This window comes from Algoriphagus marinus (assembly GCF_001936475.1).
GTDB classification, from domain to species: domain Bacteria; phylum Bacteroidota; class Bacteroidia; order Cytophagales; family Cyclobacteriaceae; genus Algoriphagus; species Algoriphagus marinus.
The window spans coordinates 346,028-461,370 of the sequence record NZ_MSPQ01000001.1; the positions used below are offsets into that span (position 1 = coordinate 346,028).

A 115,343-nucleotide genomic window follows, 5' to 3' on the forward strand; every position below is an offset into this window, starting at 1 on the left:
GAAGATCTGACCTACTCCGTAGACACCCTAATCCTAGATGTGGGCGATGAAATCTTTAATCCTGGCTCGTATTACGGTAGAGATTTAAGTGAAGACCTTGCTAGGTTATATTTTTTTTATGACCCTGAAAAAGAAATCCATGAATATGACTTGGCTAATTTAAAACTCGTCAAAATCCATCCATTTGAAAGTGACGGTCCTAATGCAATTCCATCTTATATCAATTACTTTCAAGCACTGCCAAAACAAGAGTTTTTTATGGCAGATTTCGCCAAGGCTGGGATTTACTCTCTGGAAGGAAAGCAAATTCGAAATCTTAGAATTCAACTGGAAAACATAACCGGATTTGATCCCGAAGCCACTTTTTCCCTCTCAAACAACATCCATCTCAGTCCCGACAAAAAGAAAATCATCAGTCTTCCCAAAAACTTCGAAGGTCCTGTGGAAGGTTTGGCTGTGATCGATAGCGAAACGATGAACGGAACACTCAAGGAAATTTCCGAGCTCGAGCTAACCGATAAATACAACGTCACATTCAAGCAGGGTAATGGAATGACTCGATCAGGTGACTTCCAAACCTTGCAACTTGTCAACAACCTGTTTTTCATCCACAGTGGAGCTACCTCCGATATCTATACCTACGATTGGCAGACAGATTCCCTTCGACATCATAGCTTTCCTCATCAATTGGTAGCCAAGTCTAAGACCGGGGATTTCCCTACAGAAGTGGACTCTCATGAGCGTAGAATAGAGGTAATGAATGAAATGAGAAAGCAAATCACCTTTGAAGACTTCTACTGGGATGAAACCAGAAATCTATATTTCCGGCTGGGGAGTATGGGTACTGAAAAGGATACCAAAGTATTTCTATTTGCTTATGATGAACAGCTCAATTTGGTAGGAGAGACGAGATTAAAGGGAATGGAAAGCATGATTTATAGAACCTTTCTTCGAAATGGGAAACTCTACAGTTATTATGTGGTAGAGGAGAATCCAGCCTTAGTTCAATTCACTTTTGATTTCTAATCAATTATGAAAAAACCACTCTATTTGGCCGTTTTAGTAGGATTTTTCGCTTGTAGCGAAAAGGATGTGGCTTCGGATTCTGATAGGAGCGTAGACTTCAGCTATAGCCTCGACACCGTGATAGTAGATGCTGGAGATGAGTTTATATATCTTAATTGGGATTTGACAGCTTCAGCAACCTCTCCAGACGGTAGCTATCTTTATAATTGGGATCAGGGAAAAAATTCTGTCCAATTTATCAATCTCGAAAATCTGATGTTGGAAAAAATACTGCCTTTAGAAGTGGAGGGCCCCAATGGAATAGGAACTGATCGAGTTTATCATATTTATACATCTGAAGACAATAAACTCGTCCTAACTGATACCTACACCGTTGCGGTGATAGATTTTGATGGTAAAAAGTCTTTAGGTTTTCAGTATGTTAATTCTGGTTTCAAAGGAGATAAGTTGCCAGAAACAATGCGAATTACTTATCAGGAATTTATTTCCAACGACGGAAAATTCCTAATTGCCACATACGGGGATCTACAAATGAATGAGCCTCCATCGGGTATTGCATTATTTGATTTAGAAAAGAAAGAATTGAGTTTAAAATCCATTCCCACTTTTTACGAACAAGAACCTTATTTATTCAAGTATTATTTTGATGGAAATTTGGCAGGAATGAATGAGGCTGATATTCATCTAATGATGAAAAATGATTCAGTGATCTTTTCAAGCAGTGTTTTCAACAAAGTGTATTTCTATCAATTTGCAACAGATTCCACTACGTCTCTAGATTTCCAAAGTAAATACACCAGTACTAGAGCTCCTGGTAATTATCCTAAACAAACTAATACCTATCCAGAATTTATGGATATTGCGAAAGTATTCGAACAAGAAGTCAGCTACGGCCGCCTATTTTTTGATGATCAAAATAAAGTCTATTGGCGATTTGCGAAGGAAATGGATAGCATGAAAGGCGATACCATCCAGTATAAAACTGTGCTAACGGCTTTCGATCCTCAGTTTAATCAGCTCCACGAAGAGTTGCTTCCTTCCGATTTTGATCTACCAGATACCTATTTCGCCCGAGAAGGAATGATTTATACCTTTTTGAATATCAACGACGAACTCGCCTTTGTGCGGATTAAACCAACTTTTACTTATGAATAAGCTATTTAAAAACTCGCTGATTGTCTTCAGCCTTTTTTCGATTCATTCATGTGGCGAGAATTCTTCCAATACGGAATCATCTGCAAATCTGGAATTGACCTACGAAATCGACACCGTCATGGTGGACCCTGGAGAAGGCTTTATTTATTTGAAGCGCGCCCTGTCTGCATCTACACTTTCGCAGGATCAAAAAACCCTCTTCAATTTTAATTTTGACGCAGTGGAACTAGAGGTCATCGATCTGGAAAAACTTCAGCTAGTCGACCGAATCCCAATGGATGCCGAAGGGCCACTAGGCGTGGGAATGCCTTCCAGTCTCGTGATTACAGAGGACGGAAATTTCCACTTTCCAAACTTTTATGATCTGCGCACATTCACGCCCCAGCTAGATAGCATGACGATGTTTCACCTTACTAGACAGAAGTTTGAGCAGCTGGATCCCGAAGAATCCCTCAAGCCGGAGTACCTCGTCTCTAAAGATGGGAAAATGCTCTTTGTGACCTATGGGCCGGAAGATTGGGAGCAGTCCAATCGTGGTTTGGCAGTGCTTTCCCTTCAGGAAAAATCGTTAAAAAAAATACCATTGGAAATCTTCTCTCGTCTGGAAGTTTTTCTGACCTCTTTGTACCAAGATGGCAACTTACAAATGCGAACGATAGAGCCAGTCTATTTTCATCAGCGAGATGAGAGACTTCTTATCTCTTCATCCAGTTTTAATGATGCTTACATCTTAGATCTCAAATCCGATTCTGTCTCGCATGTAGTTTATCAATCTGCTTTTACCCAAAACAGTAAGAAAGTTCCTGAAAAAACCACTTTCGAATCCCCAGAGGAAATGAGAGCGAACTTCCGAGCTATGAATGAAAGCGTAAATTTCAGTCCCTTTTATTTTGATGAGAAAAGCAGGCGATTTTTTCGCTTTTCAAGAGACTTGGATCGGATGATCGGGGACTCCGCCACCTTTAAAAAAGTGGTCACGATCTTTGATGAGGACCTAAATCAGCTCCATGAAGCTCCTTTCCCATTGGACATCTTTGGCTTTAAATTCTTTAAAGATGGCAAGCTTTGGTCTTTCGTGAATTTGGACGATGAGCTGGGCTTCGAAATATTTACCTTAGAGTTGAACTAGCCCTATCATGAAAAAACTACTCTATTTAACCGTTTTAGCAGGATTTTTTGCTTGTAGCGAAAAGGATGCTGCCTCAGATTCCGACAGGAGTATAGCTTTTAGCTATAGCCTCGACACTGTCATGGTAGATTCCGGAGATGAGTTTATCTACTTGAATTGGAACTTGTACACTTCAGATCTTTCGGCGGACCAGAAATACCTGTACAATTTCAAAACCGGTGGAAATCCAACGGGGCTTGAAGTTATTGACCTGGAAAAGCTAAAATTGGAAAGGGTGATACCGATGAGTTTGGATGGCCCGAATAGCATTAGATCTCCTTATATATCCAATGTCTATCTGCTTCCGGATGGGACATTTTACCTTTCTGACAACTACGAAGTGTATTATTTTGATCAGGAAGGAAATAAGCTTTCTTCTTTCAACTATGTAAAACAGGAATTTGAGGGAGAGCGATTGCCTGAAACACAACGAATAAAATTCAATGAGGTCTTATCCAAAGACGGAAAAACACTTGTAGCGCTCTATGGAGGACAAAAAATGGGAGATGCTATTGACGGACTGGCAACATTTGATCTGGATAATAAGCGTGTAAGCTATACCCCTCTGGATTTATTTCAAGAAGTGGAAAAGTATCAATCCATTCTGTATTATGAAGGAGTGCAGCCGATGTCTATGGCTCTGGCCAATATTTTTCTTGAGTTGAAAAATGATACCTTGCTCTATTCCAATTCCGCTCAAAACAAAGTTTTCTTCTATCACCTCAAAACAGATTCACTTACATCAAAAGAATTTTCAAGCAAATACACCACTAACGAAGCCCCTGGAAACTATCAAAAACGTACAGATTCAGAGGAGGAGTTTAGAGAAATCATGCAGGCGAAAGATCAAGAAGTCAGCTACGGCCGCCTATTTTTTGATGATCAAAATAAAGTCTATTGGCGATTTGCGAAGGAAATGGATCAAATGAAAGGCGATACCATTCAGTATAAAACTGTGCTAACGGCTTTCGATCCTCAGTTTAATCAGCTCCACGAGGAATTGCTTCCTTCCGATTTCGATCTACCAGATACCTATTTCGCCCGAGAAGGGATGATTTATACCTTTTTGAATTTGAATGACGAACTCGCTTTTGTGAGGATTAAACCAACTATTACTTATGAATAAGCTATTTAAAAACTCGCTGATCATCTTCAGCCTTTTTTCAATTCTTTCTTGCGGAGAGAAATCTTCCGATACGGAATCATCGGCAAATCTGGAAATCACCTATGAAATCGACACCGTGATGGTGGATGCCGGCGATCATTTCTTTTTTGTACAATTTGGACTAAGTATGTCGGATGTGGATAAGGCTAGGAAGCTATTTTACAACTTCAATAGTCAGGAGATGACCATGGAAATCATCGACTTGGAAAATCTGAACCTGAAAGAGCTGATACAATATGAAAAAGAAGGCCCTAACGGTATTGGAGGAGGTTTTATCATGAGAATTAAGGTACTCCCTGACGAAAGTGTTCTTTTTTATGATTTTGCAGGGATCCATCATGTCGCTTCTAATGGAGATAAAATTGCTACTTATAAAATCGAAGAAATGGATTGGGAAGGAGATGAGCTTTCCGAAAAACAGCTTATCAACATCTCAAGTCTTGATACTAAGGATGGGAATTATTTTTATGGACAATACGGCACTCAGGGTATCGAAAGCAAAATAGCAGGTCTGGTTCAAATCGATCTTTCAAAAAACACTTTGAAGCTTTTCCCTTCCGATTTTCTGGATTTTAGCAATGCATACGACATTAGTTTTGATATGGGAGGAGGGAGATCAGCTAAAATCCCCGAACAGAATCTGGTAAGACTCGTCAACGATGAAGTAGTAATCATCACTTCAGCAAAAAATTCACTCTGGCGATGGGATTTGGAAGGCGATAGCTTGATTAATCATTCGTATCAAAGCCAGTTAACCTCAAACAGTAAGAAAGGGAATTTCCCGATGACAGCTGGCTCGAATGATGAATTTAGAGCTGCGATAAAAGAAAAAAGTAAGGAGGTAAATTTTGGGACACTGACTGAAGACTCTGAGCAGAATGTGCTCTGGCGATACCATAAAGAAATGGATCGCTTGACTGCTGGCGATACGATTATTTTCAAAAGTGTCCTGACAGCCTTCGATACTGATTTTAGGCAACTGGCAGAAAGTAAAATGCCTGAAAAATTCAAATTGTCTGATCCTATATTTTACCTGGATGGTATGCTCTGGCAGTTTTTGAATATTGATGATGAGGTGGCATTTGTGCGGGTGAAACCGACTTTGAAATGAGAAGATTACCTTTTTTCTGTTTTCTCCTCTTTCTACTGGGATGTAATGATCCCAGTAGCACTTTAGAAAATATAGCAAAAGTTCCTTCCAATGCATTTGAACTGACCTACTCGATCGATACGGTAATGATCGATGCAGGTGAGGATTTTGTTTATTTAAATAGTCAACTGCAGATTTCAGACATTTCTTTAGACAAAAAATTCCTATATAATTTCAATCCGGTGAATTATGAAATTGAGGTAATCGACCTAGACCAAAAGATGTTGGTCAAGAAAATTGCCTTAGAAAAAGAGGGACCGAATTCAATACCTAATAGCTACTTCTACCGGTTGCAACTTGCGGATGAGGCCCAAGAGTTCCTTTTCCATACCACAAGCCATATCTATAGGACAGACTTGGAAGGAAATCTAATTTCGAGCTACCGCTTTATGAATGACTCAAAAAGCGACTTCCGATATCCTGAGGAAAACATTATTAACCTTCAAGGATACGATTCAGAGGATGGTAATTACTTTTATTCTTACTACTCCGATACGCTACCGGATCGGACCAGAAAAGGAATTGTCCGTTTCACTTTTGATCAAAAGAGTCTGGACTTTAGTCCTCAGGATTTCCTGCAATGGGCTAATGATTTTGATATTTTTTATTCAGAATCTGAATCAAGGAATAAAGGAGAGTATCCGGAAATGAGTGGTATATCGCTGTTTGGAGATAGCGTTGTTTTCAGTATTTCTTCTGTGAATAAGGTTTGGGTGTATAATTTTGAAACTGACCTTACCCAAGAATATTCTTTCGAAAGCCAATTGACCGAAAATAAAAAAGAGGGAAATTACCCCAAAAGGGTCAAGACGTTAGAAGAATTCAGAGAAGCTGCAAAACTTAAAGGAAAAGAGGTTCATTTTTTTTCTGTGAAATATGATTCGGAAAACAACAGGTATCTAAGGATCACGAAACAATTTGTCGGAACCTATTCAGATGAAAACCCAAATTTCATTTCAGTCTTAACAGTCTTTGATAAAAACTTAAATCCTCTTCTTGAGCAAAAGCTTAATGAACCAGGGTTTTTCCCATACGGGATTTCTTTTATCAAAGATGGAACCTATTACAGTTATTTGAATATTGACGACGAAATGGCATTTGTGAGATTAAAACCGACTTTGAAATGAGAAAAAGCCTTTTTTATCTGTCTTCTTTTTGGATTCTTTTTGCTTGCTCCCAAAAGGAAGCGAATGAAAATTTCACTGGAGATTTTTCATTTTCATATACGCTGGATACTGTAAATATTAATTCCCTTGGAACGTTCTTTTTTCTAAATAACGGTCTTTCAGGGTCTACACTTTCTGAAGACAGTCGCTACTTATACACCTATAATCGTCCTAAACTCCGATTGGATATCATTGATTTAGAAGAATTGATCCTCAAGGATACCCTGTCTTTTGATGTCGAAGGACCCAAAGGAGTAGGATCGCTAAGCGTGTCTCAGATCAATCTGACAGATTCCGGTAAGTTGTACTTTGCGACATTCGAAGGGATTAGAGAATTTGATGCTGAGGGAAACTTATTGAAAATACATAACTGGGATGTCAATGAAGCCATTTCCAGCCAACTAGGACAAGATCACATGATTAGTTTCCTAGGAGAATTTTCAAAAGATGGGAGTAATTTTTATGGAACCTATTCAACATTAGGTCGCGCGGCAAATACAATGGCGGATGGTTTGGCCATCATAAACATGGAGACCAACAAAATTAAAACGGTACAAATCCCAGCTCTGAAAGCCTTGAAAGAATATGAAATAAGTTTTGAAGTTGATGGATTATCCAGTACAGCGGGGGATCAATATTTTTTGTCTCTCTCAAACCAAAAATTGATCATTAGCCAAAGCTCTATAAATGGTGTATCCATTTATGATCTGAAGCAGGATTCACTGCTGGTATATTCTTATGAAACTGAACTTTTACCAGCCCGCAAGCCTGGAAATTTTCCAAGAAGGGCGAATAGTATGGAGGCCTTCGAGGAGGCCATGAACGAAAAGTCAAAAGAACCCTATTTTGGCAGTTTTTTATATAGTGAGAAAGATCAACTCTACTATCGAGTGAGTTTTACCAAAGCGATTAATGGATCAGGAGAACTAGTCTGGAATGGGATTCTTTCGGTTTTTGATGAGAATTTTAAACTTCTCCACGAAGAAGAAGGCCTAGGCAGATATTCGGGAAAAACCTTTATCAGGGACGGAAAGATTTATCGATTCATCAATTTAGAGGATGAAATGGCTTTTGAAATATTGACGCCGGTGATTTCGAGGTAATCCTTTTAATAAAAAACTAATGAACCAACTTAATAATCAGATCAAATTTCCAGCAAATAGGTTTTCGATGCCGATATGCCTAATTATTTTTCTGACCATTTTTTCAAGCTGCGCTGAAAAGAATTCTCAACAATCCAGTGATGAACTTTTGATTTCATACGCCATAGACACAGTTAGTGTGGACTCGAAAGGATATTTTTTCTATTTGTCTGAGGCCTTAGGGCGTTCTTTTTTATCAAAAGACGGTAAAACACTCTACAACCTGAATCAAAAAAAACCGATGTTGGAAGTAGTTGACCTTACAACGTTAGTCCTAAAAGATACCATTCCATTGGAACGTGAGGGCCCTTCAGGAATTGGGACTTATCCATTTTATGATGGTTTTCAGGTAATGGATAGTGGAGATATTTTCTTTTTCGCATGGGAAGAACTGGTGAAGCTCAATGCAGATAGAGATAAGGTTAAAAAATACCGATTTGATCAACTTAAACTAACTGAGGATACACTTCTACCCGATGAGGTGATTCGCTATGAGGGGCTTATTTCAGAGGACGGGCAATATCTATTTACCTTTTTTGGTAATAAATCTGACATCCATTCTCGCTTGGGATTGGTCAGGGTAGGTTTAGAGGACCTTACGATTAAGAAACTAGATCTACCCATTTTCGATGAGTTGCTTCCTTTTGAAATCAAATCCGAATCTTCAAATGGTTATCCCTTTACCTATGTAGAGCCTATTCACCTCACTCAGGCAGAAAATCAGCTTTTGGTTTCGTCTAGCCCTTTCAATGAGGCATACCGAATTGATCATGACTTTAATAGGTTTGAGCGGCTTACTTTTTCTTCAATGATCACTCCTGATCAAGTAGAAATCACTTATCCAACCCAGCACAGTTCAGAAGCCAAGCAAACCAATGCCATTTGGGATCGCTGGAAGCAAGTTTCTTTCTATGGATTAAATTGGGATACTCAAAGCCAGAAATTTTGGAGGATTACCGATCAAACATTCATGGAAAACGAAACCAATCCGAATAAGACTACGCTTACCTTTTTTGATTGGGAATTAAATCAATTGGGAGAAGTCAGTTTGCCAGAAGATTGGAAAATTAGGGGAGCTCCTTTTATGGCTCAAGGAATGTATTGGCAGTTTATCAATATCGACGACGAAATGGCATTTGTGAGATTAAAACCGACGATTACGGAAAAATAATTTCAACCTGATTCAGGCAGAAAAACATCCCATTTGGGCCTTGTCATCATGTGGAATCCTTTGAGCTTTCTCAATTGAGCTTTCTGATTTTTTTGGGAACCGAAATAGACCTTCAAGGTTAAAGAAAAACCTCAAAGGACTACCCAATTTTCAGCTTTCTAACTTTTGCTTTCAAATTTCCTATCCCAGTCTCGGCAAGCTCAGCTTATACTTCATCGAGATCAGACGAATACTGATCACCAGTGACATGGAGATTAGCAGGTTGTAATCCCTTGGAAGACCATAGTGATTCAGAACCAAGTAGAGAATCGCTCCAGCAAGGCAGGCTGAAGCATAGACTTCCTTCCGGAAAAGAATTGGGATTTCATTGGTCAAGGTATCTCTGATCACTCCGCCCATGACGGCCGAAAACATCCCCATAATCGCTGCAATCTCAGGTCGCACGCCTAGACTTAGCGCCTTCTCCACACCCAAAACGGTAAAAAACCCTATCCCAAGGGTGTCAAATAAAAAGAAGGTTTTCCGAAGGCGGCTCAAAAATTTAGGGAAAATAAATGCTGCTAAAACTCCGGCAAGAATTGCATATAAAAACCAAATATCTCCGATCCAAACCAGCGGATAGCTATCCAACAAAATATCCCGAAGTGTACCTCCACCGATGGCGGTAATAAAACCCGTGAATCCGGCTCCAAACAAATCATGCTCCCGCTCCCGAATGGCCAAAGCACCCGAGATCGCAAAGACGAAGGTTCCGGTCAATTCAAGTGCGTATTGTAATTCCATGTGATCCTTTTTGGTAGGTTTATCAAATTTCTAAACAGGACTCAAATAAATTTTTTCTTTCCCTAATGCTGCTGTCGTCCGTGGACCGTCCACAGTTGACAGTTAGTTAACTTTTTTCTCCAACACAAAAACCCCCATTTCCCGCTGCCCCAAAACCAAAACCGTCTTGGGTACTTCCAAAAATTGAAATCCCATATCCAGGATCTTATCCAAGTGCTTTTGCTGCAACACAAAACGCTCCGAACCATCCGGCAATAAATATTTCCCATCTCCCAATTCAGTACTCTTCTCCAATATTCCTCCGAAAGCTGTTGTCATTCGAAACCAGAGAATCCCTCCCGGCTTTAAGACTCGACACATTTCATTCATCATTTGCCAGAAATTTTCCTCATCCCTTGCAAAATGCAAAACCGCCGAGCAGATCACCGCATCAAAAGCGCCGGCATGAAAAGGCATTTCCTCCATCCTTCCAACTTGAAAGCGATGGGCATCATAGTTTGGTTGTAAGCTTTTTGCTACAAAGCGCAGGTATTGGACTGCTAATTCCTCCTGATCGAAACCAAATATCTGAAAGCCTGCATTGAGAAAGTAAACGGCATTTCTACCTTCTCCACAACCGGCATCCAGAATCTTCATCTCGGTGGAAAAGCGCGCTTTTAAAATCTGGTCGAGCAGATAGATATCAATGTTTCCAAGCAATCGATTCAGTTCACTGGGCTGCATCTTCAAGTTTATTTAAGGCTTCAGTCATTTTGATCCTGCCGATTTCTACCAATTCTGCGGCTCTATAAAACTCCATCGTACTTGCCTGTTTTTTGCTGATTTCAATTAAAATATCCGCTGGATGCTTTTCTAAAGTCAGGTAAGAAACCCGATCATGAAGCAATTCCATGGAACGGTTGAGCAAATCAAGCGAACCCAAGCTTTTATTTTTGGGAGACTTTTCCTCCGTTTCGAAGTAGCCGGACATTTTTTTCTGATAGTCTTTCATCCAGCTTGGTATTTTCATCAGACTTTTCCCATCGTGATCTTTTTTGGGAGGATTCAGATAGCTGCTGCCCAGAGCATTGAGATTAACTGCGATCACCAGATTCTCTTCCGCATTTTTTAAAAGATCCATAGGAAGTGGATTCAGGACCCCTCCATCGATGTATTCTTTGGAATCGATCACGGCAGGCTGCACCAAAGTTGGAATACTGGATGATGCACGAATAGCCGCGAACAAGCTTCCTGATTCAAAAACCCGCTCTGTCCCCTCCGCATAATCCACCGCATTACAGTAGAATGGAAAATCCAACTCCTCGATCAGGCATTCACCGACGATCTTTTTTAACTCCGAAAACACTTTATCTCCTTTGATGAATCCTCGGCTGGAAAAGGAAAAATCCATCAAACCAAAGACATCCACCCGACCTAAATCACAGATCCAATCCTTGAAATCAGCTAAGTTTCCTTTTGCATAAATTCCCCCGACAAGCGCACCCACCGAACTCCCGGCAATTTCTTTGATCTCATACCCTCGCTCCTCCAATACTTCGATCACGCCGATATGCGCCATCCCTCTGGCGCCACCACTGCCTAATACCAGTGAAACAGATTTATTTGAATTCATTTTTTGATGATTTTAATCCTAAATTTGGTTGAACAAAAACCCCCACTAATTTAGCAATATGAGCGAATTTAAACCTTTTCACCTAGCTTTCCCTATTCGGGACATCGAAGAAACTAGAGCTTTCTACGGAGATCTGTTAGGTTGCGACATTGGCCGAAGTACTGATAAATGGATCGATTTCAATTTCTTCGGCCATCAACTTTCTGCACACATTAAGCCTGAAGAATTAGCTTTGGCAAAGACCAATGCAGTGGACGGAAAGAATGTACCGGTTCGTCACTTTGGGGCGATTTTGCCTTGGGAAGAATGGCATGAGTTAGCGGATAAATTGAAAGCGCATGGAATCGAATTCGTCATCGAGCCATACATTCGATTCAAAGGTGAAGTAGGTGAGCAAGCAACCATGTTCTTCTTGGATCCTTGCGGAAACGCTTTGGAGTTCAAATCATTTCAGGATCAGTCGCAGATTTTTGCCAAGTAAATCCCAGCATCTTGAATATCTTCAATCTGGAACAGAAAATTGATCGAATCATCGATCATCAGGGAAAGCAGTATCGCTATTTCAGCGGTACGGCTTACTTGGGGATGGGGATGGTGCCGGAGTTTCAGGAAAAGGTGATGGAGGGTTTCAAGAAATATGGCTTGAATCATGGACAAAGCCGCGGCAATAATGTCCGACTGAAAGTCTATGAGGAGTTTGAGGCATTTTTTGCAAGAAATGCCGAATCCGAATCCGCAATTGTGATGAGTTCGGGCTATCTCGCGGGTACAGCTGCGTTGCGATTACTCCAAAAAGAGGCTTATACGATTTGGATAGCTCCGGACACACATCCGGCTATCTTACCTCAGGAATTAGCCCCTGATCCTAAGCAAAGCTTCGAATCTTGGAAAGAAGAATGTTTGGAAAAAAGCGGAAAACTTAGCCCTCAAAAAATCCTGATTTTAGGGAATGCAGTTGATCCGCTCTACGCAAAAATTCACGAATACGATTGGTTAAAAAGCATCGGAGAAAAACATGAGCTTTCGATCTTGATTGATGATAGTCATGCTTTTGGTGTGATTGGAAAGGGAATAGTTGGCACGTATTCCAACTTAAAAAATCTTCCTGCAAAAGTGCTCGTTTCTGGATCGATTGGAAAAGGACTGGGGCTACCCGCTGGGATTATTCTCTGTGATCAAGCTATCAAAACCCAGATTTTTCAGCTTCCCATTTACGGTGGAGCATCGCCTTGTCCTCCGGGTTATTTACAGGCTTTTCTCGAAAGTCAGGACTTGTACCTTCAGCAGAAAGAGAAGTTATCCGCCAATCTGAGCTATTTCCAAAAGAAAATTTCTCATCTCACGGAGCTCAAAGGTTCTTCGGACTATCCCGTATTCAATTATTCAGAAGATATCTGGGTGGAAAAATTGGAGCAAAGTGGGATCATCACTTCCTCTTTTCCGTATCCCACAGCAACTGATCCTCGGGTAAACCGAATTGTCATTTCGGGTTTTCATTGGAAAGAGGACTTGGACCTTTTAGCTGAAAAATTAATTGAATTGTCTTCCAAAAAAATCTAACTCATGCGTAGCCTTCTTTCGATTCTAATTTTATTAGTCTTTTTCTCGGCCTGTCAGCCAAAGGGGAAAGTGCCTTTTCAAGACGGTTTGGAAGATTTCCCGATTCTAAAAGAAGTATTGGACAACAAAGAGAAGTACCAGGTTCAGATTCTCTACACCCAAATCGAGCGAAACGAACATGGAAATCCGTTGATGACTGATTTTGCTTTCAATCTGGACGATTCAAAGTATTTCTATCCTGCCAGTACGGTGAAACTACCCGTTGCAATTTTAGCTTTGGAATGGCTGGAGGAACAAAATATTCCGGGTTTGGATGAAAACTCCATCATGCTGATCGATTCGATTCATCCCTCCCAAGTTCCAGCTTATGTGGATAATTCAGCCATTGATTCGCTTCCTAGTATCGCACAATACATCAAAAAGATTCTTCTTGTCTCCGATAATGATGCCTACAATAGGCTTTATGAATTGCTAGGTCAGGACTACATCAATCAGAAACTGGCGGACAAAGGAATGAATCATACCATTATCAATCATCGACTGAGCTTTGCAGCAAGTCCTGAAGAAAACCGGATGTTTAATCCGATCCGATTTGTGGATAAGTCCGGAAAACTGATTCATGAAATTCCTTCTCGGCAAACTGAAATAATTTATTCCAATACTGAAAGACCGATCATTGGGCGTGCTTATTACAGTGGGGATTCGCTTATCGAGCAGGGAATGGAGTTTACCTTCAAAAACAAGTTTGCCATTTCCGATCTGCATGGGGTGGTTCAGCGGATCATCTTTCCAATGGCTTTTCCGGATGCAGAGCGATTTAATCTTTCGGAAGATCATCGAAAGTTGATCCTAAAGTATATGAGTATGCTCCCCGGAGAAAGTGATTATCCGAGTTATCCACAATCAGAATACTGGGATTCGTATTCGAAATTTTACAAAGACGGGATGAATAAAGCATCAATCCCAAGCAATTTTCGGCTTTTCAACAAAACCGGTCAAGCCTATGGTCATCTACTTGATGCCAGTTATTATGTGGACTTTGAAAAAGGAAATGAGTTTTTTGTAACTGCAGTGATCTATGTTAATGCCGACGAAACTCTCAATGATGATGCCTATGAATACGATGAAATAGGATTCCCATTCTTCGCGGAATTGGGAGAGTACTTATATGGTCTGGAACTCGCTCGGGAAAAAATGATCCCGGCAGATTTGAAACAATTTGAATTTAGTTATTAGATTTAAATATGAAGCTTTTTAAAATCTATCTGAAAAAAGACTGGTGGTGGCCATTGATCTACGCAGTTCCTGTTGTTTTTATAAATGAAGGATATGTATATCCCCAATTACGATTTGAATTTGATTTCTTGTCCGAGCCATGGACCTATTATAGTTTTATTTTTCACTACACCTTCTGGAGTATCGGATGGTTCTTTCTTTTTTGGAAACCGAATTACCTGCATCAAAAAAAGAAGGAAGAAGAGAATCTTCAGGGAAATTGAGTGTCTTCATTCAATTTTGCTTGTAATAAACATTTCTAAAAAATTCGTTTCCATCCTCCCGCAAAAGCTCCTTTTTCCAAAATAAATTTCTGCGCGGGAGTCCGATACCTAGATTCATTTAATCCATGGGTTTCACCCATGGTTATTAAGAGTTTGATCCTTTCAGGATCGGTAAGGAAAAACTCGATTACCCTTTGTGTCCTTCGTGTAAACCTTGGCGTCCTTGGTGGTTAAAAAAACCTAAGCATCCTCTGCGTAAACCATTGCTAACTTTGTCGTTAAAAAAAGAAAGCTTTGCTGTTAAAAAATTTGTTTTCATCCTCCCGCAAAAGCTCCATTTTCCAAAACAAAATTCTGCGCGGGAGTCCGATACCTAGATTCATTTAATCCATGGGTTTTAACCATGGTTATTAGGAGTTTGATCCCTTCAGGATCGATAAGGAAAAACTCGAATGACCTTTGTGTCCTTCGTGTAAACCTTGGCGTCCTTGGTGGTTAAAAAATCCGTTTCCACCCTCCCGTAAAACCTTCCTTTTTCCAAAATAAATTTCTGCGCGGGAGACTAATATCGAGATTCATTTTATCCATGGGTTTCACCCATGGTTATTAAGAGTTTGATCCTTTCAGGATCTCTAATACAAATTCAATAGGTCCTTTTGCCCATTGTGGTAAAAAAAACCCTTTGTGTCCTCTGCGTAAACCTTTGCGTCCTCGGCGGTTAAAAAAAGACTCAAACCCACTTCTCCATCTCCACCATAGCATGTGGATAAGTCTTTCCTAATTCGATATTTAACTCTTTGAGTTTGGGTGTGGATAACTCATGTGGTTGATGAATATCAAAGCCTTTGATAGCGCTCAATTCTGGGAGCCACATACGGACATAGTCTCCGTTTTTATCATAGTTTTTACCCTGACGGAGGATATTAAAATAGCGGTTTTCCCGAGGATCATTTCCCACTCCAGCTACATACATCCAATTTCCCCAATTGGAGCAGACATCGTAGTCAATAAGCTTACTCTCAAAATAACTCGCTCCCCAAGTCCAATCGATTCCCAGATCATTGACCAAAAAACTAGCAACATTTTGACGGCCTCTGTTTGACATGAAACCGGTGCGGTTTAATTCCCGCATATTGGCATCAATAAATGGGACTCCTGTCTTCCCCTCACACCAGCGCTGAAAATCTGCGCTATCCCTACGCCAGGAGTCCATTTGATTTTTGATACCGGAGAGTTGAAAGATCTGATCCCCATGCTTCTTAGAGATCAGTCGAAAATAATCTCTCCAGATTAGTTCGAAAATAAGCCAATAGGTGCTGTCATTCTTTTTACGCTCTTTTTCATATCGCTTTACTTCGTAATAAATTGTCCTGGGAGAAATGCATCCCAAAGCCAACCAAGCTGAAAAACGTGAACTGAATTCTGTTCCGATCAGACCATTTCGGGTCTGCTTGTAATCTTTTAATAAATCTTTTTCCCAAAAATAGGATTGGATTCGCCGCATTCCAGGCCGTTCTCCACCATCAAAACCTAACACCAAACTTGACGCTGGCATCGACTCCTCCAATCCGTATTGATTCAATTTTGGAATTTCGCCAGAACTAAATATGACCTCAGTTCCGGGATAATTTATGGAAATCGGACTAGGGTATTCGGCCCTTACTTCCGACATTTTTTCTGCTGACTTTCTGAATTGTGTGAAAACTTCAGGCAATTGATTGACAGGAAACGGGAGATCATCCAAGTGGTAAAGTGTGCTTTGCCAGAAACTTTCAGTAGCAATTCCTTTTGCGTATGCGTTAGTTTCTAGAGAGTTATCCACATTCCTCTCTTCCGAGGTGACTTCCTCTGAAAAATAAATCGCCTGTGCCTCATATTTTTCTGCCAGTTTGATTAATTCCTCTTCTGGTTTACCTTTTAGGACTATCAAATCTGCTCCTAGTTCACGGAGTGTATCACGTAAGTCAGCCACTGCTTCAATCAAAAACTTCGCCCTGTAATATCCTGTTTTCAGGATACCGAGTTCAGTTTTTTCAAACATTCTAGGATCAAAGCAATAGACGGGCAAAATCTCTTTTCCACTTTGAACAGCTTTGGTAAGCGTAACATTATCTTTTACCCTTAAGTCATTCCGAAACCAAACGATTACCCTATTAAATTTCATACTTCTGCAACAGGCTGTTTAATACAAGTGTTTTGAACCCTTCAAAAAATTAACTTCTTACTAAAATGGCTAATTTGAGTCCTGAAAACTGATAATCACGAAATCGAGCATGTCGCAAGCGATGCACATTGGGGAGATTGTTATCGATGCGAGATTCCTCTCAGTAGCTACCGGCATGAACTCTTAAAAACAAATTATAATTAGATGAAAAAGATATTCTTCATTCTCCTTTTCTTGGCTTTCACCCCTGATTTTGCCTTTTCACAAAATCTAGCTGAAAGACTAGGTTACCCGAAAGACGCTAAGCTTCTAATTATTCACGGAGATGATGTGGGGGTTTCCCATTCACAAACCAGAGCGACTTTTGAGGCTATTAAAAAAGGTCTAGTGACCTCCACAAGCATGATGGTGCCCACCGGATGGTCTTCGGAAGTGGGGGAAATGGCGAAGGAAATACCTGACGCAGATATTGGCATTCATATTACGCTGACAAACGAATGGCTGAATTTCAACTGGGGGCCTGAGGCTGGCAAGACCGCTGTACCTGGCTTGGCAGATGAAAAAGGACATATGTATCCAGATTGTGGGCAAGTCGCAGCAAATGCAAGTCCCGAAGAAGTGGAAAAAGAGATTCGTGCCCAGATCAAAGCTGCCAATCAAATGGGAATCACTCCAACGCATTTGGATTCTCATATGGGCTGTATTTTCTATGGAAAACCTGAATATTTGGTGAGTTATTTGAAAATCGCTCAAGAACTCAAAATTCCCGCTATGATCAATACCCTAATTGTGGAAGGGTTGATTAAGCCAAATTCAAAATTATTTATCGGAATTGACTTGGAAAAAATACCCGTAATTGACCAAATCATCATGGCAAATCCGGAAGATTATCTAGCAGGAATGGATGCCTTTTATACCAAGTCTCTCAATGAACTTCCGCCGGGAGTTCACGTCATGTTGATTCATCTTGCATTTGATGATGAAGAAATGAATGCTGTCACCAAAGATCACGATACGTATCATGCCCCTTGGAGGCAGGCTGATTATGATTATTTTACAAGCGAGGAAGCCAAAGCTTTGATCCAAAAAAACAATATCAAATTGATCACTTGGCGAGAAATCGGCCAAGCCCTAAACAAGTAAAATCAAAAATGTCTAAGTATCCCCTTTTTCTGCTTTTTACCTCAATTATCGCCTTTTCATGCAGTAGTCCGAAAACTCCTCAAGACCAGCTTCAGGAAAGTCTCGAAAATCTACCTAGTCTAACAGGTAAATCAACTTATCTAGGCAGCCCTTTTACCGCTGCGGGGGATCGGCTTTACCTGATTGGAAATCAGGACGGGGGTTTTCCGGATATGGGCTGGCATGTGGAGGGAGAAATGGGGGGAATTTGGATGCATCCCATCAAGTTGATGGATGGATTCACTGCTTCAGTCAGTTCTGGAGCATCTAGCATTTGCTTGGACAAAGGAAAGTCTTTCACCAATTACTCAATAGCAAATTCTATAGAATTTGATGCAAGCGATTTGGGTTTGGAAGTCAACCGTCTTCACTTTGTGCCAGATGGAAAACCCGGAATGGTCGTCTTATTCCAAATAAACAATGTGGATAAGTCAGAGAAATCTATCCGATTCCAGTTTAATGCCTATGTGGATTTGATACCAGTCTGGCTGGGAGAGCGTACTGGGATGATGGATAGCACTGACGTGATTTCCTATGATGAGCAGACTAAGATTTTTACCGGAAAAGATCAAGGGAATGATTGGTACACTGTCTGGGGAAGTAGCTCCGAATTCCCCTTGAGTCCTATGGAAATTAGCTGCGAGATGAGTCCCAAAGGAAAGGGAACTGCTGCTGGCGCTGCCATAGATTTGATCATCCCGGCAGGAGAATCTATCAGTATCCCCATTTTTATTGCGGGTTCGGATCAAAATAATCTGGCGGCGCTTGAAATTTTTGCGGCCCTTAAATCCAATTATGTGGACGATTGGTTTGCCAAAAAGTCTCGATTTGAGATTCTAAAGCAAACCGCAGAAATCCAGATTCCAGATGCGGAGCTTCAGCAGGCCTTTGAGTGGATCAAATACAATACGGACTGGTTGGTTCGTGACGTACCTGGAATTGGCCGAGGTTTCGGTGCGGGATTGCAGGATTATCCTTGGTGGTTTGGGGTGGACAGCGAATACACCATTCAAGGCCTGATCACTACTGGGCGGAAGGACTTGGTTTATTCTACCATTGAGCTGATTCATTCCCTATCTGAAAAAGAAAATGGAAACGGCCGAATCGTCCATGAAGTCAGTACCAACGGCGCAGTCTTCAATCCTGGAAATATCAATGAAACACCGCAATGGGCATCAATGCTTTGGGAAGTTTATCGCTGGACTGGTGATCGGGAGTTTTTGGAACGTTATTTTCCCAGTGTGGAAAAAGGCCTGGATTGGCTGCTTCAGGAAAACGATAAAGATGGAAATCTACTCGCTGATGGCTATGGCATGATGGAGATTCATGGACTGGAATCAGAGATGATCGATGTCGCTGCTTATAGTCAAAAAGCCTTTGCAGATGCTGCTAAAATGGCTGAAATTCTTGGGAAAACAGCCCTTTCAGAAAGTTATCAACAAACTGCCGATGCACTGGCTGAAAAAATCAATCGAGATTTTTGGGTTCCGGAATTCGGGTCTTATGCAGATTTTATCGGAACAGCCGAAGAAGCTTTGCACCTTATTGACGGAGCGATTGTTCGTGCAGATACCTTGAATAAGCCTTGGGCAGTGGAAGAATTAAAAGCCACAAAAGCAAAGTTATCCACATTGCCCAAAGATCAGAAACAGGGATTTGTGCTATATCATAATTGGGTAGTGAATACGCCAATGGAAACCGGAATAGCAGATCCTGAAAAGGCAAAAATAGCTCTAGCCACAGGCAGAAAATATACCAATCCATTCGGAGTCTTTGTTACCGGAATCGATCGGGATGAGCAAGCCGAATCCGAAGATGGCACCTTCTCAGGAAGCAAAATCTTCTCCTATACGGGGGCTGTAATGACTTTGCCAACTGGTGTACAAGCCATCGGTGAAAATAAGTACGGCAATCCTGACAGAGCTTTGGATTACCTCAAGCGGATGACTCGAAGTTTTGGCTTTGCCCTTCCAGGCTCTATTTACGAAGTTTCCCCGGATTATGGGATGTTTACCCAAGCTTGGAATATGTACAGTTTCGCTGTTCCGATTATTACTCAGTTTTTTGGAATTCAGCCAGACGCCGGCAATCGTGTGATTTACATTCGCCCACAAATGCCAAGCGATTGGGAGAATGCCAGCATCCAAAAAGTTATCATAGGAGATAATATCATCTCCATGCGCTACGAAAAGTCTGGGGATCAGCTGTCCATCGAAGTAGAACAAAGCGAGAAGAAATGGGGAGTTTCTATCGAAATTCCAGAATCTTATTCCAAGGTGAAAGTCTTGGGTAAAGAAGTAAGCTCAGATACGAAAGATGGTTTTCGGAGGATCTTGATGACTGGAGCGAAAGCAAAGGTTGAGGCTTCTAAAAATTAAACCCTCATTCCAGTTTTCCCGTGAAAAAGGAAAAATCGTTATGTTATGCAAAAATTAGTCTTATTGTTTTTTGCCTTTTTTTTCAGTTTTGAAGCAAATTTTGCTCAAGAAACCAAAGTAATAATCAAACAGGAAGGAACTCTTCCCAAAAATGAATTTATTCAGACCAATTTTGCGGGACAAGGATACCAGAGTTCCGAAAGTATGGAAGGAGTACTTTCAGCAGAATTATCCAGCCCCAAGCAAATCTCCTTTTTGCATTTAAAAAACAATGGGAAAATTCTTGGTGAACGCACATTTTGGGTTGGTGAGGGTGACTATTCAATAACTGGTAATGTGACTGACCTTTCCTCTTGGAGCATTGACCCGGTTCATTCTTACGCCAAAATTTCAGAACAAATTAAATTATCGGAAGGCTCGGTTCAAAAGGAATTAATCCTGGAAAATCTGGACAAGGAAGTCGGAGTCAATTGGCTCGTTTTGAAATCAGATTTGTTTTCTCAAGAAGAGCTTGCTACCGCTATTGCTTCCATTCCATCAGAACTGCAAGAACTAAATTATTTAAAAAGATTTCAAGCTGATCTGTTGCTAACAGAATCTTGGGAACCCGTAGAAGGAGAATTAAGCCGTGATTTTAAACTTGAAAGTAGGGAAGGAAGTGAGATCTCTTTTTCGGATTACGATGGAAAATATCGGCTTTTGGAGTTTTCTTTTACCGGTTGCAAACCATGCATTGAAGCGCTTCCAGAAATAAAAGAAATCCATGAACGATTCGGAGATGAGCTTACGGTAATCAGTGTCTGGGATGATCGCTCAAAAGACACTTGGCTGAATACGGCAAAGAATCATAAAGAAATTATTACGTGGACAGATTTGTGGGATGAGGCAGGTTATGTGACGAAACTTTATCAAGTAAATGTCTGGCCAACATATATTTTAATTTCACCTGATGGTACCATAGAACAAATCTGGAATAGTTATTTCAAAGGGAAAATCCTCCGAAAAATGGAGAATCTCTTTGGCTCCCCAAATCCTTAAATATTCAACCAATAATTCAACTTCAGCACCAGACTACGCTGTTTTGGCATAAAATCTCCCGGGAAGTAGTTGTCGGTGTACACCAAGAAAAAGTCTGAAACCGGTGCAAATCTCCACTGCAGACGGGTGTTGATATTCAAGTTATCAATCTGATTATTGTACTGGATAAAGGTGGTCCAGAAAAGACTCTTGGTGAATGTCAAATCAATTCGAGGGCCGATCAAAAATAAATCTGCATCATTCTGCGGCTCTGGCAACTCGATTTTATTGTAGCTGAAATTCATCGAAATATTTGCCGTATAGCCCATTCGAAGGCCCATTTCTCCTCTGAATGTTGCAATCGATCCGGTAAAATAATCCCCAAACTCTGACCGAAGGTTTACATTAAATGCTTTGCGAGGATTGCTTTGAAACTGAAACTCTATTGTATTATTGTAGTAACCAGTGCCAGCAGGGAGAGGCTCTCCACCTGTTCGAGTAGGATCAAAATCATTAAACAGGTAGATATATCTATTCTTCTGGGTCAAAGTAAATTGAGCCAAAGACTGGAATCTCACTTCATAGCCAACATTAAAATCCCGATCAGTGGTCCCTAGGGTTTCATTCCATCGGAGTTCGTATTCGATTTTTGGACCATGACGATTAATGATGCGAGATTGCGGGAAGAAGCTGTAAGAAACATCTGGATTGAAGCGCTTGTAATCCACCCTCGGCACAAAGCCTACCACAGGGTTGTAGCTTTCCCCGATATCCAAATAGCTGATGCTCCATCGCCAATGAAGGTCATTATAGAGTACGTAGGCATTGAATGTACCTGGTTTTTTGCCAAGATCCTTTTCAAAGGTCCGATGATAAAAAGCCTTTCCCGTCCATTTATTGTCTGCTGAAGCCAAGTTGTATTCCAATCCCAACAAGCGATTGTAAGCTGTCGGGTCAAATAAACTTTGGTACTCATCCAAAGCTAAGGATTCACGATCGACGAAGATCATCCCGATGTTTGATCGATTGAAAACCTTCTTTTGTAAGGCCAAAACGCTGAAGTTTTTTCCTGAAATCCCAGCTTCATCGTCGGTTGCAGTTTGCATATTCATCATACCAACACGCCAATCGTCGGTGACTTTTCCTGAAAGCCTAGCACCATAAATTATCCTGTTTTGGATATTCTGACCTGTGTTTTCATCACGATCTACACCTATTCTTCTCGAAAAAAACGGTCTGGCCAATGGGTGTCCAAAGCTTGCAAACAGATCTCCATTTTCTAGGAAGAACTGCCGGCGCTCAGGAAAGAAAATCTCGAAACGATCCAGGTTGGTCACCTGTTCATCGACCTCCACCTGAGAAAAATCCGGATTGATCGTCAAGTCCAAATTCAACGCTGGCCCGATTCCAATTTTTGCATCACCACCTACAGCTGGAGTGGGTTTTTCAGAAGTACCTTCGATGAAGTTTTTTGATGTTCTACCTGCGATATATGGGATCAGGGAAATATTCGCTGAGTTCTTTTTTAAAGGTTCTTCGAAAATAAGCGTTCGTGAAAACGCTAGAGAGATAATTGAAAAGTTCCTTGGAATCGGTGCCCAAGTACTTCGCTCTGGCAAATGACTATCTATTCTATAAAAATTCACATTCCAGTTTTGTGCGCCATCCTGAAATCGAATGGTAGAAAGCGGAATGATAGCTTCTACCACCCAGCGATCTTCGAGGATAGTCGCTTCAGCAAACCACTTATTGTCCCAAGCCAAGCTTAAATCTTCCGACCGAGATCCTCCATTGGAAAGTAGCCCTTCCCGCTGTACGCCATAGGGGTTTACGCCAAATTGAAAAGCATTTGTCTTGTCATTGAAGGTATCAAATACAAAAGTTACCCCATCATTGGCCTCTCCTCGATAATCTCTACGCAAAGAGGTGGAAATGTATTTCCTATCCTCATTATTCTCCATGATCGCCGCGAGGTAGATATTGTTATCATCAAATGCGATTTTTACTCTGGTATTTACTTGGGCCCTTGAAGTATCAGAGGGAAAATATTGCATAAAATCCCCATTCCAACCTTCGGCGTCCATCCAAATCGCTTCGTCAAGTACCCCATCCAATTGGATAGGCTCTTTTAGCTTAAATGCGAATGCATTGCCCTGATTGGGTAATGCCTCTTTTTGGGCAAAAGCCGACTGGAAAAAAAATGACAGAAATAATGTATAAAATAGGGTTTTCATAGGTTGGGGCTTACGCACAAAGTTATTCCCATAACCTACCTATCCATTCGCTTTTATATTAATGGTAAAATCTGCTGATAATCTTCACAATAAAACGATTCATCAACAGCCAAACGCAGTTAATATCAGGTTTCTACCACTTGCCCGACGCCGAAATTCACAAAGGTAAATTCCCTGCCAAATTCCGAGATTGAGTTTTCCACCTGTAATGGGAATTTGGAGACTACTATCAAAAAAACTGGCTTTAAGGTGCGCAGGCATATCATCCGAACCCTCATAGGTGTGAATAAATCGTGGATATGTTTCTGGAATTAATTCATTTACAAAGGTTTGAAAATCCTTCCGAACGGTCGGGTCAGCATTTTCATTAATAGTCAAGGCAGCTGAAGTATGCTGAATAAAAACCTGCAGAAATCCAGTTTGAATGGATCTAATTTCTGGAATGCCAGCCTCCACTTGTTCGGTAATCAAATGATAACCGGCAGAGAAAGGGGTAAGCTTGAGATTTCTTTGAAAAAAATGGGTCATCCTTTTAAGTTAAAAAATAAACATGCTCAATTCAAATTGTTGGGATTGTAAATCGCCTTGAAAAAGTGAGTGGGACCATCACAGGCCTGCCAAGTGCCGGATAATTCGTTGTTCCCCAAATTATTCAGATATTCTTCTCCACGAAAACAGCTATGAATTAGGTCGCTATCCTGGTCCTCAAAAGTCAATACAATTCCATCAAAATCCTCTATCTCAGGATCTTTAAAAGTCCCCTTAGCAGTTTGGTCTCCCACTCGCTTAAGGAATGTACCATCGTCATTGAACTGGTAATAATAAAGCGAATCTGAAACTGGGATAAAGTCCATATTAGGAGCCCAAGAAGGTTGAATACCTACCAAAAAATATTGTAATGAACTTTGTGTAATTGGATCTTCACTTTCTTTGCAAGAAAAAATCCCAAAACCTAGGACAAAAGCAAGTATCAATTTCATTTTCATAGTTTGCTGTATTTCGTTGAACTTTTTGAACGCCCAAACTTAGGCGGCAGTTGTGGATTATCTGGAAAAAGTAGCGAAAACCAAAAATAGTTTCAGCCCCTTCCTTTACTCTTTTTAGCAAATGGGTTAAATGCTAAGGCTAAATCCACCCAAAATTCCAAATCTTCCTCTAGATCAAAGCCTTCCGGATAAACAAATACAAAGTCTTTCATTGGTCGACCGGTAAACTCCATTGGACGGCAACCTTTTCGATCAGCATGTAGACTTTGCGCCTCCTCACCGATCCGGGCCATGATTCGATCTTCATTGGTTTTTTTATCTCGGACGATTCCTATACACATCTTGTCCTCTACCATAAAAACCAAACCACCCATCATCCCTTTTTGGTAGAAATCGGCCTTTCCATCAATTAGAATCCGTTCGACTCGTTCAGCGAGGTAAGCATCGTAGGCCATAGCAAATTTGTTTTTTTGGCTGGTATATTCCCTTAAAATCTTCGCTTTTTATTCATTTTTAAATTATTGGAACTAACACTTTTATATCTAAATATCCAAGCCATCCATTGGACTTTCATGTACCAAAAATGCTTGGATATATCGTAGGTCTGTGTCCTGCGCTAATAAATATGTGACCTCTTGGTCGACTAAGGGTGGATGTTTAATAAACCTGCCCTCCTAAAAAATCCTTTGGTACATCTCCTCCAGCTTACTTACTGCAATTACCTGAATTTTATATTTCTTTAAGTCTAGACCTTTGATCGCATATTTGGAGACGATGATTTTCTTAAAGCCCAGCTTTTCGGCTTCCGCAATTCGGTTCTCGATTCGGGAGACAGCACGGATTTCTCCTCCCAGTCCAATCTCTCCTGCAAAACAAAGTTCCTCAGATACCGGCGTATCTTCGTAGCTGGAGATCAAGGAAGCACAAACTGCCAAGTCCAGGCCCGGATCATCTACCCGGATTCCTCCTGCCACATTTAGAAATACATCCTGCTGTCCCAATCGCATGCCTCCGCGCTTTTCCAGGACCGCCAAGAGCATATTTAAGCGTTTAGCATCGTGTCCTGTGCTACTTCGCTGTGGGGTTCCGTAAGTCGCCGGGCTTACCAAGGACTGTATTTCGATTAGGAGCGGGCGATTTCCCTCCATCATCGCTCCGATCGCCACGCCATTGAGCACTTCTTCCCGCTGAGTCAAAAGAATCTCTGATGGATTGGCGACCGTGCGCAATCCCTCGGCTCGCATCTCATAGATCCCAAGTTCATGCGTGGAACCAAAGCGGTTTTTGGATGTCCGCAGGATCCGATATGTCAAGTGCCGATCTCCCTCAAACTGCAAAACGGTGTCCACCATATGCTCCAATACTTTGGGGCCGGCGATCGATCCATCCTTCGTGATATGACCGATCAGGAATACAGGCGTTCCGGTTTCTTTGGCAAATTTCATCAGTTCTGCCGTACATTCTCTGACTTGAGAGACTGAACCGGCTGCTGATTCCACGTACTGACTATTCAAAGTTTGGATCGAATCGATGATCAAAAAATCAGGCTTTAATACTTCGATCTGCTGGAAAATCTGTTGGGTATTCGTCTCGGAGAGTACGTAACAATCCGGGTTTTTTGCCTCCATGCGATCTGCCCGCATTTTGATTTGGGCTTCACTTTCTTCTCCGGAAACATAAAGTACCGTTTTACCTTGCAGCATCAAGGCGATCTGAAGCATCAGGGTGGACTTGCCAATTCCCGGTTCGCCCCCGATCAGGACCAGTGAACCCGGTACTATTCCTCCGCCCAAAACCCGATCAAGTTCTCCGTCCCGAGTGACCCATCGCGCTTGTTCCTCGTACTTGACTTCCTGGATTTTTCGAGGTGTATTCGCCTTTTTCATCCCTGAAGCAGGAGACTTCCAGTTGCCTTTCCCACTTTCTTCCTTTTGGATTACTTCTTCCACATAGGTATTCCATTCCCCGCAGGCAGGACATTTTCCGATCCATTTGGCACTTTGGGAGCCGCAGTTTTGACAGAAAAAAGAGGTTTTGGTTTTAGACATGCTAAGATTTATGAATAACGATTTTTGATTTACGAGATCTTGAGGACTTCAAAGGTTGATTTAAAAAAGTAAACCCCATTTAGACATTTGGAATTACGAGTTGTGAAATACGAAGCGTGGAATGGAAAATCTCAATTTTCAATTTCTTCATTTTAAATTATCAATGCGCCTCCAGCCAATCCATACCCGTTCCCACTTCCACTTCCACAGGAACCTTCATTTTGATCGCATTGGACATCAGTCCAGGAATATTGGCTTTGAGTAGCTCGATTTCATCTTTGTGCGCATCAAAGACCAATTCATCATGTACCTGAAGGATCATTTTGGATTTTAGGTTTTCTTTTTTCATCCAGTTGTGAACATGGATCATTGCTACTTTGATCAAATCGGCTGCCGAACCTTGGATCGGCGCATTGATCGCATTACGCTCTGCAAAGCCACGCATGTTCATATTTCGACTGTTGATGTCTCGGAGATAGCGACGTCTGCCGAGGATGGTTTCTACATATTCGTCTTTTTGGGCCTTGGCGATGACGCCATCCATGTATTCTTTGACTGCTGGAAATTCCTTGAAATAGGCATCGATAATTTCTTTGGCTTCACTTCTAGGGATGCTTAATCGCTGCGAAAGGCCAAAAGCAGAAATTCCATAAATAATTCCAAAATTGGCTGTTTTGGCTTTTCGGCGCATGTCTGTGGTGACTTCCTCAAGCGGAACTTGGAAGATTTTTGCAGCGGTGGTGGCGTGAATGTCCCTACCGTTTATGAAGGCTTCCAGCATGGATTCATCACCAGAAAACTCCGCCATGATCCGAAGTTCGATCTGTGAATAATCGGCTGCTAACAGGATATGATTTTCATCTCGAGGGACAAAAGCTTTCCGGATTTCCCGTCCCCGTGCTGTACGAATCGGGATATTTTGAAGATTCGGATTTACCGAAGAGAGTCTACCCGTAGCCGCGACGAATTGATTATAAGTGGTGTGAATTCTTCCTGTTTTTGGGTTTATCAGTAGCGGAAGCGAATCCACGTAGGTCGATTTCAACTTGATCATCTGCCGATAATCCAAAATCGCCTGTGCGATTTCATGTTCATTGGCCAATCTGCTTAAGATTTCCTCCCCTGTGGCGTATTGCCCGGTTTTGGTTTTTTTAGCTTTGGGATCTAATTTCAATTTTTCAAAAAGCACATCTCCCAATTGCTTTGGCGAGGCGAGGTTGAAGCGAACTCCAGCAATCTCATACACCCGCTTTTCAATCTCCTGACTTTCTTTTTCCAATAGAACAGAAAGCTCGGCGAGACTCGCTGTATCGATTTTTACACCTTCAAACTCCATATCCGCCAGCACATTGATCAGCGGATTTTCCACCTCATTGAAGAGTTTTTCAAGTTGATTTTCTTTCAAAATAGGATCAAAAGTAGATTTCAAGCGAAGCGTAATATCTGCATCCTCAGCAGCGTATCCAGTCACCTCATCCTCATCCACATCGCGCATATTTCCCTGATTCTTGCCTTTTTTTCCAATCAACTCTGTGATGGATACCGGCTTATAGTTCAGGTATTGCTCTGCAAGCCAATCCATGGAATGCTTTCCTTCGGGTTCAATCAGGTAGTGAGCAAGCATGGTATCGTAAAGAGCACCTTTGACTTCAATGCCATAGTTTTTCAATACCAGGATATCATATTTGATATTTTGGCCGATCTTCAGGATAGCTTCATTTTCAAAAAGTGGGCGAAGCAGTTCTAAAATCGCCTGCGTCTCTTCCTGATTTTCCGAACATGGAATGTAATAAGCCTCGCCGGTGACATAGGCAAAGGAAATTCCGACCAATTCGGCTTCCATCGCATTGACTGAAGTGGTTTCCGTATCAAAGCAAAGTTCAGTCTGCATCTGAAGGTATTCCAGCAATTCCTTGATGGCATCTTCTCCTTTGATTTTATGGTAATTGTGAAGGTTAGAGTGAATGGTGTCAGCTGGTGCTTTCTCAGAGATTTCTACACTTTCCTCTTCAAAATCATTAGAACTGAAAGGAGTTGAAGTAGCAGCAGGAGCGGCGCCAAAAAGTCCTAGCTGTTCATTTTTTTGTACGGAAGCCTTTTCTCCGGATTTTTTGAAAACCCGAGCGGCTAGGGTACGGAATTCGAGTTCAGTAAATATTGTGCGAAGCTTTTCCTCGTCTATTCCATCGTATTTCAATTCATCATGCACAAAATCAATAGGAACATCGATTTTGATGGTGGCAAGTTCCTTCGAAAGAATTCCCTGCTGCGCAAAGTTTTCAACATTCTCTTTTTGCTTGCCCTTAAGGTCGGCTGTGTTCTTGATGAGTTCCTCCACCGTTCCATACTCCTTGAGGAGTTTCACTGCTGTTTTTTGACCGATTCCTGGGATTCCCGGGATGTTGTCCACTGCATCTCCCATTAGACCGAGAATATCCCGAACTTGATCAACGCTCTCTATATCCCATTTTTCACAGATTTCTTTAGGGCCCATGACGTCGACGCCATTTCCCATAAAAGCCGGCTTGTAAAGGAAAATATGATCGTCAACCAATTGGCCATAGTCCTTATCTGGAGTCATCATATAGACCGTGAAGTCTTCTTTCTCCGCTTTTTTGGCTAAAGTTCCGATAACGTCATCTGCCTCAAAACCATCTAATTCTAAGATGGGAATGTTAAATGCTTTGACTATTTCTTTGACCCAAGGAATAGCAATGGAGATATCTTCCGGTTGTTCCTGACGATTGGCTTTGTAAGCTTCAAATCGCACATGGCGAAAAGTTGGCGCTTTGGTATCAAAAGCGACCCCAATATGGGTAGGTTTTTCCTTATCCAGGACCTCAAGTAGGGTATTGGTAAATCCCATCATGACGCCGGTATTCAGACCTTTGGAATTGATTCGGGGGTTTTTGCTAAATGCAAAATGTGCGCGATAGATCAATGCCATCGCATCTAATAAAAATAGCTTATGGGGCTGATTTTGGGACATTTTAAAGGGATTTTAGAAAACTTTTACTGCTTATAAAGGCTGTCCAAGGTACAAAAAATCCCGTGTAACAGGATAGAAAAATTCCCTATGCAGTGATGAATTGACAGCTTTTGGCTATCTTATTGAAATCAAATTATTCATCACTTAAGGTAATGCACTATGAAAAAAACACTCTTAGTATTCTTTCTGCTAATTACTGGTCCAATGGCCATGGCAGGTTCAGGGGATAAGTCTGATAGTAACAAAGATAAAATTGAGCTTACTGAGGCTCAACAAGCCCGACTGGATGAAATGAAAGCTCGAGTCGACGAAATCAAGGAAATGGATTTTGGAGCTATGTCAAGAGAGGAGCGTAAAGAAATTCGTGAAGAATTAAAATCTATGAAGGCTGAGGCGAGAGAAACTGGAAATGGAGTTTACCTTTCTGTTGGAGCAATCATCATTATTATATTGCTCTTGATATTGCTTCTTTAATTTGATCAGTTACGCTAAAAATCAAAGAGCCTGCTTCAAAATTTTGAAGCAGGCTCTTTTGTTATTGAGGTTAGGATTATTTTTCAGATTGGATAAGATACTTTTTAACTGCTTTAGCTCTCAGAAGAATTAGAATCATTGGAACCAACCAAATCAACTCGTTGAATATCAAATGAAACCCGGATCGTTTGTTCCATCCTATATTTGGTAAAAAGCCAAAAGAAAACCATAAAGCGAGCATGATTTTTCCAATGATTCCAGCTCCAATCAAGTAGATCCAGCTAACCGGATAGAAAGCACTCACGAAAATCACCAAGCCTACAAGCAATCCAAAAGTGCCATAATAGGATGCACTCAGACCTTCAAAACTACCCTGACCCATCGAAAGCCAGTTGACTAAAGTTGGTCCAAACCACTTGAAAAAGGCCGACCAAGCGATGGTGTACATTCCGGCCAACAGGAGAAGGCCTCTGAAATGCATGGGGAAAATTGGGAATGGAGCTTTTTGATCCATGAATGGTTTGATTATTTAAGGCTTATTGAACACCTTGTGAGTCTACTTGTTTGGACTAGATACAAAACTATTCAATGAAACCTAATTACTCTCCTCGTTCCGCAGTTTTTCTCTTACTGGGAGCAATTTCATTTCTGGCGCTAGGCTTTACGCTTGGCAAAAAAGCTGGAGAAATCACACCAATTTCGATTGAAGGAGCTTCCGAGCTTTTCGGTCTTTCGTTTTCTCCTGCTGAAAAAGACAGTATGATCGGGAATCTGAAAAACCAACTTGGGAATTTCGAAACCCTTCGAAAAACGAAATTGGATAATTCCATTCCGCCCTCATTGGTTTTCAATCCACTTCCTATTGGCTTTGAACCTGAGCAAACTCAAGATCCACTGGACTGGGGCTTGCCAACTTCAGTTTCTCTGCCAGAGAAAGAGTCTGATATTGCTTATATGCCTGTTCACGAATTGGCAGTATTGATCAAAAATAAGCAAATCAGCTCGGAGCGTTTGACAAAAATCTATTTGGATCGGATAAAGACTTATTCGGATACGCTTAAATGCCTGATTACACTGATGGAGGACTCAGCCCTAGCCAAGGCAAAAGCTATGGATCAAGAGTTGGCCTCCGGAAAATACCGAGGTCCTTTGCATGGTATTCCTTTCGGAATCAAAGATTTATTAGCTGTAAAAGGCACAAAAACCACTTGGGGAGCGATGCCTTATAAAGATCAAGTTATCGATGAGACTGCTACAGTTGTTGATAAATTGAATGATGCGGGTGGGGTGTTGGTAGGAAAATTCACCTTAGGTGCTTTGGCAATGGGTGATATCTGGTATGGAGGTGTAACCAAAAACCCTTGGAATTTGAAGCAAGGTTCCAGTGGATCTTCTGCTGGTTCGGCATCCGCTGTAAGTGCAGGTTTGGTTCCTTTTGCGATTGGTACAGAGACTTTAGGCTCTATTGTTTCTCCTTCGACACGAAATGGTGTAACAGGACTAAGGCCTACCTACGGAAGAGTGAGCAAGCATGGAGCGATGGCGCTGAGTTGGTCCATGGACAAAATCGGTCCGATCTCCAGATCCGCTTTGGATAATGGAATCGTGCTATCCATCATCAATGGGAAAGACGCAAAAGACGCTAGCTCCATTGCCGCTGCATTTAATTATTCCTCCAAAAAAGATGTCAAGAGTCTTAAAGTCGGCTATTTTAAATCCTTTTTTGAGGGAGATCGTCCGGGTCAGGAAAATGATCGGAAAGTCATCGAGTTGCTTCAAAGTAAAGGGATAGAGCTGCATCCATTAGAGCTAAAGACCTCAGTCGAAGCTGGCCCAATGGTGATGATGCTGATGGTCGAAGGAGCGGCAGCGTTTGATGAATTGACCAGATTGAATCTTGATGATCAGCTAGTAGCTCAGGGAAGAAATGCTTGGCCGAATGGATTTCGCGCAGCTCGATTTATTCCTGCGGTAGAATATGTGCAACTCGCCAGACAACGAAGTGTACTGATAGAAGAAATGAATGAACTCATGAAAGATTACGACGTCATTGTGACACCGAGTTTTGCTGGGCGTCAACTTCAGATTACCAATCTTACAGGTTCCCCGGCTCTTTGTATGCCGAATGGTTTTAATGATCAAGGCAGTCCTACATCGATTACCTTGCTGGCAAATCTTTTTGAGGAAGATAAATTAGTCCTACTTGGTGATTTCATTCAGAAAAATTCGGATTGGCAAGCTCAAAGACCTCCGTTATTCAATAAATAGGTATTGAAAAAAAGGCCTCAGATTTTAAACCTGAGGCCTTTTTTATGTTTAGGGCTGAATAGCTCCCATAATCTTGATATTGCTCGGGTCGAGAAACCAGATTTTTTGAGTTGTCTCTATCGAATAGTGATCAACCTTTTGGGTTGCATTATTCATGTATAAATCTGCGAAAGTCGTTGACTTGTAGAATAGATTTTCCTCAGACATCTTCAGGGTAATGGATATTACTTTGTCATCGATATAAGTCACCTTCATTTCTTTCAGTTTCCCTTTTGATTCAGGGAAAAGAGAATGGGTCAATACATTATTTTTCACCTGTGTATCATATGCAAGGAAAAGGGATTGCTTATTGATATCAGCCTGAATAAAGGTATCAAACTCCTCCATCCAATCGGCTGTAGAAAGTGTTGTTTCCTTTCGGACCTCTTTTCCTTGTACTCTACTGATCAAGATTACATTTGAAGAATCAAGATTTTTTGCCTGAATCTCCATGAATCCTTTCAGATCGAAATAGGGTAGTTTTTCTGGAGTTTTGTTAGATCCTTCACCACAAGACGCTAATGCAAAAAGGAGTAGGAAAAAAAAGCCAGAGGTAAAGTTATTCAAGTACTTCATTCTGCTAATAAAATATCACCAGTCATCTCCGAAGGAATTTCAATTCCCATCATTGTTAAAATTGTCGGTGCCAAATCCCCTAGCTTCCCGTCTTTCACATGCATCACGTCCGTTTTATCGACCAAGATAAAAGGCACGAGATTGGTCGTATGAGCTGTATTTGGAGTGCCATCCTCATTGATCATCATATCACTGTTACCATGATCTGCAATTACAATGATGGTATAATCATTTTCCAAAGCGGTGGTAACGACGCTTTCAACGCATTTGTCTACAGCTTCGCAGGCTTTTACGGCAGCATCGAAAGAGCCGGTATGTCCTACCATATCTGCATTGGCAAAATTGAGACAGATGAAATCGGCACTTTTCTTTTTGAGTTCAGGAGTTATTTTGGCCACGATTTCCAAGGCACTCATTTCCGGCTTCAGGTCATAGGTTGCCACTTTTGGAGATGGGCAGAGTAATCTTCTTTCTCCCTTGAATTCTTCCTCTCTTCCTCCGGAGAAAAAGAAAGTGACGTGTGGATATTTTTCCGTTTCTGCAATCCGAATCTGCTTTTTCCCAGCTTTTTCAAGGACTTCTCCTAGTGTATTTTTGAGATTATCTTTTTCAAAAAGTACCTGAACACCGTGGAAAGTGCTATCATAATTGGTGAAGGTGATGTAGTCGAGATTCAATTTTTTCATGTTGAAATCCTCGAAATCGCGCTGGGTAAGTGCTTGAGTTATTTCTCTGCCTCGGTCAGTCCTGAAGTTGAAACAAACCACCAAATCTCCGTCTTCAATGGTTGCCAAGGGTTGATTATTGGATCCTACATGAATGATTGGACGGATAAACTCGTCCGTCACATTGTTTTCATAGGATTTTTTAATGGCTGCCAGAATATCTTTAGAGCGCTCTCCCACACCATGTACCATTGCATCATATGCGAGCTTCACCCGCTCCCATCGATTGTCTCTATCCATGGCATAATATCTTCCAACTACGGAAGCAATTTTACCAGTTGAGTGCTCTAGGTGAGCTTGAAGGTCTTTAATGTATTCTAATCCACCTTTGGGATCAGTATCTCTTCCGTCGGTGAACGCATGGATAAAAACATTTGTCATCCCGTGTTCTTTAGCTGCATCGCAAAGTCCTTTGAGATGATTGATATGGGAGTGGACACCTCCGTCTGAAAGCAAACCGATGAAGTGAGTTTTCCGCTTTGCAGCTTTGGTTTTGGCAAAAGCAGCTGTTAAAACTGGATGAGTATTTAGCTCACCATTTGCGACTGCCAGGTTGATTTTCACAAGATCTTGATAGACCACTCTTCCTGCACCGATATTCATGTGCCCAACTTCAGAGTTCCCCATTTGACCTTCCGGGAGACCCACAGCAAGTCCCGAGGCTTCAAGTTTGGCGTGCGGATATTTAGTATAAAGACTGTCTACAAAAGGTGTTTTAGCTTTGTCAATTGCCGATACAGCAGGATTGGTTGCAATTCCCCAACCATCTAAAATCATTAAAAGTACTTTCTTCTCCATATCGCAAATATATTATATTTCAAGGCAAAGTCTTGGTTAATCCTAAACATCATCTGTTCAAAATGATAGAATTTGAACGGCTTTTTTTTGTAAATGGGCTACTCTTTTTTGGCTTAGTATTTGCCTAATCAGAGAAATGACCTTGACTCTAAGTTTGTTTTTATCTGTTTTCTTGTACCTACAGCCCATTTTTGGGGATGAGGTGAAAATGGATTCCATTGATCCGGTAATCTCTGCGATTGATGGCGGGTCTAGTGGCGATCTTGCAAAATTTTTTGATACCAGCATCTCTCTCAATGTAAATGGACAACAAGGCGAATACTCTAAAAACCAAGCGGAAATAGTGATCAAAGATTTTTTTAAGAAGAATCCTTCCTTGGGTTTTAAAGTGGTTTTTCGAAGTGAAACCAACCCAAGTTTGATTTCTTATATTGGTGATTATCAAAGTACAGAGAGCTCCTATAAGGTGTTTATCCGAGTTAGTCAGCAAGGCGAAAACTTAAAAATCTACAGCTTAGACTTTGTGAAAGCATAGTCAATTTTTTAATTGAAAAAGGGGATTTCAGTTCGAAGGATTGCTTATTTTTGGCCATGAGACCCGAATATTTGACCGAAGAAGCCATCCAGAAATTTATCCAGTCAGCTTTTGCAGAAGATATTGGCCCTGGTGATTATTCTTCGCTATCAGCTATTCCTGAGGGGACTCAGGGTAGAGCAAAACTGATCATAAAGGATGAGGGTACCTTGGCTGGATTAGAAATGGCAGAAAAGATTTTTAATGCCTTTGATCCCCAATTGGAGGTGGAGCTCTTGTTAAAAGATGGGGACTCGGTGAAGTTTGGGGATATTGGACTTATCGTATCAGGCCCAGCAGCGTCTATTCTTTCCTCGGAGCGATTGGTTTTGAATTGTATGCAGCGAATGAGCGGAATAGCTACCGTTACACATAGATTGACTCAGAAGATCATTCACACCAAAGCCAGATTAATGGATACTCGGAAGACTACTCCGAACTTCAGATTAATGGAAAAGTGGGCTGTGCACATTGGTGGAGGAGTCAATCATCGATTTGCATTGTACGATATGGTCATGCTCAAGGACAATCATGTTGACTTTGCCGGTGGTATTCGGAATGCGATTGAGCAAACCAAAAAGTACCTTGAAAAAAATAATTTAAATCTCAAAATTGAGATCGAAACTCGTAACCTCGAAGAAGTACGTGAGGTGATTGAAGTTGGAGGAGTGGATTACATCATGCTTGATAATATGGATTATGCAATGATGAAGACTGCCGTAGCCATCATTGATGGACGTTTTTCAACAGAAGCCAGCGGGGGGATTACTGAGGATACTTTGTTGGAAGTTGCGAATTGTGGGGTAGATTTTATCTCAATGGGTGCTTTGACTCACTCTGTGAAAAGTATGGACATTAGCCTCAAAGCATTTTAAAGCCACTTTTTCCAGCGGAAATAGAACAACATTCCGATTGTCGCCGTCGCCATTCCGGCTAAAACATAAAAATACCCATAGCGCCAGTGTAGCTCGGGCATGTGTTCAAAGTTCATCCCGTAGACTCCGGCGACGAAGCTCAACGGAATGAAAATCGTGGAGATGATGGTAAGGACCTTCATCACATTATTCATCTTGTTGGACAGGCTGTTCATATACAGATCCAATACCCCGGACGACATGTCTCGGAATACCTCCAGAGTTTCTATTACCTGAATCGTGTTTTCATAAAGATCCCGCATAAAAGGCTTGGTCTCCGGACTTATTTTTTGTTCAGCATATTTATCAAACCCCCCGATTACTTCCCGAAGTGGATAAATAGTTCTTCTGAGCTCTGCCATTTCTCTTCGTTGTCGGTACAATTGATTGAGCGTGTCCGTATCTGGATTGTTCATAGCTCTAGCCTCCAAGAGATCTATTTTCTCGCCTACATTTTCCAAAACCAAAAAGTAATTATCAATCACCGCATCCAGCAAGGCGTAGAGCAAATAGTCTCCGGATCTCTTTCTGATGTTTCCTTTAAACTCAATAATTCGCTCTCGGACATAGTTGAACACATCTCCTTTCTTTTCTTGAAAAGTGACTAAAACATCATCCATTAATAAAAAACTAATTTGCTCTTCTTCCACTTCAGATTCGGGAGTAAGGCACTTGATCATTTTGATTACTGCAAAAATATATTCGTCGAAGACCTCCATTTTTGGACGCTGCTGCACATTGAGAATATCTTCCAAAGTCAAGCGGTGGATGGAAAAAATAGCCCCAACTTTTTCGATTAATTCCACGTCATGCAATCCATCAATATCAATCCACAAAACTTTACGCTTGGATTTCAATACTTCAGGTAATTGATCCATGGTGACTACTTCTTCGCTTACTCCGTCGATATCATAGGTGATCATGGTGATATCTACCGTTTCAATTTTCTTTTCACCGGTGAATACCAATGCCGCTGGAGGCAAACCCAATTTGAATTTTTTCTTGTCTTTCTTTTTAGATTTATTGACTTGGGGCTTCATAGAATTGGAGTTTGAATTAAGGTAAGTGCTTCGGCTTAAAAATCAAAGGTCATTTATGCCTTTCCAAAAACTCCAAATTCCGTTTTAGACCAGTGTACTTGGTTCGCTTTACCGCTGAGTTTTTGAAAACTTTGGAGAAAGTCTCTTCCGTCATTTCCACCCAATCTCGATTGGAAAAATCTTTTAGATCGGGATGAAGTTCAAATCTGGGCTCCTGATGAGGCTTTGAAAAGCGATTCCAAGGGCAAACATCCTGGCAGATATCGCATCCGAAAGCCCAGTTTTCCAGTTGCCCTTTGAATGCACTTGGAATATTTTCCTTGAGTTCTATGGTGAGATAAGAAATGCACTGAGATCCATTAACCACGCCAGGCTCCACGATCGCATCTGTGGGACAAGCGTCGATACACTTGGTGCAGGTACCGCAGTAGTCTTTCGTAATCGGATTGTCTGGGGCGACTTCCAAATCGATGATCAACTCGGCGAGGAAGAAGAAACTCCCCATTTGTCGATTGAGAAGTAGACTGTTTTTGCCAATCCAGCCTAGGCCGGCCTTCTGGGCCCACTGTCGCTCCATAACAGGCGCAGAATCTACAAATGCACGCCCATTGATTTCCCCGATTTCTTCTCTGAGAATTTCTAAAAATTCATTCAACTTTTCCCGAATCACCAGATGATAATCTTCCCCGTAGGCATATTTAGCCAGTTTGATGTCAGATTCTCCTTCAGGTAATTTTTCTGCGGGGTAGTAATTGTAGATCAATGAGACGACAGTTTTGGCTCCATCCACCAGTTTGGTCGGATCGAGTCGCTTGTCGAAGTGATTGGCTAGATAAGCCATTTGGCCTTGGTAGTTCTGATTGAGCCATTGCTCCAGGCGAGGAGCTTCGGCCTCCAAAAACTCCGCTTTGGCAATGCCACAAAAGTCAAAGCCCAATTGTTTTGCTATTGATTTGATGATTCGGGCGTATTTTTCAGAGTTTGTCATTGGATAAATATAAAGAAAGCCTATAAATCCTTAGCTCGACAGTTGAGGATTCATTCTTTGAAACAGTGCAGATCAACTGAGAATTTTTTATTCTTATAATTGGAAAATAATTGGAATTGCAGTTGATGCTAATCCAGGGACTAGAAATTATGGAAAAATAGTTACTTTCTTAACAGATTATTAAATGGATATTAAATATAAAATAAATGAGGTTCTGAAAATTTGGAACCCAATAGGTATAAAAGGAAAGGATCTTGATAATGAATATCTGAGGTATGTGGATGAAATTATTGAGTGTGTAAATACCAAAAAAAATCTTTTAGGTTTGATTGAGGACATAGAAGGTAATCGAATAGGATTTTTTTACACTTCTAAGAAAGATAGGGAACTAGTAGTTGATCAGATATTAAAAATTTTTAATGAGGACTAATGTTGAAAAAGTAAGCTTATTTCTATTCTTTATATTTTCTCTTTTTAGTTGTGAGATGTTCTCCCCTCCAAAAATTGATTTAAAGATTCCTGAGAAAATTCCTAGTCAATTTAATCTGGACTTTGCTGAATTAGCTGATATTCAATGCTGGGATTCGATCGTGGTGGTGAAACCCTATTCCGAACCAAACTTTGATTTTCTCAAGGGAAATCAGGGTATGATGAGTTTAAGTGGAACCGATATCCATATTTTGACTTTATATACCCTTCAACAAAAAGTGGTAGGCTACTCTCTGGTTCCAAGGGTTTTGGATTTGTATCAATTATGGGAAAATTCAGAATCTTCCGATAAAGAGGTGTTCATTTTTTCAAGAGAGGAGGCAAAATTTTCATTCGAAAAAAGTGGAGAGGATTATTTGTTGAATCTAGATGATACTTGGAAAGCTCCTGAGGTCATAGAGCTATCAATGCATGAGACAGCCAATTACCTTTTAGCAAATATTAAAGAGATCAATTATTCCTATCAGGAAGTTTTTAACAGGAGTTTCTTCGTAAATGTCTATACCGTTAATGACTCAAAGGCAACTCTACAGGGCTACTTTGAAGAGTACGATGGCATACTTTCCAGTATTCTTATTTCAATAATTCCAGATGGTGATTATTACAGTCAAAGCAAACTGTTTAAAATAGAAGGTCTAGAAAACCCAAAAATTATCAGTTTAATTGAAAAAGAGTTTCCAGAATTTATTTTGGCGGTGGAGTCAGGTCCGTTAGAAAATAGAAAAACCTTTGAATACAAGTTCAAAGGTTTTATAGATTGAAAGTCAGATGGATTCGTTCAAAACAAAACGATTTATTTGATTTAGATTACTATTCATTTTGTTCCATCTACTTCAAATCCGGCCTATCCTGATACCACTGTTCTTCGAAAGTCTCTTTGATATCCACATCTGCCACTAAAACAGAATATACCATCCAGATCACCAGAAAGGGTCCAGCCAGAAAAATCAGCCAGATCAGAAATTGGCTAACTTCAAACTGAATCAGTGTCACAAAGAGTATCAAAATGCCGGTGACAATTCCGACAGCGAGTTCATAATTCTTCATCTTTTTTGGGAAATTGTTTCCTAGATTAAACTCGCTAGCGCCTTATCTTGTTATAGCCTCAATGAAAGGATTCCGATTCTCCCAATTTGTACCCAATCAAGATCCCGAAAAGAACACCTTCGAGAACTTGCTCAATATATTTCTTCAACTTGTCACTATGACCGGAGGAGATGTCGCTGAGGCACTTAGCTGGCTCACCAATCTGGATAAGCGCTATAATATGACCAATCCAAATTATGGGATTGGAGACTTTATCGAGGACCTCAAGTCAAAGGGTTACATGACTGAGGAAAACCAAAAAGGCGAATTCAAAATCACCGGAAAAGCGGAGCAGACCATCCGAAAGTCTGCTTTGGAAGAAATTTTCGGGAAATTAAAACGCAGTAAGTCCGGTCAACATAAAACGACACATTCGGGCGAAGGAGAAGAGCGGGGAACTGACAGAAGGCAATTTCAATTTGGAGACAACCTTGATCAGATTGCCTTGACGGATTCCCTTCGAAATGCTCAGATCAACCACGGACTTTCAGGGGATTATTTATTGACCGAAAGTGATTTGGAGATCAACGAGAAGGAATTTAAATCCCAGACCTCAACGGTGCTGATGATCGATATTTCTCACTCCATGATTTTGTATGGAGAAGATCGGATCACCCCTGCGAAGAAAGTGGCGATGGCTTTGGCTGAACTCATCAAAACTCGCTATCCAAAGGACACGCTTGACATCATCGTCTTCGGAAATGATGCATGGCAGATTGAAATCAAGGATTTGCCTTACCTACAAGTGGGTCCTTACCATACGAATACGGTAGCAGGTTTGGAACTTGCAATGGATCTCCTACGAAGAAGAAAAAATCCTAATAAGCAGATATTCATGATCACCGATGGCAAACCGACCTGCCTCAAAGTAGGAATCAAATACTATAAAAATGCTTTTGGAATAGACAGCAAAATCTTGAGTGAAACACTCAAACTTGCTGCGCAATGCCGAAAGTTGAAAATACCAGTGACCACCTTTATGATTGCCTCCGATCCTTATTTAAAGGAATTTGTAAAAGAATTCACCAAAGTGAATAATGGAAATGCTTACTACAGCAGCCTGAAAGGACTTGGAGATTTAATTTTTGAAGATTACAGACGAAACCGAACGAAACGCTTTTAAGCAAATGGAATACAACAAACTGAAGAGCTCAGACCTACACAAAATAAAAACCCTTGGCCACCTAAAGGCCGCTGGCTACCAATCCAAATCCATCAAAGAAGAACTTCGGGAAAATTTGATCCAAAAGATCAAAGCGAAAGAAAATGTCTTTGAAGGAATCTGGGGATATGAGGATACGGTGATTCCTGATATTGAGCGAGCAATTCTTTCCCGACACAATATCAATCTCCTTGGACTTCGGGGTCAGGCTAAAACCCGAATTGCCCGAATGATGACTCACTTGTTAGATGAGTATGTGCCTGTGGTTTTTGGAGCTGAATTGAATGATGATCCTATGCAGCCTTTGACTAGCTATGCAAAAGAACTCATCGAAGATAAAGGTGATGATACTCCGATTTCCTGGTGGCATCGATCGGAGCGCTATACTGAGAAGCTGGCTACGCCAGACGTTTCAGTGGCTGATTTGATCGGTGATGTAGATCCAATCAAAGCAGCTACGATGAAACTCAGCTACAATGACGAGCGGGTGATTCATTACGGTTTGGTACCAAGATCGCATCGATCGATTTTTGTGATCAACGAATTGCCGGATCTGCAGGCTCGGATTCAGGTAGCACTTTTCAATATTTTGCAGGAAGGTGATATTCAGATTCGAGGTTTCAAATTGCGGTTGCCACTGGATATTCAGTTTGTCTTCACAGCCAATCCGGAAGATTATACGAATCGTGGAAGTATCGTGACTCCACTTAAGGATCGTATCGAAAGCCAGATCATTACCCACTATCCGAAAACTTTGGAAATCGGTAAAAAAATCACGGTTCAGGAAGCAAACCTGACTGGCAAGCCGGTAGATCAGATTCATATTCCGGAATTGATGAAGGATTTGATTGAGCAGATTGCAATCGAAGCCAGAAGTTCAGAGTATGTGGATGAGAAAAGTGGGGTTTCCGCACGATTGACGATTTCAGCCTATGAGAATTTGGTTTCTGCAGCCGAGCGAAGGCTCTACATGAATGGCGAATCAAATACGGTAGTGCGGATAGCGGATTTGATAGGAGTGATTCCAGCGATTACCGGAAAAGTCGAATTGGTCTATGAAGGCGAGCAGGAAGGCGCGGGTTTGGTTGCTTATAATTTGATCGGGAAGGCGATTCGAACTCAGTTTGTGAATTATTTCCCAAGTCCGGAACAGAAGAAGAAGGAAAAGCAAGGAAATCCTTATGTGCTTCCTTTGGCTTGGTTTGGAGAAGGAAACGTACTGGATATTTTAGCTTCGCAATCTGATAAAACCTACAAGCAAGCGCTGCATGCAGTTCCGGGATTGGAAGAAGTGGTTACACAATTAGCTAAAAATGTTCCTGAGAAGGAGAAAGAATTCTTTATGGAATTTGCGCTCCATGGCTTAGCAGAGTATTCTCAGTTAAGTAAAAATTTACTAGACACTGGACTTCAATTCAAAGATTTGTTTAGCTCCATGTTTGACATGGGGTCTGGGGATGAAGATGACTTTGAGGATGAGGATGATTTATAATTAAGAAGAGCCGAAAGGCTCTTTTTTTGTTAATAAGGTTAATCTTTTTCACTAAAAATCACTTCAAAAGAATCAATCCAATTCCAATCAAAGCTGGAAATCCCTGTACCCAAAAGATTTTTTTACTAGCTGTCAAAGCTCCAAAAATTCCCGCAACCAATACGCAACCAAGAAAAAAGAGGGCAACCTTATCAGCCCAGATAGGATCTGGAATATACAGAGACCAGGCTAAGCCTGCTACCAAAAACCCATTGTAAAGGCCTTGGTTCGCTGCCAATGCTTTGGTCTTTGGAAATAAATCGGCAGGAAACTGCCTGAAAATCTTCCGGCCCGTAGTTTCCCAGGCAAACATTTCGAAGTATAGAAAATAGAGGTGCAAAATTGCGACAAGTCCGATAATGATTTTTATAGCGATTTCCATGAGTTGCAAATTTTATGAATTTACATTTTTTAAGAGATTTCCCGGCTAAGGTGGAGGCATAACTTATATTTGTTCCATGTCTGATATTCTTTTACCAAAGGCTTTTGAAAGCCAAATGATTGATTTGTTAGGATCTGAGGAATTTTCAGCGTTCAAAAAAGCTATTGATGAACCTTCCCAAACTTCGCTTCGGCTGAATTCAGCAAAGCAGGTGGAGCTTGATTGGGAGAAATCCAGCATTCCTTGGTCAGATCAAGGCTATTTTTTGAAAGAGCGGCCTTCATTTACTTTAGATCCGGCTTTTCACGCCGGGGCATATTATGTACAGGAAGCATCCTCCATGTTCATCGATCATATTTTAAAAAGCCTTGAAATTCCCAGAGGGATTTATTTGGATTTGGCCGCCGCTCCAGGAGGAAAAAGCACCTTACTTTCTTCTTATCTGGGTGAAAATGGACTTTTGGTAGCTAACGAGGTAATCCAATCTCGAGCACAGATCTTAAAGGAAAATATTGTGAAGTGGGGATTGGGAAATGCGATCGTCACCAATAATGATCCGGAGCACTTTTCTCCTTTGGAAGGATTTTTTGATCTTGTCTTAGTAGATGCACCTTGTTCCGGTGAGGGAATGTTCCGAAAGGATCCGCAAGCTCGCACCGAATGGTCTCCGGATCATGTGACACTTTGTGAGCTTCGCCAAAAAAGAATTATGGATCAAGCTGGCGCATTGGTAAAGGCTGGAGGATATTTGATTTACAGTACCTGTACTTTTAATGAGCAAGAGAATGAGGATATGATTCGGTTTTTGACCGAAGAGTTTTCCTATGAACCTGTTCGAATACCGCTGGATTCCGATTGGAAAATCCGGGAAACTATAGTGGATGCAGAAGGAAAAAGGTATTTCGGCTATCGGTTTTTTCCTCACTTGGTGAATGGGGAAGGATTTTTTATTACGATACTTCAGCGGTCAGAGGATGCTTTTATCCAAGAACCAAAGCGTGTCAAGGATTTCAAACATCACTATCTGAAGGAAATCTGGGACCGTGATTCCGCTGAAATGGATCGTGAATTAGGTTTTGAAGAATCGGGAAAATATTACACGTTGAATGATTCGTACTTCCGGATATCAAAAGATTGGAACTTACACTTTCAAAAGCTTTCCCAACATGTAAGTTTGAAGTATTTCGGGGTCGAATTGGGCAAAAAGCAAAAACAGGATTGGATTCCAAGCCATGAATGGGCGCTTTCACTTCTACCGAAAAATGGCTTTCCTAGACGGGAATTATCCAAGACCGAAGCCTTGGATTTTCTCAGAAAAAACGAATTGGAATTAACTGATTTACCAATAGGATGGGTTTTGATGACCTACCAGCAACTGCCACTTGGTTGGGTTAAAAATCTTGGAAATCGAATCAATAATTATTACCCAAAAGACTGGCGGATTCGGATGTGATTACTTTTCTTCTTCTGTCCAAGTGACCACTTCATCTTCCAAATAATGCGGATAGATCTTTCGGTGTTGCTTCTTCACCTCTGAAATTAAGGCTTGCCGAAAACCTTCAACATTCAGTCCACTTGCAGCGGCCATAAATACTGGCTTGATTCCTGTTTTCTTTTCATAGGCATCTGAAAGTGAATCAAAATCAAGGTAGTTGGCTTCTTCAAGCTCCAGCTCGGTCATCTGCATACTTTCTTCTTCGCTTGGCATAGTTTCCACCAGATCGATTTTGTTAAAAACCAATAAAACCGGCTTATCTCCAGCCTTGATTTCATTCAAAGTCTGAGTGACCACAGCGATATGATCTTCAAAATGGGGATGAGAAATATCCACTACGTGGACCAATAAGTCCGCTTCGCGAATCTCATCCAAAGTAGATTTAAATGATTCGATGAGGTGAGTAGGCAGTTTTCGTATAAATCCAACCGTATCAGATAACAGAAAAGGGACATTTTCAAGCACTACTTTTCTAACGGTTGAGTCAACTGTAGCAAACAGTTTATTCTCCGCCAAAATATCTGTTTTGGTAATTAAGTTCATCAAGGTACTTTTACCCACATTCGTGTATCCTACTACTGCAACCCGAACGATTCCTTTTCTTCCTTTGCGCTGAGTTTCACCCTGTTTTTCGATTTCTCGAAGCTTTTCTTTAAGTAAGGTAATCCTGTTTCGGATATCTCGCTTATCCGTTTCAATTTCTTTTTCACCGGATCCACCTCGTGTAGTCGTACCACCTCGCTGACGCTCCAAGTGAGTCCACATTCTTGTCAATCGAGGCAGTAAGTACTGAAATCTAGCTAATTCAACTTGCGTTTTTGCTTGAGCAGTCTGGGCTCTATTTAGAAAAATGTCTAAAATCAAAAGCGAGCGATCATAGATCTTCACTTTGAGTTCATTTTCCAGATTTCGCATTTGAGAGGGAGAAAGGTCATCATCAAAAATCACCATGTCCACTTCGAAATGGGTGATATAGGAAAGAATCTCCTCAAGCTTACCGGACCCAACAAAAGTCTTGATATCTGGCTTTTCCATTCGTTGGGTAAAGCGATATACCGTTTTAGCACCGAGTGTTTCAGTTAAAAAGGCCAACTCATCTAAGTGTTCCTCAGTCTCTTGCTCGGTTTGATATTGGCGAATGATACTGACAAGGACTGCAGTATTTTCTTTTGGGGCAGTTTCGTGAAGTTTTTGAATTTTCCGGGAATATTTACTCATATATATCGTGATCTGCTATTAGAACTCAATTTGAACATGTAAAAGTTCTACTGAGAATCATTTCAAGTTCAAGTTTCTATTATTTTAAGAAAGTAGTTTCGACTCTGGTAACAAAGTTCGCCATATTTCATCACAATAGATTAGGATAGTCTATTGAGAGGTAGTTATTTTGATGATTAATTTCATAGCAAGTAGAAAAAAAAAGTGGCTGAAATAGTAAAAACATCACTTCCAGGTGTATTGGAGATATTCCCTAAAAAATTTCTTGACAACAGAGGATATTTTTTTGAATCTTATCGAGCTGATTGGTTTAATGATATTCATCTCGATCATGGATGGGTTCAAGATAATCAAAGCTTTTCCACAGCAGGAACATTGAGAGGTCTTCACTTCCAACGAGGGGAATTTAGTCAAGCTAAACTAGTGCGAGTGATTCAAGGTTCTGTCCTTGATGTAGCTGTAGACTTGAGAATTGATTCGCCGACATTCGGGCAATCGTATTTAACAGTTTTGGATGCTGAGAAAAGTAATCTTCTTTATATTCCAAGTGGATTTGCCCATGGCTTTTCTGTATTGGAGGATGCTGTCTTTGCATATAAATGCTCTAATTACTACAACAAAGCCAGTGAAGGAGGAATACTTTGGAATGATTCCGATTTGGCTATTGATTGGAAGATCAAAGAACCGATCATATCCGAAAAAGATGCATTATGGCCTTCATTGAGTGAATTTATAATAAATGAAGGAGGATTATAATGGGATTATTAGATTTTTTGAAGAGAAAGCCAGAGGAGTTGGAAGAGCTGGATTTGAGCTGGCTGCAAGTAGATATGCATTCGCATTTGATCCCTGGGATTGACGATGGTTCAAAAACTATGGAGGAATCTCTCCAGTTGATCAAAAGACTTTCTGATTTTGGCCTTCGAAAAATTATCACCACTCCCCACATTATGTCGGAGTATTACAAAAATACGCCCGAAATTATAAATATGGGGCTTGAAGACCTTCGCAAATCAGTCAAAGCAGAAGGGATTTCCATAGAAATTGAAGCTGCTGCTGAATACTACATGGATGAGATCTTTCTTGAGAAAGTTAAAAGTGGTCAACCGTTATTGTCTTTTGGCGATCGTTATATTTTGGTAGAAACAGGCTTTATCAATAAGCCTCAGATGCTCCTAGAGATAATTTTTCAATTAGAAATGGCAGGATATAAGCCTATTCTAGCTCATCCTGAGCGTTATCAATATTTAATCCATGACAAGTCGCTTTTAGAAGATTTGGTTGATCGCAATATTCTTTTTCAAGTCAATCTACTTTCGCTGACTGGATTTTATTCCAAACAAGTAAAAGATTTTGGAGAAATGCTTATAGAGCGGGGATTAGTAAAGTTTTTTGGAACAGATTGTCACAATGAGCGATATCTGGATATGCTTGAAATGCTCCCCAAATCAAAAATCTATTCTAAGATCAAACAATCTGAGTGGATGAACTCTTTACTTTGATCAGTGAAATTTTATGAAAATTCTGATTACTGGCATTACTGGATTATTTGGAAGTTATCTCGCAAAGGAATTTTCTGAATTGGGAGAAATTAGTGGATTAGTCCGACCTTCCTCTTCCAAGCGACTTACTGAAAGTCTGGAATCAAATATTCACTGGTTGGAAGGAGATTTGGCAGATATAGATTCTTTAGAGGCCGCACTACAAGGAATTGACTTGGTAATTCATGCTGCAGGAATGGTTTCTTTTGACTCAAAAGATGAGGCTAGTCTCTACCAGACCAACGTGAAAGGTACCGCAAACTTAGTAAATGCCATGCTCCTTGTGGGAGTTAAAAAATTGGTACATATAAGTTCTGTAGCAGCTATAGGTCGAAGTCAAGAGCAACTCATTATTGATGAAAACTTTAAATGGACAGAATCTCCATTAAATACAGTATATGCCAATTCGAAATACTACGGAGAACTGGAAGCATGGCGAGGAGAGCAAGAAGGGCTAACCCTTCTAGTAGTCAATCCTTCGATACTATTAGGAAAAATAGCTGACGATAGGAGTAGCACAGATATATACCACTATGTACTTGAAGAAAATAGGTATTACCCCTCTGGAAATATAAACTACATAGATGTAAGAGACGCGGCCAAGATTACAAAGCTACTGGTGGAAAAAAATAAATGGGGAGAGCGATTTATCCTCAATAAAGAGGGAATTCCTTACCAAAAATTCTTTCAAATTATGGGAGAACAATTTGGGAAGAAAGCTCCAAATAAAGCTGTAAATCCACTTTTATTGAATCTTGTGGTATTTTTTAATGGAATATTTCGAAAACTTGGATTGAGCAAAAGTCCGTTGAACAAAAAAACTGCTCTGATTTCAAAGCAAAAAACAGTTTTTGAAAACAAGAAAACGCAGGATCTATTAAATTTTGAATATTTCTCCTTAGAAGATACTTTTCGCTGGGCCAGGTAAACTTATTTTCAATTTCTACCGTTTTCATCAACCTGATTTTTCTTCTTTTGATACCTTTTATGGAAGGGGAAGAAAAATTAACAATACCTGATTTTGACAGAACAAATTATTTGGTAAATTAAGTAAACCATAACGCATTCGAATGACCGGAGATCACGATCACGATTGGGAAAACGATAAAAAACTGGTAGAGCGATTTGAAAATTCTCTAAAATCCAATCTTGACTTATATTTTGAAGAAGAGGAACTGGAAGACATTATCCGGTTTTATTTTGATCAACAAAAATTTCTGAAGGCTTTGAGAGCTTCAGAATACTGTCTCGAAAAATTCCCCTATTCTGTAGAAATCAAGCTTTTGAAAGCACAATGTCTCATCTTCAATGATGAGCTTGAGGAAGGGATGAGTATTCTGGAGAACATCAATAATATCTCTCCTAATAATGAGGAAATCATTCTGGCTCTCGCTAATGCACACATTCTAGCCGGCTCACATCAGGAGGGGATCGATTTGCTGGAGAATTTTCTTCCTTTGGCAGAGGACAAAGCGGAGGTATATTATTCGCTTGGAAATCTCTATCGAATTCAAAGTGATAATGTAAAAGCAAGCTATTATTTCAAAGAGGCAGTGAAACTTCGGATTAATCATGAAGATGCGCTTTTTCAGCTGGCAATGATTACCGAAGAGGAAGGGTCCTTTGACGAGATTTTAGACTTTTATCAGGAGTTTATTGATCAGGATCCTTACAGCGCTGGTGCTTGGTACAACTTAGGTGTTGTTTACAATAGGCTTGGAAGATTTCAGGAAGCGATAAAAGCTTATGAATATGCTATTTTGATTGATGATGCTTTTGCATCTGCATATTTCAATCTTGGAAATGCTCTGATGAATACCGAGCAGTTCGAACTTGCTTTGGAAGCCTATCAAAACACCATAAACTGTGAAGGAGTAAATGCAGAAAACTGCTGCTACATGGGAGCTGCTTATGAGAAATTGGGTAGACTGGATGAAGCATTTAAATATTTCAAAAAGTCGGCAAAGCTGGACGAGGAGTATGATGATGCTTGGTTTGGGCTGGGAATGTGTATGCTGAAAAAGGAAAAATTTTTTGAAGCCATCCACTATTTCAAGAAAGCACTCAAGCTTACCAAAGAAAATGCAAACTATTGGGTTGGTCTGGCAGATGCAGAATTTAATCTTGGAAATATGCAAGCAAGTTCGGAAGCCTATGAAGAGGCAATCAACTTAGAACCAGGAATAATGGAGACTTATGTCAATCTTTCCTTGATCTATTATGAGCAAAATCGATTTGAAGAGGCCATTGATGTGACTTTGGAAGGAATAGAAGAGCTACCGGAATCTGCAGAATTGTATTTTAGGATGGTTGTTTACCAAATCAAAATGGGCAATTATAAAGAGGCGTTTTCATTTTTAGAAAATGGTTTAACTTTGGACTTCGAAAAACATATCATCTTGTATCAGTTGATGCCTGAATTGAAAAAGCAAAAAGCGATTTACAAGATTATTTCTCAGTATCGGGAGGAAAATCCCGAGTCCTAAACAAAACCTAGCTAATGAACTATATTTTGAATAACATCCCCGTTCGGACTCAAAAACCTCGAACCACAGGATTTACTATGGCCATGGATAAAGGCCTTTCAGTCCGAGAAACTGAAGATTTTGTAGATAGCTGCTCTGATTTTGTAGATATTGTGAAGCTTGGTTGGGCTACATCCTATGTCACAAAAAACCTTGATAAGAAACTTGCAGTCTATAAAGAAGCAGGAATACCGGTTTACCTTGGGGGTACTCTTTTTGAAGCATTTATTGTCAGAGGACAATTTGATGACTACCGTAAGGTGTTAGATAAATATGATTTAGGTTTTGCTGAGGTATCAGATGGGTCTATTTCTTTGAATCACGACAAAAAGTGTGAATACATTTCCGAATTGGCAAAGCAGGTAACTGTCCTATCCGAAGTAGGATCAAAAGATGCCGCTAAGATCATTCCGCCATACAAGTGGATAGAGCAAATGCAGACTGAATTGGATGCTGGAGCCTGGAAAGTGATCGGAGAAGCCAGAGAAGGTGGTAACGTGGGCTTGTTTAGAGATTCTGGAGAAGTAAGACAAGGATTGGTAGAAGAGATTTTAACCAAAATCCCAGAAGAACGAATCATCTGGGAAGCACCTATCAAATCCCAACAGGTCTGGTTTATCAAATTGATAGGAGCGAACGTTAATCTTGGAAATATCAGCCCCTCCGAAATTATTCCACTCGAAACAATACGACTTGGATTAAGAGGAGACACTTTCGACCATTTTCTGGGAGAAATCAAATTATAAAATACCCACTCCAAATGGGCTGATTGGTACGTACCGATCAGCCTTTATTTTTGACAATGGATTTAATTAAAAAGTACCTCCTTACATTCTTCAAAGGTATGGCAATGGGAGCAGCCGATATAGTACCTGGCGTTTCAGGTGGATCGATAGCCCTGATTACAGGTATATACCAGCGATTGCTAGACAGTATCAACTCCTTTCATACTGCTAATTTCAGACTGTTGCTCAAGTTTGAGGTCAAAAAATTCTATAAGGCAGTCAATGGTACTTTCCTGTTGAGTTTATTGCTTGGTATCCTGACTAGTATCTTTTCACTTTCAAAGCTGATTACATTTCTCATGAATGATCACCCGATTCCTTTGTGGTCATTTTTTTGCGGATTAATTCTTATCAGTGCTTTTGTGATCCTTCGTGAGATCAAACGCTGGCATTTAGGAGTGATTGTGGCTTTACTAATCGGTACGGTCGGGGCTTATTTTATCACTGAACTTCCTCCTACCAGTAGTCCAGATGCTCTTTGGTTTACATTTGTATCCGGAGCAATTGCGATCTGTGCAATGATTTTACCCGGTATAAGCGGAAGCTTTATTTTACTTATTCTGGGTAAGTACGAGCAGATTTTGGAGGCGGTTTCAAATAAGGATATCCTCACTTTAGGGGTTTTTGCTTTAGGGTGTGTGATTGGAATTCTATCTTTCAGTAGGGTGATTTCTTGGCTGCTAAAGCGTTATTATGCCACCACAATAGGTTTGCTTTCAGGGTTTATGCTAGGTTCGATGAATAAGCTTTGGCCTTGGAAAATTGTCACAGCCTATCGAACCTCCTCAAGCGGGGAACAAAAACCTTTTTTAACAGAAAACCTTTTGCCTACTCAATATTTGGATCAGACTGGATTGGAGCCTTTGATTGGGATAGCAATTGCAGCCTTTTTGTTTGGAATTTTTCTGGTTATTGGAATTGATCGTTTGGCTGCGTATTTGAAAAAATAATGAGAAAATTTGGCTTGATCGGTTTTCCCCTAGGACATTCATTTTCGAAGAAATACTTTCAGGAAAAATTTGAAAAGGAAGGTATAACGAATTGTAGCTTCGAACTTTTTGAGATACCTGATATAAATCACCTACAGGAAATAATTACAAATAATCCAGAATTAGAGGGGCTTTGCGTCACGATTCCCTACAAAGAGCAGGTGAAAGCTTTCATGGATAAACTGGATCCGGCATGTGCAGAAATCGGTGCAGTTAATTGTATCCAGATTCAATCTGGGAAGCTTCATGGAAATAATACCGATTACATAGGATTTAAAAATTCACTTGAAAAATGGCTCGGATCAGAGCGCCCAAATGCGCTTGTGTTGGGAACCGGTGGGGCATCTAAAGCGATAAAGCAAGCATTGAAGGTTCTTGGAATTAAGTTTTTGAGCGTCTCCAGAAGTTCAAAACCAGGAATGGTGACTTATCAGGATTTGAAAGAGAATCCAAGTTTTCTAAATGAATTTCGCCTTATAGTCAATACTACCCCTGTGGGGACTTTTCCCAAAATTGAAGAAATCCCCGACATTCCAGTTGATCAGTTGACAGCGAACCATAGGGTCTATGATTTAGTCTACAATCCAGCCGAAACTCAATTGATGAAAGTTTGCCTTGAGAAGGGCGGTAAGGCTAAAAATGGCTACGAAATGCTTGTATTACAGGCTGAGGCTGCTTGGGAAATTTGGAATACTTCTCCCAAAAAGTAGGACTTAAAGTTATCCCTTTTAAAAACAAGGCGATGATACCATTTTATGGGATTATTTTCCTAGGAATATCTTTTGGCAAGCGAGTTAATAACTCATAATTGACCTGTTGGGTTGATTCCGAAAAGGAAGCTACTGTAATTTCCTTGCCTCGCTGTTTGCCAATCAGGATTACCTCATCGCCGATTTTCACATTTTTCACTTTGCTGATATTCACAGCTATCGCATTCATTGTCACCGTTCCGACCACCTGGCAAAACTGCCCCTGAATCAATACTTGGCCTTGATTACTTAAAAGACGGCTGAATCCATGCCCATAGCCAACGGGAACAATTGCCATCTTCATATTTTCAAGGGCCATAAAGCTATTTCCATAACCCACAAATTCGCCCATTTTAACTTCCTTGAGGCTCATCACGGTACTCTTCCAGGTTATCAATCTCCGAAGTGGATTTTTATTGTTTTTTGGGAGATCATGAAGTTTTGCAAAATAAGTCTCTTTGGTGGGCCAAAAACCATATCCGGCAATGCCTATTCGAACCATATCCATGATTGTTTCTGGAAAAATCAAGGTTGCTGCAGAGCAGGCAGTGTGAAATTTCTTGAAAGTTAAGCCTTGTTCTAAAAAGTAATCTTTAAACTCATGGTAAGAAGCAATCTGGTTTTTAACTCGAACAAAATTACTGACACTTTCTGCTCCGGCATAATGGGTACAAAGGCCTTCCAGTGAAATGGCTTCACTATTTTCCAAAAGTATAGTTGCCAGATTTTCTCGATCCTTCCATTCAAAGCCTGTCCTGTGAAAGCCAGTTTCTACCTCAATATGGACTTTGGCTCGGATTTGAGTGGTTTTTGAAATTGAAATTGCAGCCTTTAAACGATCAAAATCGAAAACGTAAAAGCTAATTCCTTTTTGGATTAGCTCTTCTAATTCTTCCAAATACAACATCCCTAAAATCATGATATCCGATTTTTTTTTAGAATGCTGAAATACTTCCAAAGCTTCGTCAGAGCTGAAAGTACTGAAATGTCTGATTCCTGCTTTTTCAGCAATTTCAACCATCTGAGCAATCCCATGACCATAGGCATTCCCTTTTACCACTGCGGAAATAACCGGATCTGGTCCTATTTCCGATCGGATATACTTAATGTTTTGTCGGTATGCTTTAGCACTGATTTCAAGGGAGGAGGTGGCAATCATTGTGATTTTTAATTTCAGCCGAGAAATTAAGGACCTCTTTTACAGCATCCCAATTATCTGTTACTTTTATTTAAATTGATTGCTATGAAAACAAAGTTTATTCCTGAAGATTCCAGAACTCGTTGTCCTTGGTGTCTCGGTTTTGCTGAATATGTCGCCTACCATGATACGGAATGGGGTGTGCCCGTATATGATGATCGAACACATTTCGAGTTTTTGGTACTGGAAAGTGCACAAGCTGGACTGAGTTGGTCTACCATTTTGAAAAAGCGGGAAGGTTATCGTAATGCGTTTGCAGACTTCGATTATGAGATCGTGGCAGAATTTCCGGAAAGCTATGTCCAGGAATTGCTACAGGATAAAAATATCATTAGGAATGTTTTGAAAATCAGAGGGGCTATCAATAATGCCAAACGTTTTATGGAAGTCCAGCAGGAGTTTGGGTCTTTTTCGAATTATATCTGGGACTTTGTAGGTGGAAAAACTAAACAGAATTCTTTGAAATCTATGGAAAATGCACCTGCGACTAGCGAAGAATCTGATCGATTAGCCAAAGACATGAAGAAGCGAGGATTCAAGTTTTTAGGAAGTACCACCCTCTATGCCCATATGCAGGCTACAGGCTTGGTCAATGACCATTTAGAAGATTGCTTCCGATATAAGGATCTGAGATTTTAAGCGAAAGCGAAGAAGATCAACCAAACCAAGAATAGAATTGGTAATAATACTGGAAGTGAGAATCGGATGATGTAGCCAAAGAAAGAAGGCATCTTGATCCCGCTTTGTTCCGCAATGGATTTTACCATGAAGTTCGGTCCATTCCCAATGTAAGTCATCGCTCCAAAGAACACGGAGGCAATTGCAATAGCCATCAATTGGAATGCAGAATCCTCATAACCATTTGCAGCGAATGTTCTCACTTCTTCGATATTATTGATAGAAGCTCCTTCTGATGCCATAGCGGCAGCTAAGAAATTCAGGTAAGTTGGAGCGTTATCCAAAAACCCGGATAGTACCCCCGTACCCCAATAAAGTGTATTGTGTGTAATCAAAGCCGCTCCCTCTGGTGACTTGGCAAAAATCCCCACGAGCTCTAGTGCAGGCATCATAGTTCCAAAGATTCCTATGAAGATAAATGCTACTTCCCGAATTGGCTCAAAGTTGAACTCATTGCCCTTGATGGCTCTTTGATCAGCAAATTTGTATGAAAACACAGCTACAGAAAGCATGATTAGTTCTCGGATAAATGAGAATTTCTGACCTTCATAATGGATCGCGGGCACACCCTCAATCACATTTGGATCTAGAAATACAGAACAAATGATGATAAATAACCATCCGAAATTCCGGACTCCGATCAATGAAAATTTGTTTGAATAGGTGATGTCTTCAATTTCCGCATCATCAGAAGTCTTGCCAAACTTTTTGTCAATGAAGTAAAACACCCCAGCTAGAAGAAGTAATGCAAAAATCCATGCAGGCCAGTTATGCTCTAATGTCCAGAAAAATGGAATTCCCTTTAAGAATCCAAGAAATAGTGGTGGATCTCCGATTGGAGTTAATGAACCTCCAATATTGCTGACCATAAAGATGAAGAAAATGATATGGTAGGCTTGGATGTTTCCTTTATTCAATCGGATAAAAGGCCGAATCAAAAGCATGGAAGCACCCGTAGTTCCTATCAAATTTGAGATCAAAGCTCCAATCAATAGCAAGGAAACATTGGCCATTGGTGTTGCCTTTTTATCAATCTCAATTAATATTCCTCCCGATGCGATGTAAAGTGAAGCCAATAGGGCTATAAACTGAACATATTCTGCCATCGCATGTACAGGGCTATGCACATTCCCTAAAATAAATAGATAGTAAAAGACGACCAGTATCGCCAACCCTATGGCAATTTTCGGGTAGTTTTTGTGCCAGAAATGCTCATAAAACAAAGGACCCGTCGCAATCATCAACAGGAGCATTACAAAAGGAATCACTAGCCAAACCGGAGCCGCATGCGCATCTCCGTGCTCACTGGCATTTGCTTCATGATCCTCTGCAGCATCTCCATGTATCTCATCATTTGCTTCTTGAACAACTTCTGTTTCTGGATTCTGCGCTGAAACAGTGGATACATGAAAGCTTCCAAAAAATAGTAATCCGAAGAAAATGGAAAAACTAAGGATAAAATTTTTCATTTATTTAATAGGTTCGGCTGGGTAAACTGTCAAGTTCAATATACTAGTTGGCTTGGGTGAATTTCACTAATGAACTTCTGCTAAACTACTGATTTTGGATGAAACTCCACAATCCTCAAAGAGTAGTCCGATGGAATTAATCAAAAATTAACTCCATCGGATGGATCTTATACACTGAAATTACACGAGTTGTGCCAAAGCTATTTTAAAGGAGCTTTCTGCCAGTTTGGTTTTTTCAGGATTTTCGGCATGTGTCTTTTCCAAGGCCTTTCGAATGGTTCTGCTTACATCATCGAAAATAGCCTGATCAGTCACTTCCGCTTTATCACTCATGAGGTAGGCAAATACTCGAGCCATCCCGCAATTTGCGATAAAATCAGGAATCAAGGCTATTCGATCATCTGTCCAGGCTCCGATTGGACCAAAGAAAATCTCCGAATCCGCAAAAGGCACATTAGCGCCACAAGAGATCACCTCTAATCCAGCTTCAACCATCCGCTCAGCTTGGGATTTAGTGATCAGTCTGGAAGCTGCTGCAGGGATAAAGATTTCGCTTTTCAGATCCCAGATTTTTTCATTCAGTTCATCAAAAGGAATGAGATCGTCTGCGACCAATTTATTTCCGGATCGGTTTAGGAATAATTCCCTTACCTCGTCCAGACTATAACCATTTTCATTGATCAATCCTCCCTCACGGTCGATAATACCAACAATTTTGACCCCTTCCACTGCCAAAAAGCAAGCTGCAGCTGCACCTACATTTCCCCAGCCTTGAATGACTGCTCTTTTTCCTTTTAGCTCACCTCCCCATAATTGATAATAGTGTCTCACTGCTTCCGAGACTCCATATCCTGTAATCATGTCAGCGACGGTATATTTCTTTACTCCGTTTGGGGTGAAATTTGGATCCTCTAGCACCTTGGATACTCCTTGACGAAGCTGTCCTATTTTTCTGATTTTTTGTGGTTCAGTAGCATGAAAATGACCGTTGACGATCCCTTCCTGTGGGTGCCAAAGACCAAATGATTCTGTCACAGGGATTACCTCATGGATTTCATCCACATTCATGTCTCCTCCAGTACCATAGTAATTTTTCAATAATGGCATCACAGCCTTGTACCAACGCTCTAGGACACCAGCCTTTCTTGGGTCATTGGGATCAAAATTTATCCCGGACTTTGCGCCCCCTATAGCCGGTCCTGAGACGGTGAATTTCACCTCCATGGTTTTTGCCAAGGATTCTACCTCACGCTTATCCAGTCCTTTTCGCATCCGCGTACCACCTCCGGCTGCGCCACCTCTGAGTGAATTGATCACCACCCAGCCTTCTGCTTCTGATTCGCTATCGCTCCATTCAAAGACAATTTCCGGCTGTTTATTTTCAAACTTCTTTAATAATTCCTGCATGAATATTTGGGTTTTTATTGCTGCGCAAAAATATAAAAATTAATACTGCTACCTAGCTACAGAAGGAGTATCGGTTATCCAAAGATCATACCCCCGGAGGAATCCCGATCGGCTCCGGTGACACTGCTTAAGCAATTAATTTCTCCCCTAAGTCTTAAAACACCAAGGAAACCAAATATTAATGCTTCTTTAAATTCGATTAGTTGGGGCGCTGTTTTTAGGATAGTTATAGCAGCATTAAGATGATTTTCAAGGGATTGGATAAAGAATTCATTGTATGCGCCACCTCCTGTCAAGAGTACTTTTGGATTAGCATTGCTGGAAAAATCTTTAATCACAGTACTGATTTGAAATGCATAATGGTCAATCAAAGTGGCAAGAATATCCTTTTCAGAAGCTTGAGAAGCCGAAATCAGGGGGAGGAAATCTTTTTCAAGATCTTCTCTTCCCAGAGATTTTGCGCTGTTTTTTTTATAGAAGGAAATTGAATTTAGACCTTTCAAGAGGTTTTGGTCTACTTTCCCCTCACTGGCCCATTTCCCTTGGTCATCGTAATCAGCTCCCAAAATTTTTGCTTGGGGATTGAGAAGAAGATTAAACGGACAAGTATCGAATGCGATTCGCTTTCCTTCCCAGTTCATACTGATGTTTGCGATTCCTCCGAGATTGATACAAAAATCCATTTCCGGAAAAAGCAACTCATCTCCTATCGGCACCAGTGGCGCTCCCTGTCCTCCCAGTTGTACATCCAGCATTCTAAAATCATTGATGACTTTGATTCCGGTTTGTTGATACAATGCCCAACCGTTTCCTATTTGTAAACTCAGTCCTTTTTCAGGCTGATGATATACTGTATGACCATGGCTGCAAATTGCATCCGGCTTACAACGGTATTTTTTGCAAAACTGATTTACTTGTTCGCCCATCCAATTCCCAAATCTGACATCAAGGATAGACAGCTCCAGTCCAGAAAGTGTATGACTTCTCATCAAGTCCAATTCAAGAGTTTTGGGAAAAGGAGAAGTTTCTGCCTCTAAAATTTGAAATGACCAAGATGAATCCTTATTGAATTCGCACAGAGCCAAGTCCAATCCATCTCCCGATGTGCCTGACATTAGACCTATAACTGTGTAGCTGGAGTGGTTCATGGGTTAAATTTTGTTAAGTAGCTGCTAGCTCAAAGATAAATTAACATTGATAAAATGACCTGCTTTTTATAATGGCTATTTTGCACACCTAATATTCATCCCTTGGCAAATCTGATCATTGATATAGGTAATACTCGAATCAAAGCTGCGCTTTTTAATCAGGAAGCGCTGCTTTGGGAGGCCGCATATGAAGACTTGGCTCAGGCAAAAGAAGGTTTTGATTCTCTGCAGTTTGAAGATTGTCTGATTAGTTCGGTGCGCTGGACTTATGAGGAGCTTCGGAAGGAATTTCAATTTGATTTTCTTTTTTTAACTCATGAGACTGCTTTTCCAATCCAAAATCAATATGCCTCTCCCCACACCCTTGGGCTGGACAGGATTGCTGCAGCTGTTGGAGCATGGTCCAAATCCGGAGGTAAGCCTGTTTTAGCAATTGATCTGGGAAGTTGTATCACTTATGAGTTGGTCACTGAAAGAGGGCAATACCTCGGAGGAGCGATCAGTCCAGGCCTGAGGATGCGGGCCAAAGCGATGAATCAATTTACAGCTAGGCTTCCTTTGGTCGAATTGAATCAAATACCGACTGAATTATATGGTAGCACAACAGTTCAATGCATGCAGATCGGAATCTGGTCTGGTGTCCGATATGAAATAGTCGGTCAAATCAATGGGTATCAGCAAGAATTTCCACAATTAAAGGTCTTTGTTTGTGGAGGAGACGCACAATCTTTTGATTCATTAGTAAAAGACCACATATTTGTAGTCCCAAATTTGGTCCTTTTTGGATTGAATGCTATTCTAAACCACAATGTTGAGTAAAATCAAATTGCAATTGCTGGGTGTACTCTGCACCCTTTTCTTATTTAGTGAAGTCTCTGCTCAGACCAGTTCCTCGACCTACAGTGCATTGGGTTTGGGAGAGTTTAATTATTCCGGAAGTGCCACCAATCAAGCAATGGGTGGACTTGGAATAAGCTATGGTACAGGCTGGAGCGTGAATTTTGTAAACCCCGCCTTATCCACTCGAAATACTATTTTCAATTTTGAGGCGGCCCTGAATTACAAAAAATTAAATGTGAATAATGGAAGCGAAACCTCCGATGTGGATGGTGGAGGACTTTCATACGTTGCCTTTTCACTTCCTGTAAAGTCTGGAAAAACAACACTTGGTCTTGGCTTAAATCAAATCAGCTCTGTAAATTATCGCTTGCTGATCAATAGCCAAGTCAATAATGCAACGATTAATGCTAATAATTTTATCAGAGGTGATGGTGGAATCTCTGAGGCCTATCTGAGTGCGGGATTTGTTGTTGCAAAAAATTTGAGTCTAGGCATACAGGGATCCTATTTATTTGGATCTTCTATCCGAACTAACCAATTGAGGTTGACCGACACTTTAGGAGTGGATGTGGGCATTCCATCTGAATATTATGAAAGATTAACAGTTTCAGATGTGGGGTATAAATTGGGTGCACATTACATGGTTCCACTTGGTGAAAAGAAGAATTTACACTTAGGAGCGATCTATGAAAACTTAGGGGCTGTCAATGGTAAGGCATTTGCCAAATTAGCCGCGATTGGTCAAGCCAATGACCTTGATACTGATGGTGATTTGATCGCCAATGATGAGCCTGGAAGTGTCTATATTCCAAATCGTTATGGGTTTGGTTTTTCCTTCGAAAAAGTGAATAAATATGCGATTGGACTAGAAGGTCAATACCAGGATTTCAAACAATATCGATCATTTTTGGATGACCCGACCCAGTTGAAAGAAGCTATCAAAATAGGTTTAGGATTTCAAATTGTTCCGGATTACTTGGCTATTGATAACTCGCTGAAGCGAAGTACTTATCGATTTGGATTGGAGTTTCAACAGACTCCCTACTATTTGAACAATACCAATATCAATGATCTTGGCATCAACTTTGGAGCTTCCCTACCACTGAACCAACTTTCTTTATTAAACCTTGCAATGAAGGTAGGACAACGTGGAACAACTAATAATGGACTCATCAGAGAAAACTATATCAACTTCACGTTAGGCTTCTCATTGAATGATAATAGCTGGTTCTATAAACGCGTATTTGAATAAAATTATAAACAATCAAGATCAAACTAAGTAATTACTTTTGTCAAAAAAATTAATATCCTTAAAATTGATCCCCGAATTAAACCGAATAATAAGATGAAACTGAAAGCTACACTACTGGCTCTATCTGCTGTCCTCCTGGCAGGTATGGTTCAAGCACAAGACGGATGGAATTGGCCTGCCGATCCAGCTCAAGAGGCGAAAGCAAGAGAATTGAACGCCGCCTATACGGATTACATGAAGTCAGAACAATTTGTGGATGCTACTCATCCATTGAATTGGTTGCTGGTGAATGTTCCTGAGTTGAATGAATCAATCTACATCAATGGCGTAAATATCTACAAAGGCGCTGCAGATGAAGTAACTGATGCTGCCAAAAAAGGAGTTTATCAGGATTCTGTGATTGCGATCTATGAAAAAAGAGGTGAGCTTTTCAATAACGAATCCAATTGGATTGAAAACAAAGCTTATTACGGATACCAGTTTTATAAAAGTGATAAGGACAAATTGAAAGGTGCTATTGCAGATTTTGAAAAAGCAATGGAGCTAAACGGGACAATTAATTATCAATTGACCGCAGCATACTTTGATTTGGTTTATCGTAATTATGCTTACAACAAGGCTTACACTGGTGAAGAGATCCTTGCGATTCATGATAAAATCCAAGCTATGCTAGATACTGAGGCTGCTAAAGGTACAGATGTAACCAATCAAAAAGGTACTTTGGAGCAACTGTTGGTGGCGATGGAATTAATTGATTGCGATTTCATCGAAAATACTATGGGATCAAAATTGAAGGCTGATCCTACCAATGAAGTATTGGCTGATCAAATTTTCAAGTATTCTGTACAGTATAAATGCTTCTCCTCTGCTGCTTTCCTCCAAGCATTGGAGATTAAACACGCTAAGGAGCCTAGCTTCTCTACCTCTCAGGTAATTGCTATGCGATACATGCAGGAGGATCAGTCAGACAAAGCTGAGGGAATGTGGAATCAGGCTTATACATTAGCCGAAAATGCTACTCAGAAATCAGATGCTAAAATGGAGCTTGCGAAAATCTATGCGAAGCAGGGCAAAAAGTCTGCGGCTAGAGCTGCTGCAAAAGAAGCTGCTGAATTGGACAACTCTAAAACCTCTGATGCTTATTCTTTGATTGGTGGCATGTACATGAACTCATTCAATGATTGTAAAGGAGGCGAAAGTAGAATTAAGGATAGATCAATCTATATCGCTGCTTACAATGCTTACCAACGTGCTGGCGATTCTCAAGGTATGGCGAGTGCTCGAAATCAATTTCCTTCAAGAGAAGAGGTCTTCACTGAAGGAATGCAAGTTGGAGCAACTCTTAACACAGGATGCTGGATTGGTGAGACAGTGACTTTGGCGACAAGAGATTAAATCCTAATAATTTATAAGAAAAGGCAGTCTATATGGCTGCCTTTTTTAGTTTCTATGCAGCGAGTTTTGACCTATCTTTGTGTTATGAAAACATTTTCCAATTTTCTTTTGGGCTTGATTTTTTTAGTATCGATGAATTCCTGTCGTGAGAGTGTTGATGTTGCTGCTATTCAAGTTTATGATGGACCTACTAATACTGCAATAAACATTCATTTGATAGAAAGCGACTCTGCTATTATGAGATTGGATATCAAAGCTCCAAAGCAGTTAGAGTTTGCAAATGGGAACATGGAGTTTCCGGATGGAATAGCGATTCAGTTTTTTGAAAAGGATGGAAGCTTAGGGACTACTTTGCGGGCTGACAAGGGTTACTTTCTCAAATCTGAAAATTTATATAAAGGGGTCGGAGATGTGCAAGTCAAAAATCTGATCAAAGACCAATCGCTTCAAACCGAAGAAATCTTTTGGAATCCGAACGAAAAGCGGATCTACACAGATAAATTTGTTACGGTACAGGAAAAGCAAACTCTTTTTAACGGTACGGGTTTGGAAGCAGATCAATCTTTTTCCACTTACAAACTGATGAATGTTCGAGACAGCAGAACATTACTTCCCGGTGAAGGGATGTAAAAAGGAATCAAATTTCTTTCCTTTAATTTGCACTGCCAAACGACTTCCAAAATTTCATTGCATTGAAACTTACTGACGCAATTATACTTTCACTTTCATTAGCCCTGATTATCATTGGGGTTCATCAGTCGCTAACTGTAGGAATTGAAGCCTCCTACGCAATTTTTATGTTTGCGGTAGCTTTGTTATTTTGGTTTCAATACCGTAAAATGAAAGTCCCACAAGAACCTCCTTCGGATAAGAAGAAAGCCAAATCCTCCAAAAAACGCTAATAATGGAAGTATCTTATTTTATATATGTGATCATCACATTGATTTTTTCAGCGTTCTTTTCAGGAATGGAAATCGCATTTATTTCTTCCAATAAGTTGCAAATCGAACTTCAAAATAAGCAAGGCGATCTAACAGGCAGGCTATTAAGTGTTTTTGTTCAAAGACCTGGTCAGTTTATTGGGACAACGCTGATGGGCAATACCATCTCTTTGGTGCTTTATGGAATTTTTATGGCTTACCTGATGGAGGAGCCATTAAAGACGATATTGCCTAGTGCGTTGAATAATGAAGGTTTTATTCTCTTTTCTCAGACAATTGTCTCCACATTGATTGTTTTGATTACTGCTGAATTTCTTCCGAAAAGCCTTTTCATGCTGAATCCAAACAGTATGTTGAATTTTTTCGCATTACCATTTTGGTTGATTTATGTCTTGATTTACCCGGTTGTATGGACTACGGTATGGTTGTCGAGATTTTTTATCACCAAGATCCTTCGATTGGAGTACAGTGAAGATAAGCCTGTATTTACAGTAACTGATTTGAATAGCTTTATTCAAAATCACATTACTAAGGCCAAAGAAGAAGGGCACGTCGAAATTGACACTAAAATTTTTGACAACGCGGTAGAATTCAAAACAGTCCGCTTGAGGGAATGTATGGTTCCAAGAACCGATGTAGTGTCCGTTGAAGTGGAAGATTCTATGGAGGAATTGAAAGCGGTTTTCGAAGAAAGCGGGCATTCAAAAGTAATTGTGTATCGAGAGACGATCGATGATGTGATTGGATATTGCCATCAGTTAGAGCTTTTCAAAAAGCCCAAAACCATAGCGGAAATCCTTACTCCGATTATCATTGCACCTGAATCTGCCTTGGCCAATGAGTTGTTGATTCAGTTTATCCAAGAGCGAAAAAGTCTGGCTTTGGTCGTAGATGAGTTTGGAGGGACGAGTGGAATCGTCTCGATGGAAGATATTATTGAGGAAATTTTTGGCGAAATAGAAGATGAATATGACAGCGATGATCTGATGGAGCAGAAAATATCCGATCAGGAATTTGTGCTCAGCGCCAGACATGAAATTGATTATTTGAATGATAAATATGAGTGGGATTTGCCAATAGGTGACTTTGAGACGCTCTCAGGCTTGATTCTCTCGCTTACAGAGAACCTTCCCAAGAAAGGAGAATCAGTCACAATTGGACCATATACCTTCACGATTATGACCAAGCAAGACCATCGAATTGAAACAGTTAGGCTCAAAATTAACTCCTCCGGGATTTTTTAGATAAAGCTTTGATTCAGAATATATTTTGAATTTCGTTACTAATGCTATTATTTTGCGACTCCTAAAAAAGCGTAGTAACAATAATGGCGTTAATTAAACAAATAAGACAGCGGACAGGTCTCGCAATCGGTGTAATCGCCGGCGGGTTGATTTTATTCCTTCTAGGAGGAGATTTACTAAGTCCAAATTCCTCACTTCTCAACTCCAGTCAAAATATCGTGGGTGAAATCGCAGGTGAGGATATCACCTATGAGGAATACATCCAAAAGGTAGAAGAAGTTAAAATAGCCTACCAGCAGCGAACTGGAAGAGCGCCTTCTGAAGTGGAGATGTACACTATCCGTGAGCAGGCTTGGCAGACAATGATTGTTGAGCGTGTGTTTGATGAAGAATATGAGAAGCTCGGACTAACTATTTCTGATGCCGAGTTGGTGGATATGGTGCAAGGCAAAAATATTGTTGCTGAATTGCGCCAGCAGTTAGTAAATCCTCAAACTGGTGAATTTGATAAAAGTCAGTTGGTTTCTTTCCTTCAATCATTAGAGACAGCAGATCCTGCGCAGCAGGCATTTTGGGCTCAGCAAGAGCGTCTATTTGCAAATTCCAGATTGAGAATCAAATATGACAATCTGTTGGCAACATCGGAGTTTGCTACTCAGGCAGAAGCTAAAATGGAATACAAATCTGCAAATACCATTGCAGATGCTTCGATTCTATATATCCCTTTTTATGCTATAGCAGATGATGAGGTGAAGGTTGAGGAAAGCGAAATGAAAGCTTACTTAGCTAAAAACAAGGATAAGTTTAAGACCGGTAATACTGCAAATATCGAATACGTAAGCTTCAGCATTCTTCCAAGTGGTCAGGATTCTTCTGAAGTGATCAGCGAGATTACTGCTCTTACCGAAGAGCTAAAGACTGTAGCTAACGATTCAACCTTCGCAAGTAGAAATTCAGATAATCCTACGGCTTTCTATACGTTCAAGCCAGGTGAAGAATTGCCAGCAAATTTGACTTCAAATGCTGGAAGTGATTTAGAAGTTGGAGCTGTTTACGGTCCTTTTGTAACTCCAAATGGAAGTTATGTTTCTTACAAAATTTCTGATCGATATGATGGAACTCCTAGAATGAGAGCTTCCCATATCCTTTTCAGTACAGAAGGCATGGACGAAGCAACAAAAGAAGCTGTAAAAGCACAAGCCGAGGAAGTTTTGGCCGAAGTGAAGACTAGTGGAAATTTTGCAGTTGCTGCAAGTCAATATGGTCAGGATGGAACGGCTCAGAATGGTGGAGACCTTGGGTGGTTCGCAAAAGAAGACTTTGTGGAGCCATTTGCAAATGCAGTCTATGCTGCCAAAGCAACAGGAATACTTCCAAACTTGGTTGAAACTGAGTATGGTTATCATATCATTGAGGTGACCGAAATGTCAAAGTCTACTTACACTAAAGTAGCCACACTTGAGCTTGAACTAGTGGCAAGCGACGCTACTCGGAATGAAGCGTTCAGAAATGCGGATTCTTTTGCTGCAAGCTCTGGAAACAGAAACCAGTTTACTGAAAATGCTATAGAAGATAATTACAGAATCTTGCAGGCAAATAATGTTGACGCAAACGCCAGAAATTTAAATAATCTTCCTAACGCTCGGGAAATCATCCGATGGGCATTCTCTGAAGCTTCAGAAGATGAGGTCTCTTCAGTTTTTGAACTGGATAACTCTTATCTAGTTGCGACTTTGGTAAGCAAGAAGGAAGAGGGAGACGCTACTCTGGCTGATGTGAAAGAGCAGGTAGAAACTCAAGTAAGAAATGAGAAGAAAGCAGAGTTGATCCAGTCCAAGTTGAAAGGTATGACTACGATGGAAGCGATGAAGGGAGTATTTCCAGAGGCAGCTTCTCTTAATGAGATTCCTGACTTGAAATTGAGTTCATCAGTTATTCCAGGAGTAGGATTTGCGCCAAAAGCGATCGGAGCTATTTTTGGGATCAAGCAGGGTGAGCTAACCCAGCCTATCAAAGAAGATATCGGAGTTATTGTATCAAGGCTTAACACCTTGACTCCTGCTGCCGAAATAGGTGACTACAGTGGATTCCAGGGTCAGTTGACTCAGAGTGCTTCACAGCGAACTTCCTACCAAGTCATGATGGCTTTACAGGATTTAGCGGATGTGAAGGACTACCGTTACAAATTCTTCTAAATAAGAAATTCACAATTTGAACCCATGCCTACCAGCATGGGTTCTTTGTTTATGTTCAATTAGAGATTTGTTGATATGCAAAAAGAATTTAATAAAGACTCTTTCAGAGAAAAACTCCAAGCCAGCGGACCATTTCCGATGCTTTATATGTTTAAATTTATTGTTCCAAATGGAAAAGAGAACCAAATTGCGGCGCTCTTCCCAAAGAATGAAATAGAGCTTAAGGCAAGTTCAGGCGGAAAATACATCAGTACCACCATCCAATCAATGATGGATACACCTGATCAAATAATTGAGATTTACGAAAAAGCTGCTGTGATCGAGGGAGTAATTTCACTTTAACCCAAAAATTATGTGGAAAGAAGAAGACAATAAACTTAAGAATACATTTAAATTCGGAGATTTTCAGGAGGCTTTCGCCTTTATGACCCGAGTTGCATTTTTGGCTGAAGCCCATCAGCACCATCCCAATTGGAGCAATGTCTATAATACGGTTGAAATCGAACTAACCACTCATGATTCTGGGAATACTGTGACAGAAAAGGATCATAAGTTGGCAAAAGCTATAGATGGAATCGGCTAATGACTGAGCATCCTATAAATCTTTTTTTGGTACCTACTCCGATTGGTAATTTGAAAGATATCACGCTTCGAGCAATAGAAGTATTGAAAAGTGCAGATGTCATTCTCGCAGAAGATACACGTACTAGCGGGAGCTTACTCAAGCATTTGGAGATTTCTAGGCCGCTACAGAGTTACCATATTTTTAATGAGCATAAGACGGTACAGCGCTTGGTGGATCGAATGAAGGCAGGGGAGGTTTTTGCCTTGATCAGTGATGCCGGAACACCTGCGATTTCTGATCCTGGCTTTCTACTCGTTCGCGAGGTGCTAGCTGCAGGATTGGATGTACAGTGCCTTCCTGGCCCTACAGCCCTGATTCCTGCTTTGATCAATAGTGGACTTCCAAATGATCGATTTGTGTTCGAAGGTTTTTTGCCTCATAAGAAGGGTCGAAAAACACGGATAGATAATCTCGTTGAGGAAGTTCGGACCATGGTGTTTTACGAATCTCCACATCGACTTATGAAAACGTTAGAGCAGCTTTCCGTGGCATTTGGTCCAGAAAGACAAGCTTGTGTTTCTCGTGAATTGACCAAACTTCATGAAGAAAATGCAAGAGGAACTCTAGCAGAATTGATCGAATATTACCAAACCAATCCACTTAAAGGAGAAATAGTACTTACTGTAGCTGGTAAAAACCCCAAAGCCTAAAACACATATGATTAGTTCTTCAAAATTATCCCAACTACTCGAAGAGGTACAAGGTGTCGCCAAAGAGGCGGGAGCTTTTATCCGCAAGGAGCGCCAACATTTCTCTCTCGAAAAAGTGGAACATAAGGGCTTGAATGATCTTGTTTCGTATGTTGATAAAGAGGCTGAAAAGCTCATCGTCTCCAGATTAAGTAAAATCCTTCCTGAGGCTGGTTTTATTACTGAAGAGGGTACTGCTGCCGAGACTGTGGCAGAATTAACCTGGGTTATAGATCCTTTGGATGGTACTACCAATTTCATCCACGGGCTTCCGGTATTTGCAGTTAGTATTGCCTTGATGGAGAAAGACGAAGTAGTGCTTGGAGTGGTTTACGAGGTCAATCGTCATGAATGTTTTTATGCTAAGAAAGGTGGAGGTGCATTTTGTAATGATACCAAGATTCAAGTCAGCTCCGCCAAAACCTTATCAGATTCACTCATAGCAACTGGATTTCCATACTATAATTTTGAGTTGATCGATAAATACATGTATGCCTTAAAGGAGCTAATGCAATGCACACATGGACTTCGTAGACTAGGAAGTGCGGCAGTTGATCTTTGCTATGTAGCTGCAGGTAGATCGGAAGGTTATTTTGAATACAATCTCAACTCCTACGATGTAGCGGCCGGAGCTTTGATCGTAGAGGAAGCAGGAGGGACAGTTACTGATTTCAAAAAAGGGCGGGATTTTATTTTTGGGCGACAGATCGTTTCCACTAATGGGTTGATTCATGCCGAATTTTTGGAGAAAGTTGAATCTATTTTGAACTAAGCCTACTTCAAAAAGAAGTACCAGATAATTACCGTTACGATTGAAATTGGAATTCCCAAGCCAGAAAGCAATGCAGCAAGTTTTGGACGGAGTCCGTATTGAATGGCGACGAGAGAACCGGTGATCATCGGAGCCATTCCGCTTTCCAAGACAGTCGTTTTAAAAGTAATTTCATCCATGGAATTGAAATTTCTATAAATCAGCCAAACCAAGGCAGGGGCAAGGACCAAGCGGTAGCCTATCCCAAGCCAAAAATGACTTGAACGTAATGATTCAAAATCTACTGAGAATCGCATTCCAATCGCAAAAATCGAAACCGGAACCATTGTTTTAGCAATCATCGATGCCAGTGGTAGAATAAATTCAGGGGTTTTCCATCCAAGTAAGCTCATCGCCAAAGTCAATAGCAAAAATAGGAATGGCGGAAAGCTCAGGATTTTCAAAGGGATCTTTCGTAGGTCACTTTCCTGATGAGAATATAGAGATGCCACCAGAATTGCTACAGAGGATACTAACAAAAATGAACCCCCCTGATCGATTAAGAGAGCGATTGGTAAGCCTTCATTTCCAAGCAAACCCTCAATTACCGGAAAACCTAGAAAAGAAGTATTTGCAAGACCTGATACTACTACCAGACAGCCTGTAGTGGCGGCATCCCATTTCAATAATTTTCCTAATGTGCCAAAAATCAGCCAAGAGAGGAAGAAAGTAAACCAAGCGGCGGAAATAGGAAGAAGTAAATCCCAACCTGGATTGATATTTGGGATATAAAGCAATGCCAAAGCAGGCAAGACAAGATTGAAAAGGTAAAAATTTACCCATTTGCTTACTTTCTCGAGGGGGAAGCTATCTTGCTTTTGAAGAAATAAGCCAATAAAAAGAAAAATTACGGCTATGATGGCGCTAGTCATAGAGTTTGATATAAACCGAAACTTTTATTAACATAAAATTAATTTATTAAAATTGTAGGTTCCTGATAACCAGTCTACTTTTGTGAGGTTAATTAATTCTTATGACGAAACTTATACCAATTTTTATAAATGGGAAAAAATGGGTTCAACTTTCCCAGCTTTCCCAAGACCAAGCAAATGTGATCAAATCATGGCTTCCTGTAAATAGTTTGAGAAAAATCCTTTTCCACGGAATGGAGATAAGCGATTGTTTGGATTTTGATACCTACGAATACTGGTTTAATTCCAATGAGGTGTCTAAGCAAAAGCAAGCGTATTTGGATTTTTAATCCAAGCCAAAACTTTTCCGTTTTTCCTCAAAATATTTTTCCAGCTCTGGATAGAAACTACTTTCGGCTATGGGGATCCCGTCTAAAATTAATTCCATCCCGCCCTCCAGTTGATCAGTATTTACTTGAATTCCTTCCAATAAAAAGATCAAGTCCTCCAAAGTGAGCTCCTCTTCCACAGAAGACGGATAGATCAGGTATTCATTTCCATAGAAATCCACCGCCTCGAACTGAATTTTCCGATCTAGCCAATGCGCATAGATACTCAATTGCTCTCCCCACTTACTTTCCGGATAGCTTAGCTTGACCAACAAAACCGAAGTATTGTCTGCTTTGAAGTAGCTTTCAGGGCGGAATTTGAAATCAATCATCTTTCAAAAATAGGAATTCCTTTTCATTCCTATTTGGTATCTGTTTTAAGGATTGGATAATCGGGAGTTTCGGGCTATTTTTGGGCCTATTTGATTTCGACTACTTTATCGAAAAACCTTTCCGAAATTGCTTTCAAACGCCTGATTATGAAAAGAGATTCACTTGTTTTTGATCTTATTGCCAAAGAAGAAGACAGACAAAAAAGAGGAATTGAGCTAATTGCCTCAGAAAATTTTACCAGTAAACAAGTAATGGAGGCCGCAGGGAGCGTCCTGACAAATAAATATGCAGAGGGTCTACCCGGCAAGCGATATTATGGAGGCTGCGAAATAGTAGATGAAATTGAGCAACTGGCGATAGATCGTGCCAAGAAACTTTTCGGTGCGACTTGGGCCAATGTTCAGCCTCATTCTGGAGCGCAGGCTAATGCCGCCGTTTTTCTTGCATGCCTTAAGCCTGGGGATTCAATTTTAGGTTTTGATTTGTCGCATGGTGGTCACTTGACCCATGGTTCGCCAGTGAATTTCTCAGGAAAGCTTTATGATCCGCATTTCTACGGAGTTGAGGAAGAGACTGGAGTGATCGATTATGATAAAGTTGAAGCAAAAGCACTTGAAGTCAATCCGAAACTTTTGATTTGTGGGGCATCAGCCTACAGCAGGGATTGGGATTACGAGCGATTGAGAGACATTGCTGATCAAGTAGGAGCAATTTTATTGGCCGATATCTCGCATCCATCAGGATTGATCGCTAAGGGGCTTTTAAATGATCCTCTGGAGTATTGCCATATTGTTACGACAACTACTCACAAAACCCTAAGGGGGCCAAGAGGCGGTCTAATAATGATGCGTGAGGACTTTGATAATCCATTTGGAATCACCAACCCGAAAGGCGAACTGAGAAAAATGTCTGCACTACTTGACGGAGGTGTTTTCCCTGGAACTCAAGGCGGACCTTTGGAGCATATTATTGCTGCTAAAGCGATTGCATTTGAAGAATGTCTTTCTGATGAATACATGCATTATATCCTTCAAGTGAAAAAGAATGCATCCATTATGGCAGATGAGTTCGTAAGTAGGGGATATAAACTCATCTCTGGAGGAACAGACAATCATTTGATGCTAATCGATCTTCGAAATAAAGACCTTACTGGAAAAATTGCAGAGGAAACGCTCGGGAAAGTGGACATTACGATCAATAAAAACATGGTTCCATTTGATACCAAGTCTCCTTTTGTAACTTCTGGAATGAGAATAGGTACCCCAGCGGTAACCACCCGTGGACTCAAAGAAGATGACATGAAAAAAATCGTAGATATGATTGATCGAGCACTGATTAATCATGATAACGATGCCGAACTGGCAAAAATCAAAAGTGAGGTAAACTCCTGGATGATTCAATTTCCACTTTATTAAGTAGCATAATTCCAACGTGGCGCTAGACCAATATCAAGAAGAAGAGGAAGAAGGAGGAATGTCCTTCCTGGACCATTTAGAAGCTTTGCGATGGCATTTGCTTCGCTCCGTTTCTGCCATACTTATTTTCACCGTAATCGCATTCCTTGCTAAGAGCATCGTATTTGGGATCATTATCTTGGGACCATCTAAGATTGATTTCTTTACCTACAGATGGCTTTGTCAGCTTAGCGATTACGTGGGTGTTCCGGCACTTTGCATCGATGAGTTGCCGTTTACGATTCAAAGTAGGCAAATGACTGGTCAGTTTTCGATGCACATGACCTCCAGTTTAATGGTTGGTTTCATAGTGGCTTTCCCATATGTTTTCTGGGAAGTTTGGAAATTTATCAGTCCTGGATTATACGATAAAGAACGGAATGCAGCTCGTGGAGCAGTTTTCTTTGTGAGTTTGCTTTTTTTCTTAGGAGCGGCATTTGGGTATTTTATCCTTGCCCCGCTATCAATCAACTTCTTGGCAAACTATCAGTTGGATCCTTCGATCCTGAATGAATTTGATATCACATCCTATGTCAGTACGCTGACTATGCTGGTAATGGCATCTGCGATAATGTTTCAGTTACCAGTAGTAGTTTATTTCTTGGCGATGTCAGGGTTAGTGACTTCCGGGATGTTGAGGTCCTATAGAAGACATGCTATAGTTGTCATTTTGATACTTGCTGCAGTTATTACTCCCCCGGATGTAATTAGTCAGATTTTGATTGCAATGCCAATTTTGGTGCTTTATGAAGCAGGAATCCAAATCGCGAAGCGCTTAGAAAAGAAACGAGCAATCAAGGAAGCAGAAGATGATGTTGACGATGCCTTATAACTTTAAACAGATTTGAAATTATGTCATTGAAAATAGCGATTGGAGGCGACCATGCTGGGTTTGAATACAAAAGCAGAATTGTAAAAAAACTTGAATCTCAAGGATATGTTGTTAAGGATTTTGGCCCTTTTTCAGAAGCCTCAGTAGATTATCCAGACTACGTTCACCCACTGAGTAATGCCATCGAAAAAGGTGAATTTGATCTGGGCATAGTGATCTGTGGAAGTGGAAATGGTGTCGCAATTACTGCCAATAAGCATCAGGGAATCCGTGCAGCGCTATGCTGGAATGAGGAATTGGCCGCTTTGGCAAGGCAACACAACAATGCAAATGTATTGGCACTTCCAGCTCGCTTTATTTCCTATGAATTGGCAGAAAAGCTTGCTGAGATTTTTCTTACTACCGACTTTGAAGGTGGAAGACATCAGAATCGAGTAAATAAAATCGCTTGTTCTTAATGAACCTTTAAAACTAAAGCCCAAAGAATTTAACCTCTTTGGGCTAATTTTTTTAACCTATTCATCCGATTAAAACAGTAAAGGCACCTGAGTAAATTTCCGCTCCACAGCCTGCTGTATCTCCCACTCTCAAAGCTGGTTTCCCTCCAATAAATACAGAATTGCTCCCGATGTTAAAATTACTTTCTTTGGGATGAGTTGATGTATCTGTTTGCTCGCATAGATGAAGATCCCCAACACTTGCTGCGGGCATACTCTCAATCAATACAGTCGGATTTGCAGGTCCGGCTATGATACCACCATGGGAAGTTTTATCTGATAATCGTGCGGCTGGAGGCATTTTTAATTGATTTGTACGATTGAACCTTTGACAACTGTCGAACCACTTGAGCTAAGTTCCGCTCCGGCGCTGGCTTTTAGCTCAAGATTTGCAGTGCTAGCTGCTTCGATGTTTGTACCAGTTAGCTTTAAGTCTCCAGCGGCCTTTAGATGGAGATCTTTAATGCTTTCCAAAGAAATTCCATCTTGATCTAAGGCTATTTTATTTCCCAGAGAATCCTCGATCTGAATTTGATCTTCATCCGAGAGTTTTATTTTAGAACCTCCTTGAGTTTCGATAAGAATGGATTTTTCATCGTCATCAAAAATAAGCTTAAGCTTATTTTTCGTCAGAATTCCTTTTAGATTATTATCGTCCGACTCTGGGAAGGGAGCTGGATTTTCACCACTGTGAAGAGCTCCAAGAATTATTGGATTTTTATAACCTCCATCTAGGAAAGAGACAACTACTTCATCACCAATTTCCGGAAGGAAATGCAAACCTCTAAGGTTCCCAGCATCTGGAAGGCACACTCTAGCCCATACTCCTTCAGCTTCAGAATCCATAAGTGGTAATTTGATTTTTATTCTGTTTTGTTGCAATGGATCACCTTCTAATGCCCCTACAATTCCAATTTGAAGGCCAGAAAATATTCTCTGATTTGACTCCTCGACCGATTGATTTGGAATGCCAATCTCTAATTTTGTGATCCAATGCCCATTGGAAATGAGATGAGAAACTCCTGAAACCAGAGCATTTCCACTCAGACGGTTACCGAAGTTCATCAGCTCAACAAGATCTCCGACATTAATATCGGCTGAACCGGCAATTTTTATATTTCCCTTTGCAACAGATAATATAGACTCAGCAAGCTTATTCTGCAACGCAGTGGACATTTCCTGGATTGAGTCATATTGATTTTCCAAGAGTTCAAAATTTGGAAGCGCTATACTTTCTGCAAGTTCTTTCAGCAAAATATCACTCAATTGAAAATCCACTTCTTCGATACTTTGATTTTGGTAATTCCAAACCTTCCCAATTACACTTTTGTGAATTGAGCTGGCATCTATTTGCAGGCTGTAAGCCTCCGCTTTGTTTTTAGTCAATTTATGGGCTGGATTTCCTACAAGTGTCAATCGCTTTAGAGTGAGTTTTCCTGATTTCAAAATCACATAGCAGCCATTTTTTTTTGCAATTTTTAGGATGAAATTCCAATCTGAGCAATTAGGCTGAATTAGACTATGTGGAGTTGATGTTAAGTTTTCAATCTCAACTGTCAATTCGGGATAGTGACTAATCACTGCAGAGACTATCTCAGAGTCACTCATATTATTAAAAATGGAGGCCTTTTCGGTACTATTCAATACGAAAGCAGGATCTTGAAGCTCTAGGATCAGTACATTTCCGCTTTCAGTTTGTTTGACTGTTTGTGATAGTATGATCCCGGAAAATATTTCTTTTTCTTCTCTCGTATATCCTGCGCTTATTTTTAGCTCAACTCCAGGCAAAAAATCCAAAGAATCGCACCACTGGAAATCAGGATCTGCCAATTCTATGGAGGCAGTAGAAATTTGATTTAAGGTCTGATTAATTGTCAACTTTATGAGCTGTACTTTTTTGGAAATCAAGGATCCATTTGCCAAGACAGAAATAGAAAGAATTCGATCTGACGGTTTGACTGAAGGTCTTTGAGCTAAAATTGATCTTTTCTTGGTCATAGTAAATCTGTAAAAAGTGTATAGAAAAACAATATGCTAATCGAGTGATTGGTCAAATCACTAAATAAAGTATTGCATATATTCCTGATAACCAAGACTTGCAGGGAAAATCAAAAAAAGGGAAGCTTATTTTTTCAATTCAAAAACCCCGGGCTTTGTTGCTTGATAATCCTTTTGGAGGGAGGGAAACTGCTCTAAGAGTGCTTTAAAATCACCGTTTGGATCTAAAACCTGCGAAGCCTTTTGGATTTGAAGCAATTGATAGATTCTTGCTTTTTCGGGTAGTCCACGTTCTTTTTCAAGATAGATCTTGCTCAATTCATAGTTTAAAAAAGGTCCACCAAGGGAAGATTTTTGGAAAGGAGTCAAATCATTTCCCATGATCATCAATGAAGGGCTGTAGCTTTCCTGAGTTTCCTGGATCAGATAGTTCTGGCTACTGAAGTTTTGCCAATACCACCAGCAAGCGATAGGTAGGCCTATGGTCAAAAGGTAAAATGAAAGATTAGAGATAAGTCCCCTTCTAAAATTGATAAAGAATTGAGTAATTAAATAAGTGAGTGCTGGGATGAAAATCACTAATTGATAAGCAGCTTGTCTTTTGATTAATAAGAATTCAAAAGCCGAAAATATCAACCAAAGAATGATAAGTTGCCTTTGTTTTTGTTGGTTTATCGTAGATCCACGTAATACCGATGCTATAAAATAACCGATTAGGGCCAATATAATTGGGAAAGCACCTAACATTAGCCAATCAAAAATGCTCTGAAAATTAGTCTTTTCAGTAAGGAATGAAAGAGGCCAAATTTCTAATGCCTCCTTGAGACCTTCTCTCCAAAAATAAAATACGCCAATCAGTATGATAGGAAGGAAATATCCGATCAATGAAAGCATCAGCTGACGAAAGGAAAAGCCGCTGATAGCAATTCCGGTAAAAATCAGATAGGGTAAAAATAGTAAATAATTTGGCTGGAAGCCGGTTGCAATCCCTGCATATAACCCAATCAATAAGGTTGATTCAGTGGTTTCTTTTTGTAAGACAGTCTGTGAAAACAACTGCCCCAAGGCCAAAATCAAAAAACAACTTCCCAAAAGTGCGGGACTCAATGTGACCATGTCAAAGCAGAAATGGAACAAAGCTGCCATGATGATGGCTGGTAAATAGGTGTTTTCCTCAAATGCCCTAAACTTGATAAGAATAGAATTCCAATACAAAATCTGAAATATGATTAGCGCCCGGCCAATTAAATCATATGCGAGTTGGCTTCTGCCAAACAAAAAATCCACAACCCTAAAAAATGCCGCAGACAAAGGCCCCGTATTATCGATGATATCCCTGTAAAGTAAAAACCCCTCTCCTACTCGTTCGCCCAGCAATATCCAGGAGAGCTGCGTCGTCGTAAAAGAAAATGGATTTATCAGAAGGTAAGCCAAAGTCAAAACCAGAAGGTAAATTCCGATTCCGATTAGCCTAAAGGGATCATTGACTCTAAAGAAACTTAACAAGGTGATTTGAGAAAAGAGATGTGTAGGTTTTACCCGAAATTAATTCATGCCCAACTATTTCGCTAAATTTGTACCATAAATACTTGAGATGGAAAGTAAAAGACAACAAAAACATGCAAAATTACTCCAAAAGGAGCTTGGAGATATTTTTCAAAAGGATGCAAAGCACCTGATCGGAAGGTCAATGGTTACGATTACTCGAGTGATGGTAAGTCCAGATTTGGGTTTTGCTAAGGTTTACCTAAGCATATTGATCACTGATCCAAAGGCGACCTATGAGCTCATCAATGAACATAAAAAGGAAATTCGTCATACGCTAGCTAAGCGAATTGGGAAATCTGTACGAATAATTCCTGAGATTGCCTTCTTTTTGGATGACTCTGCCTCCTATGCACAGCATATGGATAAAGTTATTTCTGATCTAAATATTCCTCCAGCTCCGGAGGAAGAAGAGGAAGACGAAGATTAAATTCCTATTCCATTGAATCTTAGCTTTTTCATAGCCTCAAGGTACTTTCGCAGCAAAAAGAAGCGAAACTTCATAACCATTCTCTCTACCATTTCCATTATTGGAGTGGCAGTAGGGACCATGGCTTTGGTTATTGTCATGTCTGTTTTTAATGGTTTGGAGGATTTGATTCGAGGTCTTTTTGCAAGTTTTGATGCGGAGCTTAAAATAGAAGCTGCTCAAGGAAAAAGTTTTCTGACCAGTGAAGAATGGCTGGAGAGTATCCGAGATCTGGAAGGAGTCGCAATTTTGACTGAAGTCATCGAAGACAATGCCTTGCTTGATTACAATGGAAATCAGATGATTGGGAGAGTTAAGGGAGTTTCTGATAACTTTTTGGAGCAGGGAAGATTTTCCCGAGGGTATTTCTGGGGGGATACTACGCTGGGAACCGCGATTCGTCCAGCGGCTATTTTAGGAAGGGGTGTAGGATTCTTCTTGTCAGTAAATCTGGATAATATTAATGTCCCCCTTAAGGTATTCTATCCAAAAGCCCCAAGGAGTGCTGCTACAATAGATCCCAATCAATTGTATTCCTCCGCAGTTCTTGAGCCTGTTGCATATTTCAGCGTTGAGAGGCAGTTTGATGATCAATATGTTATTGCTCCTCTTTCATTTACAAAGGATTTGTTGAATTATGGGGATAAGCGTACTTCACTTGAGATAAAAGTTGCCGAAGGGTATTCCATAGGAGAGGTTCAAGAAAGACTAAAAACTCACCTGGGGGAAGATTTTTTGGTGAAAAATACGGACGAGCAGCACGCAGGACTTCTGCGGACAGTTCAACTGGAAAAATTCTTTGTTTTCTTAACCCTCACTTTCATCCTTGCGATCGCCTCTTTCAATATTTTCTTTTCATTGAGCATGCTAGCGATTGAGAAGAAAAAAGACATCGCAGTACTCAAGGCAATGGGAGCGCCAGTAAAACTGATCCGAAGAATTTTCCTTAAACAAGGAGCTCTGATTGCATTCTCCGGAGCGATAATAGGTTTGCTTTTAGGATATGCAATTTGCTGGGTTCAGCAGACATTTGGATTGGTTTCACTTGGAATTTCCTCTGCAGTAGTTGATGCTTATCCTGTGGAGATTATATTTTCTGATTTCATTTGGATTAGTGTGGCGGTCATTTCCATTACACTTGCAGCCTCCTGGAGACCAGCTTATATTGCTTCTCAGGTGGATACTACCCACGAGCTTTAATCCTCACAGACTTTTTTCCAGACATCAAGTGCCTCTTTCATTCCCAATTCACCAGCCTTTAGAAGTTCGGGGCAAGCCTCTTCGATTCGTCTCATCCGTTGAAAAGTAATTCCCCGGTGATAATAGCCTGTTGGATTCTCAGGATCATTTGTCACAGTGAGCGTGAAATCAGCCAATGCTTCCTCGAGTTTTCCACTCAGGTATCTCGCCTGACCCCTAGCTAAATAATAACCTGAATTTAGATTTTCGAAGGAGATGGCTTTTGAATAATCTCGTTCTGCTTGCTTCCAATTTTTTTTCGCTGCGTAAATTTTACCTCGATAGTAATATGATTCAGTGTCCATTGAATCTAGTTGAATGGCTTTCCCAAAATCTTCAATTGCTCCGGTAGAATCCCCATGATTCATTCTGTAAAATCCACGTTGTTTAAAAGTTTGGGAATTGGCAGTCGAATCTGAAATGACCTCATCCAGCTGAGAAATTAGCTCTTCATCACCTCCATTTTTTACCTGCACCAATCCCTGTTTAGCCGGGAGATGATTTGGATTTAAGGTAAGTGCTTCTTCATAATAGGTAATGGCAAGCATATTATCTCCTATTCTAGCGAAAGAGCGACCTTTTTCAGCATAATAATCTGGATTTGAATGATCGTATTCGATTGCAAGATCAAAGTACGAGAGGGCTAGATCATATTCACCCAATTCAAAACTACAGAGCCCCATGTGGTAATAGGCTTCCGCTGGATTTTCGGATTGTGCTGTCATTACCTGAGAAAATCCTTGGTCAGCGGCCCCTTTTCGGTAAATGATTCGGGTGGTCTCACCAGGAGGGAATGCTAAAAACGACTCAAAATCTTCAATTCCAGATTGGTACTGTTTAAGCAAATACCTGACTCTCCCTCGGGCAAAATAAGCTTCTGCATTTTCAGGATCTAGAGAAAGCAAACTGGAAAAATTTATCAAAGCTTCCTCATAATTTTGGATTTGCTCATAAGCTTGGCCCCTAAGCCAATATCCATCTACATCACTTGGGTTTGTTGCTATCCAGGAATCAAATAGTACAATCGCCTTTTCCCATTCCTGCCGATTAAATGCATCATATGCCTCATCAAAGAGTTTTCCCCTTGTTTCAACCCCATCTTGGGCAAGTGTGCTAAATGAAATTCCCAGTAATAAACTTATCGTAATCAATCTTATCATAAATCAGGATTCTGCTTTTCCCAATTTAAAGGTAGAAAGTCCTCGATTAATTACTGAATAAAGTGTTCCTAAAATGCCAAGACTTCCTGTGGCATATGCATAGGCTTCGTTGAAAAAGTTTTTGTCAAAAATACCTATCAATGCAAAACAGATCAAGACAAAGCTGATAGCAGACACTTGAATCGTGGTTGCATTTCCATTTACTTTTTCAAAATTTTGGAAGCTTTTGATTTCTTCATCTGTAGAATTGTCCAGAATATATTTTCTAAAAACTGCACTAAATAGCTCCCAATCTGACCAGTCACCTCTGACATTTGAAAAGTTTTCGACTGGAACAATGATTCCCTTTTGGGCAAGTTCGATGAGGACGTCTTTCCTTGCGATATTAAAAAAGCCTTCCTGTGCAAAGGAATAACAAGCTATTTTTTCATCGAAATTCAGCTCCGTCCAAAGATTATAGAGGTACGCTTTTCTGGATCGCTGCTTGATCATCAGATCATTGTAATCTTTGGGATAAATAATGTCTTGTTCTGCAAATGCTTTTTTGGAACTGGTTTTCAGTGGAAGAAGGACGAAGTGATAATCTGAAAAGAACTCTGAAAAGCGCATTTTATCCTTGATATCGGAAATGGTATTAGCTGTATCTTTCCATGATTTTCCGGAACTGACAATGATGGTTTCTATTGATTCATGCTGCTTTTGTAAAGAATAAATAATTTTAATAATCTCTAATGGGTTATTCAGACAGTGGAAATTTTTAATATGAATAATGGAAACATCAGGATCTATTTCCACATTTGACAGATCCTCCGCTCCTTGGAGCATATCAAATTCCATTAGTAATTCTGGATAGACATTTTCCTCTTTAAATTTTTCATCAAGGACTTCATCGAAATTTTCCGAGTTAGTGGAGCAAAGAAAAAGGAGTTTTTTATCCAGGTCTATGTTATTTTGAGTATTCCAGTCACCCTTAAGTTCAAAAAATATTTTCGTCTGTACCCAGTGAATTAACATGGCCAGGATTACAAGAAATATAAAAATCCCAATCACATAACCACCGGAAACATCCTCACTTTGGCCTGCCAAATGACTTCGAAGCATCTTTTGATTTGGAGTGATGAAATCAATTAGTCGTTGGTCAAATGGGTCACTGAGTACAAACATCATTGACCTTCGGGCACTTTCGTATTTGAAAAACGATTCTTTGCTTATTTCCTTTCCTTGGGCCACCTGAGCGGCTGGTATTTCTTCTTTATCCCAAATTCTCTTTTCAAAATCATATGTTTTGGAGTGAATCATAAAACCAGGTAAAAACCCAATCACTAGGAACCATGCCAAAAGGTAGAAAGTCAAGACTCTTTGAGATTTGATTTTTTTGAAGATCAAATTCTGCTTGTGCTGCCAAAAAAACCAAAGTAAACAAACAGATAATGCGATTATTGTTGCCCCTAAAAAGTACCAAAATATAGACCAATTGAAGATACTATTCATCAGAAGGAAAAGCAGAATTGTAAATCCAAGGGTGCTATAGAAAGAAAGAGAAAGCGTTTTGGGACTTTTCCATTTTGAACTATCTATTTGTGTTGTAAGATTGATCAGGGAAATCAGAGTAGATCCAAAAATTACAATACACAAAAACTCGATGTGATTGATGCTCGCATATTTATAAAGCAACATAAGACCCGAAAAAACCAATAGGTATACGATACTTAGAAATTGTAGACGATTGAGATTGTCAGAAACCGGTTTGATACCTTCATAGATGAAGGATTTGAACCCAAGCTCATCTGTAGAATCTCTTGTAATTAACTGAAGTCCAAGAGAAAAAATCAAAAACAAAAAGTAAATCCCCATTAAGCTTACCGCCTCAAAGGACACCAATGAGGTAAATACATTGGTGATATTCTGATTGACTAGAAACATAAGCCACAGAGGTTCGTCAAATTGAAGTTTGCCAGATTCTTGACTATCTACGCGCCGAAGAAGGGCTACATATTGATTTCCGTTAAGATAGATTGGGACCTCGAGTTCCGTACTTTCCCCTTTTTCATTATTGTTGATGATTGAGGAGATTTCTTTCCATTTATCATTGCTCAGGCCCTCTTGAATATTACTTATCGGAGAAGCGATCTTCTTGCTGGAATAGATCACTCCTCCACTTTTTTTGAAAATCAAAAACCGGTTTTCTAAAGCAAGATCTGATTCCGCTTCTCCATTAATCCTGTCTGATTTGTCGACTTCGAGGTTAAATGTGATAGCTTTTATATTAAGATGATCCAGACTGTCCAAATTCTTGGAAATTACTGTTTCAAGCTTTCCAGATCCCCTACTGTGGTGTGATTGTATGTAGTTTTTTTCAGGTTTATCACTGTCTACGAAATACCGAAAATACCTTCGATCTGATAAGTCAATTGCGGATTTATTACCAGAATAATTGACAAGACCATTTCCCCGCTTTCCATCATCATAATAGAGTAAGTCTGCAAAGCCAGCTTCATTAAATCCGATCAGTTCATTGAAAGTCGACCTTTGAGGTTTAAAATCTTTATTCTTACTCCAAGTGTCCAAATAATCACTCTTGGTCTTTAAAGAGGCATAGATGCTTTCTATAATTTGATCTGCTAAGTCATAAGTCTTTTTATCGATCGATTCGGGTTTGTTTTTGAAACTCGAAACAGCAAAACCAATTACTAAAAAAAGTCCCATCAGTGAGATTCCTGATTGTATCACTTTATTTTGAGTGAGATTGTCACCCTTGCTGAGGTTTATAATCCCAAGAAGGGGAATCGATGCGATCAATAAAAAAAGGAAAAGAAGCAGTGCAGAAATTAAATCGAAATTGATTCGAAGTCCGACTCGTTCAAAGTTGGATTCCTTCACCATTCCGATTACATAGAGATTTAGATTTTCGAGTGGAAGGGGGGAGATATAGGATCTGTTTAATTCATTTGAAAAAATCAGCTTTTCAACCGAAACTCCTGAAATCGTATTTCCCAGACTGTCAAATCGACTTTGTTTGGGATGAAATATCTGCAACCCTTCAAAATAGTCTGGATAAATCCCGACACCTTTATCATCTGTAATCAGAAATCTTTCGAAGATTTTATTGTTTTCCTGCTTGCGTAACAGATCTCCGATATCAATATGTAAGTCTAACACTAGCACACTACTCATTAAATCACCCTTAGTAGTGTTGATTTTTAGATCGTTTGGTTGGGAGATTTCCCAATTCTCATTACCCACATCAGGTAGCTTGATGATCAGATTTTTTTTAAAGAGCTGATTCCTTCGAAGTTCCAAACTTCCCTCATTCACATTATCTGTATCAGCAATTCGAGCGTTTTGGTATTCAAGTTGAAAATTGATTCTACTGGCGATTTTTTTTGACTCCTTTTTGATTGTTGAGTCAGTTGCAAATTCGGCATATCCTTTTCGAATGAAATAAGCTTCTACTCGAGAATAAAAATCAGGAAGTGCTCTCTTTATGTCTTCTTCTATTGCAGAAATACTCCTAATATTTTGCGCTTCAAGTTCCTCTTGATTTTTAGTTGACTGCACATAGAGCACAATTCCTAAGATGCCGACAATAGGAAGAAGGAAAAGCCAAATCTTTAGTGTTTTAAGTTTCATCAAAAAATATATTAAAAGTATTCTTTAACTTACCTTATAATCCATTGAAAATCAAGATATAGCGATAAAAAATATTTTTTTTCTTTGGGCTAAGATTAAAAAAAACTTCTATTTTTGATTCAAAGGCATGTTTATTGGTTGACCAGCAGTTGGCAAAATCAGTGAAAAAATTCATCTTATGATAAAAAATCTCCGTCTAATTCTTTCCGTTTTATTTACTTTTTCAATCTTTCAAGTTGCGATTTCCCAGACTTCTGAAGAGGGGAATTCACTCAAATCTGGCACAATAGACAGTCAATTTGATTATATCTACAATACTTCAAATAATTTTCAAGAGTATAAAGTTGTTAAAAAGACTAACCTAGACCTCTTGAAATCCAATATTCTGGATTCGATGAAAACAATGAGAGGTGAAGTAGCTTCTCAAAAAATACTGATGCAAGGGAAAAACGATTCGATTGCAAGCCTTAATGCTCTTCTGGAAGTTTCAGAATCGGAAAAGCAAGTTGCAATAGATGCAAAAGACAATTTTACTTTTTTGGGGATAGGAATTCATAAAGCCGTTTACTCTTCCATGATGTGGATTTTAGTTGGAATTCTTGCAGCTGCATTGACCTTTTTCTCTTTTCAATACATGAAAAGTTTTAAGAAAATCAGAAAGGCTCAGCGAGACTTGGTAGAAGTTCAGGAAGAATTTGACAATCACAGAAAAAACACACTTGAGCGTGAGCGAAAACTTAAACGCGAGTTGATAGATGCCCAAATGGGAAAATAGGAAAGATCTTTCTTAACTGATTTTTTAAAATTGCCCCATTGAATTGCCGTAATTAAACATATGTCTATGAAATATGACCTGGCAGTGATTGGTCTTGGGGCTGTAGGTTCTGCTGCACTCTACCAGTTATCCAAGAGAGGTTTTTCAGTTTTGGGAATTGATCAATTTAATCCCCCACATCAATATGGATCTTCGCATGGGGAAACCAGAATCACAAGATTGGCAGTAGGAGAAGGACGTGACTATGTTGCTTTAGTGATGCGTTCTCATCAGATTTGGGAGGAGATTTTTGCTAGAAGTGGAAAGCAAATTTATCATCCAACAGGTGGGATTCTGCTGGATTCTGGGATTCATGCCTGGGGAAAGCATGGTACCAAGAGCTTTTTGGATCAGACCATTGCATATGCTAGAGATTTCAATATCGGTCATGAACTTGCCGATTCTAAAACCCTAAAAGCTAGATTTCCTCAGTTTCTTGTGGAGAAAACCTCCAAAGCTTATTTGGAAAAATCGGCAGGATATCTACTTCCAGAATTGGCCATTGCCACGCAAATAGAGCTAGCAAAAGAAAATGGAGCTACAATTTTACCTAACACAAAAGTAAAATCGATCCAAAAATCACCGACTGGTATTAATCTGGATTTAGGGGAAAGTAAAATAGAAGTCGGAAAAGTAATTCTAACAGCTGGTGGATGGATCAAGGATTTTTTACCGAAAGAAGTCTCCGATAATTTCAAAATCTGCCGTCAAGTTCTCCATTGGCTGGAGTTTGAAAAGGAAGCGGATCAATGGAAAGATTCACCGGTCTTCATGTGGGGATATGGCTCTCAGCCGGAAGATTTCCTATATGGATTTCCTTCGTTAGATGGAGCAACAGTAAAAATGGCGAGCGAGTCTTTTGTAGACAGTGGACATCCAGATCTACTCAACCGAACGGTAACAAAGGAGGAGCAGCTCGACTTTTGGGAGAATAAAGTGCAGGGAAGGGTACTTGGATTTTCAGGTAATTTTCGAAAATCCGAAGTGTGCTTTTATACCGTAACACAGGATGCCAGGTTCAAAGTGGATTTTTTAGAGGGTTTTGATGATGTTCTGATGGCTTCAGCTTGTTCGGGTCATGGGTTTAAGCATTCTGCTGCCTTGGGTGAGCATCTTGTTGAGAAGTTATTTGGGGAGGACCTTACTGTCACTTTGGAAAGTTAATTCGCTTTCAACTTTACTTTTTTGAAAGACATATACTTGCAAAAAGTGGTACTTTTGTGACCAAAATATAAAATTCGCGCATGGCTAAGAAGAGAGGAACTGCTTTAGAAGAGCATGAAAAGAGGAAGTTGACGAAGCAGAATTTGAGTAAACTTGGGGGTATTTTCAGCTTTTTGATGCCTTATAGGGCATCGTTTTTTCTGGGGATGGTTTTTTTGCTTTTATCTTCCCTGACTTTATTGACCTTTCCATTCGTAGCCGGAAAACTTATTGATACCGCACAGGGAGAGGATTGGTTTGTGACAGATATCAACTCGATCGCCTTGATTTTAGTGGGTATTCTGGCAGTTCAAAGTATTTTTTCATTTTTCAGAGTTTGGCTTTTTTCCCTGGTTTCAGAAAAATCAATGCGAGATATTCGACATGCTTTGTATTCCAGGTTGATCCGCCTTCCAATGACATTCTTTGATGAGCGAAGGACCGGTGAACTGATCAGTAGGATCACGGCTGATGTAAGTATGCTTCAAGATACTTTTTCGGTGACTTTAGCAGAGCTTTTCCGTCAGATTGTGACCTTGATTGCAGGGGTGATTTTTCTGATGGTGACCACCCCAAAACTGACCTTGTTTATGTTGGCCACATTTCCGGTGCTAGTTATCATTGCGATGGTATTTGGAAGATTTATACGAAGACTTTCCAAAACTACCCAAGATGAATTGGCTGGCGCTAATGTAATTGTGGAGGAAACGCTCCAGTCTATCAGCACAGTCAAATCCTTCGTCGGAGAAGCATATGAATCGAACCGGTACCAATCGGGTTTGAATAGAGTCGTTACTGTTGCATTAAAGGCAGCAAAATACAGGGGAGCATTTATTTCTTTTATCATTTTTGCCTTATTCGGAGGTATTGTGGCAGTAATGTGGTACGGGGCAAGTTTGGTGAGTTCTGGCGAAATGAGCGTAGGGGAATTGGTTTCATTTGTACTCTATACCACATTTATAGGTGGTTCGATTGCAGGGCTAGGTGATATATATGGACAAGTACAAAAAGCCATAGGTTCATCTGAGCGTGTTTTAGAAATTCTGGATGAAAAGGAAGAACAATCTTCCGGGGTCAAAAAAGGAAGTTTCACCGGGAAAATTACATTTGAAAAAATTGGTTTTTACTATCCAACCAGACCTGAAGTAGAAGTGCTAAAGTCTTTATCCTTTCACGTAAGTCCGGGTGAAAAAGTCGCATTAGCAGGTCATTCGGGAGCCGGGAAATCGACAATAATCCAATTGTTGCTCCGATTCTATGAGCCGCAAAAAGGAGAAATATTGGTCGACGACCAGCCGCTTTCCAGTTGGGACTTAAATAGTCTTCGATCTCATATTGGGATCGTACCGCAGGAGGTTTTACTTTTTGGAGGTTCAATACGAGAGAATATAAGCTATGCTAAACCAAATGCCAGTGAGGAGGAATTGATACAAGCTGCGAAAAAAGCAAACGCATGGCAGTTTATCTCAAAATTTCCGGAGGGGATGAATACCCTAGTCGGTGAAAGAGGTGTAAAACTATCTGGCGGTCAACGCCAACGAATCGCCATTGCCAGAGCTATTTTGAAAGATCCTTCCATTTTGGTGTTGGATGAAGCTACTTCTTCGTTAGATGCAGAATCGGAGTCTTTGGTACAAGAGGCATTAGATGAACTGATGAAGGGTAGAACGACCATTATCATAGCGCATCGATTGGCGACGATACGCAAAGTAGACCGTATCTATGCGCTGAGTGATGGACAAATTGTTGAAGAAGGAAGTCATTCCGAATTGCTTGCAAGGGAAAATGGCTTCTACAGTAATCTTGTTCGGCTACAATTTGCAGAAAACTAGAATTTCTCGAACACAAAATCGTCTTTTTTAAGTTTCATTTTTTACTAAGCTTATTCACCCTTATTAAAAGAAAAATGAATTCAATTAATCAATTGGTTTCGGCAGTTACTCCCGAACGGGATTTATTGTTGGGCCATCCTCTTTACAGCGAGTTGAGAGATATTCATGACTTCACCCTATTCATGGAATATCATGTTTATGCAGTTTGGGACTTTATGAGCTTGCTCAAAGCACTCCAAATCAATCTTACCAGAACTACCCTGCCTTGGATTCCGGCAGCAAATCCTATGGTCGCACGATTGATCAATGATATAGTCTTGGCTGAAGAAACAGACGAACATCCAAACGGTGGATATTGCAGCCACTTTGAGCTTTACCTCCTGGCTATGAAAGAAGCAGGTGCGTCCACTGAAAAAATCGATCAACTAATTAGGGAATTAAAATCAGGATCCAGTTTTTTGGAGGCTGTAGAAGTCATAAAAGCTCCAAATTTTGTGAAGCAGTTTTTGGAATGCAACTATAAAATGGCGATGCTCGGCAAATCTCATGAGATAGCTGCCTCCTTCACATTGGGCAGAGAGGAGCTTATCCCGGATATGTTTCAAAAGCTTGTGAATGAGTTGATTCAAAATAAACCAGAGGAATTGGTAATGCTCTCCTATTATTTTGAGCGGCATATCCATCTAGACACTGATGAGCACGGTCCCTTAGCCTTGAAGATGGTGGAGTTGCTCACCGGCAACGATCCTGTCAAAATTAAGGAAGCTGAAAATGCGGCCAGAGAAGCTCTTCAAGCAAGACGTATCCTTTGGGATGGAATCCACTCAGAATTATTGAAAAACAAAGAATTTGCTATCGCCTAGTATCTAAGATTATGGGCCGAAATCGATTTGACTAGGCCCAGAATCTTTTCTCGGTAAATCGATGCTTTTGGAAACAAATCAAGCATTCCCTTTTCATCGAGTAGTCTGATCTCCTCCAAATACTGTTTTGCATCCTCCGGTTTCCAGCTTTGTAAGCGACTAAGCTTTGTTTTGGTCAAAAGAAAATAAGTAAAACTTTTTGGGTAAAATTGAGCAAAAGGAAGGGCGTAGTGTGCTTCTATCGGGAAATATTTATTCGGTGTCTGTATGAAAAAGTATTTCCCCACGCGCATAATCTCCTTAGCCATCTTTTTCTGATTTTCAATTGTGTATAGGTGCTCAATCACAGAATTTGAAAATACCAGATCAAATGAACCTGACTCATAATTAGGCATATCAGTGGCATCCCCTTTGACCCCGATGATATTTGGATGTTCGCTAGCTTCTTGATATAGATTCAAAAGTGTAATCGTAACATTTGGAAGGTCAGGTATTGAGCTGTTTTTCCAGAAATAAGCAGTCCCACCAAGATCTAAAATCCGAAATGGCTTATTTTTTGAAAATACTTTATAGAAAAACACCTCAAAGTCTTTCTGTCTTTTGGAGCGAAATTTGGCCCCGATTGAATTTGGATGATCTGAGGAGGCAAATAAATCTGAAATAAAACTCATGATGTGCCCTTAGGGCTGTATTGCTAATAAATAATCCCAAAAGTAATCAGCCTTGATGATTCTTTTCTTAATTTTAGCCGTTAAATGAATCTCATTGCATATCTAACTAAACTATTTCGGTTTTTGAAAGATAATCAGGCTTTTTTTAGAGTGTCATTTTTATGAAGAGAAGATTTGATAAGTATTTTCCTTGGGTTTTCACTCTCAGTGATTTTTTCGCTTCGCTCATAGCTTTGATCATTTGTTTGGTTGCACTAAACTATTTCGGATATCTTCAAAGCACCACAATAAGCTCATTATTTCCACTTTCATTGCTTTGGATATTAATCTCAAGTCTTCGTAAAGATTATAAAATTGGGCGTACAGATGAATTTGAATATACGCTCAAGCGCTTATTAGGAACTCTGGTTTGGTTTATTGGTGCTGCCACAGTACTCTGGTTACCTCTTCGTACACCTAACTTGCAATTGATCTCCATCATAGGATTGACTTCTGGGATGCTTATTTTAATGGGTTCCTTTAGGGTCGGTCTTCATATGGTCCTTAGACAATACCGAGTTCAGGGTAATAACTATCGAAATGCAGTTATTATTGGTAAAGGGGGTACAAGTCCTAAATTGGCCGATGTATTTCGGATAAGAAAAGAATTTGGGATCAATTTTCTTGGATATTTTGATAACCAGGCGGATTGTAGCCTTACTAGAGGTGGGGTAGATTCCTTCTTTGATCAAGCTCATGATCTCGATTTGGATTTGATCTATATCCATGAAAAATTGGATGAGCCCCTGGTGAAAAAAATAATCGATTTTGCTGACGAAAATTACATCAAAGTAAAGATGATCCCAGGAGGAAGTCTTCAGTTGGAGAAGAATCTTTCTTTTTCTAGATATGGTGATCTTTTTGTTATTAATGTCAATGACATCCCCTTAGATAACACCTTAAACGGACTTGCAAAGCGTAGTTTCGATATTGTTTTTTCCGCTTTGGTGATTGTTTTTATTCTTTCCTGGCTGATTCCGTTGGTTGGGCTATTAATTAAATTCGAATCGCGTGGATCGGTATTTTTTATCCAAAAGCGAAATGGAATCAATAACAATGTCTTCAATTGCCTTAAGTTTCGATCGATGACACCCAATGACTATGGTGACACCAAGCAGGCGGTTAAAAATGACCCAAGAGTCACAAAAATTGGGGCTTTTCTTCGAAATACTTCTCTGGATGAAATGCCACAGTTTATTAATGTTTTTCTGGGAGATATGTCAATTGTCGGACCTAGACCACATACGGTTCCTATGAATCAGACATTTAAAACTCAGATTCATCGCTACAATTCCCGACATAAAATCAGACCCGGAATTACAGGCTTGGCTCAAATTAGAGGGTTCCGTGGAGAAATTGAAAATCCCCATCAAATCAAATCCAGAGTAAAACTCGATGCTTTTTATATCAATAACTGGACATTTTTATTGGACTTAGGGATCATGGTAAAAACAGTGCATGAGCTTTTGTTTAACCGTGAGAATGCCTATTGATTTGAATCCAGCTTGTAAATTTTGTGGAAGAGAAGAGTTTTTGATTATTCAGGCAAAAGAGCGAATGCTTCAAATGCCAGGTGAGTTTACATACCTCGAATGTCAGTCCTGTAAGTCCATTCAGCTAATCGATATTCCTGAAAGTTTATCTGATTACTATCCAGTTGATAGCTATTATTCTCAGGCTCCTCTGGTAGAATCTTCCAATCTGAAGAATCAGTTAAAAACACTTCGGTTAAAATTATTTTTAAAATTCCCATTCAATTTTATAGCTCCTAGTTATGGGTATTGGCTAAAGAAAATCAACCCAAAACGAAACTGTAGAATCGCTGATTTGGGTTGCGGAAATGGCCAGTTGCTCTATGAGATGTATGCTTCAGGATATCAAAATCTCGAGGGATTTGATCCATTTATTCCTGAAATAAAGCAGCTTAATTCTAATCTGGTCCTTTGGAAAAAATCCTTTGAAGATTCCGTTGGTTTCTTTGATTTGATCATGATGCACCATGCCTTTGAGCATATGGCGGATCCAAAAGCGATTCTCGAATTGTGTTTTGAAAAATTGAATCCAGGAGGAAAGATTTTAATCAGAACTCCAGTAACAGATGCAGAAGTCTGGAAAGATAAGCGGGAAATGTGGGTTCAGCTTGATGCACCAAGACATTTGGTAGTTCCATCGGTTAAAGGATTTTCGTTTTTGGCCGAAAATCTCGGCTTTTGCCTAGATGAGGTTGTTTTTGATTCTACTGAATTTCAATTTTGGGGAACTGCGCTTTATGAAAAAGGCTATCCCTTAAATCCAGATCTCACCAAATCGGTGTTTACTTCAAAAGAACTAGCAGAAATGAAAAAAAGAGCCCTCCGATTAAATCAGGAGGGCAAGGGTGATCAGGTATGTTTTTATCTGACTAAACCGGTCAAATCCTGAAGAGGGCTTCAAAGAAACCGACGGTTTCTCCTTTTTTCTTGAAGATCAGCATAGGCAACACGTTATTAACCATCACTAATTTTTCCGCAACGGAGCCGAGAAGTATGGCTGCAGACTTGGTGCGTCCCCTTGAACCAAGGAGAATCATGTCAGCTCCGATTTTATGTGCCTCTTCCAGTAATAATTTCCCTTCGTCATGTCCTTCATTCAACACAAAATGACAATCTAAATCCCGATGATTATTCTTATGGAGAAACTTTTTAAAATCCTTATTTGCATTTTCTTTCATGATTTCAGAAAATTCCTCGAAAGTCTTGCCGGTTTTAGAATAACCATGGGGAACTTGATATAAATGTACAGGTACTAATTCTGCATGAAGATCATCGCAAATCCGCTCACTGAAATTATATATCAACTCAGTATGGTCTGAGAAATCTGTCGGTACCATGATTTTTTTTGGAAGTCCCGGAGGTCTTTTTTCCTGAAGCATCAGGATAGAGCATGGGGCTTTTTTGGCTATTCCTTTTGCTAGGGATCCGCTTCCTTCCAGCGTTTCTTTTCTTCCCATGATGACTAGATCTACGTCTTTGATCCTTGCCCATCGAAGAAATGTTTCCAGTTGATTCTCGCCTTCTTCTGCGAATACTTCAATTTCGATGTGATCTGGGAAGTTGAAGTGTTTCAACTTTTCAGTGATCATTGCCTCAATAGACTCATCGCTTGGAGCCAATAGCTCTGGATGGGAGTCAAGAATTTCTTGAGGAATAGCCAGGTTTTTTGCTACATGGACGAAATAGCATTTATCTATTCCCAAAAATTTCAAAAAGACAATGGTCTTCTCAATTAGGATATCGTCCATTTCTGTTAAATCAAGGCCGATCATGGCCTTTGAAAAGTATTTCATAATGATCTACGGTTTATACCCTTAATTTAGGGGTTTGATTGGGTTATTCGAATAGTTTTTTTGTTTTTGAAGCTAGAAACGCTTCATAAGGTAATTTTGAGAGATGAAATAGAGCCTGCCTGAGGCAGACAAGGCTCAGAAGTCCCCCCCCGTCTATGCAAGATTTCTGATAACCTTATAAAATACAATTACATCAGATGAAATCGAGCATGACGATAACGTCACACAGTGGGATGTCCCGATGGCTATCTGGATCGAAAGGCGAGATTCCATGTGACAATTGAAAATAAAATTATAAACACATGAAATGCCCGTGAGAAAAGTTCTCACACAGGGGAAGGATTATTCAAGGCATTCCATATGACCGCTAAAAATCAAAATATAAACATATGAAAGTAATGCAGAAATATTTTTTGGCTATTGTTCCTACAGGAGAGATTCAGGAATCGGCCACTTCGCTAAAGCTTTTGCTTAAAGAGCAGATGAATATCAAGTATGCGCTGAAATCTCCCGCACATATTACACTTAAAATGCCTTTCAGCTATAATGAGGCAAAGGAGGATTTTTTGATTGAAAAGCTCAGCACCTTTTTGTCCGGAAAAGAAAACTTCAAACTTCAAGTGAAAGGTACTGGGACTTTTGGGAGAAGAGTGATTTTCTGGAGGATTGAAGCCGACTCTAAGTTGTATGAGTTACAAGAGTCCTTGAAGATTTTTTGTAAAAGGGAATTGAATCTTGTAGATGAACTGAGTGATCGGAATTTCCACCCTCATATGACTATCGCTTTCAAAGATGTGAAGGATAGAGATTTTGATCAGGTTCTTAAAATTGTTGAGACCCATTCCATTGATTTATGTTTTCAGGCAGATCGATTGGCACTTTTAAAAAGAAAAAATGGACATTGGGAAGTGGGTAATTGGTTTGATTTGGAGAAGAAAGTCTGAACAAAGATTTTTACAATAATGCCTAAAAAGGATGGAGTTTACAGACTCTTATTCTAACCTGAATCGGATTGGGACAATTCCCGCATTTACTTTTTAATAAGATTTTAAAGTAAATGAAGACTTCTTATTTATCCTCCATTTTTTGAGAGCAAAAGAAAATAGACATCGAGAGATTGTTAATAAAAGCTCAAATGGGATTGAAAAATTTAAAGATTGCACCGATAGTAAAAAAAATATGATAATTATGAGGAATTTATTAACACTTCTTTTTAACTAAAATGTAAAATTTTATTTTGAATCGCTTTGAAAGAGTGGTGAAACTATTAAAATAATATAGTGACTTTGGTCTTAGGATAGGCCCATTTTCAAAATTAAATTTTTTAAAATCAATAATTACAGAATGTTAAAAATAGACCTTTAAAACTAAAAGAGGTATTCAATTAATCTTTTAACTAAAATATAAAATTTAATTTGCTTTTTTAGTTAAAAAAATCTTTAATATTCTGTTTTAGTTCAACGAAATTTCCTAAATATTTTTAATTTTTTAAAAACTCTAAAAATCGAAATAAAATAACGTTTAGGCTCTCTAAAGCCTATTTTTTAGAATTTTCGCAAATCATTCTTTCCATTCATATTTGCTAAAATCAATAAATCAACTAAATAACTTACCTATGAAACAAGCTTTATTTGGCTTGGTGCTACTACTCTTTACTTCGGTATCGGTACTGGCTCAGAGCAAAACAATTACGGGTAAAGTCACCTCTTCGGAAGAGCCGAATGGGGTGCCTGGTGCCAGTGTGGTGGTGAAAGGAACTACACTTGGAACAATTACAGATCTGGATGGAGGTTTTTCTATTCAAATCCCTCAAGACGCAAATACATTAGTATTTAGTTTTGTGGGTTACTTGACAAAAGAAGTTTCCGTTGGAGACAAAACTGTGATAAACGTTTCCATGGATCCAGATGTGAGAACATTGAATGAAGTAGTGGTTACTGGCTACGGTACCCAAGAGCGAAGGGATATAACAGGTTCTGTGACTTCGATCAATAATGAGTCAATCGAAAATTTGGTTTCCCCTTCCTTTGATACTCAATTGGCAGGTAGAGCTGCAGGTGTTTCTGTGACTGTACCTAACGGTATTCTAGGTTCTAGGCCCATTATCCGTATCCGAGGTGTAAACTCCCTTTCGGGTGGAGCTGATCCTTTGATCGTAATTGACGGTGTGCCCGTAGTAGACTCAGACCGATCCGGAGCTGTCGCCTCTAACCCTCTGGCTAACATCAACCCTGCGGATATTCAGTCCTACGAAGTCTTGAAAGATGGATCTGCAACAGCTATCTATGGATCAAGAGCAGCTAATGGTGTAATTTTAATTACGACCAAAAGAGGTCAAACTGGTAAGGCTCAGGTAAACTACAGCATGAGTACGGGTTTGAATGAAACTGTAAATCAATTTGATCTTTTGACAGGTGATGAGTGGGTACCTATCGCCAATGAGAAAAGAGCAAATGTCAACGCTTCCCCCCTTGCCAACCCTGGTGTAAATACCAATTGGCAAGATGCAGTATTAAGAACTGGAACTACTCAGCAGCATAATCTATCGATTAGCGGTGGATCTGAAGCCACCAAATACTTTTTCTCTCTCGGCTTTACTGATCAGGAATCTGTTGTGAAAAGTAATGATTTGAAGCGATATGCTTTCCGAGCAAACATTGATCACTCGATTTCCAAGAAATTGAGAATAGGCACGAGCTTATCTTATGCGTTTACAGAAATCACAGGATTGAATAATGGTGCAAACTCATTGTCAGGTGCGATCTATAATGCAACCCGTGCGTTGCCAAATGTGCCGATTTTCGATCCTACGAATACTGCTTTTGATGGCTACAACATCACTGCAAACGGAGCAACAATTGGTTTTGGAGCTAACCTAGCCGGTCCTGATAACAACATTCCTAACATTGCCTATGTCTTGGAAAACAACTATTACAGAGGCCGAAACCACAGAATTTTAGGTAATGCTTATGCAGAATTTGACATCGCTACCGGATTGACGGCGAGATCTCAAATTGGTATCGATTTGACAATGGCAGATGATTTTACCACGCTTAGCCCTAAGCATGGTGACGGTAGAAGTTCAAATGGATCTGTTACTCAGGCATTTAATCCTGCTTTGAGATGGAACTGGCAGAATACCTTGAATTATCAGACAGTTTTGGCTGATGATCACAATATCAACGTGACTGCAGGCGTAGAATATCAGTATACGAATTTCTATAATTTCTCTGCATCAGGAACAGATTTTTCTGATGAGTTTTTCAGATTTAGAAACTTGATTTCTAACTCCTATAACAACCAGTTCTCTGCCGGAGGCTTTCAGGAGCAAGGTTTTGATTCTTATTTTGCAAGATTCAACTACAGCTTCAAAGGTAAATACCTTCTTTCATTCGCAGTAAGAAATGACGGTATTTCCCAGCTTGCTGAAGAAAACAGAAGAGGTACTTTCCCAGGTGGATCTATCGGATGGAGAGTGTCAGACGAAGGATTCTTCAATTCTGAATTGATCTCTGATTTCAAAATAAGAGCGTCTTATGCGGAAGTAGGTAACGTAAGTCTACCCGGAGGATCTTTCCCTTATGCGGGTGGTTTTGGTCCAGTACAAGCAGCAGCAGGTGCAGGTATCGGATACTCCAACGTGGCTAACGTCGCCTTGCAGTGGGAGACGTCCAAAAAATTCAACTTTGGTTTGGATATGACTATCGGAAAAGTGACAGTCTCTGCTGATTACTTCAAAAACAATGTAGATGGTATTGTATTAAATGCACCAACTGCTCCATCATTGGGTATTCCTGGTAACACGATCAGCAAAAACGTAGGGGAAATGTACAACCAAGGAGTAGAGTTGAGAGTAGCGGCTAACGTAATCAACAAAGGTAATTTCTCCTGGAATACAGACTTCAACTTTACCTTCATCCAAAACGAAGTGACCAACTTGGTTCAGCCTTTGACAAGTACTTATAATAGAACTGAAGTAGGCGGTCCTATCGCCCAGCTTTATGGATTTAAGTGGGCTGGAGTGAATTCAGCTAATGGAAATGCGATGTACTACAGTGGTGATAACATTGTTCAGTTAGTTGGCGCTGCAACTTGGAGAGCATTTGATCCAGCTAATCCTTCTGACGTAACTGTTCCTGGAACTGCTCCTACTCAATTCTTTTTGGGAAATACACTTCCTAAATTCCAAGGTGGTTGGTCAAATAATTTCACCTACGGGAACTTTGATGCTGAAATTTTCATCAGATATTCTGGGGGAAACTACATCATGAATGAATCTTTAAGAGGTCTAATGGGACTTGGTTTTTCAAACAACCATAGCGAAATCTTAAACAGATGGACTGAGAGTGGTCAGGTAACTGACGTTCCACGACTATATGCAGGTAGAGATGCTAACACTTGGCAGACCTCTGCTTCAAACAGCCGATTCATCGAAAAAGGGGATTTTGTACGAGTACAAAATATCACATTGGGCTATAGAATCCCAGCAGCTACACTTAACAGTGCATTTAATGGTGGGATCAGATCAGCGAGATTCTTCGCACAAGTTCAGAACCCATTGATTTTCACAAAATACTCTGGAATTGATCCTGAGTCTAATCAATTTGGTGGTCAGCTGAACTTCGGTGTGGACTGGAATGTCGCTCCAATCATTCGTACTTGGTCAGTGGGTCTTAATGTTGGATTTTAATCAAATCTCCTAAAATTTAAAAACATGAAAACACTAATTTCAAATAAAATAAAGACAGCGTTTACCATATTGGCGATGGTTGGAATCACTTCCTCCTGTGATGTGGTAGACTTGCAGCCTGCCAATATAATCCCAGATGCAGAAGCTTTTGCCGATGCCAACAGAGTGAACGCTGCAGTATTGGGTATTTATGAATCTGCACAGCGTGGATTCTACTTGGGAGCGGTTCAGCGAGGTTATCCTTTCGGTGCTGCATCTGTGCAGCAGGGTGATATGAGAGGTGAGGACATGTACAACGATCAGTTGTTCTATGAAATTACCTACATCAATGGTCAGAATCCTCAGACTGCGAACAATAATGGTCAGTGGATCTCACTTTACAGAATGATCAACCGTGCGAATATTGTTATCGAGAATTTGCCTATCGCACAATCTAATGGGGCAATAACTACCGAGGTGATGAATCAATTTATGGGTGAGGCGCTTTATTTAAGAGCTCTTGCACATCATGAACTGGTAATTTATTTCGCAAGACCCTATTCTGATAACCCATCTTCTTTAGGAATTCCTTACAGAACGTTTGCCATAAATGACGTATCTAAGGTAGGTCCTGGCGAAGCTGTAGGACGAGGAACTGTACAGCAGGTTTATACCCAACTATTGGCTGATTTGGATGAGGCAGAGAGATTGTTGAATACCAGCACTAATCCATTTAGAGCACAAAAAGGAGCTGCCATCGGCTTGAAGGCGAGAGTAAAGCTGCATATGGAAGACTGGGATGGTGTATTAGCTGAATATGAAAAGCTAAAAGGAATCTATGCTGTCACTGCAAATCCTCTTGCTCCGTTCAGAGGAGGTACAAGCACAGACAACATTTTCTCTTTTGAAAATACTGCTATTTCTAATCCTGGTGTAAACGGTGCATTGGCAAACATGTACGGAAATCCGAACTTGGGTTCAAGAGGTCTTGTGAAAATAAGCCCACTAATCTGGAGAGCTGAATTTTGGCACCCAGAAGATTTGAGAAGAAGCCTGAGAGGTGCGTCAGATGGATTTGTGAGTCAAGGCCCACTAGGAATATTTACAAACAAATACACGGACAATGTGACTTTCTCTGATAAGTCTATCGTAATGAGATTCTCGGAAGTGGTCTTGGCTGCGGCAGAAGCTAATGCAAGATTAAATAATTTAGAAACTTCATTAAATCTGCTTAATTCAGTAAGAAATAGAGCATTGCCGGCAACTGTGGCTCCTTACACCTCTGCTGACTTTGCCAATGCAGACGAATTGATCACTGCGATTATTAATGAAACAAGAATCGAATTCCTTGCTGAAGGAAGAAGATTCCCTAACATTCATAGATTATCAGGTGAAGGAAGAATGCCAGGCATTCCGGCGAAGGCAACTTCTAGATCTATTACTGGAATCGCTTTCTACACTGGTACAGGAACTATCCCTACAGATCATTCCTTGGCGTATACCAGTAACTTATTTATTTGGCCTCTTCCTCTGGAGGAAATCCTTACTAACGCTTCTGCACCATTAGAACAGAATCCAGGCTATTAATAATTTTCTTGTAAGGTTTGATTATACAAAAACCCCACTTATTGAGTGGGGTTTTTTTGGCTTTAGCTTATCCTTAAATTTGACTGAAAGCTTATTTATTTCCCCGCTTTCAAAATTCCCTTTTCTTCCCCATTTCCCAGCAACAAACTCCGCGGAGTGGAATTTCCCGGAAAATACATGTGAACGATGTTTTGCTGAGATTCAATTTCCTGAAGTAAAATACTGTTTCTGATTTCTATTTGATTTGAAATAGAAACAGGACTGGATTCGAAATAAGCCCAAATCGCATCCTCTTCCACTTCAAAGCCGAGGAAGTTCAATTTCACTTTTTTTCCATCCACCCAAATCTCAAAATGGTTACTCAGGTATGAACCGATTTTGTCATTAAGATTTTTTTCATCTCTGGGATTCAAAATATCGAAAGACTCCTTGTGATAAGCGGAAAGCGAAACCTCCAAATCATCCCAAAAGATTTTTTGGGCAATTTCCAGATTTTTGGAATTGGGATTCTGTCGGATTTCTGTCAAACTGATGAAAAACGGGTGGAAAGAAACCAACCATCCCAAGTAAATCAGCGCAGTGGAAAGATGTTGCATTTGGTGTAAGAACTTGTCTTTTTTGGTATTTATCCTGTATTATTGTCGCAATTTACTTCTTTCGAAGTTTAATCACCCCTATGAATTCGTTTGAATTATATTTCCGCCTAGGAATCCAACATATTCTTGACCTCAAAGGCTTTGACCATATCTTATTTGTCTTGGCACTTTGTGCAGTATTCATCCCAAGGGATTGGAGGAAAATCCTGATCTTGGTGACCGCATTTACGATCGGACATTCGATGACTCTGGCTTTAGCCACCTTCAAAATTGTTCAGGTCAAAAGTGAACTTATCGAGTTTCTGATTCCTGTGACCATTGCGATTACAGCATTCAGCAATATTCTTCGGCCAAAGCCTGTTTCAGGTAAAGGTGTTACCATTAACTATATATTAGCCCTGTTTTTTGGATTGATTCATGGCTTGGGCTTTTCTAATTATTTGCGTAGCCTTTTGGGAAAAGAATCTAGCATTTGGCAGCCACTTTTGGCTTTCAATATCGGCTTGGAAATCGGACAATTGGTTATTGTTGGAATCTTTATCTTAGTAACTTCCATTTTGGTAGGATTGGCTGGAGTCAGTCGTCGGGAATGGACTCTGATCATTTCAGCTTTTGTACTGGGGATCGCCATGATGCTGATGCTGGATACGAAGTTTTGGTGAGGAACACTGTCGGGTGTCAGATGACCGATGTCGGATGAATTTGAGATTGGAGAAAGGAGATTAGGGTTAGTTTCCATTAGAGTTAAAATTTCTTTTGAAAAGACGAGTTCAAATGCCTTGTGAATGAAAATTAAAGGCAAAAGCAGCTAAATTTTAGTAAAATAGAGATAAACAGTTAGTATCGCCCCTTTGTGGCCTTGGTTTAAACCTTTGTGACCTTTGTGGCAAAAAAAATAGTAAGCGTAATTAATAAAGTAATATGAGAAAAATAGGAATATTAGCCGCATTAGCGCTTTCCGTGAATCTTTCAGGATTTGCGCAGCAGCGATCTGAGCAAAATCATGCGGAGCGTTTTGAGCAATTGGGCACCATGCTTCGCAGCCCAAATGTTTATCGCACTGCATCAGGAGCACCAGGTCACATGTACTGGCAGCAGCAGGCAAACTACATCATCGAAGTAGAACTCAATGATGACAACCAATCCATCAAAGGATCTGAGAAAATCACCTATGTGAATAATTCCCCGGATCAATTGACCTACATCTGGGTGCAGCTGGAGCAAAATCAGCGTGGAAAAGATTCTGAAACTCCGAAAGGAACTGAATCAAGCATCAGCCCAAGAATGACTTTGACTCAGCTTCAGGGAATTCTTTGGCATACCGATGACTATGCTTACCAAGTGTTGGATGTAAAAGGAAAAGACGGTTCTCCACTTAAAGTAGCAGTCAATCAAACGATGATGCGAGTAGATCTTCCTACTCCCTTGAAGTCAGGCGAATCTTTTGAATTTGCAATTGATTGGTCATTCAATATTCACGACCGAACAGGTTTTATTGGTGGACGTCCAGGCTATGAATACTTTGCTGGAGATGGCAATTACCTCTATACCATGGCGGAGTGGTTTCCAAGAATGGCCGTTTACTCGGACTTTGAAGGCTGGCAAAACAAGCAATTCCTAGGTTCTGGTGAATTCGCCTTGGCTTTTGGAAATTACGAGGTGCATATCACTGTGCCGGCAGACCATATGGTCGGTGCTACAGGCGAACTCCAAAATCCAGAGGAAGTGCTTTCTTCCGCAGAACTGGATCGCTGGAATACTGCAAAGAAAACTTTTGACAAACCCGTAGTCATCCGAACTCAGGCTGAAGCAGAGAAGTTGGAGAAATCTAAAGCTACTGGCAAGAAGACTTGGAAATTCAAAGCTGAAAATGTCCGTGACTTCGCTTGGACTTCTTCCCGTAAATTCATCTGGGATGCCATGGCTGTAAAGCAAGGTGGTAAAGATGTAATGGCCATGTCTTATTATGCTAAAGAAGCTAATCCACTTTGGGGACAGTATTCTACCCGAGTAGTCGCTCATACGATCAAGTCTTATTCTGCACACACCTTTGATTATCCTTACCCTACTGCAATCTCTGTGGAGGCTGCCAATGGTATGGAATACCCAATGATTTGCTTCAATTATGGCCGTCCTGATTCTGATGGCACCTATTCCGAAGCGATCAAGAACGGGATGATCTCCGTGATCATTCACGAAGTGGGTCACAACTTCTTCCCGATGATTGTCAACTCGGACGAGCGGCAGTGGACTTGGATGGATGAGGGCTTGAATACCTTTATGCAATTCATGGCCGAGCAGGAGTGGGATCGCAATTATCCTTCCCGTAGAGGACCGGCGCACAAAATTGTGCCTTACATGAGAAGTGAGAAAAATCTCTTGGAGCCAATCATGACCAACTCTGAGAATATCATTCAATTTGGACCAAATGCATATGCGAAGCCAGCGACTGCTTTGAATATTCTACGGGAAACCGTCATGGGTCGTGAGCTATTCGATTATGCGTTTAAGGAATATGCAAGAAGATGGATGTTTAAGCATCCGACTCCGGAGGATTTATTCCGTACGATGGAAGATGCCTCAGCGGTAGACTTGGATTGGTTCTGGAGAGGATGGTTCTATGGTACGGAAGCGGTGGATATTTCTATCGAAAATGTGGCTTGGTACAAAATGGATAACCGAACTCCTTCCCAAAAAGCTGCAGATGAAAAGAAAGTGGCTGATCTGGAAGAGACTTACGTATCCCGATCCAAGAATATGACTGATATCAAAGAAACCTATGTGGAGGCAGATCCTGCAACCAAAGATTTCTATGCTACTTATAATCCTTTCCAGGTGACTCCAGCAGATGAAGAATCCTACAAGAAATTTATGGCTAGCTTAAGTCCAAAAGAGAAAGAACTCTTGAACAGCAACCTGAACTTCTACGAGGTTAAATTCAGAAATGAAGGCGGATTGGTGATGCCGATTATTCTAGAATGGCAATTTGCGGATGGTACTTCCGAGCTGGAAAAAATTCCTGTGGAGATCTGGAGAAAGAATGAAACCGAAGTGAGCAAAGTTTTTGCGAAGCAAAAAGAAGTGGTGAAGCTAGTCTTGGATCCGAATCGGGAAACAGCCGATATCGATGAGAGCAGCAACTACTGGCCAAGAGAAATGATGCCAAGTCGCTTCGAAATGTACAAGCGTTCTGGCGGAGTTCGTGGCGCAGCATCGGGAAGTAATCCGATGAAAGAAGCGAAGAAGAAGTAGAATTTTGTAGTCGACAGACAATAGTCGACGGTCCACAGCACAGGATGAAATCCTATTTTGGGTAAACGTTTAGTGTGGGAAGTATCAATCAAAAAAGCCGGTGGGAACGCCGGCTTTTTTGGTTTGAAACTGTTCTAAGGCTTGATTTTTTGTTAAAAAGGGCCAAAAATACCCAGAAATGGGTATTTTTTTTATGCTGTTTGAGCCTTAGGTTTAAAGAATTAAAAATTTAAATCTTATGAAAATACAAAAACACAAAAACACAAAAACACAAAAACCAAATTTTTAAATAGGCTGTTCGCAAAAGGTCTTATTTTGTCAATAGTCAGTATTAGTTTTTGGGCTTGTCAAGAAGAGATAACTGGAGATACAGATCCTTCTCTGGCTTCAAAAACAGAAAATGTATTGCTTGCCACCAATTCTATCAAAGATCAATTAGCTTCTAAAGTGGCTAAGAATATTGCTGCTAGTTTGGGAGATCCTATGGTTCTTGATTTTATGAAAGAAAAAGCAAATGAAAGATTCGATGGTGATTTTAACTTTTTGATTGAGAACACCAAAGATGAATCGCTTAATGTTGGTTTTGATGATGTCAACAAAAGAAGTAGAAGTTTTGGATCCATCGTCTCAGGCATAAACCTCAGTGATAAAAGACTTTCGGATACAGTAGATAGTTTTCTTGATTCTATTGCCAGGTTCCATCCTCTCTTGCAAGTCTTTGTTCCTGAATTTTCCGAAGAAAACTTCCGTACCCAAGGGACAGATTACCTTGTAGCGTATATTCCTCGAAAAATTAAAAATGGAGTTATTCCAGCTTATGATAAGAATGGAAATTACCATGAATTATCCAGCACCGAAATACCTGAAATCCCGGTTATTGTAATTAAGGAAAATGAAAGAGTGACCGCTATACCAAAAGGGAATAATGCCTCTAATAGGATTTTAGATTGCCCAATTCTTGCAGGAGCCATTTTTGAAAATGATTATAACTCCTACTATTACACCGAAGATGTTTACTATTCACAAAATCTCTGTATTGGAGGTGGCGGTCCTGTAGATGGGGCGCCAGTTAACCCTACTTGTGATCGAGATTCTAATTCTGGAAAGGATAGGCTTAACAGATTGAAATTTAATTCGATGCAGGATTTTCGAGATGTGAATGAATGGTTTGATGGGGGTCAAGAAATTGAGGTGACCATTACCTTTGCGATCTCTAATGGAAATATTTCTAGCGTAAAAAAGTTCTGGACTGGATCAGATAGTGATTTCAAAGATTGTGGATTATTCAATTGTAACACCCAATGGTTTTACCTAGGAAATGCGGAAATCGTCACATGGAATCCTACAACCTATGGTGATGCCATGCTTTATGTCTGGATAGAAAAGGATCCAGGAGACCCGATAGAGCTATCAAACACATTTTCATCTTCTTTTCCTGGAGTTGGTGGGGCACCAGGAACAAATTTTTCTACCACAGTAAAGCAAACAATTACGGATGAGGACGATGAGCTAGGTGAAGCCATAGTAGAATATTGTGATCAAACTACTGGAGATGGTAATGAATATAACTCTGTAGTTGGTAGAATTAGATTTAAAGTTAAACAATAAGCCAGTAAGGAGTGGCCTTAGGGTCACTCCTTATTCTTAATCTGATGAAAATACTTACACACATTTTCTTAATTCTATTATTTGTGGCAGGGGGGCTAAAAGATGTTTATTCTCAAAATTCCTTTGGTATTGAGTTTGGTCACAATTGGAAAAACGTCTCAGGGCGAGTCTATGAGTTTGATAGCATTAGGGTTATTCCAGATATTGGGGGAGAGGTCGGGGAAGGATTTGGTGGATTGTTTTATGAATATCAAGTTTCAAAAAGGGTTTCAATCCACAATAAATTGAACTATGGGTATCGATTCTCGCAATATGAAAGCTATAACAAGGAAACATCCTGCAGATTCTGCCCAGTTTCTACATACAAAAGCGTAAGAACTAATACCTTATCGTTTGAATTTTTACCTCAGGTAAGCTTAGTCAAAACAACAAATTTCAAGTTAAATCTATTTGGAGGAATAAATGCTGCTTTAAATTTTGAGTTAAATCAGGAGCAGGTGACAATTGAAAACCAACCTGGACTTTCAGAAGTTTTCAACTCCTTAAATAACGTTATCCAGCCCGTCAGCTTTGGTCTCGCATACGGAGCTTCGATAGAAATCTGGAGGATCCTATTTTGGGCAAAGGTGAATCCACCTGCACGCTTCACTAATTCCATCGAAATCTATGATCAAGAATATGACTTTGACAACTCTTGGGGTTTTGTGTCCTTTTCCGTAGGCTATAAATTCTATAGTCTCAAACGAAAGAAGAATAGTGGAGTGGAGAACTAAGCTTCGGACTTAAAATTGAAAAGCCGACTTGAAAAAGTTGGCTTTTTTGCTTTTCCTGTTTAAGCCATGGACTTCTGGTAGCCCGAGTTTTTGCTGTTCTGCTGTTCAGGATTTGAAATCCTGAACCTCGATCGGAGGATTTTCAATCCGAACTAGATGAACTTAACTGTTGAGAATAAATAGCGTCAATCGAGTAAGTCCTTTTCTTAAAGTTCTCTTTAGAAATTTTCCGGAGGATGCTAGGCTCGAAATAATAGGTTATTTTTCAGTTAATTACTCAAAACCTAAAAAAGAAAATGAAACGCATTACTTACCTATCAGCTCTTTGCTTTGTATTTGCCTTCTTTTTGAGTGCGAATCTGTTTGCTCAAAAAAGAGATATCTACGAATTAAAAACCTATCATATTACTTCAACTGCCCAAGAGGCGATGCTGGATAGCTACTTGGAAAGAGCTTTTATTCCGGCAGCTCATCGACTTGGAATTGCAAAAGTGGGCGTTTTCAAACCTGTCTCAAGCCAGGCAGATGCAGGACAAAAGGTTTATGTGTTTATCCCATTCAAATCATTGGATGAGCTCGCTGCATTTGAGAATAAACTTCTAAAAGATCAAAAGTATCTGACTGATGGAGCTGCTTATGTAAATGCTGCTTTTGACAACCCTCCTTACAAGCGAATAGAAACTTCGATTTTGCAGGCTATGACTGGTCAGCCGAAATTCATCGAATCTACGCTCACTGGTCCGAAGAAAGATCGAATCTATGAACTGAGAAGCTACGAAGGACCTACGGAAAGACTTTACAAGCAGAAAGTGAAGATGTTCAACTCCGGTGAGATGGACATTTTCACGCGATTAGGATTCAATGCTATTTTCTACGCAGAAACCATCTCCGGAGCGAATATGCCAAACCTAGTCTATCTGACCACCCATGAAAACATGGAAAAAAGAGATGCCAACTGGAAAGCTTTTGGCTCAGATTACAAATGGGTAGAGATGAGAGATATGGAGGAGTATAAGAATACCGTATCCAAGAACGATACCCGATTACTCTACCCCACAGATTATTCCGATTTCTAGAAAGAGATTTAAAGCCGGTGTAAAAGCTGGCTTTTTTGGCTAACCACTGGCCAAACGCCTCAATCTATTGCTAAAAAGTGCTAAAAATACCCAGAAATGGGTATTTTTTTTTGCTCTTAGAGCCTTAGGTTTAAAGAATTAAAAATTTAAATCTTATGAAAACACAAAAACACAAAAACACAAAAACACAAAAACACAAATTTTTGAATGAATTAGTGTTCAGATATCTTATTTTTTCCTTGGTTACTTTTTGGATGTGGGGCTGTCAAATGGAAATTCTCGAAGAGAGTCTTCCTGAAACAGAAACAACCGTTCAAGCCGAAGGGCTTTTTCAAGTACAGTCTGTAAACAAAACGCTGCTCAATTCTCTCGGCAAGAAAATGAGTAAACAAACAGGATTCAATGTGATTGAATCCGCCCAACAAAGAGCGCTGTCAGACTTTATATTTGATCTTGACGCTTCCCTTCTTACTACTGATACTTTAAACCGGCGAACCTACACCGTTCCTTTTCTCGAAAAAGGGGATAATTACAGCACCTTTAATCTGGTGATGGTTGCTGACAGTGTGGACAATGTATTGGATCAGTATGTTTTAGAATATTCATTTGACAGTATCCAATACCAAACTTACCAGCAAACCAACGATCTATTATCAGCTGGAGTGACCATCAACCGATTTCCTTTTTCTAGTTTTTTTAATGATTCCAGCCCAGGCTTTCTCGAGCGATGTGATGGGGTTTATGATGCCAATGGAGATCCTATCACTTGTGATCAGGTGACCATAGACTATGGATCTGGAGGAGGTGGAGGAGAAGGTTCGGGAGGAACAGCTTGGATTACGCCGGGAGGTTCCACTAGTGGTGATGGTGGCTCCACAGGCTCAGGTAGTGGGTCATCAGGGTCGGGTAGCCCATCTTCAGGAGGTGGATATGGAGGTACCTCGTGTAGTTGGACGTTTACAACTGAAGTTGTAGGGCATAATTATGGTGGAAGCTATTGCGAACCTGATCAAGAAATTACAGTCCTAGTTTTAACCATCACATGTGGTTCAGATCCGTATAGCCGAAAAAACAATGCTCCAGAAGGGCTGATGACCTGCATGGATTGCAGTGTTTCTGATTTTGGTTCTCCTGCTTTTACAAAGACTCGGAACGCTGTTTATATAGACAATATACTTTCGGATTTTGCACTTACAGATTGGCACATGGCCTATCTGAGTGATATTAAAAATAATGTCTTCGCAGATGAATATAGAGCATTCCTCCAAGCCCAAGCCAACCTAGACCAAAAGGCGGCCTTTATTACGTTGACTGCACAAATGGAAGGTGTTTTGACTGGTCAAATGACTCAGAATTTTGCGCGATCTATTGATAATTTGGTGGCTGCGGATCTTTCGAATCCCGCAATTTTCCATTTATTCAGCACCTACTTTTCAGCAAGAGCAGCATTTCTTAAACTAAGTAACCCTCAAAAATATTATAAGAATCCTAGCGGCAACCTAAATGATCCTAATAATATAAATGGGTTGGTTCTTTTCTATGATACATTTAGTGAGGCCCTCCACTGGACTCTAGATGTTATTGGTCTTGTTCCATTTTTAGGGGAGCCGGCAGATTTGTTGAGTGCAGGGTTTTATGTTCTTGAAGGGGATGGTGTTAATGCCACTATTTCACTAGCATCAACAATCCCAATCTTAGGAACGGCTACTTCCGGCACAAAAATGGTCATGAAAATAGTAGCATCTGATATTCAAACTAAACAAACTATTAGGTGGATTGTTGGTGCAGATGGAACTATTACTTTTGGGACTAATAAGCTAAGAAAAATGTTTCCTGAAATATTGACTAGTGAACATGCTCATCACATAATTCCAAAAGAAGAAATAATTCAGCGTCATCCAGTGGTTCAAAGAGCTGCAAGATCTCAGAATGCATTTCATTTACATGATCGACTTAATGGATTACCAGTTGAAGCTAGTAGAAATACAAATCATCCAGATTATACTAACCTTATTTACAATAAATTGCAACAAATTAATAGTAGTAGAAATCAAAATAAATCAAATGAATGGTTTTATGATCAATTAATGATTTTCATCGAAGAAGCAAAGGCTGCTATCAATGCTACAAAGGAACCTATTAATAAGATTACCTTCTAATGAATTACTTTGAAATCAAGACGTATACTCCCCGAGGAGGAAAAGGAGAATTCATAAAGGATTATCACTACATCGGATCAGTTTTAAGCGAATCATTTCTTGGAAACCTCAATCCCTATGCAAAGATTGATATCCACCCTGTAATTCCAACCGTGGAGATCGGGGCAGGCTATTCCATTCCTGACATCCTAATACCTGGTGGCCCTATTTCTGGGAGATTTATTTTGTCCTCTTTATTGAAAAAAATCTTAGATAGTTATGGCGCAGAAAGGTTAATTCAATACTTTCCAATTAAAATAATTCAAGAAGGAAAGTCATTTAATGATTATTGGATTACTCAATTTCTATCTTTTGACAATAGTCTTCTAGATTTTAGTAAATGTGTTTTCACTGAAAAAATCACTATTTATGAAAGCAATGGTTATGTAATAACTAAACGTACTACTCAAAATCATGAAAGGACTTTTGAATCTGAGGAAGAACTTTCTAATCGAATGGATGAGCTTTATGAAGAAGGTAATTCAATTTCTTATAAAAATCTCTATATCTATGACTCTTGCAATCTAGATATCGTTCTAATTGAAGATAATTTGTGTCAGGGTATTATCGTATCTGAAAATCTCAAATCTAAATTGGAGCAAATTGATTTCAAAGGTATCGAATTCAAACCTCTGAAAATCCCCGATGAAGAATGGTACGGTCCAAATGGACTCCGAAAGCAGTTCTATAATTAATGCGGAATCCAGCCCAGAGCTTTTTTGGGCTGGATTTTAAAATATCAACCTACAAACAATCCAGTCGTCCAAAAAGCAGCTGAATGGGGTTTTCACATGAATGAATCCTTAAATGGCATTCCTGTTATAAAATCGAGAAATCAACCTAATCATAACGTTTACAATAATTATATTGAACAAAAACTTAATTTCATTCAAAAGAATTCTCCAGCTGACAAGTGGCATAAGGAATTAGTAATACTTATTAATAAAGCCAAAGCTGCAATTGAGTCAACGGATGTTCATTTAGACTTAATTACTTTTCGATGAACTATTACCAAATGTTACATGCTCCTTTGGATTTAATCAAAAAGTATGTTGAAAAATGTCATGTAAAAGATCCGAGATTTATTGGGCAGCATGACAATCACTCAATGATGGAATTTGAACCAATAATTTCAGATATCATCTTAAATGAAGGACAGAGGATTCCCGATTATTTTTCAGCCGGAGGCATGCTGTCTCCTAGAAAAATAGTCTCTACCCGCCTTAAATCTTTGTTAGAGAAAAACAGTGAGATGGAATGTATTGAATTTTTCCCGATTACACTTTTTCAAAGTAAGGGGAAAGTTGAAGGTTATTGGATTACAAATTTTGTTTCTTTTTCGGATGAATCTTTGGATTTTGAAAGAAGTACTTTCCATGTGATTACAAATACACCCATAAAAAATAAATACGGAGTTTATATAGATTCTTCTAGCAATTCAGAAATTCTAAAATTCAAGAATTTATCCGAATTTCTTCAAATACAAAAGGAAGGTTGGGGAATTGGAGTTGTAATTAATTCTGATAAACTATGGATAAAAGATTCAGAGAAACGGCCTCTTTTGCTATTTGATAAAGTACCGGTTCTCGATATAATAGTCTCAGAGGACTTGAAAAAACATTTAGAGAACTTTGGTTTTCAAGGCATTGAATTCAAACCTCTAGAAATGCCAGACGAAGAATGGTACGGTCCAAATGGACTCCGAAAGCAATTTTATTAATAATATGGAATCCAGCCCGGATTTTTTTGGGCTGGATTCCCTTTCCAAAAAAGAAGCTTATGCAACGAAATACTTGGCCTAGTCTGGAAGAATGGGTAGAATCTGAAAAAGATCTCAAGGAAAAAATAACTGAACTCTATGAATCCGACCGTCCTGCAGAAGAGCAAGCTCGGGAAGCCCTCCACTATCTAGTTGAACACTATGAATTGCCTCAAACTCCTATGGATATAGAAGATCGGGAGTGGGAGGATGCCGGTGATTCATTTTACCTGCCGATTTCGATGTTTGAACAGATTGCCCAGCTTCGGTTTGTAGAGCCTGAGAATAACGATCCCCGGTATTTGGTGCTCAACTCAGCCTATTTGATCAAGCACAAGCTTCATATTGATATGTCTCAGGAGCTGGGGGAGTTTTTGGGTGAAGAGGATCTTCAAGGTTTAGGTTATCGAGGCGAAGACATCTTGGAAGCGGAGCTGATTCCTGTCAAAAAAGGAGAAAGTTGGGCTGATTTAGGGTGTCGCTTTTTTGCCAAAGAAGTGGTATGAACTATTCAAACGGTTAGTAGATAGAGCCGGTGGAAATGCCGGTTTTTTCTATGTTGTTCCTTCACCGATTTCCAACGGCAGCTATCGGAAACCTTGATACTGGCATCTTATCCAAAAAAAGAAAATCTTACTACCCATTAACCTTTCTCACAATCCCCTCAAAAATCCGTACGCCAGTTTCAATCAATTCATCCGGAAAATCATAAGTTCCCTCATGCAATTGGGGACAATCTTCTCCTGCCCCTAATCCAAATAAAAACGCCGGACATGCCTGAGAAAAAAGCCCAAAATCCTCTGACCAACGAAAAGGTTCTTGCTTTTCCGTCAAACTAAGCCCAAGATTTTGAGCAACTTTTTCCACTATGTTGTAAAGCGTAGGATCATTAACCGAGACGGCAAATTGCTCCACAAAGCCGAAGTCGACTTTCAGGCTTTCCGAATTGGCTACTGCAAGGGCCTTTTCCTTTACCTTTTCAATTAATCCATCCAAATCCTGCTGATCAAAAGCCCGTAAGGTCATGCTCAGACTCCCTTTTCCCGCGCTCGTTCCGAAAGCTAAACTTCCCAGTTCAGCATGAATGAGCGTAAGCAATGCAAATCCTTTTGACTGCTTGGCCAGCCTGGGCAATTCTTGAATTAGCTCAGCCAATGCCTTAGCTGGGTTAATTCCAGCCTCAGGATGCGCAGAGTGGGAGGTTTTGCCGGTCAGAGAAATGGTCATTCCAGTGCTTCCCGCCGCAAAAGTTCCCTTTCGCATCACAATCTGATGCATTGGGTAACCCGGTAGATTATGCAGGGCAAAGGCAAAATCAGGACTGATCTGCTTAAATCTGGGATCTGCTAAAATTGCTTTCGCACCATCTCCTGTTTCCTCCGCAGGTTGAAAGAGAAGAATGACTTCCCCAGATTCAGGCCTATTTGCTGCTAGTTTTTCTCCTAATCCGCAGATAATTGTCATATGACCATCGTGTCCGCATAGGTGCCCTTTACCTAAAATCTGGCTTTGGTAAGGACTTTTCTTCAGATCCTCGATCGGCAATGCATCTAATTCACATCGGAATAGCAAGCGTTTTCCAGGCTTCTCTCCTTTGAAAATAAAGGCTAATCCCGTTCCTCCAAGCTGTGTAATGATATGATCAGGGTTCAGTGCTTGAAAAAATTCTAAAATCCGTTCTGCTGTTTGGTGTTCTTCAAATGCAACCTCAGGCTGTCTGTGGAGGCTTTTTCGCAAGTCGATCAATTCGGATAGGGGCATAAAATATTTTTTCTTTTCCCAAATGTAAAGTCCTAAGCTTCAGTTGGAATCATTTTTGAGTAAAAATTCCTGATCAAACTGCTGAACTTTTTCAAGTTTGATGACTATTTTAAACTTTCATTACCCACCAAAACAACCAAATCATGAGTGAAATCCAACAGAACGAATTGCGAGCTCAAATTGAGCAATTAAGATCTCAACTTACTGGTGATATGTTTGCCGATATGGAAACAAGAGATAAGATTCACAACCTTGAAATGCAACTGAATGGTACCAAGCCAGGCGGTCAATACATCGATTGTGTAGGCTGCGGTAGTTAATTCTAAGATTTTGTCGCGCTATTTTATCATTTACAAACCTTTTGGGGTAGTTACCCAATTTAGCGGAGAGGAGCCGACACTGGCTTCTCTTTTTGCTTTTCCCAAGTCGGTCTACCCAGTCGGGAGATTAGACAAGGATAGTGAGGGATTGCTAATCATCACCGATGATAAATTTTTGAATAATCAATTGCTCAATCCTCGATTTGGACATCAGCGAACCTATTATGCACAAGTGGAGGGCGTACCAGAAACTGAAGCCTTGAAGCGGTTGGGCAAAGGTGTTACCATCAATGTAGATGGCCGAGATTATGAAACCAAGCCTGCGATTGCAAAACTGTTAGATCCGATTCCTTCCTTACCGGATCGGGATCCACCGATTCGATATCGGGCGACAATTCCCGATACCTGGATTTCTCTGACTTTGATTGAGGGTAAAAACCGACAAGTACGAAAGATGACTGCTGCAGTCGGACATCCCACACTTCGACTGGTCAGATGGTCCATGGAAAAAATCACGATTGAAGGCTTTGAAGTCGGCGAAGTTCGTGAAATGGATCAGGAATCGGTTTATCATAAGTTGGGTTTGACGGGCTTCCGAAAAACTGGAGGAGGAAGGAAGTTTTAGGCAACTTTTTTCAACACAGAGACACAGAGCACGCTGAGAATACCACAGAGATAATTGGTACCATTGGTTAGTCATTCACCACTCTCTTTAAGCCATCTACCAACTTTGGCACATTAAAATTAATTAGCAATCCAAGTCTGAACCCCCCTAGTCTCAAATAGGTAAGTGTTTGAGCTAAATGAATATTTGCCAATTCCTCAACTGCTTTAATTTCTATAATGATTCTATCTTCAACCAAAAGATCCAATCGATAGCCAGCTTCGAGTTTAATACCCTTGAAAACAACAGGCAAGGTGACTTGGGTCTCTACTTTTAAATTTTGAGTTCTTAACTCATGTGCCAAACAAAATTCGTATGCACTTTCCAATAAACCTGGCCCAAGTTGCTTATGTACTTCAATTGCTCCGCCGATTATTTTTGAGGTAATTTCATTTTCATTCATAGGAACTAAACTAACAACTATTTAGAATTTCTGATATATAGTTGATAATGAATTGTGTAAAAACAACTTTCTCTGTGAAACCTCAGTGCTCTCTGTGGCTCTGTGGTAAAGAAATTCAGTGCCACAAATAATTCAAGCCTTAATAATTAGGTTATAAAAGTGTCCTAAATGTCTTCCTCTTAAAAAATCATAAAATTCCCTTAGAAATCAGGCTTTACCGCTTGGAAGATTTAAGATTGTTGGTTGGAGCAAAAACTCCTATTTTAGAGCTCGAATACTAATCCAAAACGATTCATTCCATGTATCAGGAAAAAATAGCAGATGTAATTCAGGAAGTAAAGAAAGTAATTGTCGGTCAGGACAAAATGGTCAATCGACTCTTGATTGGTCTTTTCACCAATGGACACATTTTATTAGAAGGTGTACCAGGCTTGGCAAAAACACTGACTGTAAATACACTGGCAAAAGTTCTTCACTTAGATTTTAACCGAATCCAGTTTACCCCGGATTTGCTTCCGGCCGACTTGATTGGAACGATGATTTACAATCAGCAAAACGGAAGCTTTGAAGTGAAAAAAGGCCCGATTTTTTCCAATTTGATTTTGGCTGATGAGGTGAACCGATCTCCGGCTAAAGTGCAGTCAGCACTTTTGGAAGCCATGCAAGAGAAGCAGGTAACCATCGGAGAGACCACATTTATGTTGGATCGTCCATTCTTAGTCTTGGCAACCCAGAACCCAGTAGATCAAGAAGGGACATATCCATTACCTGAAGCTCAGGTCGATCGATTTATGATGAAAGTGCACATTGACTATCCAAGCAAAGCAGATGAAATGGAAGTGATGCGAAGAATGGCAAATATGACTTTTAGTTCAGAAGTGAATGCCATGCTCACCAAACAAGACGTATTTGATATCCGAAATGAGATCAATGCAGTGAAAATGGCGGAGCCTTTGGAACACTATATCATAGAGTTGGTATTTGCAACGAGATTCCCTGTTCAATACGGTTTGAAGGATGAAGCGAAATACATTCAGTTTGGGGTATCTCCTAGAGCGAGTATCAATTTAAACTTGGCATCCAAGGCTGTTGCCTACATGGATGGACGGGATTATGTATTACCTGAGGATATCAAAGAGATCGCAGAAGATGTGCTGAATCACCGGATTATTTTGAATTATGAGGCAGAAGCTGATGGAATCAATACGCGGGACCTTGTAAAAATACTCTTGGAAAAAGTGCCGATTAATAAGTCGGTAACATTGAAGTAACATAAAAACATGGTTTAAAGGGCTGCTACTGAAGCAGCCCTTTTTTTATGTCTTTTTTATTAATTCAATATTAAATTCTGTTCTGAATTTTAAAAAAAGCATAATTCAGATAATTCTTTTGGGGGTATTTATTGCGCCACATTTGTATCATCAAATAGTGCAAAACCACTAGTTCAATAAATATCCAATGAAAAAAGTAAATTCTATTTTAATGATTTTCGCTGCTTCCCTGATAGGGTTCACGAGCTGTATTGAAGGAAATGATAAACCAGTTATCGATACAGACTTAGATAATAATAGCAGTGTTTTGGTGAATTCAAACATAACTTCAAACACCACTTGGACTACAGGAAAAACCTATGTCCTATCAGGAAGAATTTCTGTTACTTCAGGAAATACATTGAAAATCGAACCAGGAGTTGTCATCAAAGGTGAAGTAGGAACTGGCTCAAATGCCACAGCATTAGTGATCGCAAGAGGAGCTAAAATTGATGCACAAGGAACTGCTTCATCTCCAATTATTTTTACTACCGTGGCTGACGAAATCGTACCTGGGCAGATCGCTTCTCCTAATTTGGAGCCAAACCTATCAGGTCTTTGGGGAGGATTGATCATTCTTGGAAATGCAAAAGGTTCTTTTGCTGGGGATGTTACAGAAATTCAAATTGAAGGTATTCCGCCTTCCGATACTAACGGACTTTACGGAGGTTCAGATGACACAGATAATTCAGGTGTAGTGAAATATATATCAATCCGTCACGGAGGTGCAAACATCGGAGAAGGAAACGAAATCAATGGTCTTACACTAGGTGCAGTTGGTTCAGGAACAGTTATAGAAAATGTAGAAGTGATTGGCAACCAAGATGATGGAATCGAATGGTTTGGTGGAGCAGTAAATGTGAAAAATGCGATCGTATGGAATCCTGGTGATGATGGAATGGATACCGATCAAGCTTGGTCAGGCACTTTGGATAACTTCATTGTGATTACTGGATCTGAAACAGATCACGCCTTAGAAATTGATGGTCCTGAAGGTTCAGCTATTGCAGGTCACACACTGAAGAATGGTACTATCAAAGGTAATAATACTGCGGAGTTTGGTGATTTTAGAGATGGAGCCAGAGGGACTTTTGAAAATCTTTATTTCTTCAATTTTGCTGATCCGGCTACTACCGAAGGAAGAGGAGACTTGTCTATATCTGGTGATAAGTCAATCGCAAACTTCGCTGATGGCTCACTTAAATTCATCAAGTTAGAAGCTACGCTAGCCCAAGGGGTTTCACTTAGCACAGTATTCAAAGGAGGAACAGTTGCTTCAGCTACAGAAGTGGCTGCTGAAGCAAACACAGTAGGAGCAAATAAGGCTGCATTCGCGACTTGGTCTTGGGCTGCAGTAAGTGGACAATTAACAGACTTAAAATAACGATTATTTAGTACAAAGGGGAGGAAGATCTCGCAAGGAAACTTCCTCCTCTTCTCTATTAAAATTCAATTGCTGTATGAAAAACAAATCAAACAAAGTATTCATGAAAAGGACCTTGGTTATCGTCCTAGTGGTACTTTCACAAATTATCGCAGGATTTGCATTCGCTCAAAAAGGAACCATCAGAGGAACCATTTTTGAGGAAGGAACTGGTGAGCCTCTATTTGGAGTCTCTGTTCTTGTCAAAGAAACCTCAACTGGTGCGATCACTGATTTTGATGGAAAATTTGAAATTCAAGTTGAACCAGGATCTTATACCCTTCAGATCTCTTACATTTCTTACGCCACTGTAGATCTTACTGGTGTAGAAGTGAAAGCAGGAGAAACAAATGTTCTTAATGACATTCTGATGGCTGAGGAAGCATCAGAACTTGAGACTGTAACCATTGCAGCATCTGCAATTCGTACTACAGAATCAGCATTGATGTCAGTGAAAAGAAATGCTGCTAATCTACTGGATGGTATATCAGCAAGCACATTCCGTCAAATTGGTGATGGAGACGCTGCTTCCGCTGTAAAAAGAGTTACAGGGGTCTCCATTGAAGGAGGGAAATACATTTACGTAAGAGGTCTTGGAGATCGATATACTAAGACTGTATTAAATGGAGTTGATATTCCAGGACTTGATCCTGATAGAAACTCTATCCAAATGGATATTTTCCCAACAAATGTGATCGATAATATCATAGTGTCTAAGTCGTTTACCGCAGAGCTTCCAGCTGATTTCACTGGAGGAGTTGTGGATATTGAGACCAAGGAATTTCCAGAAGAAAAATCAATGAAGTTGAGCTTGAGTGGTGGAATTAACCCTTCAATGCACTTCAACTCAAATTATTTGAAATATGATGGTGGAAATACCGATTGGTTAGGATTTGACAATGGTACACGCGCTATTCCAACTGATGGAAGAACTGACATCCCTCAGTATGGTGATGCAGTAGGTA

107 protein-coding genes (2 of these 107 running past the window's edge) are annotated in these 115,343 nt (G+C 40.1%); 73 read left to right on the forward strand and 34 right to left on the reverse strand.

What is annotated here, in order from left to right:
- The 8 genes in view from BVC88_RS01465 to BVC88_RS01500 are tightly spaced (at most 19 nt apart) and all read left to right on the forward strand, a layout consistent with a single transcriptional unit that may run on beyond the window.
- Positions 1-1,026, forward strand: partial view of a DUF4221 family protein gene (locus BVC88_RS01465; protein WP_075348863.1) — the 3' portion only. The gene continues 93 nt to the left of window position 1, outside the view; the window shows 1,026 of its 1,119 coding nt (coding positions 94-1,119); the start codon falls outside the window, past its left edge; the stop codon is at positions 1,024-1,026.
- 6 nt (positions 1,027-1,032) lie between these two features.
- Entirely contained in the window at positions 1,033-2,181 is a 1,149-nt protein-coding gene (locus BVC88_RS01470) for a DUF4221 family protein (protein ID WP_075348864.1), read from the forward strand.
- Complete coding sequence (locus BVC88_RS01475; RefSeq protein WP_075348865.1) at positions 2,174-3,310, forward strand: DUF4221 family protein; 1,137 nt, start codon at positions 2,174-2,176, stop codon at positions 3,308-3,310. Before BVC88_RS01470 ends, BVC88_RS01475 begins: the two co-directional genes overlap by 8 nt.
- Before the next feature lie 7 nt (positions 3,311-3,317).
- The gene (locus BVC88_RS01480; protein ID WP_075348866.1) at positions 3,318-4,475 is read left to right on the forward strand and encodes a DUF4221 family protein; all 1,158 of its coding nucleotides are present in this window, start codon (positions 3,318-3,320) and stop codon (positions 4,473-4,475) included.
- Entirely contained in the window at positions 4,468-5,625 is a 1,158-nt protein-coding gene (locus BVC88_RS01485) for a DUF4221 family protein (RefSeq protein ID WP_075348867.1), read from the forward strand. Before BVC88_RS01480 ends, BVC88_RS01485 begins: the two co-directional genes overlap by 8 nt.
- A complete protein-coding gene (locus tag BVC88_RS01490) occupies positions 5,622-6,791 on the forward strand; it encodes a DUF4221 family protein (protein WP_075348868.1) in 1,170 nt (389 codons plus the stop codon). Before BVC88_RS01485 ends, BVC88_RS01490 begins: the two co-directional genes overlap by 4 nt.
- Positions 6,788-7,933, forward strand: coding sequence for a DUF4221 family protein (locus BVC88_RS01495; protein WP_075348869.1), 1,146 nt, complete (start codon positions 6,788-6,790; stop codon positions 7,931-7,933). Before BVC88_RS01490 ends, BVC88_RS01495 begins: the two co-directional genes overlap by 4 nt.
- Before the next feature lie 19 nt (positions 7,934-7,952).
- Positions 7,953-9,143, forward strand: coding sequence for a DUF4221 family protein (locus BVC88_RS01500; RefSeq protein WP_075348870.1), 1,191 nt, complete (start codon positions 7,953-7,955; stop codon positions 9,141-9,143).
- Positions 9,144-9,323: 180 nt separating this feature from the next.
- Here BVC88_RS01500 and BVC88_RS01505 read toward each other — a convergent pair whose 3' ends face one another.
- The 3 genes from BVC88_RS01505 to BVC88_RS01515 form a co-directional block, all read right to left on the reverse strand.
- Positions 9,324-9,926 (reverse strand): trimeric intracellular cation channel family protein, encoded by a 603-nt coding sequence (locus BVC88_RS01505; protein ID WP_075348871.1) that lies wholly within the window; start codon positions 9,924-9,926, stop codon positions 9,324-9,326.
- A gap of 102 nt (positions 9,927-10,028) precedes the next feature.
- Entirely contained in the window at positions 10,029-10,649 is a 621-nt protein-coding gene (locus BVC88_RS01510) for a class I SAM-dependent methyltransferase (RefSeq protein ID WP_075348872.1), read from the reverse strand.
- Positions 10,636-11,538: a patatin-like phospholipase family protein gene (locus tag BVC88_RS01515; RefSeq protein WP_075348873.1), complete on the reverse strand. Its 903-nt coding sequence runs from the start codon at positions 11,536-11,538 to the stop codon at positions 10,636-10,638. The genes BVC88_RS01510 and BVC88_RS01515 overlap by 14 nt, the downstream gene beginning before the upstream one ends.
- 58 nt (positions 11,539-11,596) lie before the next feature.
- Between BVC88_RS01515 and BVC88_RS01520 the strand changes: the two genes are divergently transcribed.
- The 4 genes from BVC88_RS01520 to BVC88_RS01535 are packed head-to-tail and all read left to right on the forward strand — an operon-like array spanning position 11,597 to position 14,597.
- Entirely contained in the window at positions 11,597-12,019 is a 423-nt protein-coding gene (locus BVC88_RS01520; RefSeq protein ID WP_075348874.1) for a VOC family protein, read from the forward strand.
- Between the two features lie 11 nt (positions 12,020-12,030).
- Complete coding sequence (locus BVC88_RS01525; protein ID WP_075348875.1) at positions 12,031-13,098, forward strand: aminotransferase class I/II-fold pyridoxal phosphate-dependent enzyme; 1,068 nt, start codon at positions 12,031-12,033, stop codon at positions 13,096-13,098.
- A gap of 3 nt (positions 13,099-13,101) precedes the next feature.
- Positions 13,102-14,334 carry a serine hydrolase gene (locus BVC88_RS01530; protein ID WP_075348876.1) on the forward strand — a complete coding sequence of 411 codons (1,233 nt, stop codon included), beginning with the start codon at positions 13,102-13,104 and terminating at the stop codon, positions 14,332-14,334.
- A gap of 8 nt (positions 14,335-14,342) precedes the next feature.
- Positions 14,343-14,597 (forward strand): hypothetical protein, encoded by a 255-nt coding sequence (locus tag BVC88_RS01535; protein WP_075348877.1) that lies wholly within the window; start codon positions 14,343-14,345, stop codon positions 14,595-14,597.
- Between the two features lie 730 nt (positions 14,598-15,327).
- Here the strand turns inward: BVC88_RS01535 and BVC88_RS01540 are convergent.
- A complete protein-coding gene (locus BVC88_RS01540) occupies positions 15,328-16,761 on the reverse strand; it encodes a DASH family cryptochrome (protein WP_075348878.1) in 1,434 nt (477 codons plus the stop codon).
- Positions 16,762-16,965: 204 nt separating this feature from the next.
- On the opposite strand from BVC88_RS01540, the gene BVC88_RS01545 reads away from it, so the two are divergent.
- From BVC88_RS01545 to BVC88_RS01555, 3 genes are read left to right on the forward strand one after another with little or no spacing between them, the layout of a single operon-like run.
- Entirely contained in the window at positions 16,966-17,904 is a 939-nt protein-coding gene (locus BVC88_RS01545) for a polysaccharide deacetylase family protein (protein WP_075348879.1), read from the forward strand.
- An 8-nt stretch (positions 17,905-17,912) separates the two neighbouring features.
- Positions 17,913-20,321: an alpha-L-rhamnosidase-related protein gene (locus BVC88_RS01550; RefSeq protein WP_075349419.1), complete on the forward strand. Its 2,409-nt coding sequence runs from the start codon at positions 17,913-17,915 to the stop codon at positions 20,319-20,321.
- 45 nt (positions 20,322-20,366) lie between these two features.
- Positions 20,367-21,359, forward strand: a complete 993-nt coding sequence (locus BVC88_RS01555) for a TlpA family protein disulfide reductase (protein ID WP_075348880.1) — start codon at positions 20,367-20,369, stop codon at positions 21,357-21,359.
- On the opposite strand, the gene BVC88_RS01560 is transcribed toward BVC88_RS01555, so the two are convergent.
- The 6 genes from BVC88_RS01560 to polA form a co-directional block, all read right to left on the reverse strand.
- Positions 21,356-23,572, reverse strand: coding sequence for a DUF5916 domain-containing protein (locus BVC88_RS01560; RefSeq protein ID WP_075348881.1), 2,217 nt, complete (start codon positions 23,570-23,572; stop codon positions 21,356-21,358). The genes BVC88_RS01555 and BVC88_RS01560 overlap by 4 nt on opposite strands.
- Positions 23,573-23,674: 102 nt before the next feature.
- The gene (locus BVC88_RS01565; protein ID WP_075348882.1) at positions 23,675-24,100 is read right to left on the reverse strand and encodes a secondary thiamine-phosphate synthase enzyme YjbQ; all 426 of its coding nucleotides are present in this window, start codon (positions 24,098-24,100) and stop codon (positions 23,675-23,677) included.
- A 26-nt stretch (positions 24,101-24,126) separates the two neighbouring features.
- Positions 24,127-24,552, reverse strand: a complete 426-nt coding sequence (locus BVC88_RS01570) for a hypothetical protein (protein ID WP_139316501.1) — start codon at positions 24,550-24,552, stop codon at positions 24,127-24,129.
- A 98-nt stretch (positions 24,553-24,650) separates the two neighbouring features.
- Complete coding sequence (locus BVC88_RS01575) at positions 24,651-25,013, reverse strand: TfoX/Sxy family protein (RefSeq protein WP_075348884.1); 363 nt, start codon at positions 25,011-25,013, stop codon at positions 24,651-24,653.
- A gap of 219 nt (positions 25,014-25,232) precedes the next feature.
- Complete coding sequence (gene radA, locus BVC88_RS01580; RefSeq protein WP_075348885.1) at positions 25,233-26,606, reverse strand: DNA repair protein RadA; 1,374 nt, start codon at positions 26,604-26,606, stop codon at positions 25,233-25,235.
- A gap of 160 nt (positions 26,607-26,766) precedes the next feature.
- Positions 26,767-29,595 carry a DNA polymerase I gene (gene polA, locus BVC88_RS01585; protein ID WP_075348886.1) on the reverse strand — a complete coding sequence of 943 codons (2,829 nt, stop codon included), beginning with the start codon at positions 29,593-29,595 and terminating at the stop codon, positions 26,767-26,769.
- Between the two features lie 159 nt (positions 29,596-29,754).
- Here polA and BVC88_RS01590 point away from each other — a divergent pair, with 159 nt between their 5' ends.
- Positions 29,755-30,069 (forward strand): hypothetical protein, encoded by a 315-nt coding sequence (locus BVC88_RS01590; protein WP_075348887.1) that lies wholly within the window; start codon positions 29,755-29,757, stop codon positions 30,067-30,069.
- Between the two features lie 76 nt (positions 30,070-30,145).
- Here BVC88_RS01590 and BVC88_RS01595 read toward each other — a convergent pair whose 3' ends face one another.
- Positions 30,146-30,583, reverse strand: coding sequence for a hypothetical protein (locus BVC88_RS01595; protein WP_075348888.1), 438 nt, complete (start codon positions 30,581-30,583; stop codon positions 30,146-30,148).
- Positions 30,584-30,657: 74 nt separating this feature from the next.
- Here BVC88_RS01595 and BVC88_RS01600 point away from each other — a divergent pair, with 74 nt between their 5' ends.
- Positions 30,658-32,337 (forward strand): amidase, encoded by a 1,680-nt coding sequence (locus BVC88_RS01600; protein ID WP_075348889.1) that lies wholly within the window; start codon positions 30,658-30,660, stop codon positions 32,335-32,337.
- A gap of 48 nt (positions 32,338-32,385) precedes the next feature.
- On the opposite strand, the gene BVC88_RS01605 is transcribed toward BVC88_RS01600, so the two are convergent.
- Entirely contained in the window at positions 32,386-32,952 is a 567-nt protein-coding gene (locus BVC88_RS01605) for a hypothetical protein (protein WP_075348890.1), read from the reverse strand.
- Positions 32,949-34,475: a 2,3-bisphosphoglycerate-independent phosphoglycerate mutase gene (gene gpmI / locus BVC88_RS01610; RefSeq protein ID WP_075348891.1), complete on the reverse strand. Its 1,527-nt coding sequence runs from the start codon at positions 34,473-34,475 to the stop codon at positions 32,949-32,951. The genes BVC88_RS01605 and gpmI overlap by 4 nt, the downstream gene beginning before the upstream one ends.
- Positions 34,476-34,611: 136 nt before the next feature.
- On the opposite strand from gpmI, the gene BVC88_RS01615 reads away from it, so the two are divergent.
- Both BVC88_RS01615 and nadC read left to right on the forward strand, forming a co-directional pair.
- Positions 34,612-35,010 (forward strand): DUF4783 domain-containing protein, encoded by a 399-nt coding sequence (locus BVC88_RS01615; protein ID WP_083638978.1) that lies wholly within the window; start codon positions 34,612-34,614, stop codon positions 35,008-35,010.
- A 56-nt stretch (positions 35,011-35,066) separates the two neighbouring features.
- Positions 35,067-35,924 carry a carboxylating nicotinate-nucleotide diphosphorylase gene (nadC, locus tag BVC88_RS01620; RefSeq protein WP_075348892.1) on the forward strand — a complete coding sequence of 286 codons (858 nt, stop codon included), beginning with the start codon at positions 35,067-35,069 and terminating at the stop codon, positions 35,922-35,924.
- Here the strand turns inward: nadC and corA are convergent.
- Together corA and queG are read right to left on the reverse strand one after the other, a co-directional pair.
- On the reverse strand, positions 35,921-37,003 hold the full coding sequence (corA, locus tag BVC88_RS01625; RefSeq protein WP_075348893.1) for a magnesium/cobalt transporter CorA: 1,083 nt from the start codon (positions 37,001-37,003) through the stop codon (positions 35,921-35,923). The two genes, nadC and corA, sit on opposite strands and share 4 nt — an antisense overlap.
- A gap of 49 nt (positions 37,004-37,052) precedes the next feature.
- The gene (gene queG / locus BVC88_RS01630) at positions 37,053-37,991 is read right to left on the reverse strand and encodes a tRNA epoxyqueuosine(34) reductase QueG (protein ID WP_075348894.1); all 939 of its coding nucleotides are present in this window, start codon (positions 37,989-37,991) and stop codon (positions 37,053-37,055) included.
- Positions 37,992-38,175: 184 nt separating this feature from the next.
- Here queG and BVC88_RS01635 point away from each other — a divergent pair, with 184 nt between their 5' ends.
- Entirely contained in the window at positions 38,176-38,421 is a 246-nt protein-coding gene (locus BVC88_RS01635) for a hypothetical protein (protein WP_075348895.1), read from the forward strand.
- Complete coding sequence (locus BVC88_RS01640) at positions 38,411-39,241, forward strand: hypothetical protein (protein WP_139316502.1); 831 nt, start codon at positions 38,411-38,413, stop codon at positions 39,239-39,241. Before BVC88_RS01635 ends, BVC88_RS01640 begins: the two co-directional genes overlap by 11 nt.
- Positions 39,242-39,308: 67 nt before the next feature.
- Here the strand turns inward: BVC88_RS01640 and BVC88_RS01645 are convergent, their stop codons facing one another.
- Positions 39,309-39,527: a hypothetical protein gene (locus BVC88_RS01645; RefSeq protein WP_075348897.1), complete on the reverse strand. Its 219-nt coding sequence runs from the start codon at positions 39,525-39,527 to the stop codon at positions 39,309-39,311.
- Between the two features lie 61 nt (positions 39,528-39,588).
- On the opposite strand from BVC88_RS01645, the gene BVC88_RS01650 reads away from it, so the two are divergent.
- Both BVC88_RS01650 and BVC88_RS01655 read left to right on the forward strand, forming a co-directional pair.
- The gene (locus BVC88_RS01650) at positions 39,589-40,689 is read left to right on the forward strand and encodes a vWA domain-containing protein (protein ID WP_075348898.1); all 1,101 of its coding nucleotides are present in this window, start codon (positions 39,589-39,591) and stop codon (positions 40,687-40,689) included.
- A 4-nt stretch (positions 40,690-40,693) separates the two neighbouring features.
- The gene (locus BVC88_RS01655) at positions 40,694-42,220 is read left to right on the forward strand and encodes a P-loop NTPase family protein (protein WP_075348899.1); all 1,527 of its coding nucleotides are present in this window, start codon (positions 40,694-40,696) and stop codon (positions 42,218-42,220) included.
- Between the two features lie 58 nt (positions 42,221-42,278).
- On the opposite strand, the gene BVC88_RS01660 is transcribed toward BVC88_RS01655, so the two are convergent.
- Positions 42,279-42,641 carry a DUF1304 domain-containing protein gene (locus BVC88_RS01660; protein WP_075348900.1) on the reverse strand — a complete coding sequence of 121 codons (363 nt, stop codon included), beginning with the start codon at positions 42,639-42,641 and terminating at the stop codon, positions 42,279-42,281.
- 76 nt (positions 42,642-42,717) lie between these two features.
- On the opposite strand from BVC88_RS01660, the gene BVC88_RS01665 reads away from it, so the two are divergent.
- A complete protein-coding gene (locus tag BVC88_RS01665) occupies positions 42,718-44,094 on the forward strand; it encodes a methyltransferase RsmF C-terminal domain-like protein (protein ID WP_075348901.1) in 1,377 nt (458 codons plus the stop codon).
- Here BVC88_RS01665 and hflX read toward each other — a convergent pair whose 3' ends face one another.
- Positions 44,095-45,354, reverse strand: a complete 1,260-nt coding sequence (gene hflX / locus BVC88_RS01670) for a GTPase HflX (RefSeq protein ID WP_075348902.1) — start codon at positions 45,352-45,354, stop codon at positions 44,095-44,097.
- Between the two features lie 204 nt (positions 45,355-45,558).
- Between hflX and rfbC the strand changes: the two genes are divergently transcribed.
- The 7 genes from rfbC (at position 45,559) to BVC88_RS01705 (ending at position 51,904) form a co-directional block, all read left to right on the forward strand.
- On the forward strand, positions 45,559-46,110 hold the full coding sequence (gene rfbC / locus BVC88_RS01675; protein WP_075348903.1) for a dTDP-4-dehydrorhamnose 3,5-epimerase: 552 nt from the start codon (positions 45,559-45,561) through the stop codon (positions 46,108-46,110).
- The gene (locus BVC88_RS01680; RefSeq protein ID WP_075348904.1) at positions 46,110-46,856 is read left to right on the forward strand and encodes a tyrosine-protein phosphatase; all 747 of its coding nucleotides are present in this window, start codon (positions 46,110-46,112) and stop codon (positions 46,854-46,856) included. The genes rfbC and BVC88_RS01680 overlap by 1 nt, the downstream gene beginning before the upstream one ends.
- Positions 46,857-46,869: 13 nt before the next feature.
- Positions 46,870-47,823 carry an NAD-dependent epimerase/dehydratase family protein gene (locus BVC88_RS01685; RefSeq protein WP_075348905.1) on the forward strand — a complete coding sequence of 318 codons (954 nt, stop codon included), beginning with the start codon at positions 46,870-46,872 and terminating at the stop codon, positions 47,821-47,823.
- Positions 47,824-47,965: 142 nt separating this feature from the next.
- Entirely contained in the window at positions 47,966-49,381 is a 1,416-nt protein-coding gene (locus BVC88_RS01690) for a tetratricopeptide repeat protein (protein ID WP_075348906.1), read from the forward strand.
- Positions 49,382-49,395: 14 nt separating this feature from the next.
- Complete coding sequence (locus BVC88_RS01695) at positions 49,396-50,166, forward strand: phosphosulfolactate synthase (protein WP_075348907.1); 771 nt, start codon at positions 49,396-49,398, stop codon at positions 50,164-50,166.
- Between the two features lie 56 nt (positions 50,167-50,222).
- A complete protein-coding gene (locus BVC88_RS01700; RefSeq protein ID WP_075348908.1) occupies positions 50,223-51,155 on the forward strand; it encodes a DUF368 domain-containing protein in 933 nt (310 codons plus the stop codon).
- A complete protein-coding gene (locus tag BVC88_RS01705) occupies positions 51,155-51,904 on the forward strand; it encodes a shikimate dehydrogenase family protein (RefSeq protein WP_075348909.1) in 750 nt (249 codons plus the stop codon). The genes BVC88_RS01700 and BVC88_RS01705 overlap by 1 nt, the downstream gene beginning before the upstream one ends.
- Positions 51,905-51,947: 43 nt before the next feature.
- Here the strand turns inward: BVC88_RS01705 and alr are convergent, their stop codons facing one another.
- Positions 51,948-53,102: an alanine racemase gene (alr, locus tag BVC88_RS01710; protein WP_075348910.1), complete on the reverse strand. Its 1,155-nt coding sequence runs from the start codon at positions 53,100-53,102 to the stop codon at positions 51,948-51,950.
- A gap of 84 nt (positions 53,103-53,186) precedes the next feature.
- Between alr and BVC88_RS01715 the strand changes: the two genes are divergently transcribed.
- Entirely contained in the window at positions 53,187-53,780 is a 594-nt protein-coding gene (locus BVC88_RS01715; protein WP_075348911.1) for a DNA-3-methyladenine glycosylase I, read from the forward strand.
- On the opposite strand, the gene BVC88_RS01720 is transcribed toward BVC88_RS01715, so the two are convergent.
- The 3 genes from BVC88_RS01720 to BVC88_RS01730 form a co-directional block, all read right to left on the reverse strand.
- Positions 53,777-55,288, reverse strand: coding sequence for a sodium:proton antiporter (locus tag BVC88_RS01720; protein WP_075348912.1), 1,512 nt, complete (start codon positions 55,286-55,288; stop codon positions 53,777-53,779). The genes BVC88_RS01715 and BVC88_RS01720 overlap by 4 nt on opposite strands.
- Positions 55,289-55,468: 180 nt before the next feature.
- Positions 55,469-56,695, reverse strand: a complete 1,227-nt coding sequence (locus BVC88_RS01725; RefSeq protein ID WP_075348913.1) for a Glu/Leu/Phe/Val dehydrogenase dimerization domain-containing protein — start codon at positions 56,693-56,695, stop codon at positions 55,469-55,471.
- A gap of 74 nt (positions 56,696-56,769) precedes the next feature.
- A complete protein-coding gene (locus BVC88_RS01730; RefSeq protein ID WP_075348914.1) occupies positions 56,770-57,843 on the reverse strand; it encodes an anhydro-N-acetylmuramic acid kinase in 1,074 nt (357 codons plus the stop codon).
- Between the two features lie 102 nt (positions 57,844-57,945).
- Between BVC88_RS01730 and BVC88_RS01735 the strand changes: the two genes are divergently transcribed.
- The 11 genes from BVC88_RS01735 (at position 57,946) to BVC88_RS01785 (ending at position 67,796) form a co-directional block, all read left to right on the forward strand.
- Positions 57,946-58,662, forward strand: a complete 717-nt coding sequence (locus tag BVC88_RS01735) for a type III pantothenate kinase (RefSeq protein ID WP_075348915.1) — start codon at positions 57,946-57,948, stop codon at positions 58,660-58,662.
- Positions 58,652-59,935, forward strand: coding sequence for a hypothetical protein (locus BVC88_RS01740; RefSeq protein ID WP_075348916.1), 1,284 nt, complete (start codon positions 58,652-58,654; stop codon positions 59,933-59,935). The genes BVC88_RS01735 and BVC88_RS01740 overlap by 11 nt, the downstream gene beginning before the upstream one ends.
- 93 nt (positions 59,936-60,028) lie before the next feature.
- A complete protein-coding gene (locus BVC88_RS01745; protein WP_075348917.1) occupies positions 60,029-61,330 on the forward strand; it encodes a hypothetical protein in 1,302 nt (433 codons plus the stop codon).
- 84 nt (positions 61,331-61,414) lie between these two features.
- Entirely contained in the window at positions 61,415-61,960 is a 546-nt protein-coding gene (gene lptC / locus BVC88_RS01750; RefSeq protein WP_075349421.1) for an LPS export ABC transporter periplasmic protein LptC, read from the forward strand.
- Between the two features lie 62 nt (positions 61,961-62,022).
- On the forward strand, positions 62,023-62,232 hold the full coding sequence (locus BVC88_RS01755; RefSeq protein ID WP_075348918.1) for a hypothetical protein: 210 nt from the start codon (positions 62,023-62,025) through the stop codon (positions 62,230-62,232).
- A 2-nt stretch (positions 62,233-62,234) separates the two neighbouring features.
- Entirely contained in the window at positions 62,235-63,515 is a 1,281-nt protein-coding gene (locus tag BVC88_RS01760; RefSeq protein WP_075348919.1) for a hemolysin family protein, read from the forward strand.
- 83 nt (positions 63,516-63,598) lie between these two features.
- Positions 63,599-65,710, forward strand: coding sequence for a peptidylprolyl isomerase (locus tag BVC88_RS01765; RefSeq protein ID WP_075348920.1), 2,112 nt, complete (start codon positions 63,599-63,601; stop codon positions 65,708-65,710).
- 75 nt (positions 65,711-65,785) lie between these two features.
- Positions 65,786-66,052, forward strand: coding sequence for a DUF493 family protein (locus tag BVC88_RS01770; protein ID WP_075348921.1), 267 nt, complete (start codon positions 65,786-65,788; stop codon positions 66,050-66,052).
- A 10-nt stretch (positions 66,053-66,062) separates the two neighbouring features.
- Entirely contained in the window at positions 66,063-66,293 is a 231-nt protein-coding gene (locus tag BVC88_RS01775) for a 4a-hydroxytetrahydrobiopterin dehydratase (protein ID WP_075348922.1), read from the forward strand.
- On the forward strand, positions 66,293-66,985 hold the full coding sequence (gene rsmI, locus BVC88_RS01780; RefSeq protein ID WP_075348923.1) for a 16S rRNA (cytidine(1402)-2'-O)-methyltransferase: 693 nt from the start codon (positions 66,293-66,295) through the stop codon (positions 66,983-66,985). Before BVC88_RS01775 ends, rsmI begins: the two co-directional genes overlap by 1 nt.
- Positions 66,986-66,992: 7 nt before the next feature.
- Positions 66,993-67,796 carry an inositol monophosphatase family protein gene (locus BVC88_RS01785; RefSeq protein WP_075348924.1) on the forward strand — a complete coding sequence of 268 codons (804 nt, stop codon included), beginning with the start codon at positions 66,993-66,995 and terminating at the stop codon, positions 67,794-67,796.
- A gap of 2 nt (positions 67,797-67,798) precedes the next feature.
- Here the strand turns inward: BVC88_RS01785 and BVC88_RS01790 are convergent, their stop codons facing one another.
- Entirely contained in the window at positions 67,799-68,707 is a 909-nt protein-coding gene (locus BVC88_RS01790) for an AEC family transporter (RefSeq protein WP_075348925.1), read from the reverse strand.
- Positions 68,708-68,808: 101 nt separating this feature from the next.
- Between BVC88_RS01790 and BVC88_RS01795 the strand changes: the two genes are divergently transcribed.
- Complete coding sequence (locus tag BVC88_RS01795) at positions 68,809-69,036, forward strand: hypothetical protein (RefSeq protein WP_075348926.1); 228 nt, start codon at positions 68,809-68,811, stop codon at positions 69,034-69,036.
- Here BVC88_RS01795 and BVC88_RS01800 read toward each other — a convergent pair.
- Positions 69,033-69,407, reverse strand: coding sequence for a UDP-glucuronosyltransferase (locus tag BVC88_RS01800; protein ID WP_075348927.1), 375 nt, complete (start codon positions 69,405-69,407; stop codon positions 69,033-69,035). The two genes, BVC88_RS01795 and BVC88_RS01800, sit on opposite strands and share 4 nt — an antisense overlap.
- A 147-nt stretch (positions 69,408-69,554) precedes the next feature.
- Between BVC88_RS01800 and BVC88_RS01805 the strand changes: the two genes are divergently transcribed.
- The 3 genes from BVC88_RS01805 to rpiB are packed head-to-tail and all read left to right on the forward strand — an operon-like array spanning position 69,555 to position 72,152.
- The gene (locus BVC88_RS01805) at positions 69,555-70,823 is read left to right on the forward strand and encodes a serine hydroxymethyltransferase (protein WP_075348928.1); all 1,269 of its coding nucleotides are present in this window, start codon (positions 69,555-69,557) and stop codon (positions 70,821-70,823) included.
- A 16-nt stretch (positions 70,824-70,839) separates the two neighbouring features.
- Positions 70,840-71,694 (forward strand): twin-arginine translocase subunit TatC, encoded by an 855-nt coding sequence (tatC, locus tag BVC88_RS01810; protein WP_075348929.1) that lies wholly within the window; start codon positions 70,840-70,842, stop codon positions 71,692-71,694.
- 20 nt (positions 71,695-71,714) lie between these two features.
- Complete coding sequence (gene rpiB / locus BVC88_RS01815) at positions 71,715-72,152, forward strand: ribose 5-phosphate isomerase B (RefSeq protein ID WP_075348930.1); 438 nt, start codon at positions 71,715-71,717, stop codon at positions 72,150-72,152.
- A gap of 61 nt (positions 72,153-72,213) precedes the next feature.
- On the opposite strand, the gene BVC88_RS01820 is transcribed toward rpiB, so the two are convergent.
- From BVC88_RS01820 to BVC88_RS01830, 3 genes are all read right to left on the reverse strand, one after another.
- Positions 72,214-72,492 (reverse strand): PAAR domain-containing protein, encoded by a 279-nt coding sequence (locus BVC88_RS01820; protein WP_075348931.1) that lies wholly within the window; start codon positions 72,490-72,492, stop codon positions 72,214-72,216.
- Positions 72,493-72,494: 2 nt separating this feature from the next.
- Entirely contained in the window at positions 72,495-74,189 is a 1,695-nt protein-coding gene (gene vgrG, locus BVC88_RS01825) for a type VI secretion system tip protein VgrG (RefSeq protein WP_075348932.1), read from the reverse strand.
- Positions 74,190-74,315: 126 nt separating this feature from the next.
- Positions 74,316-75,695 (reverse strand): hypothetical protein, encoded by a 1,380-nt coding sequence (locus BVC88_RS01830; protein ID WP_075348933.1) that lies wholly within the window; start codon positions 75,693-75,695, stop codon positions 74,316-74,318.
- 88 nt (positions 75,696-75,783) lie between these two features.
- On the opposite strand from BVC88_RS01830, the gene rbfA reads away from it, so the two are divergent.
- Together rbfA and BVC88_RS01840 are read left to right on the forward strand one after the other, a co-directional pair.
- Positions 75,784-76,164: a 30S ribosome-binding factor RbfA gene (gene rbfA, locus BVC88_RS01835; RefSeq protein WP_075348934.1), complete on the forward strand. Its 381-nt coding sequence runs from the start codon at positions 75,784-75,786 to the stop codon at positions 76,162-76,164.
- Positions 76,165-76,176: 12 nt separating this feature from the next.
- Positions 76,177-77,403, forward strand: a complete 1,227-nt coding sequence (locus BVC88_RS01840) for an FtsX-like permease family protein (protein WP_075348935.1) — start codon at positions 76,177-76,179, stop codon at positions 77,401-77,403.
- Here BVC88_RS01840 and BVC88_RS01845 read toward each other — a convergent pair.
- Both BVC88_RS01845 and BVC88_RS01850 read right to left on the reverse strand, forming a co-directional pair.
- Positions 77,400-78,602: a tetratricopeptide repeat protein gene (locus BVC88_RS01845; protein WP_075348936.1), complete on the reverse strand. Its 1,203-nt coding sequence runs from the start codon at positions 78,600-78,602 to the stop codon at positions 77,400-77,402. The two genes, BVC88_RS01840 and BVC88_RS01845, sit on opposite strands and share 4 nt — an antisense overlap.
- Positions 78,603-78,605: 3 nt before the next feature.
- Positions 78,606-82,232: an MFS transporter gene (locus BVC88_RS01850; RefSeq protein WP_075348937.1), complete on the reverse strand. Its 3,627-nt coding sequence runs from the start codon at positions 82,230-82,232 to the stop codon at positions 78,606-78,608.
- Positions 82,233-82,410: 178 nt separating this feature from the next.
- Here BVC88_RS01850 and BVC88_RS01855 point away from each other — a divergent pair, with 178 nt between their 5' ends.
- From BVC88_RS01855 to BVC88_RS01870, 4 genes are all read left to right on the forward strand, one after another.
- Positions 82,411-83,007 (forward strand): hypothetical protein, encoded by a 597-nt coding sequence (locus BVC88_RS01855; protein WP_075348938.1) that lies wholly within the window; start codon positions 82,411-82,413, stop codon positions 83,005-83,007.
- Between the two features lie 66 nt (positions 83,008-83,073).
- A complete protein-coding gene (gene solA / locus BVC88_RS01860) occupies positions 83,074-84,210 on the forward strand; it encodes an N-methyl-L-tryptophan oxidase (RefSeq protein ID WP_245803571.1) in 1,137 nt (378 codons plus the stop codon).
- An 80-nt stretch (positions 84,211-84,290) separates the two neighbouring features.
- Complete coding sequence (locus BVC88_RS01865) at positions 84,291-86,081, forward strand: ABC transporter ATP-binding protein (protein WP_075348940.1); 1,791 nt, start codon at positions 84,291-84,293, stop codon at positions 86,079-86,081.
- Positions 86,082-86,155: 74 nt separating this feature from the next.
- Complete coding sequence (locus BVC88_RS01870; protein WP_075348941.1) at positions 86,156-86,944, forward strand: DUF3050 domain-containing protein; 789 nt, start codon at positions 86,156-86,158, stop codon at positions 86,942-86,944.
- On the opposite strand, the gene BVC88_RS01875 is transcribed toward BVC88_RS01870, so the two are convergent.
- Positions 86,941-87,615 carry a methyltransferase domain-containing protein gene (locus tag BVC88_RS01875; RefSeq protein WP_075348942.1) on the reverse strand — a complete coding sequence of 225 codons (675 nt, stop codon included), beginning with the start codon at positions 87,613-87,615 and terminating at the stop codon, positions 86,941-86,943. The two genes, BVC88_RS01870 and BVC88_RS01875, sit on opposite strands and share 4 nt — an antisense overlap.
- Positions 87,616-87,776: 161 nt before the next feature.
- Between BVC88_RS01875 and BVC88_RS01880 the strand changes: the two genes are divergently transcribed.
- On the forward strand, positions 87,777-89,147 hold the full coding sequence (locus BVC88_RS01880; protein WP_075348943.1) for an exopolysaccharide biosynthesis polyprenyl glycosylphosphotransferase: 1,371 nt from the start codon (positions 87,777-87,779) through the stop codon (positions 89,145-89,147).
- Entirely contained in the window at positions 89,113-90,075 is a 963-nt protein-coding gene (locus tag BVC88_RS01885; protein WP_217694736.1) for a class I SAM-dependent methyltransferase, read from the forward strand. The genes BVC88_RS01880 and BVC88_RS01885 overlap by 35 nt, the downstream gene beginning before the upstream one ends.
- Here the strand turns inward: BVC88_RS01885 and BVC88_RS01890 are convergent.
- Positions 90,065-90,979, reverse strand: coding sequence for a universal stress protein (locus BVC88_RS01890; protein WP_075348945.1), 915 nt, complete (start codon positions 90,977-90,979; stop codon positions 90,065-90,067). The genes BVC88_RS01885 and BVC88_RS01890 overlap by 11 nt on opposite strands.
- A gap of 389 nt (positions 90,980-91,368) precedes the next feature.
- Between BVC88_RS01890 and BVC88_RS01895 the strand changes: the two genes are divergently transcribed.
- From BVC88_RS01895 to BVC88_RS01905, 3 genes are all read left to right on the forward strand, one after another.
- Positions 91,369-91,923: a 2'-5' RNA ligase family protein gene (locus BVC88_RS01895; protein ID WP_075348946.1), complete on the forward strand. Its 555-nt coding sequence runs from the start codon at positions 91,369-91,371 to the stop codon at positions 91,921-91,923.
- 671 nt (positions 91,924-92,594) lie between these two features.
- Complete coding sequence (locus BVC88_RS01900) at positions 92,595-95,669, forward strand: SusC/RagA family TonB-linked outer membrane protein (RefSeq protein WP_075348947.1); 3,075 nt, start codon at positions 92,595-92,597, stop codon at positions 95,667-95,669.
- A gap of 24 nt (positions 95,670-95,693) precedes the next feature.
- The gene (locus BVC88_RS01905) at positions 95,694-97,235 is read left to right on the forward strand and encodes a RagB/SusD family nutrient uptake outer membrane protein (protein ID WP_075348948.1); all 1,542 of its coding nucleotides are present in this window, start codon (positions 95,694-95,696) and stop codon (positions 97,233-97,235) included.
- A gap of 95 nt (positions 97,236-97,330) precedes the next feature.
- Here BVC88_RS01905 and BVC88_RS01910 read toward each other — a convergent pair whose 3' ends face one another.
- Positions 97,331-97,831: a DUF6702 family protein gene (locus BVC88_RS01910; protein WP_075348949.1), complete on the reverse strand. Its 501-nt coding sequence runs from the start codon at positions 97,829-97,831 to the stop codon at positions 97,331-97,333.
- An 80-nt stretch (positions 97,832-97,911) separates the two neighbouring features.
- On the opposite strand from BVC88_RS01910, the gene BVC88_RS01915 reads away from it, so the two are divergent.
- The 10 genes from BVC88_RS01915 (at position 97,912) to BVC88_RS01960 (ending at position 109,003) form a co-directional block, all read left to right on the forward strand.
- Positions 97,912-98,493 carry a HupE/UreJ family protein gene (locus BVC88_RS01915; RefSeq protein WP_075348950.1) on the forward strand — a complete coding sequence of 194 codons (582 nt, stop codon included), beginning with the start codon at positions 97,912-97,914 and terminating at the stop codon, positions 98,491-98,493.
- Positions 98,494-98,752: 259 nt separating this feature from the next.
- Positions 98,753-101,083, forward strand: a complete 2,331-nt coding sequence (locus BVC88_RS01920) for a M1 family metallopeptidase (protein ID WP_075348951.1) — start codon at positions 98,753-98,755, stop codon at positions 101,081-101,083.
- A gap of 315 nt (positions 101,084-101,398) precedes the next feature.
- Entirely contained in the window at positions 101,399-102,691 is a 1,293-nt protein-coding gene (locus BVC88_RS01925; RefSeq protein WP_075348952.1) for a hypothetical protein, read from the forward strand.
- Between the two features lie 44 nt (positions 102,692-102,735).
- Entirely contained in the window at positions 102,736-103,464 is a 729-nt protein-coding gene (locus BVC88_RS01930) for an outer membrane beta-barrel protein (protein WP_083638979.1), read from the forward strand.
- 296 nt (positions 103,465-103,760) lie between these two features.
- A complete protein-coding gene (locus BVC88_RS01935) occupies positions 103,761-104,540 on the forward strand; it encodes an NIPSNAP family protein (protein ID WP_075348954.1) in 780 nt (259 codons plus the stop codon).
- Positions 104,541-104,695: 155 nt separating this feature from the next.
- Positions 104,696-106,699 (forward strand): AHH domain-containing protein, encoded by a 2,004-nt coding sequence (locus BVC88_RS01940; protein WP_075348955.1) that lies wholly within the window; start codon positions 104,696-104,698, stop codon positions 106,697-106,699.
- Positions 106,699-107,433, forward strand: coding sequence for a hypothetical protein (locus BVC88_RS01945; RefSeq protein ID WP_075348956.1), 735 nt, complete (start codon positions 106,699-106,701; stop codon positions 107,431-107,433). Before BVC88_RS01940 ends, BVC88_RS01945 begins: the two co-directional genes overlap by 1 nt.
- A 24-nt stretch (positions 107,434-107,457) precedes the next feature.
- On the forward strand, positions 107,458-107,742 hold the full coding sequence (locus BVC88_RS01950) for an AHH domain-containing protein (RefSeq protein WP_075348957.1): 285 nt from the start codon (positions 107,458-107,460) through the stop codon (positions 107,740-107,742).
- The gene (locus BVC88_RS01955) at positions 107,739-108,458 is read left to right on the forward strand and encodes an imm11 family protein (RefSeq protein WP_075348958.1); all 720 of its coding nucleotides are present in this window, start codon (positions 107,739-107,741) and stop codon (positions 108,456-108,458) included. The genes BVC88_RS01950 and BVC88_RS01955 overlap by 4 nt, the downstream gene beginning before the upstream one ends.
- Positions 108,459-108,517: 59 nt before the next feature.
- Complete coding sequence (locus BVC88_RS01960) at positions 108,518-109,003, forward strand: hypothetical protein (protein WP_139316503.1); 486 nt, start codon at positions 108,518-108,520, stop codon at positions 109,001-109,003.
- A 130-nt stretch (positions 109,004-109,133) separates the two neighbouring features.
- Here the strand turns inward: BVC88_RS01960 and BVC88_RS01965 are convergent, their stop codons facing one another.
- On the reverse strand, positions 109,134-110,258 hold the full coding sequence (locus BVC88_RS01965) for an amidohydrolase (protein ID WP_075348960.1): 1,125 nt from the start codon (positions 110,256-110,258) through the stop codon (positions 109,134-109,136).
- 143 nt (positions 110,259-110,401) lie between these two features.
- Between BVC88_RS01965 and BVC88_RS21250 the strand changes: the two genes are divergently transcribed.
- Both BVC88_RS21250 and BVC88_RS01970 read left to right on the forward strand, forming a co-directional pair.
- On the forward strand, positions 110,402-110,578 hold the full coding sequence (locus BVC88_RS21250; protein ID WP_175574360.1) for a hypothetical protein: 177 nt from the start codon (positions 110,402-110,404) through the stop codon (positions 110,576-110,578).
- Between the two features lie 7 nt (positions 110,579-110,585).
- A complete protein-coding gene (locus tag BVC88_RS01970) occupies positions 110,586-111,203 on the forward strand; it encodes a pseudouridine synthase (RefSeq protein WP_089153049.1) in 618 nt (205 codons plus the stop codon).
- Between the two features lie 67 nt (positions 111,204-111,270).
- Here the strand turns inward: BVC88_RS01970 and BVC88_RS01975 are convergent, their stop codons facing one another.
- The gene (locus BVC88_RS01975) at positions 111,271-111,645 is read right to left on the reverse strand and encodes a GxxExxY protein (protein ID WP_075348962.1); all 375 of its coding nucleotides are present in this window, start codon (positions 111,643-111,645) and stop codon (positions 111,271-111,273) included.
- 299 nt (positions 111,646-111,944) lie between these two features.
- Between BVC88_RS01975 and BVC88_RS01980 the strand changes: the two genes are divergently transcribed.
- The 3 genes from BVC88_RS01980 to BVC88_RS01990 form a co-directional block, all read left to right on the forward strand.
- A complete protein-coding gene (locus BVC88_RS01980; protein ID WP_075348963.1) occupies positions 111,945-112,916 on the forward strand; it encodes an AAA family ATPase in 972 nt (323 codons plus the stop codon).
- Positions 112,917-113,103: 187 nt separating this feature from the next.
- Positions 113,104-114,339, forward strand: a complete 1,236-nt coding sequence (locus BVC88_RS01985; RefSeq protein WP_075348964.1) for a hypothetical protein — start codon at positions 113,104-113,106, stop codon at positions 114,337-114,339.
- A 103-nt stretch (positions 114,340-114,442) separates the two neighbouring features.
- Positions 114,443-115,343, forward strand: partial view of a TonB-dependent receptor gene (locus tag BVC88_RS01990; RefSeq protein ID WP_075349422.1) — the 5' portion only. It continues 1,976 nt past the right edge of the window; the window shows 901 of its 2,877 coding nt (coding positions 1-901); the start codon lies at positions 114,443-114,445; its stop codon lies off the right edge, out of view.

Bases quoted from the DNA above. Each gene is read 5' to 3' on its own strand.
- BVC88_RS01470 (WP_075348864.1), top strand. From the start codon at position 1,033: ATGAAAAAACCACTCTATTTGGCCGTTTTAGTAGGATTTTTCGCTTGT.
- BVC88_RS01475 (WP_075348865.1), top strand. From the start codon at position 2,174: ATGAATAAGCTATTTAAAAACTCGCTGATTGTCTTCAGCCTTTTTTCG.
- BVC88_RS01480 (WP_075348866.1), top strand. From the start codon at position 3,318: ATGAAAAAACTACTCTATTTAACCGTTTTAGCAGGATTTTTTGCTTGT.
- BVC88_RS01485 (WP_075348867.1), top strand. From the start codon at position 4,468: ATGAATAAGCTATTTAAAAACTCGCTGATCATCTTCAGCCTTTTTTCA.
- BVC88_RS01490 (WP_075348868.1), top strand. From the start codon at position 5,622: ATGAGAAGATTACCTTTTTTCTGTTTTCTCCTCTTTCTACTGGGATGT.
- BVC88_RS01495 (WP_075348869.1), top strand. From the start codon at position 6,788: ATGAGAAAAAGCCTTTTTTATCTGTCTTCTTTTTGGATTCTTTTTGCT.
- BVC88_RS01500 (WP_075348870.1), top strand. From the start codon at position 7,953: ATGAACCAACTTAATAATCAGATCAAATTTCCAGCAAATAGGTTTTCG.
- BVC88_RS01505 (WP_075348871.1), bottom strand. From the start codon at position 9,926: ATGGAATTACAATACGCACTTGAATTGACCGGAACCTTCGTCTTTGCG.
- BVC88_RS01510 (WP_075348872.1), bottom strand. From the start codon at position 10,649: ATGCAGCCCAGTGAACTGAATCGATTGCTTGGAAACATTGATATCTAT.
- BVC88_RS01515 (WP_075348873.1), bottom strand. From the start codon at position 11,538: ATGAATTCAAATAAATCTGTTTCACTGGTATTAGGCAGTGGTGGCGCC.
- BVC88_RS01520 (WP_075348874.1), top strand. From the start codon at position 11,597: ATGAGCGAATTTAAACCTTTTCACCTAGCTTTCCCTATTCGGGACATC.
- BVC88_RS01530 (WP_075348876.1), top strand. From the start codon at position 13,102: ATGCGTAGCCTTCTTTCGATTCTAATTTTATTAGTCTTTTTCTCGGCC.
- BVC88_RS01535 (WP_075348877.1), top strand. From the start codon at position 14,343: ATGAAGCTTTTTAAAATCTATCTGAAAAAAGACTGGTGGTGGCCATTG.
- BVC88_RS01540 (WP_075348878.1), bottom strand. From the start codon at position 16,761: ATGAAATTTAATAGGGTAATCGTTTGGTTTCGGAATGACTTAAGGGTA.
- BVC88_RS01545 (WP_075348879.1), top strand. From the start codon at position 16,966: ATGAAAAAGATATTCTTCATTCTCCTTTTCTTGGCTTTCACCCCTGAT.
- BVC88_RS01550 (WP_075349419.1), top strand. From the start codon at position 17,913: ATGTCTAAGTATCCCCTTTTTCTGCTTTTTACCTCAATTATCGCCTTT.
- BVC88_RS01555 (WP_075348880.1), top strand. From the start codon at position 20,367: ATGCAAAAATTAGTCTTATTGTTTTTTGCCTTTTTTTTCAGTTTTGAA.
- BVC88_RS01560 (WP_075348881.1), bottom strand. From the start codon at position 23,572: ATGAAAACCCTATTTTATACATTATTTCTGTCATTTTTTTTCCAGTCG.
- BVC88_RS01565 (WP_075348882.1), bottom strand. From the start codon at position 24,100: ATGACCCATTTTTTTCAAAGAAATCTCAAGCTTACCCCTTTCTCTGCC.
- BVC88_RS01570 (WP_139316501.1), bottom strand. From the start codon at position 24,552: ATGAAATTGATACTTGCTTTTGTCCTAGGTTTTGGGATTTTTTCTTGC.
- BVC88_RS01575 (WP_075348884.1), bottom strand. From the start codon at position 25,013: ATGGCCTACGATGCTTACCTCGCTGAACGAGTCGAACGGATTCTAATT.
- radA (WP_075348885.1), bottom strand. From the start codon at position 26,606: ATGTCTAAAACCAAAACCTCTTTTTTCTGTCAAAACTGCGGCTCCCAA.
- polA (WP_075348886.1), bottom strand. From the start codon at position 29,595: ATGTCCCAAAATCAGCCCCATAAGCTATTTTTATTAGATGCGATGGCA.
- BVC88_RS01590 (WP_075348887.1), top strand. From the start codon at position 29,755: ATGAAAAAAACACTCTTAGTATTCTTTCTGCTAATTACTGGTCCAATG.
- BVC88_RS01595 (WP_075348888.1), bottom strand. From the start codon at position 30,583: ATGGATCAAAAAGCTCCATTCCCAATTTTCCCCATGCATTTCAGAGGC.
- BVC88_RS01600 (WP_075348889.1), top strand. From the start codon at position 30,658: ATGAAACCTAATTACTCTCCTCGTTCCGCAGTTTTTCTCTTACTGGGA.
- BVC88_RS01605 (WP_075348890.1), bottom strand. From the start codon at position 32,952: ATGAAGTACTTGAATAACTTTACCTCTGGCTTTTTTTTCCTACTCCTT.
- gpmI (WP_075348891.1), bottom strand. From the start codon at position 34,475: ATGGAGAAGAAAGTACTTTTAATGATTTTAGATGGTTGGGGAATTGCA.
- BVC88_RS01615 (WP_083638978.1), top strand. From the start codon at position 34,612: ATGACCTTGACTCTAAGTTTGTTTTTATCTGTTTTCTTGTACCTACAG.
- nadC (WP_075348892.1), top strand. From the start codon at position 35,067: ATGAGACCCGAATATTTGACCGAAGAAGCCATCCAGAAATTTATCCAG.
- corA (WP_075348893.1), bottom strand. From the start codon at position 37,003: ATGAAGCCCCAAGTCAATAAATCTAAAAAGAAAGACAAGAAAAAATTC.
- queG (WP_075348894.1), bottom strand. From the start codon at position 37,991: ATGACAAACTCTGAAAAATACGCCCGAATCATCAAATCAATAGCAAAA.
- BVC88_RS01635 (WP_075348895.1), top strand. From the start codon at position 38,176: ATGGATATTAAATATAAAATAAATGAGGTTCTGAAAATTTGGAACCCA.
- BVC88_RS01640 (WP_139316502.1), top strand. From the start codon at position 38,411: ATGAGGACTAATGTTGAAAAAGTAAGCTTATTTCTATTCTTTATATTT.
- BVC88_RS01645 (WP_075348897.1), bottom strand. From the start codon at position 39,527: ATGAAGAATTATGAACTCGCTGTCGGAATTGTCACCGGCATTTTGATA.
- BVC88_RS01650 (WP_075348898.1), top strand. From the start codon at position 39,589: ATGAAAGGATTCCGATTCTCCCAATTTGTACCCAATCAAGATCCCGAA.
- BVC88_RS01655 (WP_075348899.1), top strand. From the start codon at position 40,694: ATGGAATACAACAAACTGAAGAGCTCAGACCTACACAAAATAAAAACC.
- BVC88_RS01660 (WP_075348900.1), bottom strand. From the start codon at position 42,641: ATGGAAATCGCTATAAAAATCATTATCGGACTTGTCGCAATTTTGCAC.
- BVC88_RS01665 (WP_075348901.1), top strand. From the start codon at position 42,718: ATGTCTGATATTCTTTTACCAAAGGCTTTTGAAAGCCAAATGATTGAT.
- hflX (WP_075348902.1), bottom strand. From the start codon at position 45,354: ATGAGTAAATATTCCCGGAAAATTCAAAAACTTCACGAAACTGCCCCA.
- BVC88_RS01680 (WP_075348904.1), top strand. From the start codon at position 46,110: ATGGGATTATTAGATTTTTTGAAGAGAAAGCCAGAGGAGTTGGAAGAG.
- BVC88_RS01685 (WP_075348905.1), top strand. From the start codon at position 46,870: ATGAAAATTCTGATTACTGGCATTACTGGATTATTTGGAAGTTATCTC.
- BVC88_RS01690 (WP_075348906.1), top strand. From the start codon at position 47,966: ATGACCGGAGATCACGATCACGATTGGGAAAACGATAAAAAACTGGTA.
- BVC88_RS01695 (WP_075348907.1), top strand. From the start codon at position 49,396: ATGAACTATATTTTGAATAACATCCCCGTTCGGACTCAAAAACCTCGA.
- BVC88_RS01700 (WP_075348908.1), top strand. From the start codon at position 50,223: ATGGATTTAATTAAAAAGTACCTCCTTACATTCTTCAAAGGTATGGCA.
- BVC88_RS01705 (WP_075348909.1), top strand. From the start codon at position 51,155: ATGAGAAAATTTGGCTTGATCGGTTTTCCCCTAGGACATTCATTTTCG.
- alr (WP_075348910.1), bottom strand. From the start codon at position 53,102: ATGATTGCCACCTCCTCCCTTGAAATCAGTGCTAAAGCATACCGACAA.
- BVC88_RS01715 (WP_075348911.1), top strand. From the start codon at position 53,187: ATGAAAACAAAGTTTATTCCTGAAGATTCCAGAACTCGTTGTCCTTGG.
- BVC88_RS01720 (WP_075348912.1), bottom strand. From the start codon at position 55,288: ATGAAAAATTTTATCCTTAGTTTTTCCATTTTCTTCGGATTACTATTT.
- BVC88_RS01725 (WP_075348913.1), bottom strand. From the start codon at position 56,695: ATGCAGGAATTATTAAAGAAGTTTGAAAATAAACAGCCGGAAATTGTC.
- BVC88_RS01730 (WP_075348914.1), bottom strand. From the start codon at position 57,843: ATGAACCACTCCAGCTACACAGTTATAGGTCTAATGTCAGGCACATCG.
- BVC88_RS01740 (WP_075348916.1), top strand. From the start codon at position 58,652: ATGTTGAGTAAAATCAAATTGCAATTGCTGGGTGTACTCTGCACCCTT.
- BVC88_RS01745 (WP_075348917.1), top strand. From the start codon at position 60,029: ATGAAACTGAAAGCTACACTACTGGCTCTATCTGCTGTCCTCCTGGCA.
- lptC (WP_075349421.1), top strand. From the start codon at position 61,415: ATGAAAACATTTTCCAATTTTCTTTTGGGCTTGATTTTTTTAGTATCG.
- BVC88_RS01760 (WP_075348919.1), top strand. From the start codon at position 62,235: ATGGAAGTATCTTATTTTATATATGTGATCATCACATTGATTTTTTCA.
- BVC88_RS01765 (WP_075348920.1), top strand. From the start codon at position 63,599: ATGGCGTTAATTAAACAAATAAGACAGCGGACAGGTCTCGCAATCGGT.
- BVC88_RS01770 (WP_075348921.1), top strand. From the start codon at position 65,786: ATGCAAAAAGAATTTAATAAAGACTCTTTCAGAGAAAAACTCCAAGCC.
- BVC88_RS01775 (WP_075348922.1), top strand. From the start codon at position 66,063: ATGTGGAAAGAAGAAGACAATAAACTTAAGAATACATTTAAATTCGGA.
- rsmI (WP_075348923.1), top strand. From the start codon at position 66,293: ATGACTGAGCATCCTATAAATCTTTTTTTGGTACCTACTCCGATTGGT.
- BVC88_RS01785 (WP_075348924.1), top strand. From the start codon at position 66,993: ATGATTAGTTCTTCAAAATTATCCCAACTACTCGAAGAGGTACAAGGT.
- BVC88_RS01790 (WP_075348925.1), bottom strand. From the start codon at position 68,707: ATGACTAGCGCCATCATAGCCGTAATTTTTCTTTTTATTGGCTTATTT.
- BVC88_RS01795 (WP_075348926.1), top strand. From the start codon at position 68,809: ATGACGAAACTTATACCAATTTTTATAAATGGGAAAAAATGGGTTCAA.
- BVC88_RS01800 (WP_075348927.1), bottom strand. From the start codon at position 69,407: ATGATTGATTTCAAATTCCGCCCTGAAAGCTACTTCAAAGCAGACAAT.
- BVC88_RS01805 (WP_075348928.1), top strand. From the start codon at position 69,555: ATGAAAAGAGATTCACTTGTTTTTGATCTTATTGCCAAAGAAGAAGAC.
- rpiB (WP_075348930.1), top strand. From the start codon at position 71,715: ATGTCATTGAAAATAGCGATTGGAGGCGACCATGCTGGGTTTGAATAC.
- BVC88_RS01820 (WP_075348931.1), bottom strand. From the start codon at position 72,492: ATGCCTCCAGCCGCACGATTATCAGATAAAACTTCCCATGGTGGTATC.
- vgrG (WP_075348932.1), bottom strand. From the start codon at position 74,189: ATGACCAAGAAAAGATCAATTTTAGCTCAAAGACCTTCAGTCAAACCG.
- rbfA (WP_075348934.1), top strand. From the start codon at position 75,784: ATGGAAAGTAAAAGACAACAAAAACATGCAAAATTACTCCAAAAGGAG.
- BVC88_RS01845 (WP_075348936.1), bottom strand. From the start codon at position 78,602: ATGATAAGATTGATTACGATAAGTTTATTACTGGGAATTTCATTTAGC.
- BVC88_RS01850 (WP_075348937.1), bottom strand. From the start codon at position 82,232: ATGAAACTTAAAACACTAAAGATTTGGCTTTTCCTTCTTCCTATTGTC.
- BVC88_RS01855 (WP_075348938.1), top strand. From the start codon at position 82,411: ATGATAAAAAATCTCCGTCTAATTCTTTCCGTTTTATTTACTTTTTCA.
- solA (WP_245803571.1), top strand. From the start codon at position 83,074: ATGAAATATGACCTGGCAGTGATTGGTCTTGGGGCTGTAGGTTCTGCT.
- BVC88_RS01865 (WP_075348940.1), top strand. From the start codon at position 84,291: ATGGCTAAGAAGAGAGGAACTGCTTTAGAAGAGCATGAAAAGAGGAAG.
- BVC88_RS01870 (WP_075348941.1), top strand. From the start codon at position 86,156: ATGAATTCAATTAATCAATTGGTTTCGGCAGTTACTCCCGAACGGGAT.
- BVC88_RS01875 (WP_075348942.1), bottom strand. From the start codon at position 87,615: ATGAGTTTTATTTCAGATTTATTTGCCTCCTCAGATCATCCAAATTCA.
- BVC88_RS01880 (WP_075348943.1), top strand. From the start codon at position 87,777: ATGAAGAGAAGATTTGATAAGTATTTTCCTTGGGTTTTCACTCTCAGT.
- BVC88_RS01885 (WP_217694736.1), top strand. From the start codon at position 89,113: ATGAGCTTTTGTTTAACCGTGAGAATGCCTATTGATTTGAATCCAGCT.
- BVC88_RS01890 (WP_075348945.1), bottom strand. From the start codon at position 90,979: ATGAAATACTTTTCAAAGGCCATGATCGGCCTTGATTTAACAGAAATG.
- BVC88_RS01895 (WP_075348946.1), top strand. From the start codon at position 91,369: ATGAAAGTAATGCAGAAATATTTTTTGGCTATTGTTCCTACAGGAGAG.
- BVC88_RS01900 (WP_075348947.1), top strand. From the start codon at position 92,595: ATGAAACAAGCTTTATTTGGCTTGGTGCTACTACTCTTTACTTCGGTA.
- BVC88_RS01905 (WP_075348948.1), top strand. From the start codon at position 95,694: ATGAAAACACTAATTTCAAATAAAATAAAGACAGCGTTTACCATATTG.
- BVC88_RS01910 (WP_075348949.1), bottom strand. From the start codon at position 97,831: ATGCAACATCTTTCCACTGCGCTGATTTACTTGGGATGGTTGGTTTCT.
- BVC88_RS01915 (WP_075348950.1), top strand. From the start codon at position 97,912: ATGAATTCGTTTGAATTATATTTCCGCCTAGGAATCCAACATATTCTT.
- BVC88_RS01920 (WP_075348951.1), top strand. From the start codon at position 98,753: ATGAGAAAAATAGGAATATTAGCCGCATTAGCGCTTTCCGTGAATCTT.
- BVC88_RS01930 (WP_083638979.1), top strand. From the start codon at position 102,736: ATGAAAATACTTACACACATTTTCTTAATTCTATTATTTGTGGCAGGG.
- BVC88_RS01935 (WP_075348954.1), top strand. From the start codon at position 103,761: ATGAAACGCATTACTTACCTATCAGCTCTTTGCTTTGTATTTGCCTTC.
- BVC88_RS01940 (WP_075348955.1), top strand. From the start codon at position 104,696: ATGAAAACACAAAAACACAAAAACACAAAAACACAAAAACACAAATTT.
- BVC88_RS01945 (WP_075348956.1), top strand. From the start codon at position 106,699: ATGAATTACTTTGAAATCAAGACGTATACTCCCCGAGGAGGAAAAGGA.
- BVC88_RS01955 (WP_075348958.1), top strand. From the start codon at position 107,739: ATGAACTATTACCAAATGTTACATGCTCCTTTGGATTTAATCAAAAAG.
- BVC88_RS01960 (WP_139316503.1), top strand. From the start codon at position 108,518: ATGCAACGAAATACTTGGCCTAGTCTGGAAGAATGGGTAGAATCTGAA.
- BVC88_RS01965 (WP_075348960.1), bottom strand. From the start codon at position 110,258: ATGCCCCTATCCGAATTGATCGACTTGCGAAAAAGCCTCCACAGACAG.
- BVC88_RS21250 (WP_175574360.1), top strand. From the start codon at position 110,402: ATGAGTGAAATCCAACAGAACGAATTGCGAGCTCAAATTGAGCAATTA.
- BVC88_RS01975 (WP_075348962.1), bottom strand. From the start codon at position 111,645: ATGAATGAAAATGAAATTACCTCAAAAATAATCGGCGGAGCAATTGAA.
- BVC88_RS01980 (WP_075348963.1), top strand. From the start codon at position 111,945: ATGTATCAGGAAAAAATAGCAGATGTAATTCAGGAAGTAAAGAAAGTA.
- BVC88_RS01985 (WP_075348964.1), top strand. From the start codon at position 113,104: ATGAAAAAAGTAAATTCTATTTTAATGATTTTCGCTGCTTCCCTGATA.